The sequence below is a fragment of the Staphylococcus sp. NAM3COL9 genome, assembly GCF_001431205.1.
Taxonomy (GTDB): domain Bacteria; phylum Bacillota; class Bacilli; order Staphylococcales; family Staphylococcaceae; genus Staphylococcus.
The window spans coordinates 242360-357702 of sequence record NZ_LGPC01000014.1; the positions used below are offsets into that span (position 1 = coordinate 242360).

113 protein-coding genes and 1 pseudogene (2 of these 114 running past the window's edge) are annotated in these 115343 nt (G+C 32.5%); 34 read left to right on the plus strand and 80 right to left on the minus strand.

Features of this window, described 5'->3' with window-relative positions; all coding sequences use genetic code 11:
• Together nrdE and nrdI are read right to left on the minus strand one after the other, a co-directional pair.
• Positions 1-790 carry the 5' end (the start) of a class 1b ribonucleoside-diphosphate reductase subunit alpha gene (nrdE, locus tag ACA31_RS08285; RefSeq protein WP_057512857.1) on the minus strand. 1316 nt of this gene lie to the left of the window's left edge, so 790 of the gene's 2106 nt are visible here — the first part of the coding sequence; the start codon lies at positions 788-790; its stop codon lies beyond the left edge, outside the window.
• Positions 753-1151: a class Ib ribonucleoside-diphosphate reductase assembly flavoprotein NrdI gene (gene nrdI, locus ACA31_RS08290; protein WP_057512858.1), complete on the minus strand. Its 399-nt coding sequence runs from the start codon at positions 1149-1151 to the stop codon at positions 753-755. The genes nrdE and nrdI overlap by 38 nt, the downstream gene beginning before the upstream one ends.
• A 711-nt stretch (positions 1152-1862) precedes the next feature.
• Here nrdI and ACA31_RS08295 point away from each other — a divergent pair.
• The 5 genes from ACA31_RS08295 to ACA31_RS08315 all read left to right on the plus strand — a co-directional run bounded on the left by ACA31_RS08295 (position 1863) and on the right by ACA31_RS08315 (position 7965).
• On the plus strand, positions 1863-2750 hold the full coding sequence (locus tag ACA31_RS08295) for a DMT family transporter (protein WP_057512859.1): 888 nt from the start codon (positions 1863-1865) through the stop codon (positions 2748-2750).
• Between the two features lie 14 nt (positions 2751-2764).
• Positions 2765-3265, plus strand: coding sequence for a preQ(1) synthase (gene queF, locus ACA31_RS08300; RefSeq protein ID WP_057512860.1), 501 nt, complete (start codon positions 2765-2767; stop codon positions 3263-3265).
• A gap of 302 nt (positions 3266-3567) precedes the next feature.
• Positions 3568-5082 carry a peptide MFS transporter gene (locus ACA31_RS08305; RefSeq protein WP_057512861.1) on the plus strand — a complete coding sequence of 505 codons (1515 nt, stop codon included), beginning with the start codon at positions 3568-3570 and terminating at the stop codon, positions 5080-5082.
• A 255-nt stretch (positions 5083-5337) separates the two neighbouring features.
• The gene (locus ACA31_RS08310; protein WP_057512862.1) at positions 5338-6846 is read left to right on the plus strand and encodes a peptide MFS transporter; all 1509 of its coding nucleotides are present in this window, start codon (positions 5338-5340) and stop codon (positions 6844-6846) included.
• Positions 6847-7005: 159 nt separating this feature from the next.
• Entirely contained in the window at positions 7006-7965 is a 960-nt protein-coding gene (locus tag ACA31_RS08315) for a diacylglycerol/lipid kinase family protein (RefSeq protein ID WP_057512863.1), read from the plus strand.
• Between the two features lie 143 nt (positions 7966-8108).
• On the opposite strand, the gene ACA31_RS08320 is transcribed toward ACA31_RS08315, so the two are convergent.
• The 6 genes from ACA31_RS08320 to ACA31_RS08345 all read right to left on the minus strand — a co-directional run bounded on the left by ACA31_RS08320 (position 8109) and on the right by ACA31_RS08345 (position 16610).
• A complete protein-coding gene (locus ACA31_RS08320; protein WP_057512864.1) occupies positions 8109-8657 on the minus strand; it encodes a 5' nucleotidase, NT5C type in 549 nt (182 codons plus the stop codon).
• Positions 8658-8921: 264 nt separating this feature from the next.
• The gene (hisC, locus tag ACA31_RS08325; protein WP_057512865.1) at positions 8922-9977 is read right to left on the minus strand and encodes a histidinol-phosphate transaminase; all 1056 of its coding nucleotides are present in this window, start codon (positions 9975-9977) and stop codon (positions 8922-8924) included.
• Positions 9978-10170: 193 nt separating this feature from the next.
• On the minus strand, positions 10171-11685 hold the full coding sequence (locus ACA31_RS08330) for an ABC transporter permease/substrate-binding protein (protein ID WP_057512866.1): 1515 nt from the start codon (positions 11683-11685) through the stop codon (positions 10171-10173).
• On the minus strand, positions 11682-12647 hold the full coding sequence (locus ACA31_RS08335) for an ABC transporter ATP-binding protein (protein ID WP_057512867.1): 966 nt from the start codon (positions 12645-12647) through the stop codon (positions 11682-11684). The genes ACA31_RS08330 and ACA31_RS08335 overlap by 4 nt, the downstream gene beginning before the upstream one ends.
• A gap of 288 nt (positions 12648-12935) precedes the next feature.
• Positions 12936-14714, minus strand: a complete 1779-nt coding sequence (gene recQ, locus ACA31_RS08340) for a DNA helicase RecQ (RefSeq protein WP_057512868.1) — start codon at positions 14712-14714, stop codon at positions 12936-12938.
• Positions 14715-14732: 18 nt separating this feature from the next.
• Positions 14733-16610 carry an ABC-F family ATP-binding cassette domain-containing protein gene (locus tag ACA31_RS08345; RefSeq protein WP_057512869.1) on the minus strand — a complete coding sequence of 626 codons (1878 nt, stop codon included), beginning with the start codon at positions 16608-16610 and terminating at the stop codon, positions 14733-14735.
• A gap of 128 nt (positions 16611-16738) precedes the next feature.
• Between ACA31_RS08345 and ACA31_RS08350 the strand changes: the two genes are divergently transcribed.
• On the plus strand, positions 16739-17557 hold the full coding sequence (locus tag ACA31_RS08350; RefSeq protein WP_057512870.1) for a ZIP family metal transporter: 819 nt from the start codon (positions 16739-16741) through the stop codon (positions 17555-17557).
• A gap of 195 nt (positions 17558-17752) precedes the next feature.
• Here ACA31_RS08350 and ltaS read toward each other — a convergent pair whose 3' ends face one another.
• The 7 genes from ltaS to ACA31_RS08385 all read right to left on the minus strand — a co-directional run bounded on the left by ltaS (position 17753) and on the right by ACA31_RS08385 (position 24959).
• Entirely contained in the window at positions 17753-19693 is a 1941-nt protein-coding gene (gene ltaS / locus ACA31_RS08355; protein ID WP_057512871.1) for a polyglycerol-phosphate lipoteichoic acid synthase LtaS, read from the minus strand.
• 792 nt (positions 19694-20485) lie between these two features.
• The gene (locus ACA31_RS08360) at positions 20486-21490 is read right to left on the minus strand and encodes a biotin-dependent carboxyltransferase family protein (RefSeq protein WP_057512872.1); all 1005 of its coding nucleotides are present in this window, start codon (positions 21488-21490) and stop codon (positions 20486-20488) included.
• Positions 21478-22185: a 5-oxoprolinase subunit PxpB gene (gene pxpB, locus ACA31_RS08365; protein WP_057512873.1), complete on the minus strand. Its 708-nt coding sequence runs from the start codon at positions 22183-22185 to the stop codon at positions 21478-21480. Before pxpB ends, ACA31_RS08360 begins: the two co-directional genes overlap by 13 nt.
• Before the next feature lie 22 nt (positions 22186-22207).
• Positions 22208-22411: a hypothetical protein gene (locus tag ACA31_RS08370; protein WP_057512874.1), complete on the minus strand. Its 204-nt coding sequence runs from the start codon at positions 22409-22411 to the stop codon at positions 22208-22210.
• A 220-nt stretch (positions 22412-22631) separates the two neighbouring features.
• Positions 22632-23240, minus strand: coding sequence for an aminotransferase class IV (locus tag ACA31_RS08375; RefSeq protein WP_057512875.1), 609 nt, complete (start codon positions 23238-23240; stop codon positions 22632-22634).
• A complete protein-coding gene (locus ACA31_RS08380) occupies positions 23240-24382 on the minus strand; it encodes a chorismate-binding protein (RefSeq protein WP_057512876.1) in 1143 nt (380 codons plus the stop codon). Before ACA31_RS08380 ends, ACA31_RS08375 begins: the two co-directional genes overlap by 1 nt.
• Entirely contained in the window at positions 24366-24959 is a 594-nt protein-coding gene (locus tag ACA31_RS08385) for an anthranilate synthase component II (protein WP_057512877.1), read from the minus strand. The genes ACA31_RS08380 and ACA31_RS08385 overlap by 17 nt, the downstream gene beginning before the upstream one ends.
• A 253-nt stretch (positions 24960-25212) precedes the next feature.
• Here ACA31_RS08385 and queC point away from each other — a divergent pair, with 253 nt between their 5' ends.
• The 5 genes from queC to ACA31_RS08410 all read left to right on the plus strand — a co-directional run bounded on the left by queC (position 25213) and on the right by ACA31_RS08410 (position 28167).
• A complete protein-coding gene (gene queC, locus ACA31_RS08390; protein WP_057512878.1) occupies positions 25213-25884 on the plus strand; it encodes a 7-cyano-7-deazaguanine synthase QueC in 672 nt (223 codons plus the stop codon).
• A 1-nt stretch (position 25885) separates the two neighbouring features.
• Positions 25886-26311, plus strand: coding sequence for a 6-carboxytetrahydropterin synthase QueD (queD, locus tag ACA31_RS08395; protein WP_057512879.1), 426 nt, complete (start codon positions 25886-25888; stop codon positions 26309-26311).
• Complete coding sequence (gene queE, locus ACA31_RS08400) at positions 26304-27020, plus strand: 7-carboxy-7-deazaguanine synthase QueE (protein WP_057512880.1); 717 nt, start codon at positions 26304-26306, stop codon at positions 27018-27020. The genes queD and queE overlap by 8 nt, the downstream gene beginning before the upstream one ends.
• Before the next feature lie 237 nt (positions 27021-27257).
• The gene (locus ACA31_RS08405) at positions 27258-27851 is read left to right on the plus strand and encodes a hypothetical protein (RefSeq protein ID WP_057512881.1); all 594 of its coding nucleotides are present in this window, start codon (positions 27258-27260) and stop codon (positions 27849-27851) included.
• Between the two features lie 64 nt (positions 27852-27915).
• Positions 27916-28167: a GlsB/YeaQ/YmgE family stress response membrane protein gene (locus tag ACA31_RS08410; protein WP_057512882.1), complete on the plus strand. Its 252-nt coding sequence runs from the start codon at positions 27916-27918 to the stop codon at positions 28165-28167.
• A 263-nt stretch (positions 28168-28430) separates the two neighbouring features.
• Here ACA31_RS08410 and ACA31_RS08415 read toward each other — a convergent pair whose 3' ends face one another.
• The 11 genes and pseudogenes from ACA31_RS08415 to norA form a co-directional block, all read right to left on the minus strand.
• A complete protein-coding gene (locus ACA31_RS08415; protein WP_057512883.1) occupies positions 28431-29495 on the minus strand; it encodes a glycosyltransferase family 2 protein in 1065 nt (354 codons plus the stop codon).
• A gap of 590 nt (positions 29496-30085) precedes the next feature.
• Complete coding sequence (locus tag ACA31_RS08420; RefSeq protein WP_057512884.1) at positions 30086-30925, minus strand: aldo/keto reductase; 840 nt, start codon at positions 30923-30925, stop codon at positions 30086-30088.
• 230 nt (positions 30926-31155) lie between these two features.
• Positions 31156-32505 carry a hemolysin family protein gene (locus ACA31_RS08425; RefSeq protein WP_057512885.1) on the minus strand — a complete coding sequence of 450 codons (1350 nt, stop codon included), beginning with the start codon at positions 32503-32505 and terminating at the stop codon, positions 31156-31158.
• Positions 32506-32808: 303 nt separating this feature from the next.
• A complete protein-coding gene (nagA, locus tag ACA31_RS08430; protein ID WP_057512886.1) occupies positions 32809-33966 on the minus strand; it encodes an N-acetylglucosamine-6-phosphate deacetylase in 1158 nt (385 codons plus the stop codon).
• 219 nt (positions 33967-34185) lie between these two features.
• Positions 34186-36117 (minus strand): PTS fructose transporter subunit IIABC, encoded by a 1932-nt coding sequence (locus ACA31_RS08435; protein WP_057512887.1) that lies wholly within the window; start codon positions 36115-36117, stop codon positions 34186-34188.
• Between the two features lies 1 nt (position 36118).
• Positions 36119-37042 (minus strand): 1-phosphofructokinase, encoded by a 924-nt coding sequence (gene pfkB, locus ACA31_RS08440; protein ID WP_057512888.1) that lies wholly within the window; start codon positions 37040-37042, stop codon positions 36119-36121.
• Entirely contained in the window at positions 37039-37797 is a 759-nt protein-coding gene (locus ACA31_RS08445) for a DeoR/GlpR family DNA-binding transcription regulator (RefSeq protein ID WP_057512889.1), read from the minus strand. The genes pfkB and ACA31_RS08445 overlap by 4 nt, the downstream gene beginning before the upstream one ends.
• Positions 37798-38014: 217 nt before the next feature.
• A pseudogene (gene ybaK / locus ACA31_RS08450) lies at positions 38015-38509 on the minus strand (Cys-tRNA(Pro) deacylase).
• A gap of 81 nt (positions 38510-38590) precedes the next feature.
• On the minus strand, positions 38591-39463 hold the full coding sequence (galU, locus tag ACA31_RS08455) for a UTP--glucose-1-phosphate uridylyltransferase GalU (RefSeq protein WP_057512890.1): 873 nt from the start codon (positions 39461-39463) through the stop codon (positions 38591-38593).
• A gap of 173 nt (positions 39464-39636) precedes the next feature.
• The gene (locus tag ACA31_RS08460) at positions 39637-40377 is read right to left on the minus strand and encodes a hypothetical protein (protein WP_057512891.1); all 741 of its coding nucleotides are present in this window, start codon (positions 40375-40377) and stop codon (positions 39637-39639) included.
• Between the two features lie 246 nt (positions 40378-40623).
• The gene (norA, locus tag ACA31_RS08465; protein WP_057512892.1) at positions 40624-41784 is read right to left on the minus strand and encodes a multidrug efflux MFS transporter NorA; all 1161 of its coding nucleotides are present in this window, start codon (positions 41782-41784) and stop codon (positions 40624-40626) included.
• A 193-nt stretch (positions 41785-41977) separates the two neighbouring features.
• On the opposite strand from norA, the gene ACA31_RS08470 reads away from it, so the two are divergent.
• The 3 genes from ACA31_RS08470 (at position 41978) to ACA31_RS13495 (ending at position 43688) form a co-directional block, all read left to right on the plus strand.
• Positions 41978-42397, plus strand: coding sequence for a PPC domain-containing DNA-binding protein (locus tag ACA31_RS08470; protein WP_057512893.1), 420 nt, complete (start codon positions 41978-41980; stop codon positions 42395-42397).
• A gap of 401 nt (positions 42398-42798) precedes the next feature.
• Complete coding sequence (locus ACA31_RS08475; protein ID WP_057512894.1) at positions 42799-43416, plus strand: DUF1361 domain-containing protein; 618 nt, start codon at positions 42799-42801, stop codon at positions 43414-43416.
• Positions 43413-43688 carry a hypothetical protein gene (locus ACA31_RS13495; RefSeq protein ID WP_082587062.1) on the plus strand — a complete coding sequence of 92 codons (276 nt, stop codon included), beginning with the start codon at positions 43413-43415 and terminating at the stop codon, positions 43686-43688. The genes ACA31_RS08475 and ACA31_RS13495 overlap by 4 nt, the downstream gene beginning before the upstream one ends.
• 285 nt (positions 43689-43973) lie before the next feature.
• On the opposite strand, the gene mdh is transcribed toward ACA31_RS13495, so the two are convergent.
• From mdh to ACA31_RS08500, 5 genes are all read right to left on the minus strand, one after another.
• The gene (mdh, locus tag ACA31_RS08480; RefSeq protein ID WP_057512895.1) at positions 43974-44909 is read right to left on the minus strand and encodes a malate dehydrogenase; all 936 of its coding nucleotides are present in this window, start codon (positions 44907-44909) and stop codon (positions 43974-43976) included.
• A 121-nt stretch (positions 44910-45030) separates the two neighbouring features.
• Positions 45031-45636, minus strand: a complete 606-nt coding sequence (locus tag ACA31_RS08485; RefSeq protein WP_057512896.1) for a DedA family protein — start codon at positions 45634-45636, stop codon at positions 45031-45033.
• Positions 45637-45695: 59 nt separating this feature from the next.
• On the minus strand, positions 45696-45995 hold the full coding sequence (locus ACA31_RS08490; RefSeq protein WP_057512897.1) for a hypothetical protein: 300 nt from the start codon (positions 45993-45995) through the stop codon (positions 45696-45698).
• Between the two features lie 25 nt (positions 45996-46020).
• Complete coding sequence (locus ACA31_RS08495) at positions 46021-46929, minus strand: aldo/keto reductase (RefSeq protein ID WP_057512898.1); 909 nt, start codon at positions 46927-46929, stop codon at positions 46021-46023.
• A 31-nt stretch (positions 46930-46960) separates the two neighbouring features.
• On the minus strand, positions 46961-47887 hold the full coding sequence (locus ACA31_RS08500; RefSeq protein WP_057512899.1) for a CobW family GTP-binding protein: 927 nt from the start codon (positions 47885-47887) through the stop codon (positions 46961-46963).
• A gap of 221 nt (positions 47888-48108) precedes the next feature.
• Here ACA31_RS08500 and ACA31_RS08505 point away from each other — a divergent pair, with 221 nt between their 5' ends.
• Positions 48109-48552 (plus strand): MarR family winged helix-turn-helix transcriptional regulator, encoded by a 444-nt coding sequence (locus tag ACA31_RS08505; protein WP_057512900.1) that lies wholly within the window; start codon positions 48109-48111, stop codon positions 48550-48552.
• A gap of 143 nt (positions 48553-48695) precedes the next feature.
• Here the strand turns inward: ACA31_RS08505 and cydC are convergent, their stop codons facing one another.
• Both cydC and ACA31_RS08515 read right to left on the minus strand, forming a co-directional pair.
• Positions 48696-50372 (minus strand): thiol reductant ABC exporter subunit CydC, encoded by a 1677-nt coding sequence (gene cydC / locus ACA31_RS08510; protein ID WP_057512901.1) that lies wholly within the window; start codon positions 50370-50372, stop codon positions 48696-48698.
• Positions 50369-52000 carry an ABC transporter ATP-binding protein/permease gene (locus tag ACA31_RS08515; RefSeq protein WP_057512902.1) on the minus strand — a complete coding sequence of 544 codons (1632 nt, stop codon included), beginning with the start codon at positions 51998-52000 and terminating at the stop codon, positions 50369-50371. The genes cydC and ACA31_RS08515 overlap by 4 nt, the downstream gene beginning before the upstream one ends.
• Positions 52001-52264: 264 nt before the next feature.
• Here ACA31_RS08515 and ACA31_RS08520 point away from each other — a divergent pair, with 264 nt between their 5' ends.
• The 4 genes from ACA31_RS08520 to ACA31_RS08535 all read left to right on the plus strand — a co-directional run bounded on the left by ACA31_RS08520 (position 52265) and on the right by ACA31_RS08535 (position 55224).
• Positions 52265-53140 (plus strand): undecaprenyl-diphosphate phosphatase, encoded by an 876-nt coding sequence (locus ACA31_RS08520; protein WP_057512903.1) that lies wholly within the window; start codon positions 52265-52267, stop codon positions 53138-53140.
• Between the two features lie 343 nt (positions 53141-53483).
• On the plus strand, positions 53484-54185 hold the full coding sequence (locus tag ACA31_RS08525) for a hypothetical protein (protein ID WP_057512904.1): 702 nt from the start codon (positions 53484-53486) through the stop codon (positions 54183-54185).
• Between the two features lie 5 nt (positions 54186-54190).
• Positions 54191-54655 carry a YaiI/YqxD family protein gene (locus ACA31_RS08530; RefSeq protein ID WP_057512905.1) on the plus strand — a complete coding sequence of 155 codons (465 nt, stop codon included), beginning with the start codon at positions 54191-54193 and terminating at the stop codon, positions 54653-54655.
• A 2-nt stretch (positions 54656-54657) separates the two neighbouring features.
• Entirely contained in the window at positions 54658-55224 is a 567-nt protein-coding gene (locus ACA31_RS08535; protein ID WP_057512906.1) for a TIGR00730 family Rossman fold protein, read from the plus strand.
• A gap of 234 nt (positions 55225-55458) precedes the next feature.
• Here the strand turns inward: ACA31_RS08535 and ACA31_RS08540 are convergent, their stop codons facing one another.
• On the minus strand, positions 55459-56076 hold the full coding sequence (locus ACA31_RS08540) for a LysE/ArgO family amino acid transporter (RefSeq protein ID WP_057512907.1): 618 nt from the start codon (positions 56074-56076) through the stop codon (positions 55459-55461).
• Between the two features lie 181 nt (positions 56077-56257).
• On the opposite strand from ACA31_RS08540, the gene ACA31_RS08545 reads away from it, so the two are divergent.
• Positions 56258-57688: an aminotransferase-like domain-containing protein gene (locus ACA31_RS08545; protein WP_057512908.1), complete on the plus strand. Its 1431-nt coding sequence runs from the start codon at positions 56258-56260 to the stop codon at positions 57686-57688.
• 146 nt (positions 57689-57834) lie between these two features.
• On the opposite strand, the gene ACA31_RS08550 is transcribed toward ACA31_RS08545, so the two are convergent.
• The 4 genes from ACA31_RS08550 to ACA31_RS08565 all read right to left on the minus strand — a co-directional run bounded on the left by ACA31_RS08550 (position 57835) and on the right by ACA31_RS08565 (position 59909).
• On the minus strand, positions 57835-58410 hold the full coding sequence (locus ACA31_RS08550; protein ID WP_057512909.1) for a GNAT family N-acetyltransferase: 576 nt from the start codon (positions 58408-58410) through the stop codon (positions 57835-57837).
• Positions 58411-58508: 98 nt separating this feature from the next.
• Positions 58509-58805, minus strand: coding sequence for a hypothetical protein (locus ACA31_RS08555; RefSeq protein WP_002508354.1), 297 nt, complete (start codon positions 58803-58805; stop codon positions 58509-58511).
• A gap of 378 nt (positions 58806-59183) precedes the next feature.
• Positions 59184-59396 (minus strand): SA0632 family lipoprotein, encoded by a 213-nt coding sequence (locus ACA31_RS08560; protein ID WP_057512910.1) that lies wholly within the window; start codon positions 59394-59396, stop codon positions 59184-59186.
• A 42-nt stretch (positions 59397-59438) separates the two neighbouring features.
• Positions 59439-59909, minus strand: a complete 471-nt coding sequence (locus ACA31_RS08565) for a GNAT family N-acetyltransferase (protein ID WP_057512911.1) — start codon at positions 59907-59909, stop codon at positions 59439-59441.
• A gap of 95 nt (positions 59910-60004) precedes the next feature.
• On the opposite strand from ACA31_RS08565, the gene ACA31_RS08570 reads away from it, so the two are divergent.
• Positions 60005-60688 (plus strand): DUF1129 family protein, encoded by a 684-nt coding sequence (locus ACA31_RS08570; RefSeq protein WP_057512912.1) that lies wholly within the window; start codon positions 60005-60007, stop codon positions 60686-60688.
• A gap of 367 nt (positions 60689-61055) precedes the next feature.
• On the opposite strand, the gene ACA31_RS08575 is transcribed toward ACA31_RS08570, so the two are convergent.
• The 5 genes from ACA31_RS08575 to ACA31_RS08595 all read right to left on the minus strand — a co-directional run bounded on the left by ACA31_RS08575 (position 61056) and on the right by ACA31_RS08595 (position 66082).
• Positions 61056-62216, minus strand: a complete 1161-nt coding sequence (locus tag ACA31_RS08575; protein WP_057512913.1) for an MFS transporter — start codon at positions 62214-62216, stop codon at positions 61056-61058.
• 263 nt (positions 62217-62479) lie between these two features.
• Complete coding sequence (locus ACA31_RS08580; protein WP_057512914.1) at positions 62480-62968, minus strand: DUF456 domain-containing protein; 489 nt, start codon at positions 62966-62968, stop codon at positions 62480-62482.
• Between the two features lie 6 nt (positions 62969-62974).
• Positions 62975-64183, minus strand: coding sequence for a sugar efflux transporter (locus ACA31_RS08585; protein ID WP_057512915.1), 1209 nt, complete (start codon positions 64181-64183; stop codon positions 62975-62977).
• A 95-nt stretch (positions 64184-64278) separates the two neighbouring features.
• On the minus strand, positions 64279-65133 hold the full coding sequence (locus tag ACA31_RS08590; RefSeq protein WP_057512916.1) for a LysR family transcriptional regulator: 855 nt from the start codon (positions 65131-65133) through the stop codon (positions 64279-64281).
• A gap of 214 nt (positions 65134-65347) precedes the next feature.
• Positions 65348-66082 carry a DUF402 domain-containing protein gene (locus tag ACA31_RS08595; RefSeq protein ID WP_057512917.1) on the minus strand — a complete coding sequence of 245 codons (735 nt, stop codon included), beginning with the start codon at positions 66080-66082 and terminating at the stop codon, positions 65348-65350.
• 211 nt (positions 66083-66293) lie between these two features.
• Here ACA31_RS08595 and ACA31_RS08600 point away from each other — a divergent pair, with 211 nt between their 5' ends.
• Entirely contained in the window at positions 66294-67406 is a 1113-nt protein-coding gene (locus ACA31_RS08600; RefSeq protein WP_057512918.1) for a 5-methyltetrahydropteroyltriglutamate--homocysteine S-methyltransferase, read from the plus strand.
• Between the two features lie 99 nt (positions 67407-67505).
• Here the strand turns inward: ACA31_RS08600 and ACA31_RS08605 are convergent, their stop codons facing one another.
• The 4 genes from ACA31_RS08605 to ACA31_RS08620 form a co-directional block, all read right to left on the minus strand.
• A complete protein-coding gene (locus tag ACA31_RS08605) occupies positions 67506-68006 on the minus strand; it encodes a cupin domain-containing protein (protein WP_057512919.1) in 501 nt (166 codons plus the stop codon).
• 1 nt (position 68007) lies between these two features.
• Positions 68008-68724 (minus strand): YebC/PmpR family DNA-binding transcriptional regulator, encoded by a 717-nt coding sequence (locus ACA31_RS08610; protein WP_057512920.1) that lies wholly within the window; start codon positions 68722-68724, stop codon positions 68008-68010.
• 229 nt (positions 68725-68953) lie between these two features.
• A complete protein-coding gene (locus ACA31_RS08615; protein ID WP_057512921.1) occupies positions 68954-69310 on the minus strand; it encodes a transcriptional regulator, SarA/Rot family in 357 nt (118 codons plus the stop codon).
• A gap of 288 nt (positions 69311-69598) precedes the next feature.
• On the minus strand, positions 69599-70258 hold the full coding sequence (locus ACA31_RS08620; RefSeq protein WP_057512922.1) for a Bax inhibitor-1/YccA family protein: 660 nt from the start codon (positions 70256-70258) through the stop codon (positions 69599-69601).
• Positions 70259-70686: 428 nt separating this feature from the next.
• Here ACA31_RS08620 and ACA31_RS08625 point away from each other — a divergent pair, with 428 nt between their 5' ends.
• Positions 70687-71499 carry a LysM peptidoglycan-binding domain-containing protein gene (locus ACA31_RS08625; protein WP_057512923.1) on the plus strand — a complete coding sequence of 271 codons (813 nt, stop codon included), beginning with the start codon at positions 70687-70689 and terminating at the stop codon, positions 71497-71499.
• Between the two features lie 322 nt (positions 71500-71821).
• Here the strand turns inward: ACA31_RS08625 and ACA31_RS08630 are convergent, their stop codons facing one another.
• The 5 genes from ACA31_RS08630 to ACA31_RS08650 all read right to left on the minus strand — a co-directional run bounded on the left by ACA31_RS08630 (position 71822) and on the right by ACA31_RS08650 (position 76466).
• Positions 71822-72829, minus strand: a complete 1008-nt coding sequence (locus ACA31_RS08630; RefSeq protein WP_057512924.1) for an inorganic phosphate transporter — start codon at positions 72827-72829, stop codon at positions 71822-71824.
• 13 nt (positions 72830-72842) lie between these two features.
• Complete coding sequence (locus ACA31_RS08635; RefSeq protein WP_002508370.1) at positions 72843-73460, minus strand: DUF47 domain-containing protein; 618 nt, start codon at positions 73458-73460, stop codon at positions 72843-72845.
• 376 nt (positions 73461-73836) lie between these two features.
• The gene (locus ACA31_RS08640) at positions 73837-74865 is read right to left on the minus strand and encodes a sensor histidine kinase (protein ID WP_057512925.1); all 1029 of its coding nucleotides are present in this window, start codon (positions 74863-74865) and stop codon (positions 73837-73839) included.
• Positions 74858-75532, minus strand: a complete 675-nt coding sequence (locus tag ACA31_RS08645) for a response regulator transcription factor (RefSeq protein ID WP_057512926.1) — start codon at positions 75530-75532, stop codon at positions 74858-74860. The genes ACA31_RS08640 and ACA31_RS08645 overlap by 8 nt, the downstream gene beginning before the upstream one ends.
• A 16-nt stretch (positions 75533-75548) precedes the next feature.
• Positions 75549-76466 carry a hypothetical protein gene (locus ACA31_RS08650; RefSeq protein WP_057512927.1) on the minus strand — a complete coding sequence of 306 codons (918 nt, stop codon included), beginning with the start codon at positions 76464-76466 and terminating at the stop codon, positions 75549-75551.
• A gap of 121 nt (positions 76467-76587) precedes the next feature.
• Between ACA31_RS08650 and ACA31_RS08655 the strand changes: the two genes are divergently transcribed.
• Positions 76588-77094: a GNAT family N-acetyltransferase gene (locus tag ACA31_RS08655; RefSeq protein ID WP_057512928.1), complete on the plus strand. Its 507-nt coding sequence runs from the start codon at positions 76588-76590 to the stop codon at positions 77092-77094.
• A gap of 223 nt (positions 77095-77317) precedes the next feature.
• Here ACA31_RS08655 and ACA31_RS08660 read toward each other — a convergent pair whose 3' ends face one another.
• The 12 genes from ACA31_RS08660 to ACA31_RS08720 form a co-directional block, all read right to left on the minus strand.
• On the minus strand, positions 77318-78349 hold the full coding sequence (locus tag ACA31_RS08660) for an alpha/beta hydrolase (RefSeq protein WP_057512929.1): 1032 nt from the start codon (positions 78347-78349) through the stop codon (positions 77318-77320).
• A gap of 251 nt (positions 78350-78600) precedes the next feature.
• Complete coding sequence (locus ACA31_RS08665; RefSeq protein WP_057512930.1) at positions 78601-79668, minus strand: YkvI family membrane protein; 1068 nt, start codon at positions 79666-79668, stop codon at positions 78601-78603.
• 467 nt (positions 79669-80135) lie between these two features.
• Positions 80136-80636, minus strand: coding sequence for a hypothetical protein (locus tag ACA31_RS08670; protein WP_057512931.1), 501 nt, complete (start codon positions 80634-80636; stop codon positions 80136-80138).
• A 173-nt stretch (positions 80637-80809) separates the two neighbouring features.
• Complete coding sequence (dhaM, locus tag ACA31_RS08675) at positions 80810-81172, minus strand: dihydroxyacetone kinase phosphoryl donor subunit DhaM (RefSeq protein ID WP_057512932.1); 363 nt, start codon at positions 81170-81172, stop codon at positions 80810-80812.
• 2 nt (positions 81173-81174) lie between these two features.
• Positions 81175-81750, minus strand: coding sequence for a dihydroxyacetone kinase subunit DhaL (gene dhaL, locus ACA31_RS08680; protein ID WP_057512933.1), 576 nt, complete (start codon positions 81748-81750; stop codon positions 81175-81177).
• Positions 81751-81790: 40 nt separating this feature from the next.
• Entirely contained in the window at positions 81791-82756 is a 966-nt protein-coding gene (gene dhaK / locus ACA31_RS08685; protein WP_057512934.1) for a dihydroxyacetone kinase subunit DhaK, read from the minus strand.
• 162 nt (positions 82757-82918) lie between these two features.
• Entirely contained in the window at positions 82919-83935 is a 1017-nt protein-coding gene (locus tag ACA31_RS08690; RefSeq protein WP_057512935.1) for a FecCD family ABC transporter permease, read from the minus strand.
• Positions 83932-84933 carry a FecCD family ABC transporter permease gene (locus tag ACA31_RS08695; RefSeq protein ID WP_057512936.1) on the minus strand — a complete coding sequence of 334 codons (1002 nt, stop codon included), beginning with the start codon at positions 84931-84933 and terminating at the stop codon, positions 83932-83934. The genes ACA31_RS08690 and ACA31_RS08695 overlap by 4 nt, the downstream gene beginning before the upstream one ends.
• Positions 84934-84942: 9 nt before the next feature.
• The gene (locus ACA31_RS08700; RefSeq protein ID WP_057512937.1) at positions 84943-85746 is read right to left on the minus strand and encodes an ABC transporter ATP-binding protein; all 804 of its coding nucleotides are present in this window, start codon (positions 85744-85746) and stop codon (positions 84943-84945) included.
• A 333-nt stretch (positions 85747-86079) separates the two neighbouring features.
• Positions 86080-86916: a YitT family protein gene (locus ACA31_RS08705; protein WP_057512938.1), complete on the minus strand. Its 837-nt coding sequence runs from the start codon at positions 86914-86916 to the stop codon at positions 86080-86082.
• A 759-nt stretch (positions 86917-87675) separates the two neighbouring features.
• Positions 87676-88905 carry a NupC/NupG family nucleoside CNT transporter gene (locus ACA31_RS08715; RefSeq protein ID WP_057512940.1) on the minus strand — a complete coding sequence of 410 codons (1230 nt, stop codon included), beginning with the start codon at positions 88903-88905 and terminating at the stop codon, positions 87676-87678.
• Positions 88906-89292: 387 nt separating this feature from the next.
• Complete coding sequence (locus ACA31_RS08720) at positions 89293-91011, minus strand: ABC transporter ATP-binding protein (protein WP_057512941.1); 1719 nt, start codon at positions 91009-91011, stop codon at positions 89293-89295.
• A 240-nt stretch (positions 91012-91251) separates the two neighbouring features.
• On the opposite strand from ACA31_RS08720, the gene pbp4 reads away from it, so the two are divergent.
• Positions 91252-92544: a penicillin-binding protein PBP4 gene (pbp4, locus tag ACA31_RS08725; RefSeq protein WP_057512942.1), complete on the plus strand. Its 1293-nt coding sequence runs from the start codon at positions 91252-91254 to the stop codon at positions 92542-92544.
• Positions 92545-92774: 230 nt separating this feature from the next.
• On the opposite strand, the gene tagD is transcribed toward pbp4, so the two are convergent.
• The 4 genes from tagD to ACA31_RS08745 all read right to left on the minus strand — a co-directional run bounded on the left by tagD (position 92775) and on the right by ACA31_RS08745 (position 96367).
• Positions 92775-93173: a glycerol-3-phosphate cytidylyltransferase gene (tagD, locus tag ACA31_RS08730; protein WP_021339380.1), complete on the minus strand. Its 399-nt coding sequence runs from the start codon at positions 93171-93173 to the stop codon at positions 92775-92777.
• A 93-nt stretch (positions 93174-93266) separates the two neighbouring features.
• Positions 93267-94325 carry a glycosyltransferase family 2 protein gene (locus tag ACA31_RS08735; protein WP_057512943.1) on the minus strand — a complete coding sequence of 353 codons (1059 nt, stop codon included), beginning with the start codon at positions 94323-94325 and terminating at the stop codon, positions 93267-93269.
• Entirely contained in the window at positions 94322-95413 is a 1092-nt protein-coding gene (tarB, locus tag ACA31_RS08740; protein WP_057512944.1) for a teichoic acid glycerol-phosphate primase TarB, read from the minus strand. Before tarB ends, ACA31_RS08735 begins: the two co-directional genes overlap by 4 nt.
• Positions 95414-95566: 153 nt before the next feature.
• On the minus strand, positions 95567-96367 hold the full coding sequence (locus tag ACA31_RS08745) for an ABC transporter permease (RefSeq protein WP_057512945.1): 801 nt from the start codon (positions 96365-96367) through the stop codon (positions 95567-95569).
• A gap of 393 nt (positions 96368-96760) precedes the next feature.
• Between ACA31_RS08745 and tagH the strand changes: the two genes are divergently transcribed.
• Positions 96761-97555, plus strand: a complete 795-nt coding sequence (gene tagH / locus ACA31_RS08750) for a teichoic acids export ABC transporter ATP-binding subunit TagH (RefSeq protein WP_057512946.1) — start codon at positions 96761-96763, stop codon at positions 97553-97555.
• 74 nt (positions 97556-97629) lie between these two features.
• On the opposite strand, the gene tarA is transcribed toward tagH, so the two are convergent.
• Positions 97630-98376: an N-acetylglucosaminyldiphosphoundecaprenol N-acetyl-beta-D-mannosaminyltransferase TarA gene (gene tarA, locus ACA31_RS08755; RefSeq protein ID WP_057512947.1), complete on the minus strand. Its 747-nt coding sequence runs from the start codon at positions 98374-98376 to the stop codon at positions 97630-97632.
• A 242-nt stretch (positions 98377-98618) separates the two neighbouring features.
• On the opposite strand from tarA, the gene ACA31_RS08760 reads away from it, so the two are divergent.
• Positions 98619-99368, plus strand: coding sequence for a M50 family metallopeptidase (locus ACA31_RS08760; protein ID WP_057512948.1), 750 nt, complete (start codon positions 98619-98621; stop codon positions 99366-99368).
• A gap of 102 nt (positions 99369-99470) precedes the next feature.
• Here ACA31_RS08760 and ACA31_RS08765 read toward each other — a convergent pair whose 3' ends face one another.
• Complete coding sequence (locus tag ACA31_RS08765) at positions 99471-100115, minus strand: metal-dependent transcriptional regulator (RefSeq protein ID WP_057512949.1); 645 nt, start codon at positions 100113-100115, stop codon at positions 99471-99473.
• A gap of 120 nt (positions 100116-100235) precedes the next feature.
• Between ACA31_RS08765 and ACA31_RS08770 the strand changes: the two genes are divergently transcribed.
• From ACA31_RS08770 to mntC, 3 genes are read left to right on the plus strand one after another with little or no spacing between them, the layout of a single operon-like run.
• Positions 100236-100958, plus strand: a complete 723-nt coding sequence (locus ACA31_RS08770; protein WP_057512950.1) for a metal ABC transporter ATP-binding protein — start codon at positions 100236-100238, stop codon at positions 100956-100958.
• 25 nt (positions 100959-100983) lie between these two features.
• Positions 100984-101817, plus strand: coding sequence for a metal ABC transporter permease (locus ACA31_RS08775; RefSeq protein WP_057512951.1), 834 nt, complete (start codon positions 100984-100986; stop codon positions 101815-101817).
• Positions 101814-102746: a manganese ABC transporter substrate-binding lipoprotein MntC gene (gene mntC / locus ACA31_RS08780; protein ID WP_057512952.1), complete on the plus strand. Its 933-nt coding sequence runs from the start codon at positions 101814-101816 to the stop codon at positions 102744-102746. The genes ACA31_RS08775 and mntC overlap by 4 nt, the downstream gene beginning before the upstream one ends.
• A gap of 624 nt (positions 102747-103370) precedes the next feature.
• On the opposite strand, the gene ACA31_RS08785 is transcribed toward mntC, so the two are convergent.
• The 9 genes from ACA31_RS08785 to ACA31_RS08825 all read right to left on the minus strand — a co-directional run bounded on the left by ACA31_RS08785 (position 103371) and on the right by ACA31_RS08825 (position 112343).
• Positions 103371-105422, minus strand: coding sequence for a cation:proton antiporter (locus ACA31_RS08785; RefSeq protein ID WP_057512953.1), 2052 nt, complete (start codon positions 105420-105422; stop codon positions 103371-103373).
• A gap of 496 nt (positions 105423-105918) precedes the next feature.
• A complete protein-coding gene (locus ACA31_RS08790; RefSeq protein ID WP_057512954.1) occupies positions 105919-106365 on the minus strand; it encodes a Na+/H+ antiporter subunit G in 447 nt (148 codons plus the stop codon).
• Positions 106340-106642, minus strand: a complete 303-nt coding sequence (mnhF2, locus tag ACA31_RS08795; protein ID WP_021339612.1) for a Na+/H+ antiporter Mnh2 subunit F — start codon at positions 106640-106642, stop codon at positions 106340-106342. Before mnhF2 ends, ACA31_RS08790 begins: the two co-directional genes overlap by 26 nt.
• Positions 106639-107121 (minus strand): Na+/H+ antiporter Mnh2 subunit E, encoded by a 483-nt coding sequence (gene mnhE2, locus ACA31_RS08800; protein ID WP_057512955.1) that lies wholly within the window; start codon positions 107119-107121, stop codon positions 106639-106641. Before mnhE2 ends, mnhF2 begins: the two co-directional genes overlap by 4 nt.
• On the minus strand, positions 107121-108626 hold the full coding sequence (mnhD2, locus tag ACA31_RS08805; RefSeq protein ID WP_172793164.1) for a Na+/H+ antiporter Mnh2 subunit D: 1506 nt from the start codon (positions 108624-108626) through the stop codon (positions 107121-107123). Before mnhD2 ends, mnhE2 begins: the two co-directional genes overlap by 1 nt.
• Positions 108613-108963 (minus strand): Na+/H+ antiporter Mnh2 subunit C, encoded by a 351-nt coding sequence (gene mnhC2 / locus ACA31_RS08810; protein WP_002508404.1) that lies wholly within the window; start codon positions 108961-108963, stop codon positions 108613-108615. The genes mnhD2 and mnhC2 overlap by 14 nt, the downstream gene beginning before the upstream one ends.
• Positions 108960-109385, minus strand: coding sequence for a Na+/H+ antiporter Mnh2 subunit B (mnhB2, locus tag ACA31_RS08815; RefSeq protein WP_057512956.1), 426 nt, complete (start codon positions 109383-109385; stop codon positions 108960-108962). The genes mnhC2 and mnhB2 overlap by 4 nt, the downstream gene beginning before the upstream one ends.
• Complete coding sequence (locus ACA31_RS08820) at positions 109372-111768, minus strand: DUF4040 family protein (protein WP_057512957.1); 2397 nt, start codon at positions 111766-111768, stop codon at positions 109372-109374. Before ACA31_RS08820 ends, mnhB2 begins: the two co-directional genes overlap by 14 nt.
• A gap of 23 nt (positions 111769-111791) precedes the next feature.
• On the minus strand, positions 111792-112343 hold the full coding sequence (locus ACA31_RS08825) for a tyrosine-type recombinase/integrase (protein WP_057512958.1): 552 nt from the start codon (positions 112341-112343) through the stop codon (positions 111792-111794).
• 148 nt (positions 112344-112491) lie between these two features.
• Here ACA31_RS08825 and sroA point away from each other — a divergent pair, with 148 nt between their 5' ends.
• On the plus strand, positions 112492-112698 hold the full coding sequence (sroA, locus tag ACA31_RS08830) for a sigS mRNA-stabilizing protein SroA (protein WP_057512959.1): 207 nt from the start codon (positions 112492-112494) through the stop codon (positions 112696-112698).
• Positions 112699-112714: 16 nt separating this feature from the next.
• Positions 112715-112933, plus strand: coding sequence for a DUF2922 domain-containing protein (locus tag ACA31_RS08835; protein ID WP_057513014.1), 219 nt, complete (start codon positions 112715-112717; stop codon positions 112931-112933).
• 140 nt (positions 112934-113073) lie between these two features.
• Here ACA31_RS08835 and ACA31_RS08840 read toward each other — a convergent pair whose 3' ends face one another.
• The gene (locus tag ACA31_RS08840) at positions 113074-113307 is read right to left on the minus strand and encodes a hypothetical protein (RefSeq protein WP_002508410.1); all 234 of its coding nucleotides are present in this window, start codon (positions 113305-113307) and stop codon (positions 113074-113076) included.
• 231 nt (positions 113308-113538) lie between these two features.
• Between ACA31_RS08840 and ACA31_RS08845 the strand changes: the two genes are divergently transcribed.
• Together ACA31_RS08845 and ACA31_RS08850 are read left to right on the plus strand one after the other, a co-directional pair.
• The gene (locus tag ACA31_RS08845; RefSeq protein WP_057512960.1) at positions 113539-114468 is read left to right on the plus strand and encodes a DMT family transporter; all 930 of its coding nucleotides are present in this window, start codon (positions 113539-113541) and stop codon (positions 114466-114468) included.
• Positions 114469-114575: 107 nt separating this feature from the next.
• Positions 114576-115343: the 5' portion of an efflux RND transporter periplasmic adaptor subunit gene (locus ACA31_RS08850; RefSeq protein ID WP_253721381.1), read on the plus strand. Its footprint extends 180 nt past the window's final position; the window shows 768 of its 948 coding nt (coding positions 1-768); it begins with the start codon at positions 114576-114578; its stop codon lies off the right edge, out of view.

Genomic DNA, 115343 nt, shown 5'->3' on the forward strand with positions numbered 1-115343 from the left:
CTAAAAACTCTTCAACGTCATGGTGGAAGATATTTAAATATACTGCTCCAGCGCCTGGGCGTTGTCCTAATTGATCTGCGTAACTAAAACCACCTTCAAGTGATTTCGCAACAGGTAATACACCTTTGGCTACACCTTTAATACCTTTAATTGCTTCACCACGCGCACGTAATTTAGACAAGTTAATTGCAACACCGCCACCAATTTTACTTAATTGTTTGGCTGTAGAATCTATAAAGTTGATAGAGTTTAAACTATCGTCTGCCTCAAGTAAGAAACAAGATACAAGTTCTCCACGACGTGCACGTCCAGCGTTTAAGAATGTTGGTGTTGCAGGTTGATAACGTTGTTCAACCATTGCAGAAATAAACTGTTTAGCTGTGGCTTTGTGTCCATTTGCTAAATATAATGCAACGATTGCTACGTGTTGCTTGTAGTCTTCTAAATATTGGGTTTTGTCATTCGTTTTCAATGCATAATCTTTGTAAAATTTACTTGCGGACATATAACTCGCAAAAGTAAATGGAATGCTTTTAGCATATTTAGTAATTTCTTCTAGGTCTTCTACTGAATATTTTGCAAATACATCAAAATAGAAATCATTATCAACGAGATAATGAAGACGTTCAAGTTCAGAATCAAAATAAATCGTCGTATCCTGTACCTCTTCTAGATAGACTGTTAATGCTTCTTGGTCTTTTTCCAAATCAAAAAAGCCATTCTCTTTACGCTTGGTAACTTCGTTATTTAATTCAATATGATTGTATTTCTTCTCGTCCATAATCTTCATTGAAATGCCCCACCTTGTCTTTAAATTCGCTTATATCGTTCGTTGTGCCATGTAATTCAAACTTCATTAATAATGGAACATGATATCGTTCCGAAATAGATCGTCCAGCTTTTGCAAAATTTTGACCCCAGTTTCGGTTTCCGCTAGCTGCAACAGCTTGTAATAAGTCGTGATTAATATCTAAAAATGACTGAACAGGTGGCGGTACTTCACCAAACCCTATTGTTCCAGTGACCAATATGAAAGGCTCATCCATCCTATCAGAACAATTATTTTGTGTGATTTCCATTACGTTGGTAAGTTCAGTTCGCTTTATGAATCTACGCACATTGCCAGAAAATGAAAAATATACAACCTTCATCGGATCACCTACTTTCTAAAATATATTTATCTTATTATGATAAAATCATGTATCATATTTAAATGCTTAAAGGCACTTTGAAAAATCAAAATAACTTAGCTTATAGAAGTAACCACAATATATAGTGATTTTTATATCTATATGTAGTTATGTAAAAACTCAATAATTAAGTATTAATGCTTGATTTGTCATATTTAGAAGCCTAAAACAGTGTGATTTTACATAAATTTTGATTTATTATAAATTAATTGACTACGTACTAAAACACTATATATTGTGTTTCGTCCTGGTCATCAATACTATATTATGTGTTTCATTATACATAACTCAGAAGATTATTAAAAGGCTTTTATTTATGACAAAATATTGAATTATCAATAGAAATGGCACCAATTCAACCTTAACGTGATGTTCACGTCACGAAAAATATTTTTTTGTGTTTTTAAGGTTTGATTATTTGCTTTTCATAAAAATCTTGCAATGCTTGGTGTGTCGTCTTTTAAACAAAATCACTTTATAAATTGTGCGAAATACAATGTACAACTACCATATATTACATTCTTATAAGTAAATGATTTGGCTTTATAAAACAGAACGTTTGTTCGTATTTATATCTTAATATATTTCCCTTCAACTTTCAACCATATATACATCTTCAAAGTATATATGCTAATATGAATACGTTAAAAATTAAAAATTGAGGCGATACATGTGAATCCTAAAGTTAAAGGTATCATTGCTATCTTAGTTTCAGCAGTTGGCTTTAGTTTTATGACTGTCTTCTTCCGATTAGCCGGTGACTTGCCTGTATTTCAAAAGTCTCTCGCTCGAAATTTAGTAGCAATGTTTATACCGCTATATTTTATTTTAAAATATAAACAACCCTTATTTGGTAAATTAAGTAGTCAACCCTTATTAATTTCTCGTTCTACATTAGGTTTGATTGGTGTGTTACTTAATATCTACGCTATCGATCATATGCTTTTAAGTGACGCAGATACATTAATGAAGCTCAATCCATTTTGGACGATACTACTAAGTATTATCTTCTTAAATGAAAAAGTGAGAAATTATCAATTTGTAGCTATGATTGTGGCTATTTTTGGTATGTTGTTTGTTGTTAAACCAGAATTCTCCTCCACTATGATTCCTGCTTTAGGCGGATTATTCTCCGGTATTTTTGCAGCAAGTGCTTATACATGTGTCAGAGCATTGAGTACACGTGAAGCACCTTATACTATTGTTTTTTATTTTTCATTCTTTTCCATTATAGTATTAATACCTTTTACGATATTTACATTTGAACCAATGTCTATGATGCAAGTTGTTTATTTAATCGGTGCAGGATTAGCTGCTGCAGCAGGGCAAATCGGTATAACATTGGCCTATAGTTACGCGCCAGCTAAAGATATTTCAATATTTACGTATGCATCTATTATATTTACCGCAGCATTTGGATTTATCTTATTCGGTGAAACACCTGATTCACTTGCTATCTTAGGCTATATTATTATTATAGGTTCCAGTTACTATATGTTTGAAAAAGCACGTCGGCAACCCGTTACAATTCAAAAGGAAGAACAAAAACCTAAACGCTAAAGGAGCGATATGCAATGACTGAAGGACGCAATAAAGAAGAGTTAGAAGATATTACGTTATTAGGTAATCAAAACAATAAATATGATTTTGATTACCGACCTGATGTTTTAGAATCATTTGATAACAAACACCCAGGACGCGATTATTTTGTGAAATTCAATTGTCCAGAATTCACATCATTATGCCCTATTACGGGGCAACCTGATTTTGCAACAATTTATATTTCTTATATTCCTAATATTAAAATGGTAGAATCTAAATCTTTAAAGCTTTATTTATTTAGTTTTAGAAACCATGGTGATTTCCATGAAGATTGTATGAACATTATAATGAACGATCTAATTGATTTAATGGATCCACATTATATTGAGGTTTGGGGCAAATTCACGCCACGTGGTGGTATTTCAATAGATCCTTATACAAACTATGGTCGTGCTGATTCTAAATATGAAAGAATGGCAGAACATCGTTTAATGAATCACGACCTTTATCCAGAGAAAATAGATAATAGATAATAGATTACGATTTTTTAAATCTACGCATCACTTACAATCATTGAAATTTTAGGGCATCAATACATGTCTGTCATCATTAAACCATCGACTAAGTCTTATGATTTAGTCGATGGTTTTTTGTATCCTTTTTGTGGTCATAAATCACTAAATCACTAAAATTTAACATGATATTTTCACCCTATTTCCATACTTTTTAAATGTATAGTGTAAAATTTACTTTGATTTGAATAATTCAGGGACACACTTGTTTTTTTTATGAAAACAGTATAGAATAAATCCAACCATTTAAGGGGAGGGAAATTATGAAAAAAGATAATCATAGTCACGAAGAAATCATGAAAAGCATTCCAAACAAAGGTTTCTTCGGACATCCAAAAGGACTAAGCACACTATTCTTGACTGAGTTTTGGGAGAGATTCAGTTATTATGGTATGAAAGCCATTTTGATTTACTATCTATATTATAGTGTTGCTGATGGTGGTTTCGGCCTTAGTCAGGCTGTTGCTATGCAAATTGTTGCTATATACGGAACTTTAATTTATATGTCTGGGCTTATCGGAGGATGGATTGCAGACCGGATTACTGGAACGCAAGATGCTATCTTTTATGGTGGGATCCTTATCATGTTTGGACATATCCTATTATCAATTCCGGGTAATTTAATAGCCGCAATGATAGCTTTAGCTCTAATTATCGCAGGTACTGGGTTATTAAAACCAAATATCTCTACTACTGTTGGTGAATTATATGAACGCAATGATCCAAGACGCGATGCAGCATTTACATTGTTTTACATGGGGATTAATTTAGGTGCTTTACTTTCACCTTTAATTACTGGAGGATTACAAACTAGAATTGGCTTCCACGCTGGCTTTTTAGCAGCAGCAATTGGAATGTTTATTGGTCTAGTTGTTTATGCAATCAAACGTAAAAAGAATTTGGGGTTAGCTGGGCGTAACGTGCCAATCCCGTTAACAAGACCAGAAATCAAAAACTTCGTATTTATTACTGCTGGTGTTATCGTTTTATTCTTAATATATTTATGGATCTTACATTTAAACAATGCCCTAACGTTAGGTAACTTTAGTTTCTTAATTACATTGTTAGGTATTGTATTACCGGTATACATATTCCTTAATATGATATTAAGTAAAAATATAACAAAAGATGAACGTTCACGTGTTTATAGTTATGTGCCTTTATATATCACTTCCGTTGCTTTCTGGATGATTCAAGAACAAGGTTCAACGATACTTGCAACATTTGCTGATAAAAAAACGCAATTAGAAATGTCTAAATTAACAAATGGTTTAATTGATTTTTCAATACCTGCAGCATGGGCGCAGTCATTAAATCCAATTTTCATTGTGCTCTTAGCTCCAATTTTCGCAACACTTTGGATGAAATTAGGGAAATATAACCCGCCTACTGTACATAAATTTGCTATCGGTACGATTATCGCGGGCATCTCCTATTTAATTATGATTATTCCATTAGCTACAGGTAACGCGTTAATTAACCCATTATGGCTTGTACTTAGTTTCTTACTAATTACGATTGGTGAACTTTGTGTCTCACCAGTAGGTTTATCTACTACTACTAAACTAGCACCATTAACGTTCACCGCACGTATGATGAGCCTATGGATGCTAAGTAATGCAACTGCGCAAGGGCTTAACGCTCAACTTGTTGTTGTCTATACAAAGATAAATCAAAGTGATTACTTTATGTACTCAGGCTTTATTGCTGTATTAATTGGTATTCTATTACTGATTATTTCGCCAAAAGTAAGACGCGCTATGAAAGGCGTTTACTAAAAAATTAAAACTAAATACGATCTAAAAAGTAGTGGCACTTCATTGTGCCACTACTTTTTTGCGTACATCGCCAGCATAAATAACTTTAACTCAATTTTAATATTCAAAATTAAAATTAAACAAAATAACTCGTAAAAAATAACTGAATTTTCCAAATATTGTTATTGTGAGAATATTATTGAAATTTAGTTTTATTAAGCGTAAAATCTATTTTATACATTTTTTATTGGGAGCAAGAAAGGATGGGAATTTTTTATGCAAAATCAGGACAAAACCCATGACCAAGCCGTTCAATCCGTTCCACAAAAAGGATTCTTTGGCCATCCGAAAGGTCTAGGGGTTTTATTTTTCGTTGAATTTTGGGAGAGATTTAGTTATTACGGGATGCGCGCGTTACTTATCTTTTATATGTATTTCGCAATCAAAGACGGCGGACTCGATATGGACAAGGGTACTGCACAGTCAGTCATGGCCGTTTATGGTTCTTTAATCTATATGACTTCAGTACTTGGCGGTTGGATATCTGATAGAATCACTGGTACACGTTCAGCCACATTTTACGGTGGCGTATTAATCATCATTGGTCATATATTTTTAAGTTTACCGTTAGATATCGTTGGTTTATTTATATCTATGTTCTTTATTATTGTGGGTTCAGGATTAATGAAACCAAGTATTTCTAATATTGTAGGTAGACTATATCCTGAAAATGATACACGTATGGATGCTGGATTCGTTATTTTCTATATGTCTGTAAACTTAGGTGGACTACTTTCACCATTAATATTAGATCAATTCGTTAAATCAGGCGATTTCCATGCTGGTTTCTTAATTGCTGCAGTAGGTATGGCATTAGGTTTAATTTGGTATATGATCTTCAATAAGAAAAATATTGGCAATGTAGGAACGAAACCTACGAACCCTTTAAATCAAAGTGAGAAAAAGAAATACGGTCTAATATTCGCAGCTGCAACCGTAGTTATTGCAGCCGTATTAATCATCACTGGATTAACTGGAACACTTTCATTTAACATTGTAAGTATAACTGTATTGATACTTGGGGTCGCATTACCTATCATTTACTTTACAATTATGATTCGTAGTAAAGAAGTTACATCTGATGAGCGTTCACGTGTAATTGCCTTCATACCGTTATTTATTTTAGGTGTGGTTTTTTGGTCAATTCAAGAACAAGGTGCTAATGTGCTTAACATTTTCGCTCTTGAGAGTAGTGATATGTCATTAAATATATTTGGATGGACAACAGATTTTGGACCAACCTGGTTCCAATCTATTAACCCTCTATTCATCGTATTACTCGCTCCAGTACTTTCAATTATTTGGGCTAAAATGGCAAGACGTCAGCCAAGTTTAGCTACAAAATTTGTCTTAGGTGCGTTTTTAGCAGGTGCTTCTTACATAATGATTGGCTTAATTGGCATTTCATCCGGTGGTGCAATGATAAGTGTAAACTGGATTATCTTGTCATATGTTATTTGTGTTATTGGTGAATTATGTTTATCACCTACTGGTAATAGTGCAGCAGTAAAACTTGCACCTAAAGCCTTCAACACGCAAATGATGAGCTTATGGTTACTCACAAACGCCTGTGCTCAAGCCATTAATGGTACTTTAGTAAAACTTATCGAACCACTTGGCTACAAAAATTATTTCCTATTCCTAGGAATAATTGCGATTATAGTCAGTCTAATCATCCTTGCCTTTGTACCAAAAATCATCAAAGGTATGCGCGGTGTTAAATAATAGTTTAATGATTTGAGTTGTCACAGTAGCTGTCTGATATCTAGTCAGTCCTATGAAAGCGGAAGAGAAATCAAATTTGATTTCTCTTCCGCTTTCTTTTTTATTTATTTTTGTTGAAAATCGGGTAAACTTAATAGGTAAATCAAAATTCTAAGAAATATGGTGAATAAATTGACTCAATCAAAATTTAAACACGGCGTATTATTTTACCATGAACACTCAGGTATAAAAGATATTTATAGAGGTCTCGGTGATGTTACCTCATCACTTACAACATTTTGTAAACATCTATCTATCCAATTAAGTGAAAATGAAGGAGACATTATTACTTATTGTAAAAAAATAAAAGAACAAAGTTACAGTGATGATGTAGATATTATCTTTATTTTAGGCGGTGATGGCACGGTAAATGAACTCATTAATGGAATGATGCAAAGTCAGCTGGATATCCCAATCGGTATTATACCCGGAGGGACTTTTAATGATTTCGTGAAAACATTAAATTTACATCCACGTCATAAAGTTGCAAGTGAACAACTCCAAGAAGCAGAACTAAAATCTTATGATGTTATGAAAATTAATGGTGAATATGCTTTAAACTTTGTAGGCATGGGGCTTATTGTACAAAATGCCGAAAACGTACAAAACGGAAACAAAGATGTCTTTGGTAAACTAAGTTACGTTGGTTCTACAATGAAAACATTACTTAACCCAGAACACTTTGAGTATAGAATAACTGTCGATGAGAAAGAAATCGAAGGTAATACCACAATGCTTGTAGTAGCGAATGGCCCCTTCATAGGTGGCAGTCGTATACCTTTAACCGATTTATCCCCTAGTGATGGTTACTTAAATACGTTTATATTCACAGAAGAAAGAACAAGTGTATTAAACGATGTGTTTAAGCAACGTGACAGCATGAATTGGAATAATATGACCGATGGTATTAAACATGTATTAGCGAAGAAAATCACCATCGCTACGGACCCACAGATGAAAGTTGATATTGATGGTGAAGTTGACTTAAAAACGCCACTTCAAATCGAAGTTGTGCCAAACGCAATTCAAATACTGACACTTCCAGAAGATAAACAAGTCGACAATACTGAATCAAAATAATTAAACTTTTACATTATGATTTAAATTACAAGCAATCACATATTTTAAATAACAAAACACCAATCCATCAAAAAATGAATGGATTGGTGTTTTGTTATATCTTATATTTAAAACTCATATTTCAAACACAAACACTTGAAAGATTAAATGTTGTACTCACTATCTCCTAGGAAATAACGCTCAACATCTTTCCAATTATTCACACGATCAAATCTGTCATCGTTAATATTGTGCGTTGCAGTATATATAATCGGTGTGCCTGTAAAGATGCTTAGCTGTCTAGGATTATCATCAATTAAATAATCCGCTTTAACAATGTCTTTTCGCCCACAAAATACAAAATGCTGAGGGTCTAAAAATGGAAAGAAGTGTCTTAACCAATCATATTTATCATGGAATGAAGTCGGTACATCCATTGCTGCAGTTGCGATATATACATCATAATGTTCTGTTAGTTTTTTAACGACATCTTGTGCATCATCCATAACTTGTAATCTTCTGAAAAAGCCAGGTTCTCTTAAAATTTCTGTTAGTAGTCCATCATGCTCTGGCATTGCATGTCTCAACTTTATACCATCTAACATTTCATATGTAATTCCTAAATCCGTACGTTTATTCACGTCTTCAAGTAATGCACCTACTGTATCAGCAAGTACCTCATCCATATCAATAGCAATCGATTTTCTCGTCATTTACTACACTACTCCCTTTTCAATAGCTTCAATCTTATATATAGCCAACATTCTATGTGAAAAGTGACTGTATATAGCTCCTATCTTCACTTCTAAGTATAGCAAATAACATTCAACTAAACCAAAATTGTACTTATAAATATAATTCAAACCATGTTAAATACTATCTATATAATACCTCATAGCATCTTAATGAATCGCGTTATTATATTTAAAATTTCATACATATTTTAGTATTGTTGAACGTATCCTCATGCATTATGATTAAAAGTCAAAACTTTTAAGTACTTCAATCATTTTATCATTTTGTTCTGGAAAACCAATTGTCACTCGAATCCCTTTAGGAAATTCTCTCGTAATACAGCCAACATTTAAAAATGCTTCATATAAATCATGTGGTTTATCTGTATTGATATAGACAAAGTTTGTTTGGCTTGGATAAAATCTATCACTAACAGCTAATTCAAAGAATTTTGATCTCTCTTGCGCGTTCTGTTCGCGAATAGATGCTAAGTATGCTTGATCTTCTAATGCTGCCAACGCTGCATATTCAGATAAACGTCCTACATTAAATGGCGGACGTATAATATTCCATTTTTCAATCGCTTCTTTAGCTGCAACTACATAACCAATACGCATGCCTGCTAAGCCATACGCTTTAGAGAATGTACGTAATAAAAACGCATTGGTAAATTGTTCTTGTAAGGTTAATGTATCAGGGAAATCCTCAGCAGTTACAAATTCTACATAGGCTTCGTCTATAATTACTGGAACATGACTTGGTACACGTGTTAAGAAATGTTGTAATTCCTCATGCGTAAAATAAGTGCCTGTTGGATTATTTGGATTACATAACCATACGAGTTTCGTATCATCATCAATCTCTGCTAAAATACCTTCCAAGTCAAAACATCCATCTTGCATAGGTACTTGTGCTACATTTGCAGCTTCTACGGTTGCATTATGATAATACTGTCCAAATGTCATTTCGCTTGTTACTATTTTATCTCCAGGAGTAAGTACCGCACGTGAAATCATTAAAATGACTTCGTCTAGGCCTGCCCCGAATAAAATGCGTGATGCATCAACATTTAAGTAGTTACTGATTGCTTCTTTGATTAATGGAGAACCGGTTTCAGGATAAAATTGCAATTCATCTAAATGTGCTTGAATCGCTTCGTTAACTTTTGGTGACGGACCATATAAGTTTTCATTTGAAGCTAATTTATATAGTTCACCTTCAATCCCGTAACTTTCTTTCAATGCTCTAGGCGATAAACCTGGTTCATATGCTGATAATTGTTCAATTTGCTTTTTCATTGTTGCTTCGGGCCTCCTTAAATTTACAGAAATTTCAAAACTTAATAACTATTATAAACCCAATAATAGTTTAAAATCAATCTGTCCTCATCAAACCGTTTCGTTTGTAAACAATAAAACACGAGTTCAGATTAATTAAGCGCGCATTATTCCTATCGCTCATCATCCGAACCCGTAAAAAAATGGTTAATGTTTAATCTATTAAATTATGCTTTTCTAGATATGCTTTTGCAACTTCATACGGGTCTTCTTTTTTCACAGTTACATCGTAGTTCATTTGTTGCATTTCTTCATCTGAAATTTTGCCTGCTAATTTATTTAGCGGTGCTTTAATTTCGGGATTTTCTTCTAAATAAGATTCTTTAAACATAGGCGCACCTTGATATGGTGGAAAGACATATTTATCATCCTCTAGAACAACCATATCATATTGTTTTAATTCTGCATCTGTTGAATATGCATCTATTAAATTGATATCGCCACTTTCAATCGCTTGATAACGTAATTTAGGTTCCATCGTTTTGACGTCTCCCAAATTAAGGTCATATGCTTTTTTAACAGATGGATATCCATCTTCACGATCATTAAATTCTAATGTAAAGCCAGGCTTAATTTTGCCACTGACTTTATTTAAATCACCAATCGTTTTAATATTATGCTCTTTAGCAAAGTCTCTTTTCACTGCTAATGCATACGTATTATTGTATTTCATTGGTTTTAACATCGTCATATCAAATTTATTTTCTAAACTAGATTTAGCTTGTTCGTATACTTTGTCTTCTTGCTTAGACTTTAGATTTTCTTTCGTTAATTCACCGAGCACTGTTCCTGTAAACTCAAGATAACCATCTATATCATCTGATTTTAGGGCGTTAAATAAGAATGCTGTTTTACCCAATCCGTCTTCAACTTCAACAGTATCATCAGTTTCTTCTTCAATTAAAATCTTATACATATTGGTAATAACTGAAGGCTCGGAACCAAGCTTGCCTGCTAAAGTCACTTTATCTCCTTTTTGAGCTAACATCGGACCAACTATAAACAATAATAAGATCAGTACGATGGCACCTAATGCAATCAGTAATTTTTTATATGACATTTTTTGCATAAAACGTAAGGCTAAATCAAATAAGATTGCGAGCAAGGCTGCTGGAATAGCACCAATAAGTATTAACGATGTATCATTTCTATCGATACCTAATAATATAATGTCACCCAAGCCACCTGCACCAATTAAAGCTGCTAATGTTGCAGTACCAATGATTAATACCATAGCTGTGCGAATACCCGCCATAATTACAGGCATCGCAATTGGCAATTCTACTTTACTCAAACGGCGTCCTGGTTTCATACCTATACCTTTTGCTGCTTCTATTAATGAAGCATCAACTTCGTTAATACCTGTGTATGTGTTTCTCAAAATAGGTAGTAGTGCATAGACCACTAAAGCAATCACCGCAGGTACTTTACCTATACCAAATAGTGGTATCATCAAACCGAGTAAAGCAAGTGATGGTATCGTTTGTAATATAGCTGCAATATTCATCACTACTTCAGAAAGTTTACGTGTTTTTGTAAGCAGAATGCCTAAGGGAACACCAATCAGTGTCGCTATTAATAAAGCAATAAAAGATATTTGCATATGTTCGAAAATCGTAGTTAATAGTTGACCTTTACGCTCTACAAGAGTATTAATGAATTCATTCATCCATTATGACCTCCTTTGCCTTCTGACAAAACTTTAAATATATCTTCTCGTTTTAACACATGTTGTGTGGAAGCTGCTTCGTCATCGACAATAATTGCTTCATGGTCAATTAAATACTCATAAATATCACGTACAAAATAATTACTTTGAACGACAGGATAACTTTCATGAGAGATATCTGATTTCTCGTTCGGTAAATTGCTAACCAGTTCAGATAATTTCATATCATTAATCGTGCGTTTTACTTTATCTCCCATAAACTGTTTCACAAAGGCATTTTTAGGATTTTTAATAAAACCTTCTGGCGTATCAATTTGTTCAACTCGTCCCTCATTTAATAAACATATACGGTCGCCCAGTTTCATTGCTTCTTGAATGTCATGCGTTACGAAAATAATCGTTTTTTTAATTTTTCGTTGTAATTCAATTAAATCATCTTGTAACTTTTCACGACTAATCGGATCTAGCGCACTGTATGGCTCATCCATTAATATCACTGGTGGATCGGCGGCCAAAGCACGTACCACACCTACACGTTGCTGTTGCCCCCCCGATAACTCATCTGGTTTACGATTTTTATATAATTCAGGTTCTAAACCGACCATATCTAATAATTCATCCACTCGTTGATTAATATCTTTTTCTTTCCACTTTTTCATTTGAGGCACTTGTGCGATATTCTCTTTGATTGTCATGTGTGGAAAGAGTGCGATTTGTTGCAGTACGTAACCAATATCCCAACGCATTTCATAAACAGAATAATCACTAACTGGTTTATCATTAAAATAAATATATCCTTCAGATAAAGATATTAAGCGATTGACCATTTTTAAGGTTGTTGTTTTTCCACAACCTGAAGGACCAATTAACACAAAAAATTCGCCTTTTTTTATATTGAAACTGATGTCATCGACTGCAATTTTATCACCATATTTTTTTACTACATTTTTAAATTCTATCACTTTGTCACCTTCACTTTACTACCCTCTATTTTTAAAAATTTGATTATATTCACATTTACCACAACTGTTCCCTATTTTCATATAATTCATGTATTTACCAAGCAATTTTCAAAAATTTTATTTTACTTCATTAAAACTTGTTTTTACAAAAAAAAGCGAAGTTAACTCAAATCAGAAATATACCTATGATTTTTTTACATAGTATATAAACTTTGAAATTAAACTTCGCAGTTATCGTTATATTTATTAAAAGTAGAAAGCGATGTGGAGATACAATAACTAAGTTGATTAAATCTTTGCTTTATATGATTGAATGGTTTCCAAAAACATTGGACAGTAATGTTTTAATTTGTAACTACCTACACCATCAATTAAAATCATATCTTGTTTTGATTCTGGCTTTCTTTTAGCAAATTCTTCTAGTGTAAAATCAGAGAATATACTTACTGGTGGAATGCTTAAGTCCTCACTCAGCTGTTTACGCACAGCTATAAGTTCATCAAATAATGCACGATCCACACCTTCAACAGTATTGATATTAACTTTTTCTGTAGTTTTGCGTTTAAATGGTGTCGTAAATATAGCCACTTGATCACTCAATAAACTTTTCACAGAGTTATCACAAGTTAATATCTCATCATACTCGTTTAAAAAGCCTTTAAATCTCAATTCATCAATAAGATGACTTAAATCTGATGTAGTATAGTTTTTCATAATACCATGTGTCGACAATTCTTTATAATCACAATAACGAATATAATCAGATTCTTCGCCTCTTAATACTTGTATAATAACGCTATAGCTTTCTTTCTGTTTCATACGTGCGATACAACTCACAATCATTTTTGCTTCGTTCGTCATATCGTACGTTTTATTTTCTCTTACACAATTACTACACTGTTCACATTCTTCAAGTTTTTCATTCGGCTCAAAATAATGTACGAGCGTTGCTTCTAAACACTTTTTAGTTTTTGTATAAAGTATCATTTTATTTAATTTTTCGCCCATCTTATCTTTATAATCATCATCTGCTTTCGAAGAAGATATGAAATACTGATGTAAGCCGATGTCACGTTCACTAAATAATAAAATACAATCACTATTTAACCCATCACGACCTGCACGACCTGCTTCTTGGTAGTATGATTCTAAATCGCCAGGCATATTATAATGAATAACGAACCTCACATTGGATTTATCGATACCCATACCAAAAGCATTCGTAGCTACAACTACGCGTACACGATCATAAACAAAGTCATTTTGTGCAGCTTCACGCTCTTTGTTCGATAGTCCACCATGATAAGTTGTACTCTTAATATCATTAATCGCTAACGCTTCTTGTAATTCTTCAACTTGTTTTCGTGTTGAACAATAAATAATGCCGGATTCTTTTTGATATTTTTTAACATATTCCAACACAAACTTTTGTCGTTGATATGTAGGATTGACCTGAAAGACTAAATTTCGACGTTTTGTACTTGTTTTAATCTCATCATTTTTATTAATATTCAAGCGATCCATAATGTCTTTTTGAACTTCAATTGTCGCAGTTGCGGTAAGAGCTACAATTGTAAAATCTTGTGGCAATGCAAATACCTTATGAATTACATCTCGATAACTCGGTCTAAAATCGTGGCCCCATTTAGAAATACAGTGCGCTTCATCAAAAGCAACTAACGGTATATTTAATTGTTGTACCATTTGAACAAAATAAGCATTATCGAAACGTTCAGGCGCCACATATAGAAATTGAAGTTCACCTTTTCTAAGTTGTGCCTCTATTTCTTTTTGTTGTTTCTGAGTTAAACTACTGTTTAAGTACGCCGCGCGTATACCCATGGCCTTTAATTGATCAACTTGGTCTTTCATTAGCGAAATTAACGGACTGATAACGATTGTCGTACCGCCCAACATTAATCCCGGCACTTGGTAACAAATTGATTTTCCCCCGCCAGTAGGTAATACACCTAGCGCATTTTGATGATTCATTACTTTTGTTATAATTTCTTTTTGACCTGGACGAAATGTATCGTAGCCAAAATAATGCGATAATGTTGATTCCATGTTAACAATCCCTCATTGTTATTTTAGTTCTTCTAGTTCACTCCATCTTGCCATATCATCTTCGTACGTCTGATTAAGACGTCGTTGTTCTTCATTTAATTCTTTGATTTTAGCATAATCTGAACTTGCTGCAACCATTTCTTCATCGATGGCTTCTAATCTTTGCTCAGTAGTTTCAATACGTTCAATAATCGTTTCATATTCTTGCTTTTCTTTAAATGAGAGCCCTTTTTTCTTATTCGTATTTTGTTTTACGTTTGTTTGCTGTTTCTGTTGCTTTTGTTGTGCTTGGGCTTTATCTTGTTCTTTTTTATATGCTTCATAATCTTCAAAAGTCCCTATGATACGTTCCATTTTTCCATCGTGAATATACCAATATTCTTGGGCTACTTTATTTAAAAAGTATCTATCATGACTTACTGTAATTACTGCACCACCAAATGTTTCAATATAATCTTCAAGTATTGTGAGCGTTTCAGTATCTAAGTCATTTGTTGGCTCATCTAATAACAAGACATTCGGCTGATGGACCAATAATCTCAACAGATATAGTCTTTTTTGTTCGCCACCTGATAATTTATATATTTTTTTACCGTGTGTGGAACTTGGAAATAAGAAGCGTTCAAGTAGTTGTGTAATTGAAACTGAAGTACCATCTTTTTCTTTAGCTACTTCACTTTCTTCTCTTAAATAATCAATCATCCTTATATCACGATCTAATCGCTCTTCACTTTGTTTAAAGTAAGCAACTTTTACAGTCTGCCCAATTTTCAAATTACCTTCGAAAGCTTGATCTTCTCCACTCAATATATTTAACAATGTTGTTTTACCAGCACCATTAGGACCAACAATACCAATTTGCTGACCACTTTGAATAATTTGAGTGATATCTTCGAATAGTGTCTTATCATCTATACGTTTCGTCAAAGCATCGAATTCGAAAACTTGTTTACCTAATCTTGAATAAGCAAGATTTAAAGATGCTTTACCTTGTTGATGTTGATTTTTGACATCTTGTTCTAAATCGCTAAATCTATTTTTACGCGCTTGTTGTTTTGTAGTTCGTGCTTTTACACCCGCACGCATCCAAGCAAGTTCTTTTTTATATAATGACTGTTGCTTCGATTGTTGCTTTTGTTCTATGATTTCATTTTCCGCACGTTGTGCAATATAAGCTTCATAATTTCCAGAATAAGTACGTAATTTTCCATGGTCTAATTCGATAATTCGTGAGGATACTTCATTTAAGAAATAGCGATCATGCGTCACAAATAACACCGTGTGAGGATATTGTTTCACATAATTGATTAACCAATTGATAGATTCAAAATCTAAGTGGTTGGTAGGCTCATCTAGAAGTAATAAATCAGGTTGTTCAATAAGTGTCTTCGCAAGACCCACTCTTTTTTGTTGACCACCTGAAAGCTCACTTATTTCTTTTGTCGTATCATGAATACCTAATTTAGAAAGTATCGTCTTGATTTCTGCACTATAATCCCATGCTTGATTCGCATCCATAGCATCTTGTGCTTGCATCATTTTTTGTAAATCTGACTCACTCTGGGTCGTACTATATTGATTCAGTGCAAACTCATATGCACGTATTACTTGAAGTGTTTCAGTTTCTGAGGTCAATACTGCTTCAAAAACAGACATATTTCGATCAAAATCTTGTTTTTGAGAAGAATAACGGATGCGATATGCATTGGGATGCGATATTTTTGCATCGTAATCTTCGTCTAGGCCTGCCATTACTTTTAACAAAGTACTCTTGCCAGTCCCATTTATACCAACGAGTCCTATTTTTTCTCCTTCAGAAATAGAGAGATGTAAATCATCGAAAATAGTCTTATCGGCATATGACTTATATAAATGTTCAATTTTGTATGCTTCCATCATTCTACATCCTTTTTAATATCGAATTTTTTAAATATCGAAAATAGTAATTATATCTGTTAAACTTAATTTCAGTTCTATATATTATACACCTTTTTGAACTCAAATGATACAAAGGAGAGAAGCTTATGTCGGAATTTTTCCAAAACTTACCTCCTTACATCCAAGCATTAATAGCTGGCCTCATCACATGGCTACTTACTGCATTAGGAGCAGCATCAGTATTTATTTTCAAAAGAGTTAACGATAAGTTACTGAACTCAATGCAAGGTTTCGCTGCAGGCATTATGATTGCTGCAAGTTTTTGGTCATTATTACAGCCAGCCATTGCTTATGGTGAAGGCACAGCATTCCCATGGTTGCCAGCTGCTATTGGTTTTTTATTGGGTGGATTATTTATTCGTGGATTAGATTTAGTTATTCCTCATATACATCCAAATACCAAAGACACCAAACAATTTCATGAAGGTGTAGGTACTAAAAAACTCAACAAAAACACATTACTTGTATTGGCAATTACGTTACACAATATTCCCGAAGGCCTTTCTATAGGTGTAGCCTTTGGTGGTATTATTTCTGGTAATGGCCAAGCAACATTTTTAGGCGCTATTGGACTAGCCATCGGGATTGGAATACAGAACATTCCCGAAGGTGCAGCCTTATCAATGCCAATACGCGCTGCAGGTGCATCAAGATGGAAAGCTTTTAACTATGGACAAGCCTCAGCCATCGTCGAGCCTATATTTGCTGTAGTCGGCGCTGCTGCGGTGATAATGATTACGCCTATGTTACCATATGCTTTAGCATTTGCTGCAGGTGCAATGATATTCGTTGTGGTTGAAGAACTTATACCAGATTCTCAGGCAAGTAATAATACAGACCTTGCAACGTTAAGCCTGATGTTAGGATTCACAATCATGATGATACTTGATGTCGCACTTGGATAAGGACGTAAATTTCATATTAAAAATGGTTTAAACATAAACCTAATAAGTAAATAAATAGCTATGGACACTCTAAAAAGTCCCATAGCTATTTTTGTGTCTCTTTTTTATATACATATGTACGCGAATTAATCTAACGTTAATGTTTAAAAGAGCCAACACACCGAGATTAGGTATATTGGCTCTTATATTTAACTATTATTTTTTCTCATTACCTTTTGGACCAGCCTTATATTCGTACTCAGAAGGTTTCACTTTATCGAAATCTGGATTGTCATAGAATCTCAATAAGTCACCGTTAATCAGATCATCACTCATTTGTAGATCTTTTTCAGCCTGTTGTTTACGATTTTCGAAATCTTTAGGTTTTTCTGTTACTGGTTCATTGTTTTTATTATCATAAATTCTACCATTAACATATTTATAATCTTTCGTTATAAAGTCACCATTTCTGAACGGCACCGTATTGTTATGTTCTTTCGATAACAAGTCTGTACCCATCATTAGGTAATTCTTAGTATCAATACCCATTAAATGAAGCAGTGTAGGCATAACGTCTGCTTGACCAGCATATGTTTTATCTATTGTGCCTTCCTTACCTGGTATTTTCAACCAGAAGCCTGTACGGTTTAAGTCAGTAAATTTAGCTGGTGTAATTTCTTCACCTAATAATTTTTCCATAGCTTTATTATGGTTTTCAGAAATACCATAGTGGTCACCGTAAATCATTATAACAGAATCATCATAAAGACCTTTTTTCTTCAATTCGTTAACAAATTCTTCTAATGATTCATCTAGATATCTAGCTGTTTGAACATAGCCATCTACAGTTGAATCTCCAGTATTTGGGGATTCTATTGTTGCATCCTCTGGAGATACAGTAAATGGATAATGATTCGTTAATGTTATTAAATGACTGTAGAATGGTTCTTTTTCTTTATCTAAGTAATTTGCTGATTCTTTAAAGAACTCTTTATCTTTAAGACCTAAGTTTTCAAGATTTTCTTCAGACATATCATAGTAGGTCGCATCATAGAATTTATCTACACCAAAGTGTCTATATACTTGATCACGGTTCCAGAATGTTTTGTAATCACCATGCATTACACTAGATGTATAACCTTGTTTTTGATCAAGAATTGCTGGTAGTGATTGGTAAGTGTTATCACCTTTCAATGAAAAGGCTGAACCTTGTGGTAAACCAAATAAACTATTATCCATTGTAAACTCTGAGTCTGATGTTTTACCCTGACCCGTTTGATGGAAGAAGTTTGGATAATATCTATAACCTGCATTACCTGATGACAATTTGTTTAAGAATGGTGTTACTTCTTCGCCATTCACTTTTTTATTAATTAAGAAAGTTTGGAAACTTTCTAAATGTATTTTTATAACATTTTTCTTTTTAGCTGCGCCGAAGTACTCTTGGTTCGGTTCAACTCGTTTTTGTTTCGAATAATTTAACACTTTAGTTAAATCATCTTCATTTGCTAAAGCTTTTTGCTGATTGTTTTGAATTGTTTTCACACCATCATAGACAGTGAAATTATATGGCCCTAAATATTTAACTAAATATTTGTGATCGAATGTACGTGTTAACAGTTCAGGACGGTCTGATTCAGCAAAGGCTAGATTTAGGAAGAATAAAGCAATTGCAGCTGCCATAACTACTGGTACAAACTTTTTACTGAATACACGTTTATCTATCCATTTTTGTTTAAATATCAAGATAAAAAGGTAAATGATTGTATCAATAAAATATACAAAGTCATACCATTTAAATGAAGCTGTGACTGCACCGCCCATTGAGTCAACATTTCCAACTTGATTCAATGTACTAAACGTTAGGAAATCAGAGAAGAATCTGAAATAAACAACGTTCGCGTATAATAGGAAAGTTAAAATAAAACCACCAATAAAGATGAACCAGAATGCTTTCTTCCCTTTAAAGAATAAGAAAATACTTAATAATAAAGCGATTAAACTGTATGGATTCATTAATAGGATTAGGTTCTGTACTAACCCTTTAACACCTAAAGAAAAATCAACATAATATGAAAAATACGTTTTAAATGCGACAGTAATCACGGTCAGAATAAAAAACGCAAAAAGAGTTAATTTCTTTTTGTGTAGACTCATGTTTGTTCCCCCGATATAGATTAATATAGGTTGGAAAATAATCCATACCTAATAAAAATTGGCAAAGTTACTGTGTTCAATATGTCGTTAGCGATGTTATTATCCCTAACTAAACAAAGGTCGTTATTGGCAAAAGTTATCTTCTTTAGGTTAAGTTCTTTAAAATCTTAAACAGTGGTGTATGTAATTTAAATTTCTATACACTAGAATTTTACTAGCTTATTCAATTACGAACTAAGGCTATAGTTTTTAAAATTTAAAGTTTTATTTATTCTAATTAGAAACTTTTTATTTGTCTAAATAGCGTAAATTACGTTAACTTTTTCGTTTATCGATTAACGTTATCTTCACAATTTTTATCGTTTTGTAACGTTTCCGTAACAAAACATATATAGTTCAATGTATAAATATAAAGCAATTTCGGTCAAATTTCAAGTAAAAACACACTTTCAAACGTAAATTCACGTTCTGCTCTCGTTTTGTTAAAGGCATGTTAATGCGCTGTGAATATATCATTAAGAAATAATATGCTTTTTAATTATACTCTGTTTGTTTTTTATATTAATCAGACTAGAGTCGTATATGAAATAAATTTTTATTTTAATATTTCTCAAAATAATAAAGCAATTCTATAAAACTTTCTGCAAAAATCTTAAAAGTTATACCTCTATACGCGCGCTATGTAAAAAAAGCTGTAACCCTCACATAGTTAACTTGAGGCGTTACAGCTTATCAGTAACCATTATATTATCCTTTAATTAGTTAATGTACATAGCATAGACCTTCTATTTTTTATTTTAACATCTCTAACTGCATTCTATATTCAATACCATGAAACAATTGGTTTAACCAATTCGTATATTTAATTAAATTCTTTTCTGCAGTTTCAATATCTATAAATTGGAATTTTAATTTTGTACCTTGATGCTTTTGGCCCAACTTAGTTAAATGATAACTCGCGATTGTCCCAATTTGTGGGTAACTGCCTATAGTGTAATGATCATTGAGTAAAATAATTGGCGTGCCATCTCTTTTAACTTGTATCGTTCCTATTTGTACAGATTGATGTGCTGGCATATCTTCATAAAAAGCCTTCACGGGTTGTCCTTCTACAAACATCCCGACTCTATTCGATTTACTCGTGACTTTATATTCTCCAAGCGTAAAATGACTTAGCGCTTCTTGTTCAAAGTCTTCTGTCCCTTTGTTTTTAATGACATGAAAAACATCTGACATATAATTAAAGGAAAGTGCGTAACCATCAATGCCCCAGTCTGTTTGATGTTTTTCTTCTAGGTTTTCAAACAATTTAAGATGGCGTTCAGTATAATTACGTTTCATATTAATTTCGTCGCCTTTTTGCAATTTACGCCCATGAAAACCACCAATTTTCACTTTGAAGTCAGTTGAGGTTGAATCTAACCACTCATCTAATTCCAAACCACCACCGATTGCTAAATATACTCTAGAAGTGCGATTTGTCTCTGTAAATACAAGCACGTCACCTTTTTCCATTAAGTATAATTTGTTTGGTAATACTTTCATATGCTCTGTTTTAGCTTTAAAACTACCACCACTTAATGCAATCAATGTAGATTCAGTAAAACGAATACTTGCCATTCTATTTGTCATCTCTATCGTAGCTTCACGTTTATCATTTGCCACGAGTCTGTTCGCTATTTCATGAGATAACGGATCTAGTGCACCACCAGGAATAACACCATTGTGCTCGTAGCCTTTACGACCAAAATCTTGGAAACTTGAGAATAATCCTTCACCTTCTATTATGATTGACATGGTTCAAAGCCTCCTAAATCCAGCGTTTCTTCTGTTATTGCATTAAATTTGACATTATCGCCTAATTTTAGCTTAGTAAAATCAGTGCGTTCTGGGTCAAATAAGCGAATGGGTGTGTAGCCAATGACTAACCAATCGCCATAAGTATCTATTGTAGTAATACCTGTCTTTTTCCCTTCTATAATGACAGAACCAGCTGGAATAAACGTTTTATTGCCACCTGTGTGATTAACAAATAAGCGCTTATCCATCCCAGTAAGATAAGGAAATCCAGGTGTAAAACCCATCATTGAGACAAAATACGTGTGTTTAGTATGTAACTTCACAAATTTATCAAAATCTAATTTGTAATGCGCCAATAAAGCCGCTAAATCAGGACCAAATTCACCACCATAAACAACTGGAATTTCCATTGGTTCAATCGCTTGCTCTTCATGATTAATCTTTAATTGTACGGTTTGCATTAATGCATTCATATATAGAAATGGTGATTTAATATTGTAGTGTTTGATCATATCTCGTGCATCATAACAAATCATCATATCTGATTCAGTAGGTACAATCCCGGTTATAAAAGGATAGTCTTTTTCTAATAAGTACGTTTTTAATGCTAATAAATCTTCTGTTAAATCCTTAGAGACTTCTTTTTCAATAGAAACTACAATTGCTTGGTCTCCCTGACTATAAATTTTCATAGGCTCACCTCTTATATTCTTACTAACGATAAAACACATTTAATCCTTGTACCAAATAACCCACAAGTGCTTCCACTAGAAAATAGACTACTACAAATTGAATCATGCAAGAGATTGTAATTACGAATCTTGCAATATAAATCTGTTGTTTTTTCAGCAAATGGTTTACATACCATTTTGAAAGCAAGGTTATTAAAATCATTGTCAGTATCCAAACCAATATCATCGTTATTCCTCACTCACTGTTTATAATCTATTGCATAATTACTTAAGTGCACCCTTTATATAGTCTATTGGAATACTTGTGTATCACTGATACGCCTTAACATGCGTATTCAAACTAAAGGCTAATTTATCACAAATCACATATTTTCACGTTGCCAGTTTTCTATAATGGTTACCATCTCTGAATTCATGGTAAACTCAATGTTTATACTTTCTATATTCTATAGATAAATTTCAACCTCGGCAACCTCTCGTAAACTATTTATAAGAAAAACTTGTATCTGTTTTTTTAATATTTTATCTTTAAAATCGTTTATATTGTAATTTTTTTGAGACAATTTCTCTTCATCTATAAATGATTGTCTCATACAACCACGCAAGAAATCTTCATTATATATAGGCGTATAATAGTATCCGTCTTCTTTTATCATGATATTTCCAATATCGAATTCTAATAATTTCCCATTTGAATCATATAACAAAACAAGATCTGTATGATGATTATGTGATAAATGTTTTCTAATGGTTGTTTTATTTATTAATTCAAGTTTATTTACATTATCAGATAATTGTACTAATTTTCCCGTGAATTTATTTTTATCAGATAATGCTGCAACGACATAATCTAGTGATCCATCTTGATCTAATAATATTTTTATACGATATACACCTGTTGGATAGTCATTCATTAACATTTCAATTAATTGATTCCAATTCGCTTCATCCAAGTTAAATTCAAGTTGCTCAGCAGACCGTTTTATTCTTTTTTTGTGATAAGGTAAGCGCGGAAACCTGCCTTCTTCCAAACGCATCGTTTCAAATAACTGCATTATAATCTCTCCAATATTTTTGTTTTATCATTAAATTCTTGTACTTCATCTTCAGGATTAGAGTCTATGGTAATACCTGCACCCACACCGTATATAGCTTGGTTATCCATGTATTGAATCGTTCGGATAGGCACATTGAAAATGGACTTTCCATCTGGTAACAGCAAGGCAACTGTACCACAATAACCATTTCTCGGGGTTTGCTCCAACATTTTAATATATTTCATAGTATTGATTTTTGGTGCTCCAGTGATAGAACCGCACGGAAATAATGCCTTTAATATATGCATGAGTTTAGTCTCTTGATGTAAAGTCCCTGTGACCATAGACGTCATTTGAAATACAGTGCTGTAGCGTTCTATATGAAATGGTTTATAGACTTTTACAGTTCCAGTCTGTGCAATACGGCTAATATCATTTCGTAACAAGTCAACAATCATGACATTTTCTGCTTTATCTTTAACTGAATTCATTAACGTATGCAAATTTTGCTGATCTTGTGTTTTAGAATGTCCTCTAGCTATAGTGCCTTTCATGGGTTTACTTAATAACACATCGTTCCGATTTTCAAACGGCCCACGTTGGAAAAATAATTCTGGTGAAAGTGAGGCTAACTGTACTTCATCTGTATCTATTAAAGCAGAATAAAAGCCATGATTTTGACGCTGTAACACTTCATATAATGTAGCAATCGGATAATGAATGTCATCAGTCAATCGTGTCGTATAATTCACTTGATATGTATTACCTTCAATAATTGCAGATTGAACTGCTTTAATATGGGTGATTAATTGAGATTTATTTAATTGAAATTTAAAATCACATTTTGGTATGTATTGTTCTTTTTTTTCAGTTAATGTCATATCTTCCTTTTTGTCGAAAACATAAGCAGCTGCAAAAACATATTCCTTCTTAGTTTGCACTGTAGCCATTTGTTCATTAAAAAAAGATGCCGCTTCATAGGGTAAATACAATGCTACATAACCGCCTTGGTGTTGATGCATTTCTGCAAATTGTATAACGCTGCCTACTTCATCTAAATGATATGCGATTAATTTATCTTTACACTGCGTAAATTGGTATTGGTGGGTTTCATATTCTGATTCGTCTAATAAATAGCGATAGTTAAATTGTATTTGCATGAGAACCCTCCACGATTTCTATAAATAATTTTATTTGTTCAATACCATATTCACTTAGTATAGATTCAGGATGATACTGTACACCATAAATAGGTAACGTTTTGTGTGCACATGCCATAATGATATCTTCTTGATTCGTTGCTGTAATTTTCAATGTTTTTGGAAATGTCTTAGTATCAGCAATCAAAGAATGATATCGCATAACATAAAATGTATCGGCTAAACCTTTAAAAATACCACTGTCATCATGTTGAATTTGAGTTGTGTGACCATGAATCGGTTTATAACCTTTAATAATGTCTCCACCAAAATAAGTCACTATTTGTTGAAATCCTAGACATACACCTAGAATTGGAATTTGTTCTAAAAAAACTTTTATAACCTCATTTAATATAGGATAATCATCAGGTGATCCTGGTCCCGGAGAAATAACTATAGCATCAGGAGAAATTTGCTTAATCTTATCAGTGGAAATCTCTTCAACATCTACCACATTAACTGCTCCACTAAAACTTTGCTTAATATAATCTACAATATTGTATGTAAATGAATCTTTATTATCAATGATTAGTATCATTTCATCACCTCTTTATGTATCTTTCACTATCTATTATACTCATTATCCCAAATCTCAACTTGATTTTACAGTTTAAATGTATTATTCTTATCACCGTATAAATGAATATAAAGAGGTTCCTAGCTGACACCCTCTATAAAAAACTAGACACGTAAACAACGTCTATCTTTTTTATAAGGATAGGCGTTGTTTTATGGTGTCATAGCGAAAATGAGTAAAAGCTAGTATGACATTATTAAGGAGTGCAAGATATATGACGCAACAATCTTTAAACAACAATAAAGCCATCGTCGTTTTCAGTGGTGGACAAGATAGCACAACTTGCCTATTTTGGGCAAAGCAACATTACGACGATGTCGAATTAGTAACATTTGAATATGGACAAAGACACGATACAGAAATTAAAGTAGCTAAGCAAATTGCCGAAACACAAAATGTTAAACATCACATATTAGATATGTCTTTACTTTCTCAACTTACGCCCAACGCATTAACACAGCATGATATGAATATTGAAGTTGGCGAAGACGGTGTACCAAATACGTTTGTACCGGCCAGAAATCTTTTGTTCTTATCATTTGCAGGTGCGCTCGCATATCAAACAAATGCGAAACATATTATTACTGGCGTTTGTGAAACTGATTTTTCTGGATACCCTGACTGTAGAGATAGTTTTATTAAATCAATGAATGTTACTTTATCGCTATCTATGGATAAAGATTTTGTTATACACACACCATTAATGTGGTTAGATAAAAAAGAAACTTGGGCACTAAGTGATGAACTTGGCGTACTAGACTATATTAGATACAATACGCTCACTTGTTACAATGGCATTATCGGTGAAGGTTGTGGAGAATGTCCTGCTTGTGAATTAAGAGCACGAGGTTTAGACGCTTATCTAAAAGAAAAAGGAGCTGAGTAACATGTTCCAACAAAATTATCCTAGCGTTCAACATCCTTACAGTTTTGAACTTAATAAAGACTTCAACTTTTCTGCAGCCCATTATATTCCTAGTGAAGATGCTGGAAAATGTATGCGTACACATGGTCACACCTACTTTGTAAATTTAACAATTGGTGGCGATACATTAGATCATAATGGTTTTTTAGTGAATTTTAGCGACTTAAAAAAATTAGTTCATGATCAATTCGATCACCATTTACTCAATGATCTACCTCAATTCAAAGGCAAAAGTCCATCAACAGAAATCGTTGCACAGACAGTTTATGAAATGGTGCAATCTTCATTAAATGATCAAGACAACCAACCTAAATGTCTACAAGTCTATGTTAGGGAAACACCAACAAGTTATGTTGTCTATAGACCAAAGGAGTCCAAATATGAGTAAAATTCCTGTTTTAGAAATTTTCGGTCCAACAATTCAAGGTGAAGGCCGTGTGATTGGACGAAAAACGATGTTTGTTCGCACAGCTGGTTGCGATTATCGTTGTAGTTGGTGTGATTCAAGCTTCACTTGGGACGGTAGTGCTAAAGAAGATATACGTATGATGACCGCTGAAGAAATATACGACTCACTATATGAAATTGCTGGTGAATCATTTAATCACGTAACAATTTCTGGAGGTAACCCTGCTCTGATTAAAGGCGTTCAGGATTTAGTCGATCTTTTTGAAACTAAAAATATTTATAGCGCATTAGAAACACAGGGGAGTAAATTCCAACCCTGGATGACACAAATCGATGACTTAACTATTAGTCCGAAACCTCCAAGTTCAAAAATGAAACCTAATCTACCAATTTTAGATGAAGTTATTGAAAATTGTATAACTACTTCTTTAAATTTAAAAGTTGTAGTATTTGATGACCAAGATTACGAATTTGCTAAAATGATACACCACAGATACCCTACCATTCCTTTTTATTTACAAGTAGGTAATCCTTACCTAGATGGCGATCACGTCGAATCACATACTGAAAAGTTGTTATCATTATATGAAACACTCGTCGATCGTGTTATGACAAGCAGTGATATGAATAATGTTTATGTCTTACCACAGTTACACACATTACTATGGAGTAATAAAAAAGGTGTTTAAATTGAGTATTTCTTGCGATACGTTGTATAATGCTTCTTATCCATATAACGTGTCACTATTTTTAGTGACTTTAATGCGTTAGGATAATTATCACTGCTAATAGATAAAAGGGAAAATATTTATTTCTATTTGACCTAATATTCTTATGTAAATTCAAATAATTAATTGTTATTAAATGATTAACGTAATATTAATTGGTATAATGTTGCAGTGAAGTATCTAGGTTAGGAGAGCAACATGCTAATAAATATAATTATAAATATAGCTGCGGTATTAATTATTCTTGGAATTGATCTATATCGTCAGAATTTCAAACAACTTAAGTTTAGCTCTATACTCATTGCTTTATCTATAAATGGTCTCATCAATTTATTTCTCGTCGGTGAATACGACTACATCTCATTTTATACAAGTGCACAACTTATCATTTGGACCATATTGCAATTGTATATAAATAGAAAAGTAACTGTATACATGATAGCAGACCAAAAATTCATTGCGGTTGTTCTTACTATTATAATGAGCACATCATTAATCCTTACTTATAGTACAAGTCACGATTCATTTTATATGTCTATTCCTTATTTAGCCCCAGCTATTTTTATCATAGGCGCTATCATGCTTTTTTATAGCACATTTCAACCAAAGGAAAAAGAACAACTTAAATTTATGAATCGTATTCGACGCCCTATCTTTGTGGGTCAAATATTAATTATTACATCGTCGCTAGTGATGACGCTTTTAACACCTTATTGGTATGCTTTTGTAATTATTCATTTATTATTTATATCATTCTTATTATGGCAGAATATATTTTCTTCACATAAATGATTAACCTTTTATATTTCGTGGTATAGAATAGAAGTCGCATGAATAATAAAGGAGGCAAATCAATATGGGCTTTATACTTATGTTAATAGTCGGTGGTTTAATCGGTTGGATAGCTGGTGCTATCGTAGGTAAAGATATACCAGGTGGTATTTTAGGTAATATTATCGCTGGTATTATAGGTTCAGCGCTAGGCTCTTGGTTACTGGGTGATTGGGGTTGGCACTTGGGTGGCATCGCGATATTCCCAGCACTTATCGGGACAATTATTCTAGTAGCAATTGTTTCATTTATTTTCGGTAAATTACGTAAAAAATAAATGCAAAAAGTAAAATTACTAATCTAAAAAATTAAGAAATAAACCAAATGCCTTTATAGCATTTGGTTTATTTTTTATAGATATTAATGCCCTTGAGTCAATCTTTGTTCATTAATTTCATTAATTAGTGGCATTGATTTGGATTGACTCCTGACAGGTGAATAAAGTACTAGCCGAAGACTAAAGGCTGAGGTAGTAGTCGCAAAACATGCCAACAAAGTCTCTGACTTTGTTGGCATGTTTTGTGTCATTTTTTATAATTATCATCTACTTTTAACAAGTTTTTTCTCTTCTTCGTTTTCTTTTTTCTTACTTTCATCATTTTGATTATCTTGTTTGAAACGCTCATTCATATCTTCTTCAAAGCTACGTTCTACTCTTTGACTCGAGCAATTTAAGTTTGATGCCTGCACGATATATTTTGGGCGTTGTTTGACCTCATAATAAATGCGTCCAACATATTCTCCAACAATTCCAATTGAAATCATTTGTATACCACCTAGTAGTAATATCGCAGCAATAGTTGAGAAATAACCTGGTGTTTCAATGCCATTAAACATAATCCCTGCAAGGCTATAACCGATATACAACAGACTGACAAAGAACACAATAAAACCAAGGTAAATCATTGCACGTAAAGGTTTGTTATTAAAGGATATCAACCCATCAATTCCATAATTTAATAATTTACCGAATGACCATTTAGATTCTCCATCTTCTCTTTCTACGTTTTCATAAGTAAACACTTTGGTGTTATATCCAATCCATTCATATAGTCCTTTTGAAAATCGATTATATTCATCTAGTTCAGTCAATGAATGCACTGCACGTTGACTCAACAATCTGAAATCGCCGACACCATCTTGTAATTTAATATCTTCTACAAAATGATTAATCATTTTGTAATACAATTTCGTCATATATTTTCTAGTTGGTTTTTCGTTCTTTCTATCACGCTGCGCAACAACTTGATCATAGCCGTCCATATAACCTGCAATCATTTGGGGTATTAATTCTGGAGGGTGTTGCAGATCAGCATCTATCATAATTGCTGCGTCACAATCTTTACTATTTTGGAAACCTGCAATCATCGCAGACTCTTTTCCAAAATTACGACTAAACGAAATAAATTTCACATGATCGTCCTTAGTCGCCACATCTTGAATAAATTTTATTGTTTGATCTTTACTACCATCATCTACAAATAGTAAATCGTAGTCATATTGATGATATTGACTATCTTTTGATAATATTTCAGTCAAACGTTGATAAGTCTTTAATACTACTTCACCTTCATTATAACAGGGTACTATAACTCTTATTTGCATATTAAACACCTTCATTTCAATTACTTCAATTTCACTTTATCAATTTTTATCACTATAATGCTATACTAACCAATTAGATTTACACAATCTTTATATAGCCTTAATATTCATTGCTCAAACTTAACTCAGGCAATTTATTTTTTTAAAATATATAATTATTTAAGTTAGGTACACCTAGAAAAAGAGCAAAATGATTTAAGCGTTACAAAATAAGAAAACACTTTGAAATTTAAATGTGGTTACTAATGTTGTTTAACATTAAAATTATTAAAAGTTATAATTTGTAATTTGTAATTTTAGTCTATCAACTATTTGATGAATTTGGAAACAAAACCCTTTATTATCGCTACTATAACGATTTAAAATCCTTTTATCTGTTACATATATAAATGCATCGTTTTTTTAAAGTATTAACACCTAGGGAATTAGTATGAGCGAAGACTATAAGCTCAAGCCATGTTATAAAAAATCAGATAAGCATGCACTTTTAAAAAACTTAAATTAAAAGCATCAAGCCACTAGAAAAAACTAATAACATTGATGCTTTCTTTTGAGTTTGAAATATTTTTTCTGGGTTATTTTATCAATTCTTATTTCAAAGTACCTACACGTACTTTATCTGGATCATTTCCTTGACGGTCATCACAATTCAAACGATCTATCTCAGCAATATCTGTCAATTCTAAATTAAAATCGAAAATATCATAATTTTCTTTAATGCGTTCTGGTGTTCTTGATTTTGGAATAATCAAGCGATCATGTGACAAATGCCAACGTAATACAATTTGGGCTGGTGTTTTACCATAACGATTTGCCATATTTGTAATCAATTCATGTTCTAATAACCCTTTATTTCTCATCAATGGCATCCATGCTGTCACAGCGATATCATGCTTATCACAAAAAGTTTGTAGTTCATGTTGATTGAAGTATGGATGCACTTCTATTTGATTCACAGCAGGTACGATGTCAGTTTGCGACATTAATGTTTCTAAATGGTGTGCATTAAAGTTACAAACACCTATTGCTCGAACTTTGCCTTCTTCATATAATTTTTCCATCGCTTTATAAGTTTCAACAAATAAACCATCGGCTTCACATGGCCAATGTATTAAAAATAAATCTAAATAACTTGTTCCTATGTTTTCTATCGATTTTGTGAAAAATTCGATTGTATTGTCATAACCTTGGTAATCATTCCAAATTTTTGATGTAAGAAATAAATCTTCGCGTGGTATTTCAGATTGTTTTAATGCATTACCTAATGCTATTTCATTTTTATAAAAATAAGCAGTATCAAATGCACGGTAACCCGCTTCTAAAGCAGCTGTTACTGCAAGTTCCATTTCTTCATCTGTAATTTTATATACGCCAAGACCCACTCTCGGCATTGGATAACCATTATTTAAATAATACATGTCTTCTAACATGATTTAATCCCCCTTCAACTAAGTTGAAATTATTTTAAAACTATATCGTTATACTTTGATCATTATAGCAATATGTAATACATGTATCACGCATATTTATTTCAATATTAACACCACCACTATTATGTTCGTATAATGACAGTGATGTTAGATGATTCATGTAAAGAAACACAAAAAAGCTATCGACAAAATCAGAGACTTTATCGATAGCTTTATATATATAACAATGCTTAATCATTATCTTCATCGTCTTCATTATTATCAGGTGTTGGACGTGTTGCATTGTATTCAACTTCTAATAAAACAGTAATGATTTGATGGTTATCAACTTCTGATATAATCCAACGATCATATTCAGTATCAACATAATCGTTTTGTTGTAAGTTTGTATTATGTGCTTGCAACCAACCACCGATTGTATCAATGTCTTCAGAATCAGCAAATTCAATGCCAAGCTCATCATTTAAATCGTCTATTAATACACGACCACTGATTTGATATCTGCTGTCGGTAACTTTTACAACATCGTTTACTTCATCGTCATCAAATTCATCACGAATTTCACCAACGATTTCTTCTAAGATATCTTCCATCGTCAAGATACCTGCTGTACCACCATATTCATCAATAATCAAACTGATATGAACATGTTCACGTTGCATACGCACTAACGCATCGCTTATACGTGTCGTTTCAGAAATCATTGGTAAATCATGAACATAATTACCTACTTTAATAGGTTTGCCTGAAGCATATTCTGTTAAAAACTCTTTTACATTAAGAAACCCTTTCACATGGTCTTTGTCCCCATCTTCTGTAATCGGGTAACGTGTGAATTGATGTTCTTTAATTGTGTCTAACAGTTCGTTAACATTAAACGGTTCGTTCAATGTAGCCATTTGTGTACGTGGCACCATGATATCTTTTGCTTGTCTCTCATCAAATGAAAAGATATTTTGCATATAAGCTAATTCCGTTTGGTTTATTTCTCCACCGTTATAGCTATTGTTTATTATAATTTTTATTTCTTCTTCTGACATTGCATCGTTATTCGCATCTGGATCTACACCGAACATACGTATAATCATTCTTGCAGAACCATTCATCAACCATATCAACGGTTTCATAATAGCTCCGAAATAATACAATGGTCTAGAGTATATTAATGCCATTTTCTCTGTATGTTGAATAGCCAAAGTTTTTGGAGCCAATTCGCCAAGTACTACATGTAAATATGTCACAATAATAAATGCAACAATAAATGAAACTGTCGTCGTTAACGCTTCAGGTAAATTAATTGCTTCAAATAGTGGATGCAGTAATTTACTAAATGTCGGTTCACCTAACCAACCTAATCCTAAAGATGTCACCGTAATACCTAGTTGACATGCTGATAAATAGTAGTCCAAGTTTTTAATCATTTTTTTTACTATACGTGCACTACTATTACCTTCTGCAACAAGTTGTTCAATTCTTGTCGCTCGGACTTTCACTAATGCAAATTCCGATCCTACGAATACCGTTGTTAATGCTATTAAAAAAGCAAATATTACTAAATTTATTATGGTCACAGTTTCCAATTAGTTCCCTATTTCTAGGGATTCACCTCCAAATATCGTGTCACATTAGATGACCGTACATAAGATTTATTGCTATGTTGCATTTTCATGTTATATACTAAATCCTTCCCATTTGTGACACCTCCCGAAAAATACGCATTTCTTCTATTTTATCACAATGTTAAGTCATCATGTAATTTGTACGAATGAAATTTCATTTCTCTAACTTAACATTTAAACGCAAATTTTAAGTCTCGTCAACTTTTTGATTCAATTTACACTTTACATAACACGTTTTAAAATGAATTGAAGTCAAGTTTGTTATTACGAAAATTTGTGTATTTCGCCTGCTTTTACAGTAGTTTGCACTGTAATTTCATTATCTACAATAACGATATCTGCGTCTTTTCCGACCTTCAAACTTCCTTTTTTTTCGTCGATATTTAATGCAATTGCTTGATTTAAACTTGTTACACGCCATAAATTATCTAGTGAATCACCCGTGTATTGTATTAGATTTTTCAGTCCTTCATTCATTTTCAGTATACTACCTGCCAGTGCACCAGATGCTAATCGAGCTTCAGAACCTTTTACTATAACGTTTTGGCCACCTAAATCATATTCACCATCTGGCATACCCTTCGCTCTCATTGCATCAGTAATTAAGAAAAAGCGTGTGTTTCCCTTTTGTTTATAAGCAATTTGAATCGCTGTAGGATGTGAATGAATACCATCCACGATAAGTTCAGTACTTAAGCTATCATTTGTCCATGCTGCACCAAAAACACCCGGTTCTCTATGCTCGAATGGTGTTCCAGCATTATATAAATGCGTCACATGTTTAGCGCCATGTGCTACCGCTTCATTTGTCTCATCAAAAGTTGCAACCGTATGACCAATAGAGAAACGTATTTGCTCATGTAACGCTTCTAATGTTTCGTGAGCACCTTCAACCTCAGGTGCAAATGTAATTACTTTAATTTGGTTGTCCGCTATTTTTTGAAATTGTTGTACTTTCTCTATAGATGGTCTTTGCACATAAGCTGGGTTTTGCGCTCCTACTTTATGTTCAGAAATAAATGGTCCTTCCAAATGTATGCCTACGATGTCAGCTGCTTTTAGAACGTCTTGTTGTTTCTGATATTCAATGATGTTTTCTAATGCTTTTGTAATATTCTCATCAGACTGTGTCATTGTTGTAGCTAAGAAACTTGTCGTTCCTTCAGATAATAGTGATTCTGCTAAATGTTTCAATCCATCATATGATGCATCCATTGCATCCTCTCCATAGCCACCATGCATATGAATATCTATAAACCCTGGCAAAACATGCTGACCTTGAACATCATAAGTTACTAACGCACCTTCATAATCCCCATTGCCTATGTCAGTAATTTTATCATCCTTAACAATAATATATCCTCGTTCTATGATTTCTTCTTCAGTATAAATTCTCCCATTTTCAATCACATATTGAGCCATTTTCTCTACCTTCTTTTCTTTGTTTTACGCTATGTGTCTATTTCAGCACTTCGTTTTTATTTTACCAAACTTAAGAACTTTATTATATTCAAAAGTTTTTGAATTTCACTATCACATATAAATAAAAAACCAGCAGAAATACTCATTAACTTGTGAGCTTCTACTGGTTTTTATAAGTTCATTCATTTTATAAAGCTTTATGTTTTAGTTAGCCATAACTTAAGAACTTTGTATTTCTTCTTCTGTCATTTTTGGTTTTAACAAACCATAAATGATTGCACCTATGATTGATCCTATAACAATCGCAATGAGTGATTGTATCACGTGACTGAAATCAGTACCTAGTATAACAAAGATACCACCATGTGGCGCTTGAATTGAAGAACCTAGTCCTAATGCGATTGCACCTGCAACCCCTGAACCTACCATCATTGATGGAATGACTCTTAGTGGATCAGCTGCTGCGAATGGAATTGCACCTTCTGTAATGAAAGATAAGCCCATTACATAGTTTGGTGCGATAGAACCTTTTTGTTCTTTAGTGAATTTCTTGCGGAAAATCAACATCGCTGTTGCAATTGCGATTGGAGGTACCATACCACCAATCATTGCTGCTGTAATTGGTGCAGCATTGCCTTCTGTTAACGCTGCTGTCGCAAATACATATGCTGCTTTATTAAATGGTCCCCCCATATCGATAGCCATCATTGCACCAATGACTAATCCTAAGAGCATAATATTCGTTCCTGACAAACCTTCTAAACCATTAAGTAATAAATTATTCAACCACGATGCTGGAGGGTTTAATACATAAATCATTACTAAACCTGTAATTGTTACCGATAATACTGGGAAAATTAATGTAGGTTTCAAACCTTCTAATGCTTGAGGTAAACCACTGACAAGTTTTTTAATACCTTGTGTTAAATAACCTGCTAAGAAACCTGCAAGAATACCTCCGATAAAACCTGCGTCTCCTGAAACTGCTAACATACCACCAACTAAACCAGCTGCAAAACCTGGTTTATCTGCAATACTACGCGCGATATAACCAGCGAGAATTGGGATAATTAACGCAAAGGCACTCTTATTACCAATATTCCATAATTGTTCAGCAAACGCATTATGCTCAGAACTATTTGGATCAAACGAATTTGGTCCAAATAAGAATGCGATTGCCATTAAAATACCACCGGCAATAACAAGTGGTAACATATTAGAAACACCATTCATTAAGTGTTTATAAATTGTTTTACCAAAACCTTGTTTTTCATTACTCTCAGACTGTTTCGCACCTTTATGACTACCTTTGGCTACAAATGATTTACGAGAAGTATCTTGTACTATATTGATAAGTTCTTCAGGTCGTTTAATACCATCTGCAACTGGCACTTCCACAACGTTTTTACCATCAAAACGGTCTGTTTCCACATTTACATCTGCTGCAACAATGACACCAGTTGCGCGACGAATATCTTCATCCGTAATGTGATTTTTAATGCCACCTGAACCATTTGTTTCAACTTTTATTTTTACATTCATTTTTTCAGCTTGTTTTTTCAAAGCATCACGAGCCATGTAAGTATGTGCGATGCCTGTCGGACATGCTGTAACAGCTAAGATATATGGTTCATCTGAATCTGTTGCTGATGTTGGCGCAGCTGCTTGTGCTTCTGCTTCCTCTTCTTCAGTTGCTTCATCGTCTGCTGTATCTATAATTTGAAGCACTTCTTGTGGAGAATTTGCATGAAGTAAATCTTCGCGCACTTTTTCGTCCATTAAAATACCTGATAGCTTAGCTAATGCATCTAAATGAGTTTGTGCCCCACCTTCTGGCGCTGCAATCATAAAGAATAAATGTGCAGGTTGCATATCCAAACTTTGATAATCAACACCTGCTTTTGATTTACCAAATGCAATCGCCGGTGTGTCTACTGCCGCTACTTTTGCATGAGGTATCGCGATGCCTTCACCAATACCTGTAGTACTTTGAGATTCACGATTATGAATTGCTTCTTTAAAAGTTGTTACATTATTGAGTTTGTCCGCTTTATCGAGTTGATTCACTAACTCATCAATAACACCGCTTTTCTCTGTTGAAGAAAGGTCCATTGCTATTGTATCCTTTGTTAATAACTCAGTTATTCTCATCTTATTCACTCCCACCTAATGTTGTAATCATTACTTGTGATTTAATATTGTCAATAGACTCTCTCGTTGCTAAGTCATCGTTAAATGCTGTTGCCGTCCCAGCCGATACAGCCTGTTTAAATGCTTCTTTAATAGATAAATCAGAATTTAATCCTGCAACCATCCCCGCTACAGTACTATCACCTGATCCCACTGTATTTACTACTTGTCCATTTGGTACAAGTGCTTTATAACTATGTTGCTCATCTACATATACAGCTCCGTCTCCACCGAGAGAAATAATGACTGAAGTTGCACCCATTTTCAAAATTTCACGCCCGAAACGTATTACCTCTTTATCTGAAGTAATCGTCGTATCGAACATCACTTCTAATTCATCTTTATTTGGCTTGATAAATAAAGGTTCATATTTTAAAACTGATTCAACGAGTTCTTTTTCAGCATCAACGACAAGTTTCGCGCCTGTATCTTGTGTGATTGCAGCAATTTGTTCGTATGCGTTAGCAGGTACACTCTTGGGAATGCTACCAGCAACAATAACTGTATCTTGTTCTGAAGTATCTCTGATTTGCGTTAATAAAGTTTCAAATTGCACTTTAGTTATATGAGGCCCTGGTGCATTAATTTCTGTTTCATTACCTGTTTTCAATTTGACATTAATACGTGTATCTTCATCAACATGTACAAAATCTGTATCAATTCCTGCTTGTTTTAATGTTTCTTCTATAAATCGACCTGGAAATCCACCATTAAAACCTAACGCTGTAGATTGGACACCTAATGTTTTCAAGACTCTTGAGACGTTTATGCCCTTACCACCTGCAAATTTATTTGTTTCAGTTGCTCTGTTTAACCCATTAAGTTCGAATTCATTTGAAAACATAATGTAATCAATAGAAGGATTAAAAGTTACTGTATAAATCATAATGTTCCTCCAATAAAATTATATTTTTCAGCATAATATTGAAAATTCACGCATTGCATCGCTTTTTTAGAAGTGACTAATGCCACATTCTCTAGTAAAGGCACATGTGCGAAATATACTTTTTCATATTTAGCATGGTCTACTAATACATAAACTTGAGTACCTAATTCCATAGCATGGTGCTTTATGATTGCTTCTTGTTCATCTGGCGTAGTCAGTCCATATTTTATGTCAATACCATTCATACCAAGAAACACTTTATCAAAACGATAACGATTTAGCGTTTTCAATGCACTCGCACCTACTGTCGCAAGTGTCGTTGCTTTAACTTCTCCACCGAGAATTAGTGTTCTAACACCTCGTTTTAATAATTCTTCTACATGCGTTAAACCATTTGTTACTACAATAATGTCATTTGCATTAATATACGGAATCATTTCTAAAGTTGTTGAACCCGCATCTAAAAACACACAATCATCATCATCTATTGTGCTCGCTGCCAATCTCCCAATTTCTTGTTTTTCTCTTAGATTGGTACTTCTTTTATCAGCTAAGTTAGGTTCTAATAAAGATGATTGATTAAGCGTTGCGCCACCATGTATTCTTTTTAGTTTTCCCATTTGTTGCAATTTCGATAAATCGCGACGAATTGTTGAGGCACTACTACCTGTTCGATCAATCAGTTCTTGTAGTGTTAAAAAGTCTTTTTGTGACAATTCAGCCAATATTAACTCGTGGCGTTTTTCCGTAATCATCGCTTCACCTCATCTCAATACCATTATAATGTTCCCGCTTTCATTTTTCAATCATTATTTGTCGAAAACAGTCAAAAACAATCAAATAGTGACTCATTCTCTTCTAAACCCCGTTATCTTGCTATCTGCTTAAAAATAAAATTATCTTTATTTTTTAAAACAAAAACCATAAAGCAGGAAACTATCCGTTACTTTATGGTCATTAGCTTAATGATATTCAATTGTGTTTATGTCCATCGTGCGTCACTTTTTTAACTTTTGCTCGCGTTATTTTAATTAAATGTGCTGCATTTACTTTAATTTGTGTCCCACGTTCTCCACCACTGACATAGATCGCATCTATCTTTTCAACTTGCTGATCTATAATTGTTGGAAATTGCCGTTTCATACCAAACGGTGAACAACCACCACGGACATAGCCCGTCACTTTGTTTAAATCATCAAGTGGCATTAAATGTAATTGCTTTTCATTAACTGCTTGCGCTGCTGACTTCATATCAAGAGTGGCATTTACAGGAATAATAAATACAAAGTGCACATGTTCAGCATTTTCTAACACGAGTGTTTTATACACTTGTGCTACATCTACACCGATTTTTTCAGCTACAGTCTTTCCATCCATATGACTTTTTGATACCTCGTAAGTATTGACTCAACACTCAATTTTCAAGCGATGGAGCATACGCATTGCATTCGTTTTAACTTCCTTCATTACAACACCTCATATCATATGTTGGTGATAGTTCATTATGTTATTCTGATTTCAATCATACTTTTATTTAAACTCTAATATTTATTTATCTAAATCTAAGTTTTTTATAAAATGTGTTAATTCTTCGTGCATAGCTTCATCTTTTAAAGCAAATTCAATTGTAGTTTTAACAAAGCCTAATTTTTCACCTACATCATATCGATCACCTTCAAAATCATAAGCGTATACTTGATCGTGTTTATTTAATCTTTCAATTGCATCTGTAAGTTGAATTTCTCCACCTGCACCTTTGCTTTGAGTTTTTAAATAATCGAAAATATCAGCTGTAAGAACATAGCGACCCATAATAGCCAAATTAGACGGTGCTGTGCCTTGTTTTGGCTTTTCAACGAATTGATTCACTTCATATTTTCTACCTGATTTTTCTAATGGATCGATGATACCATAGCGATGCGTTTGGTCTTCTTCTACTTCTTGTACGCCGATGACAGACTTTCCAGTTTCTTCATAAGCTTCTATCAACTGCTTAATCGCTGGATTATCAGATTCAACAATATCATCACCTAAAAGCACAGCAAATGGTTCATCACCTATAAATTGACGTGCAGAATAAATAGCATGACCTAAGCCTTTTTGCTCTTTTTGTCTCACATAAAATATATTGGCAAGTTCTGTAGAATATTTAACTTTTTCTAGTAAGTCCGTTTTTCCTTTTTCTTGTAAAATCATTTCTAATTCTTTTTGATTATCAAAATGATCTTCAATTGCACGTTTATGTTTACCAGTAACTATAATGATATCTTCAATACCTGCACGCGCTGCTTCTTCGACTATGTATTGGATTGTAGGTTTATCTAATATAGGTAACATTTCTTTTGGCATAGCCTTCGTAGCTGGTAAAAATCTTGTTCCTAAGCCAGCTGCAGGTATGATTGCTTTTTTTATCTTTTTCAAAAATGCTCATCCTTTTCATTAAAATATTTTAACTCTGATTTATATAGAACTCACTCATTTCAATTGACAATATTATCATAACATTGATACTTATTGCTTTATATTAATTTCATAGCATAAAAAAGCCGCGCAACTTCATTTTATCATCAGTTTACGCGACTTTTATTTTACTTTTAATTTAACGATGGTTGACAAATTACGTCACCCGTTTTATTTACTACAACCTTATACTCTTTTTCTAACTTAGACTCATAAAAAGTATAAAACATACCTTCTTTAGACGTTTTAACTTTTTTGAGAACTGCATTCTCACCGAGTTCATCTTTAGCATACTTTTCAGCAATTACTTTGGATTCTTGAGGTGAAATACTAGGTGCATTAGAAGTTTGTTGATCTTTCACGCGATACGACTCATCAAAAATGTGTGCTTTATTATTTTTATCTACCGTAACTCTATAAAAAGTGTTGGGTTGTTCTTTGTTTTCAAAAGTAAAAACATAATAATAAGCCCCTTGGCATGTACGATCAATGCCATAATCATTATATGCATTAGCAGTATTATTATCTTTATTCACAAGTGTTTGTGCTTTTTTTTGTGCATCGGAAAACTTTGATAAATTAGAATCTCCGATTTCATTATTATTTAAATTGTGTGTCGTTTTTTTAGCTATTGGTACATATGCTTCGGCATTATAAGGTTCTTCTTGTTCAACATCTTTCACTGCTGCACTAATAGTATTATCACTGTTGTGATTGTCATCAACTTTAGTTTCAGTTCGTTTATCATTGTCTGAACAACTAGAAATTGTTTCGTGAACTTTTGCTAGTGCTTGCTGATTTGTAGCTATAAATAAAAGAAAACATAAACAACAAGCAAGAAGGAATGCCGTGATTGATAAAATTAAATTTTTCAAGTTTATCCCCTTACTTACATTACTTTTTAATATTTCCTACATACTAGCATATTTTATTAACTTAAAACTTATATAGACCACAATTTAAAGCAATCGTAATCTCTGTAACATTTATATTACGCAATATGACTTTATTTAATCTTAATGTCATATTGCAAGTCATATATCGCATAAATTTTATACATATTAAAAAGAACGCACGTGAATGACCCTACGTACGTTCTACTTTATTTATCGTTTTTTAAGTTATGATTTTCTAAGGTTCGTTCTTATCATTTTTTCAACTAGAATAACAAACATACCAAGTATCATTACTACAACTGACATATATAAAGGATATTCAAAGTTAACATCATATAACGTCCCGGCCACTAAAGGACCTATGAAATTCCCCATACTCGTAAAGGTAGAATTTAAGCCGCCTGCAAAACCTTGTCGATCCCCTGCAATATTAGAAAAATAATTCGTGATGGCAGGTCTAATCATATCAAAACCAATAAACACAATAAAACTGATTAACATGATAGACCAATAACTATCCACAAATGTCAAAGCGAGTAACACAATTGCTGAATATATCAACGAATAATTGATAAATGTGAGTTCTTTAAAATGTTTCATAAATTTATCAAAAAAGAAGACTTGGAATACAGCCCCTAATATACCTCCACCTGTAATTGCAAATGAAATATCTAAAGGTGAATAATGTGCTTTATCTGCTGTATATAATGGGAATAATGTTTCAAATGCTGATAAGCCAAAAGCGAGCACAAGTGTTAAGGTGATTGGTGTAAGAAAGACTTTCCAATCAATTTTAGTAAGTAATTCAGGTTGATACACTGTAAATCCATCTTGTGTTTCATTTTTAGGATTTTTAATCAAGATAATAGAAAGCACCAATGCTAAACAGCCACTGAAGCCTGCTACATAAAATGGTAGCCTATGAGAAAATTCTGCAAGAAATCCACCCATACCTGGCCCTAAAATAAAGCCCGAATTAATAATTGCTGACATATAACCAAAATTCTTAGCTTTATCTTTACCTATTGAAATATCTGCAATCATCCCAGTAACACCAGGCATAACCATACCAGCACTAAACCCGCCAAGAATTCTGGACACAATTAAGAGTGAGAAAGTATGACTAGCAGCAAACAAGAATTCTGATATAGCAAAGAGTCCTAACCCAATACAAATAATTAATTTTTTACCTAATTTATCTGCTAACGTCCCACCAAATGGCGAGATAACCATTTGGGCTAATGCAAAGACGGCAACTAGAACCCCTAAATCGCTACCTTTTAATCCTAAATCTTTCAAATAAACAGGAAGAACTGGAACAACTAAACCAATACCTAAAAAGACCAAGAAAATATTAAAATATAAAATTACAAATTGCTTGTTCACCTTTCTCACTCCATTCGTTCATACCATTAATATCATGATATATTTTTAATATATATATAATATTAGAGTATTTTATAACATTAATACATCAAAAGACAATAGAAAAATACGTTCTTCTAAACACTTTTATACAAACTATAAAAAAGAACTTGTATACTATAGTTGTAATTCATTTTAAGAATGGAGGTTTCACATGGTATATCAAGTTGACGGAAAGACAATTGTTCTTGTTTTAGAACGAGGCGAAGACATTGTAGAAGCAGTGACAGATATAGCTAAAGAGCAAGGCGGTAAATTTGGTACAGTAAGTGGCATCGGTGCTTGTGATAATGTAGATCTTAATTTTTATAACATCGACACGAAAACTTATGAGAAAAAATCCTTTGAAGAACCGTTAGAATTAATTAGTCTTTTAGGTAATATCTCTCGCATCGATGACAAACCATTTGCGCATTTACATGCATCCTTTGGAACTAATACTTACACAACACTTAGTGGTCATTTAACGAAAGCGGTTGTTTCGGCTACAGCCGAAATCGTAATCAACATGACTGACTTAGATATTAACCGTAAACATGATGAAACAATTGGTCTTAATTTATTAAATTTATAATTGTATACTGATCAGTGGATAGTACGCAGATTGGCTCCACTATCTACTCATTAAAGACTGATGAAAAGTTTTACATTTACGTGATTCATCAGTCTTTACTTCTTGTCTAGCTTAAATCATTTAATCATTCTATTAAAATATGTTAACGATTATAATCATTCTCTTTTTATTCAACTGTAAATCATTTAATTAATAACAATTAATCATTATCATTGATATTAACATTCAAAAAATGTATTATATAATCTCATATTCAAAAATACGAGTTAATTTTCCTTTAGCTTTTTAATATTAAGAAAGGGAATTTTATCGGCAGTTTTTATTTTTCAATAAATTTACTATTACTAGCAATTTTCACAATATATTTAAATGCTTTATTCAGAAAGGAAGTAGGTGTATGTATGAAGGCTCGTTATATCGCTAGAACGGTATTTCTAATATTAATGATTATTTCTATTTTCTTTAATGATTATTATCAATTTATGACTTTAAATTTATTTCTAGCATATGTGCCATTTGAACTATGCTTACTCTTAAATCTATTTAAACCTGTACATAAATATGAATGGCCGCTATTTATTATTTTTGCTCTTATTTTCTTATTTATGGTACCTAACACACTCTATATGGTTACAGATTTAATTCACTTAAATCAATTTACATTCAATTTCTATCAAGGTTTATTATTAGTAGAATGGGCATATTTCACTTTTCTAGTATCGGCGGTGTTACTTGCATTATATTTATTAATTTTAATGTTTTTAGAAATGGAAAAATTCACACCTTACCTTTGGTTAAACAGAACAATCATCATTGCAATGATGTTTTTAAACGGTTTAGGCATTTATATTGGACGTTTCTTGCGTTTACATTCAGTCTATCTTATTAATGAACCGCTTCGCATTATCAATGAAGTATGGTCAAATTTAAATCTTGAAGCAATATGCTTTGTACTATTACTTGTAGTATTACAAGGCGTATTAATTTTATTTGCGAAAGGAGTACGAAGTGCAAGATGACATTTAATATTATAATTTTGCTTATTGTGCTTATCGTATTTCAATTAATTATTGGGCATCTATTGCATGATATAGGATTTTCATATACACGTAGTATCACACTCATGTGTCTCCCGTTAGGTATTGGATTATTTTATCTACAATTATTTTATTACGAACGCCATTTTCCTAATTGGAACGTACCTAAAAAAATAAGATTAAGACTAAAATACATGTATATATTAACATTCTTTGAATATGTTGCTTTATACATCTGTATTTTTAGATTGTAATTAATTTGAATTTTGATTATAAATATAAGTAAACATAGAATCTAGTTTTAAGTTGATTAAAGGGCTGTTAAGTTTCCATAATAGAAACTTAACAGCCCTCTTTTTATATTGAAATAAAACGGGAAGGTGATACAACATTAAAAATTGTAATTTGACCTAATATACCCACCCACAAGTTTGACTAGAAAAAGGAATACAAGAGCTGAATCGCTTGCATAAGAACTACTCATTTTCATTAATGAAGAAATAATTCTAATAATCTTTCCTAGTGTATTTTAATATTAATTATTGTTTGAGTGATTGTTTTACTTCTGTAACTGCGTTTGCAGAAACTTGTAATTGTGCTTGTTCATCTTCAGATAATTGTAATTCTACGATACGCTCTATACCTTTAGACCCTAAAATTGTTGGTACACCTAAACATATATCAGAGAAACTGTATTCTCCCTCTAATAGTGCAATACTTGGTAATAAACGTTTCTGATCTTTTAAAATTGCTTCAACCATACTATAGACCGCTGATGCAGGCGCATAATACGCTGAACCATTCCCCAGTAATTCTACGATTTCTGCGCCACCTTTTCGCGTACGTTCTACAATTTGTGTAACTTGCGCATCGTTCAGAAGTTTATTTAGAGGCACGCCGTTTACATTTGTTGATGTTATTAAAGGTAACATCGTATCACCATGGCCACCTAATACCAATCCTCTGATATCTTTAACCGATACATTGAGTGCTTCTGCAATAAATGTTTGGTATCTAGCTGTATCTAAGACACCCGACTGTCCGATTACACGTTCTTTTGGAAATCCAGAGGCTTGTAATACAGAATAAGTCATGGCATCTACAGGATTTGTAAGTACAATTATTTTACATTCCGGTGAGTGTTTTACAATTGCTTTCGTTACATCATGCATCACAGCTTCGTTGACTTGAACTAAATCGTCACGACTCATACCAGGTTTGCGTGCCACACCAGCAGTGATGACAACTACATCAGAGTTCGCTGAATCAGCATAATCAATAGAACCTGTTACATTAACATCAAAACCATATATTGGACTACTTTCCAATATATCTAGTGCTTTTCCTTTCACAAGACCTTCACTCTCCGGACGGTCAATGAGTACGACATCTGCGAGTTCTCGTTGGGCCACAATAAAAGCTAGTGTTGCGCCAGTATTTCCAGCACCAATAATCGAAACTTTTTGCTTTGTCATAATGCAATCCCCCTATATCGTCAATACATATTGTACGTTTATTATAACATTTAAAATATGTATTACACTATTTAAAACACATAAATTTTAAATTTAATCTAGGGGGATATATATCTTATTTTTAATTTCTTTGTCGTTTGAACCATTTCCAAATGACAAAAATAATTAAAATAGCTAAAATAATATAAATAATACGAGAATATATATCCATATAATAAACAATCGCGTGCCAATTACCACCTACGGCTTGACCTAAATAAATTAACACTGCGTTCCAAATAATAGTACCTACCGTAGTAAATAGTATGAATAAAGGAATATTCATACGCGTTAAGCCAGCTGGTATTGAAATTAAACTTCTCAATAAAGGAACAAAGCGACAGAAAAAGACTGTCCAATAACCATATTTTTCAAACCATTGAATTGTCTTATTTAAATCTTTCCTCTTTAAACGTAAAATTTTCCCATATTTATCTACAATACGGTACAAATTACGTTCACCGATCCAAGCGCCTATACCATATAACACAATCGCTCCGACTACAGAACCAATTGTCGAGGTGACTAAAACGCCAGTAAATCCTAATCCAGATTGGGTAGTCATAAAACCACCGAACGTTAAAATAATTTCAGATGGAATTGGTGGAAATATATTTTCTAAAAAGATAAGTAGGCCTATGCCCCAATACCCATAGTGCTCCATAAATTGTGTAATCCACTGTTCCATTTATTTCCTCCTAGTTTGTTCGATAATACATTATATTTATTACTCTGGACGTTCGTAAATTAAAACAAATTATTTGTTGTAGCATATAAATAAACTGTTGCAGCGAATAATGCCATAGATAAAATCGTTAATATTAACGATAATATTGCAGTACGTTTGTAATGTTTTATAAATGCTACAAATAGTATACCCGCGTTATAAAAGAAAAAAATTCCAAATAGCGTCATCATTAAAGTTATATCAGGGAATGCTAAATTTAAAATTGCGATGACAAGTGCAAATCCTAAAAACGGGAAATTAATAAAATTACGTTGAAATTTAAGTTGGTTTCTTTGATGTTGTTCATTCTGTGTATTCATTAGTTACGCTCCTTCAACATGTACTTTATGGAATATCGTGGCCTAGAGAAGCTGTATAAATATCAAACCATTCTTGATCTGTAATTGTTACTTCTAAACCTTCGATTGCTTCGTCAATACGTTCTATTTTATGAGTGCCTAATACAGGCATGATTGTTGCTGGGTGTTTATTTAACCATGCCATGACAATGCCATTCACACTAGCATGATATTTTTGTGCTAAGGGTGAAATTATGCCCATAATTCGAACAGATTTTTCATCTTCTAAATCGAATAATTTACCGCCTGCCATAGGGCTCCATGACATCATTTTAACATTATCTTTATACATATGATTCATCATACCATTTTCAAGTACGTCTATAGTATATGGCGAAATTTCTAGTTGATTTAATGTAATATGCAACTTATCAGAAACAAGATGTCTGCTCAACAAATCATATTCTGATTTATTAAAATTAGAAACACCAAAGGATTTCACTTTTCCCTCATTAACTAAAGCAGTGATTGCTTCAGTCACTTCTTGAGGATCCATTAATGGTGACGGTCTATGAATAAGTAGTGAATCCAGATGGTCTACTTGCAACTCTTGCAGAGAACGATCTACAGACGTTCGAATATGATGCTTACTATGATCATAACGGTGACCGTCTGCTTCATGTATACGTTCTGATGGCAACACAATACCACATTTAGTAACAATCTCCATTTGTTCACGTAATTGTGGAGATAATTTCAATGCCTCTCCAAATATGCCTTCACATGAGTACCCACCATATATATCAGCATGATCCATGGTAGTAATACCACGTTCTACTAACTCATTGAGATAACGATTTAATTGTTGTGGTGTCCACTGCCAATCTTTTGCTCTCCAGAACCCTTGTATTACTTTTGAAAATGAAACATGTTGATTAATCTTTACTTTATCCATATTACCAACACCCCTTTAAGTATTTAAAAAATTAAGTGAATTGTAGCATGTCTAATTGATTGCGTATGCGATTAACATCTATTTGTTCACCAATAAGCACAATGATTAAAGGCATGGATGCATCGATAACTTGATAGTCTGGCAAATCAAATGCATATTGAAATTCATATGTATCATTTGGCAAATCACGAAACTTTACGTATCCCTTTAATCTTAAAACATTATCTGGCAACCGTAAAATAAATTGATAGAATAGTTGCCTATCTATTGGACCAGTAAACTGATATTGCATACTATTAATCCCATGATGATGTGAATGTTGTTTCATATTTCTTCCTTCATTTTGTGTAACTGAAATTAATTGCTCCATATCTAAATTTGCATAACTCGTATAGAATATCGGTGCATATGGATTAATTTCAAAAGTTTCATTCATTCGTTCTCGCTCTACTTCATCAATCAAATCTATTTTATTGACTACAATTGTATGGCTCGCAGATAATTGTTCTTCCATCAATTGTGTTGTACTATGAGTATATTGAGCTCTGGCCAAAAATCTTGGAGCGTCGACTAAGCCAATAACTACTGGTGCATTAACGCTTGCGACGATTTCAGGATCTTGACATGCTGCAATAATTTCGATTGGGTGTGCTATACCTGTCGCTTCAATAATAATATGGTGCATTGCACTTTTGTTTAGAAAATGTTTTAATTGTTTTATTAAATCTTGTTGCAAGTCACAACATACGCAACCATTTAATATTGTCGCAACCTCAATATCATCGCCGATTGCACGGCTATCTACATCTAAATTGCCGTATTCATTTACGATGATACTCGGGTTTTCACCATTACTTAGTAAATATTTTACATAATTACTGAGTAAAGTAGTTTTTCCACTACCTAAAAAACCTGTTATGATTGTAATTGATGTTTTTGGATCTTTAATTTTTTTCATATAATCACTCATTTCTTAATACAAATGTCTGCATAAAAGTACAATTATTCGTATAATTAAACTTTCACTTGATAAAACATTAGATTTCTTCTAAACTTTATACGTACACTACATTTTAGCATGGCACAGTGCAAAAGTGTTTTGAGGAAGTGTCACACATCATAAGACGGATTCAGGTCCGATACAGAAGAAAACGGATAGAATGTCTGGAGGAGAACTTTATGTCTGAACCACTTAATTTAAAAGAACAACTTTGTTTCAGTTTGTATAATGCTCAAAGACAAGTAAATCGCTATTACTCAAATAATGTCTTTAAGAAATACAAATTGACTTATCCACAGTTTTTAGTTTTAACAATCTTATGGGCTGATTCACCTGTCAATGTAAAAAAAGTCGTTACTGAATTGGCACTTGATACAGGTACTGTATCTCCATTACTTAAAAGAATGGAACAAGTTGACCTAATCAAACGCGAGCGTTCTGAAATTGATCAACGTGAAGTATTCATTCATTTAACTGATAAGAGCGAAGCAATCCGCCCTGAATTAGATACAGCTTGTCAAGATGTTGCAGTAGCATCTTCATTGACCCCAGATGAATCTAAAGAATTAAACCGATTACTTTCAAAAGTAATCACTGCCTTCACAGAAGAAAAAGCAAAATAATTTTTCAATGGCAATGGTAAATATTAGATAGTCCTTCTATCAAATTTATTCATTAAATATACTTGATTTATAATGAGAGCTCAAACACATTTGTGTTTGAGCTCCATTTTTTAACTTATAAGCAAAATAATGTAACTTTTCGTTTATGAAACATTCATTTCAACCATTTCATATAAATAGCCTCTTTTTGTAATTAGAGATTGATAACTTCCAGTTTCTACAATTTCCCCTTCACTCATAACTACAATTTTATCAAAATACGGCAGCAACCTTAAATCATGTGTTGCAACAACTAAGGTTTGAGCTTTGGCATGAATAATATCCATTACGCTATCTGTATGATATATATCAAGCGCTGTGGTAGGTTCATCCATTATCCAAATCGGTACATCTCTTAATATTAATCTTGCAATACCAAGTCTTTGTATTTCGCCACCTGATAATGTATTACCAGATAAAGTAATATATCTATCTAAATCGATATGGTCTAAACCTAAATTAGCTAAAACACTGTGAAGCTCAGTATCCTCTTTTTTAGTGAACAAGTTCTCTCTCACTGTACCGTCAAATAACTGTTGCGTTTGTAATAGGGCATTGATTTGACTATATTTTTCTTCATCTACAATATTTGTAATATCTTGATGATTTAATAATATATCCCCTTTGTCACTTTGATACAAACCTAACATGAGTTGTAATAACGAACTTTTACCGGACCCTGAAGGTCCAATAATAGCAACATGCTCGCCTTTATTAATTGATAATTGGATATCTTGTAATACATAACTTGCTTGGTTCCAATACTTGAAGTTGAGGTCTCTAATCTCGTACAACGGCTCGGTTGGTAAGACTTCTAAATGCATTGCTTCTTCGCCTTGTTTCATAGGATGCGCAATCACTTTATTAATATCATGGAAAGCTTCATCAGTATCCGCTTTAAAGTAAGCTACATTGCTCATAGGTATCGCCTGTTCGAAAAGTGTCAACATCATTAATACAATACTTGTTAAATAAACAACGTCTAATTCTTGATTTTGTACTTGAACGACACCCAAATACAGTGTGAAAAATAATGCAATCATCGAAACAATATTCAGACTATATTCGTATAGTGATAAAAATCGTTGCTCTTTTGCTTGAACTGCTTCATAGTCATCCAATTGATTAAGCACTTGTTTTTTATAAAATTCTGTTCGGCCAAAACGATCCAACTCTTCATACCCTTCTTTATAATCATAAAATTGGTTTAAAAAATCGCCTTGAACGTCGTTAACTTGTCTTTTGAGTATACGTGTACGTCTAGCACTTAACCATGGTATAACTACTAAAGTAGCAATCATGCTAATACAAATGATAATTGCATGTACATATGAAAAGTAGATCATTACTATTGTAGAAATGATTGCTGTAACACCAATTACTACAGGTGGATAATAAACACGCAAGTATATATTTTGCAAAGCTTCAACTCTGCCAATCATTCGTGCGATTAAATCACTAGAATTAAATTTTCGATATACGTCGGGAACGACTGGGATTAAATGCTTGAAAAATTGAACTCTAACATTTCTAAGCATTGTAAAAGTAGCTCTATGTGATAATAACCTTTCAATATATCTGGCAATTGCTCTTACAAATCCAAATAGTTTTACTGAAGCTATCAGAACCATTAACGCAAATAACGGGGCGCCCAGTGCACTTTGCGTTACCATATAACCACTTAAAAAGAACATGCTAAGTGCTACTAAACTTCCTATAACACCCACAATAATCGAAAGTATCAAATCTCTATCTATTTTAAATTGAATATGTGGCTTCATGTTACATCACCACCTTTATTATTGTTTCTTCTCTCTTGTGTATCTATTGACGTCAAATAACCATTTTCAATATATATACGTCTATCGGCATTTTTAATAGTATTTTCTCTATGTGCAATCGTGATTACAGTTGTACCCACAAATTGTTGCGCAATTATATCTTGTATAATATTTTCTGTTTTCACATCTAAGCCAGTAGCAGGCTCATCAAAGATAAGTACGTCTGGTTGAGTCATTAGTACTCGAGACAGTTCTACGCGTCTCATTTGACCGCCTGAGAGCATCTCTCCACCCTCTCCTATCCAAGTATCTAATCCATCTTTTAAAGATAGTACCTTTTCTTTTAACTCAACATCTTCTAATACTTTCAATATTTTGTTTTCATTCATCGATTGAAACATAGTAATATTATCGCGTATAGAAGCATTAAAGATATAAGGCATTTGACTTAAAAAACCTAATTTCAAATTAGAATGTTGATAAGTCACTTTACCTGACTGAGCATCAAAATGTTGTACAATAAGCTGCGCTAGTGTAGATTTACCAGCACCACTTTTCCCGATGAGCGCAATTTGCTCCCCTCTAAAAATATTTAGGTTAATATCATTTAAAGCATTTTGTTGTGCATCATCATATTTAAAACTTACATTTGCCAATTTAATTAATGCGGATTGTTGTGTATTAGTACGTATCTCAGGTTTCAGCGATTTTTCTTGTTTATCTAATAATTCGAAAACAACATCGCTCGATCCTTCACTTTGCTTTCCAGTGTGGAATGATTGCCCTAAATCTTTAATAGCATTATAAAATTCAGGCGCTAATATGATTGCAATCGCAGCTGTTTTAAAATCAATACTATTGAATAAAATCAAGCCTAATCCAGCTTCTAAAGCTACAAGACCAATCCCTAGCATACTGATAAATTCAAGCATGAGTCCAGATAGAAAAGCACTTTTTAAAATACGCATAGTTAAATCTCTGAATGTCGTACTTTCTTCATATAATTCTTGTTCTGTCTGCGCTGTTCTATTAAAAAGTTTTAAAGTGATAAGCCCTTTAACTTTATTTAAAAATTGCTGACTGAATTGATTTAAATAGGTCATTTTATCTTTAGATTCATCACGTGTTTTTAATCCGAAAATAATATAAAAAAGAGGAATAAATGGTGCAGTGACCATCATAATCAAAGCCGTATTTAAATGAATAAAACACATAGAAACAATGATAAATAATGGAATCATCATTGATTTAAATAATTGTGGGAAATAACTATTAAAAAACGGAACAATACCATCAATACTTTCAGTCAAGGTATTTATTTGAACCCCAATTGGCTCTTTTGACTGTTTTAATATAAGTTGGCGTCGCAAATCATATTTCACTTTTGTAGACATGCGATTACCTATCATTTGATTTATTGTATTAAATGTTGCGCGTGCGATTAAAATAAATAATGTAAACAGCAATAATATTAACAAATTTTGGTTCGTTTCCAATAACATTGCATTTAAAATTTCTGCAATAGAAATATTCTGAACGACCACGGTAATAGCTAATAATGTACTGATTACAAACATGAACATTGGGTATATTTTGTATTTAAATGCTAAATTTGTTAATCTTTTCACAATTATCACCTGCCACATATTATAAACTGATTCGGTGAAAATTAAATGAATTCGCTCATTATTATTAGTACTTTTTTATGTTAATTTCATATTTCAGACATAATTAGAAATTCCTCTTTTTCAATGCTTGAATTCTTTTTATTATATTAATCTCAGTCTTTAGTCTAAAATTACATTTATATGTGGCACATTACATTTTTATTGTGCTATCATTATAAAATAAAATGTATGAAATTTAATTAGTAATATGAAAGTAGGTAAATTATGTTAATACTAGAATTGATTAAAGGCCTTATTCTAGGTATTGTTGAGGGGTTAACAGAGTTTGCACCTGTTTCTTCGACAGGTCACATGATCCTTATCGATGATATGTGGTTAAAATCAAGTGAATTTTTAGGATCAGAATCAGCTTTTACCTTTAAAATTGTAATACAACTTGGTTCTGTTTTTGCGGGGGCATGGGTATTCCGCGAACGTTATTTCGAAATGCTACATATTGGTAAGTATAGAGCATCTTCTGTCGACGGCGTTGGCCAAAAACCGAATCGTTTAAACTTACTACATATTATTGTCGGTATGATTCCTGCAGGTATTCTCGGGTTATTATTTGATGACGTTATTCAAAAATACTTGTTCAGTGTACCAACTGTAATGATTGGACTATTTATTGGCGCTATTTATATGATAATAGCCGATATTTATAGTAAAAAAGTTACAAACCCACAATCAGTTGACCAAATCAATTATGTCCAAGCATTTGTAATTGGACTATCACAAGCAATCGCAATGTGGCCTGGTTTCAGTAGATCTGGTTCTACAATATCTACGGGTGTATTAATGAAGATGGATCACAAATCAGCATCAGACTTCACTTTCATTATGGCTGTACCAGTTATGCTAGCAGCTAGTGGCTTATCACTCGTTAAAAACTTTGAATATATTCATTTAGACCACATTGGTTTTTATGCATTAGGCTTTATTGCAGCGTTTGTTGTTGGTTTAATTGCAATCAAGACATTCTTATACTTAATTAGTAAAGTTAAATTAATTCCTTTTGCTATATATAGAATTGTTCTAGTTATTATTATCGCTATCCTTTATTTCGGTTTCGGTATAGGACAAGGTATTACAGGCGAATAATATTTTAATTAACCGTATGTGCTTAAGAATCAATATAACTTAATGTTTTAAAAGAATGAGACAGAAGTCTAATGTTCCTAATAAGATTTCGTTGTATGAACCCAGATTGGCAAAGTTGACTAGAAAGAGAAATACAAGCGCATAGTAAACGCGCATTTTTAGTTCAGTCAGTTACTACCAATTTAATAATCGAGGCTAAGACATGTATTTGTCTTAGCCTCTTCTTTTTATTATCGCTATCATAAATCGCTTTTATCTTTCTGTACAGACTGTTTTTATCGTTTATTTTCGTGTATTATAGGGTAATATGTAGATAGTATAAAATTAAATGGAGGCAACGAGTATGGACAAAAAGCAATTAATCAAAACAATCATCACAATAGCACCTGTGTTTTTAGTACCGCTAATCGTTGAACGCAAACGTATTAAGGATCACCCTGATGTGAAAAAAGTAAGTGACGCAACAGTTAGTGCTTCTAAAACAGTTGCAGATAAATCTGTACGCGTTAAAGATAATGTTGTAGAAAAATCTTCTCACGCAAAAGACTATGTTGCAGATAAAAAACATGACATGGATCAAAAACGTGAACTTAAACGTATTGCGAAAGAACATGACCCAGCCTATATTGAGAAAAAAGGCGAAAAATTAGAAAAAGAAAATCGCAAAGAAGCAGACAAAATGAATAAAGTTCTGCAAAAAAATATAGACAAACGTCATAAAGAAGAAGAAAAAGCACGTCAAGATAATATGAAACAACGTATCAAAGACATGAAAAAATCAAATAAGCACATGGAAAAAGTTGGATTAACTCCAGGTAAACTTGATGATGAAACAGAGAAAAAAGGCGAAAAACTAGAAAAAGAAAATCGCAAAGAAGTAAGCAAGCTTGATAAATTACTGCAAAAAAATATAGACAAACGTCATAAAGAAGAAGAAAAAGCGCAAGAGAAAAACAAAAAAGCGCGCTTATCTGAATTCAAAAAATATAAAGACTACGTGGCCAAAAGTGTTGTTAAACAAAACAAAGAAGAAAATGGTAAATAACCCTAATGACACAAGTCATTATTGATGGAGATGCTTGTCCTGTAACCAATTCAGTAATTGAATTGACTGAAGGGACAGGCATTTTTGTTACCGTTGTTCGCAGCTTCAGTCACTTTTCTACTGTAGTACAACCAGACCACGTGAATATTATCTATGTAGACGACGGACCAGACGCTGTTGATTTTAGAATTGTAAAACTAGTACGCCCTAGTGATATTGTGATCACACAAGACTACGGCTTAGCTAGCTTACTTTTAAACAAGACGAAAATTGTTATGCATCATAAAGGTTACATTTACACGCACCAAAACATAGACACATTATTAGAGCAACGTCATGCGAGTGCTCAATTTAGAAGGAGTGGCGGACGCACAAAAGGTCCCTCAGCTTTTACTGAACAAGATGTAGCTGAGTTTGAATCCATCTTTTCATCTATAATTTCAAATCAAATGTCGAACAAGGAGGAATAAATATGAAAAGCATTGCGGTTTATTGTGGTGCCAGTAAAGGAAACGATGATACCTATATTACTGAAGCTTACCAGTTGGGTAAGTATATGGCCGAACAAGGTTATGAATTAATATTTGGTGCTGGTTCTGTAGGTATCATGGGTGCTATTCAAGACGGTGTATTAGACCATGGTGGTCGTGCTGTAGGCATCATGCCAAATATGTTAAATGAAAAAGAAATCACAAGTGGAAAATTAAGCGAACTGATATTAGTAGATTCTATGCACGAAAGGAAAAATAAAATGGCTGAATTAGCTGATGCATTTGTAATGGCTCCGGGTGGTGCAGGTTCATTAGAAGAATTCTTTGAAATGTATAGTTGGTCTCAAATCGGTATTCACGAGAAACCTATTGCCGTATTTAATATCAATGGTTTTTTCAATCCCTTACAAACACTTCTAAATCACATGATTCAAGAAGGTTTTATAGATTCTAAATACAAAAACCTTGCCCCTTTGTGCAATACGAAAGAATCACTATTCGAAACGATAAACCATTATAAACCACTCGGCATTAGAACTTATGATTAAATATACCTTATTTAAAAAATAACGTTAGGCTATCAATCCTAAACTTCAATAAAGGTAGCTGTCTCATATCTAAATGCACTTGTTTAAAAGCGCTTTAATCCTTATATTCTTTTTTCTAGTCACCCTTGTGGGAGCGGGACAGAAATCTATTTTTTATTTCTGTCCCGCTCCCACTTTTATTTTATTAAGTATTTTCTAATAATAAAGTTCGAACACTCATTACACATCATCATCCTATAGTAAAAGCGTTATTAATTGCTTTAGAATCATAACCGCAACAATTAAAATTATAATAGCAGATACTTTATTTAGTATCATAATGTATTTACCTGTTTTATCAATATGACCTATCATTTTTCCAGAAATTGCTAAAAAGAAAAACCAAACCCATGATATAACTACAGTTGAAATAGTAAACAAGACTTTATCCATACCATCATAAACGGCCCCACTTGTTCCAATGACACCAATTGTGTCCATAATTGCATGTGGATTCAGTAGCGATACAGAAATCGCAAAACCAACTTGCTTATTCGCTGTCATTGGTCTATAGCGCTTCAATTCATCTCGCCTTGCTTTCCATAACGACCATGCCATATATATTAAAAAAACTAAACCTATACAATATATTGATATCTGCAGCATAGGAAATGTGAGTAAAATAACCGACACACCCAACACTGCTAACACAATAAGTAACGTATCACACAAACCTGCTGTAATAATTACGGGTAACGCTTTATATATACTTTTATGGTTGGCACCTTGATTAAATACAAACACATTTTGCGCACCCAATGGTAAAATCAATCCCAATGCTAGTAAAAATCCATGAGCTAATGGTTGAAACATGTTTATTCCTCGTTTCTCAATTTTAAATTTTCAAAATTAAACCAGACCAGTATTAAAATGTTTTCCGTTGATAATATACGATTATAAGGTCTATAAGTACTATACTATAATAAATTCAAGAAAATCGGACCAACCAGAAATCAATTAAAATACCAACCAGAGTTTAAATAGGAGCGTATATATGTTCAAACCCAAATACAAAAAAATTATCGATGATATCATTTCAAAAATAAATGATAAGACATTTGAGCATGGTATGAAATTGCCATCTCAACGGGAAATGGCTAACTACTACGATGTAAATCGTTCAACTATTATACAAGCGTTAGATATTCTTCAAAGTTACGGTGTTATAGAAGGAAAAGAAAGAAGTGGGCTTTATCTTTCAGACAACAAGTGGAACACTTATATAAATAACAATATAAATTGGCAAAAGTATATCAGTAATAGTAGATCAAAAAACAACCAATACTTTATACAAAAGATTAATAAATTAGAGTTTGAAGATGATTTAATTCGCTTAAGTACTGGAGAACTTAGCCCAGACTTAATTCCAAATGAAAAATTCAAAGAAATTATTTCTACAGGTGAAAAAGACTTACTTAATTCAAACTATGAGCATCCACAAGGTAGTTTAAAATTAAGACAAGCTATATCAAATCATGTAAAAGAATTAGGCATAATATGTAATGAGGATAATATTTGCATCACTTCCGGTGCTTTGCAAGGCCTAAAGTTAATTGCTGATGGCTTGCTCGTCCCGCAATCCAAAATCATTATAGAAACGCCATCATACATTAATTCTATACGTACTTGGCATAATATTAGAGCGAATATTAAATATATGCCTATTTTTGAAATAAAAAGAAATATTAATAATGTTTTTAATGCAACATCAGAATACAATAATAGTATTTTTTATTGTATTCCTACGTTACATAATCCAACCACGCATTCATATACAATAGATGAAAAACAAAAATTGATCACTCAATGCAAAAAAGCTGGAATACCAATTGTAGAAGATGATGTATATGGCGATTTATGTTTTGATGAAGAACGTCCACTTCCTTTAAAATCTTTTGAAGATAACGATAATATATTATATCTCAATAGCTTGTCTAAAACTGTGAGTCCTGGCTTGAGAATTGGTTGGATTATAGGAAAACCTTCTGTAGTTCAACATTTAGCTGACTTAAAAATGCAAAATGATTATGGAGCAAGTTCACTTTCACAATTCGTAGCTACTGAATGGCTAAATACGCCTTCCTACCATGAAGGACATTTAATAAAATTGAAACAAGAACTTTTAAATAAAAGAGATGTATTTTTACATTCATTGGACAATCATTTAAGTTCTCTAGGCACTTGGAAAACACCAAAAGGATCCTTTTATATATGGTTTAAATTAAATGTACCTATTGATATGAAAAAATTGTTTAATGAAGCCATAAAACACAAAATTTTAATAAATCCCGGAGAAATATATGATTCAAAATCCGAAAATTATATACGCTTTTCTTATTCATATATAGATATCAATGATATAGACAAGGCATTAAAAATATTAAGTGAATTGATTCAATTTCAAACACCCACTGCTTTAAATTAAGTAATATTAAAAAAAGAAAATCTCATCACTAGGTTCATTACTAATGATGAGATCTATTATTTTTACACTAAATTCATGTATATTCACAAATTCTCGCATTTATATCCGCTAACATATTCAGATAAACTGCTTACTTCACATCACATTTAACTACTTGACTTTAGGCCTTCATCACCTGACATAGCTAAATTTTTATAATATCTTACATGTCTATTAAGCGGATGATGTTTGCTTAACTCTGGATGTTCAAAATAATCATAAATTTCCATACCTATTTTTTCCATGACTTTGAGTGAAGGTTCATTTCTTTCCGCAGTAAAAGCATATACCTCATTTAAACCTTGTTCTTTCGCATACTTCAATACCGCTTCTGCGCCTTCAGTAGCTAAACCATTACCCCAAACTTCTGGAATGAGTCGCCAACCAATTTCATAAAATGGCAACTCTTCAAATGGGAACTTGCACGCTTTTGTTACATAATTCAATCCTATAAAACCTAACCACCCATTAGTTTCTTTAAGTTCTACAGCAAATAAACCAATGCCATCATCTAATATCATTTCATTCATTTTATTCATATCGTGTTCTGAACGTTGATAACTTAATAAGCTCGGAAAATATCTACGAACTTGTTGATTCGCATTCATTTGTTGTAATGATAATAAGTCTTCTTCTTGCCAGTCTCGTAACCTTAAACGTTCAGTTTCAATATAAACTGTCATATGTTACACCTCTATACTGGAAAAATAATTTTCTATACAAAAGTAACGCGTTATGAATCTTTTCATATCGCGCTACCACATCGTTTTTTAAAATTTGATTATGCTCTTGTAATATAGCTAATTAATTCAAGATTAACAGCTACTTCTTTTAATCGATTACGTTCACTTTTTGGTGCAGTAAATGTTGCATCGATAAAATCATTTTTATGGTTTAATTTATAAGTGGCAACAAACGTATCTGTATCAGATTCAAAGTTAGGCAAATGCGCAATCACGCGTTTGATCTCACCTGTTGAATCTTTTATTTCTCTACCTGTAATATTTTCTAATTCTCTACCTAGTTCTGGTAAAGTAATTGAACGACCTTCTAATAAATTAAAATCTTGTTCATGCATAATGCTTACCTCTCTTTCTATATAGACGACTTATTAATCTACTTCATTCTTACATTTGTCCTATGTAGTGAATATTACTGAATAATAATCGACCATATTCCAAAATTCATATTTTAAAAATTTATTTTGTATGTTTTATATTAATCTGTATTATGTTTAATGATACCCATTATAGCAATTACTAAAACCATAATACAATGATTTCCTAGGAAATAAAGAAATATCATCTAAAATATCATTAAATGTGATTTCTATATGTTATACAACTAATATTTCATTTTTCAGGAAATTTGTTCGCCAATTTGTATCAAATTCGTTATTTATTACTCTAGGTTAAGCATGAAAAAAATAATAAATAATGCCTTAATATCCTATATTTTATGTTTCAGCATTGATTTCTTTCTCTAAATTTTTCGACTGATCTTGTAGTTTATCTTGTTCTTTTTCCAGTTTTTCTTTTTCTTTTTTCAAATCTTTATTCTTCTTCTCTAATTTATCAATATCTTTTTCTAAAGAAGCTTTTTCATCATCTTTACCACAAGCGGTTAATGCAATCGTCGATGCTAATAAGAGTGCTAAACACTTTTTCATATAAATACTCCTTTTTCATACCATTATAATAAACTAATTTTATCATTTTTCTCTATTATCTTCATTATTTACCCTTAAATTTTTAGTCATTATGACTTTACTTACATGATAATCCATATTTAGATTTAATTGTTGCATCCCAACGTTGTGATTGGCCACTGTACTTTCAATTTTTTGAGCGCCTTGTGCTTGTGCCCATGCTTCGACTTCATTTTTAAAACGCGTAGCAATTCCCTGCTTACGAAATGCTTCATTAATATATAGCATTTCTATGGTCACTTTATTATAATCTTTCAAATAGCGCGCCCAAATAAAACCTATAAGTTGTTCCTTCTGTGTTTCAAGCCATATTAAATCTGTATTATATTTAAGCCCATAATTTATCATTTCTTCACGTAGTCCAACAGATAAACGAGTTTTACTATAATCTATATTTTGATTTGCAAGCTCACTTTCATGTATGTCTGCGATTTCAGTAATATATTGCTTTTGTTTAAGTAAAAGTTTCTCCATATTTTCTCCTTTAAAAAGTACTGTTGATTTATAATGTTATATTCGTCATAATAAGCCTTATCATTACATTCTATAAAAAGGACTGCGAAATTCAAATGAAATCTACTGACAAATTAATGCGAGAAAATAATGTGAAAGCTTTGCGATTAAATAATACAGATAGAGATGCTTTCGAAAATTACATGACATACGTCCGATCAGATTTAAGTGTTAACCCTCACGATTCTGAAAAAATGTTGAATCGTATTTTAAATCAATTATTGGAAGCTGAAAAAGAAGGTATACTCGCTATGGATTTCTTCGAACATGATCCTAAGTCACACGCCAAAAATGAGCTCAAAAAATTACCGAATGAAACAATTTTAAATATTTTCAAATACATTATTCAGCATATCTTCTTATTATTTGGTATATTTTGTTTTCTCAAAGGATTTATTGGCTTTTTCATTGGGGCGAAGCGATTATATTTATATTCATTTCCTTTTGTCATACTTATTGGTATTGGTATCATTTTTCTATTTATATGGATGATATTCCGAACTGTTCAAATGCAATGTTTTACAAAATCACATTGGACATGGATATTAACGTATGTCGTCATTTTATTACTATTATACGCAATATTTTATGTATTTTTCATTCCCCAATCATTTTTAGCATTTGGCCCTTATATATTAATAAGTAATTGGTCCTTTATTATAATCTCATTTTTCATTATACCCATCGCTTTATTTATTGATCATCATTATACAAATAAAGATACAAACACATCTTTATAATCTTGGTGTTTGAATAACGATGGCTATTTGATACAACTCCCAGCCTATTAATAAAGTCTGCACCTATTAATGATTATTACTGACTGAGTTTATACGTGCAACTCGCATCCAGTTTCAAAAGTGAAATATTTTAAAATAAAAAGATCTCATCACTATTTCGAATACTAATGATGAGGTCTTAGTGTGCCCATAAAGCCTCAGACTTTGTTAAGTAATAATAAAAGCTTACCTTAAGGAAAAACACATAAAAAAACAAACCAAATGCCTTTATAGCATTTGGTTTGTCTACGTCTGAGACTTTTTATTCTGAGCACAGATAATTCTATCCTATGCGCTTATACCTCTTGTTACTTGATATACATTGTTATTATGGTGCCATGCCTTCTTTTCTTTCCACAGCGATACTGATAAACAAGAATACCAGACCGATTGCAGTCAATATTGGGGCAATTAAGCTTAATGATGCTATCGGTAAGTTCGTCACGACGACACCACCAATAAAGGCGCCTAGTGCATTACCTAAATTAAATGCAGATTGGTTTAATGTACTTGCAAGCGTAGGTGCATCTTTAGAAATAATCGTACTTTTAAATTGTAATGATGGACTCATACTAAAGCCGATTAAACCAAAGAAGAATATACCTGCTACCATAAAGAAACCATTCATTTGTATAAAGTATAATAGTAAGAAGTAAATGATAAAGATAGAAAAAATAATTTGTAATGCTTTATTTAAATTCCAATCCGCAAGTTTACCACCTACGACGTTACCTAATGTAACACCTACACCAAAAATAATTAATAAATATGAAATTAGATTTTCTTGAACATTTGATACATCAGTCAATACTGTAGAAATATAAGTGAAGTATGCAAACACACTACTGAAACCAAATAATGTCACAGCTAAAGTTAACCACAAACGTTTTTCTTTTAAAATTTGTAATTCTTTTTTCATTGATGATTTTATCGTTTCACGTTGCATAGGCACAAAAATAATAATACCTATAAGTGCTAATGTTCCTATAATAGAAATAATGATAAACGTCATCGGCCATCCAAAGTTTTGACCTATTAATGTCCCAAATGGTACACCTAAAATATTACTTAAACTTAATCCCATAAACATTAGCGCCATTGCACTTGCACGTTTCTCTGGCCGCACCATATTCGCAGCTAAAATAGAGCCTATACCAAAGAATGAACCATGAGCTAACGATGTAATAATACGACTCGTCATCATAAATCCATAACTCGTACTAAATGAAGCAGCAAAATTCCCTAATATAAAAATACCCATTAGTGCGAGTAGTAAATATTTTCTATTCCATTTAATTGTCAACATAACTATGATAGGTCCGCCGATTGCAACACCTAATGCATAGCCAGTTATAAGTTGTCCTGCCTGACTTACAGTTACGTCAAAATCCCGTGCAATATTAGGTAATAACCCCATAATTACAAATTCTGTCATACCTATTGCAAACGCACCGATTGCAAGCATCCATATAGCAATTGGATATTTCATTTTGACTCCCTTCCAAATTCTTATTTTTTCACACATTTTGTGATTATACTAAAATTCAGTTACCAAAAACAAGGGTATTGCTTGATTTTCTTCTGTTTTTTAAATTAATTCGCTTACATTCAATTTAAGTGTATTCATTTAATGGATCGCTTTACATCATAATACGACTAAAAAAATAAAAAAGTTAGCAATCGTCAAACGAAAGTTAAAAGTGCTTAGAACACTTAATCACCCTTCTTATGACAATAGCTAACTCGCTAATTTTAATTAATTAGTAATGCATCAATAAAAAACCACACTACCATGATAAACATGATAATTCCTTGCGCAACAGCACTCGCTAAAAACGCTACGATGGACCCAAAACTTGCTTTTAAAGCCTTTGGAAAGTTAGGTTCTTGTATCATTTCAACGATTAGTACCGCAATAAATGGAATAATAATGATTCCAAATGGTGGAAATACAAAGCAACCTACGATTACGCCAATGAGTGCCGCATATTCGCTGAGCTTAGAACCACCAAATTTATTCACAAAATATTTGTTCATGATGAAATCGGCTACTAGAATAAACACGGTGAATAAAATCATTGATATATAGAATATCCATGATAAATTACCATTATGAAATGCGAATTGATAAATTAAAAATCCTATCCATAATACAAGCACTGATGGAATAATAGGTTTAATTAAACCTACAAATGCTAAGATGAATGATGCGATAATTAATATCCATAAAATTATTGTCATTTTTATCTACTCCATACTTTCTTCTGTGAATTTTTGATCTTTCGTAAAGTATATTAATATCATACCTAAAAATATAGCTGTCGCTGATACGAAGAATACATTACCCAAACCTACCCAGTGACTCATAATTCCACCTAATAAATTCCCGCATAACTGACCTATCACCATCGCGTTAGCAAAAAGTGTAGAAGCGTATCCTGGAAAATCTGGTAAAATATCTTGGAAATAACTAATGCCTAAACCAAGTAATATTGCTAAGAAAATAGCTAAAAATACTTGGCCCACAAACATCATCACCAGACTTTCGAATATGCCGATACTAAAGTAAAACAGTCCACCAAACAGTCCGCCTAACATCAGTAAAAAACGCGTCGTTAGTTTCGCTGATAAAACACCTAACACAACCATAAATGGAACTTCTAAACCTGCACATAGACTGGCTAAACCGCCTACATATCCTTCAGATTCATTCAAATATTTAGTCACGAACAATGGCATATTCAATGTATACATCCATTGTCCGATATGTAATAAAATAAAGGCTAAAAATGGAACTAATAATACCTTATCCTGTAACATGTTAGGGGCTTTCACCTCAACGTGAGTCACTTCAGTTGTGGTTTGTTTTGTTTTAATATCTTTAAAAAAGAATACCTGTAACATCAGTGTAAATAAAATAATGGTAACAGTTCCAATAAATAACCCTGCGTAACCATTTACATTTAATAATAAAGCGCCGATTAACGGACCAAATAAAAATCCAAATGAGAACATGGAACGCAATATGGCATTAGCAAACTTCGCTCTATCTCTTGAAGCTGAAGCATTGATAGACTCTCTAGCTGAAGCATACATTTGAGGCATTGCAGGCGCGAAAAACCCTTGAAAAACGGCATACATAACAATAAATATCCATATTTGATGAATATAGAAATAAATAGAAAAACTGACAGCACCCATTAACAGTGCTGTAATAATTATGACTTTCCTATTTATATTGTGTGTATCAGAAAAGCGTGCAACAATCGTATTCATTATAAATTGACTGATTGCTGCTAATGCTAATAACAGACCATATTGTGTAGAAGTCATACCCAAATCATTGGTCGCAAATAAAATGAGATAAGGTACAGTGATTGAAATTCCCATACCTAAAAGCATCATATTAACTACAAATAGTTTGTAGTTCTTAATATGTAATAAAGCACTAAACATATAACAAACCTCTATTCTAATAAATTAGGTATTAATTCTTGTATATCACTTAAATAAGCAATGTATAATTGTTTATGTATTAGCTCTCATTGATGTTATTCAACATATTCCATCATTAAATTAACAAATGATTCTACTTGAGGCAATTGTAGCATGCTAGCATCGTAACTTAAAAATGTAGAGCGAATTAATGGTTTTTCATCTATATTTACACGTCTAAATTCAAACTGATCACGGTCTAGATGCTTCATCATGATTTCAGGTAAAATTGTTACACCGACGCCATTTAACAACACTTCTTTACATGTAGCCACTTGATCAACAGTAATCATAGCATGATAATCTTGACCTATTTGACTCCCATACCACTCTTTAATTTGATTAATATAAATTGGATCTGCTTGAAATTCAATAAAGGGCATTTTATCAACATCATCATAACGGTTCTTAGGATTAATAAAATAGTGTTCATCATTAAATAAATGGGTGTTACTTAAGTTCATCATTTTATTACCACGTATAATCATCACATGATAATCTCTATGGTTTGCTTTAATTTGTTCACTCGAACCTACTTGAACTTGAATTTCTACATTAGGAAATTGGCGTGTAAATAAGTTTAATACTTGCGGTAATAAAGTTTGTCCGATTAATGAAGAACAGCCGATTGAAATCGTACCATTGACTTCGCCAATATGCGCTTGCATTTTATCTAAAAATAAGCGCTCTTTGTTCAGCATATCTCTTGCATGCTCTATAATCATAGAACCTTCTGTTGTGGTAATCAATTGTTTCTTAGTACGTATAAAAACATTTACACCAAAAGCATTTTCAATTGATTTTAAACGTTGTGTTACTGCAGGTTGTGAAATATATAATATTTCTGCTGCTTTCCTTAGTGTTCTTGTTTCATCTAAAGTGGTTAACAAGCGATAATCGTCAATCTTCATATTATCCCCCTATATTTTAAAAGCACTTTTAATCACTTCATTTATTGATTATTATTCATTTTTACAAAACATTTCATATTATAATTTCAATTTTAAAATGATATACCTTCTTTAACATTTATCATCTAGCAGTGTCACTATAACATGATTCACATAATACTCATACACCGATTCACAATCCCTGTATCATTCAATTATATAGGTACATATTAGTTTAATGTTCTGGCTCTGAGTCGCGCTGCGTTGAATGATTTTGGTTTTGATTGTCACTTTGTTGATTGTGGTTTTCACTTTTAATATGCTTACTTGGATGTTTATGGACTTGTGGATTGTACGGTTTATGTTTGTTCTGTTTATGTTTATGCTTTTGCTCATTATGCTTGGTTTTACCATGTAATGGTAGGTTTTGATTTTTTGATTTTTGTTTAATCTTGTAATAACAATACATAATTTTATCTTTCATAGTTGAAAAATCATCTTCAATTTTTATCATTAATTGATGTGCAATAATATATGCTTCATGATATTGCTTTTTAGTAATTTGTCCTTGATCTAAGGCACGCTGTAAATCGTCTTCATCTACAAGTTCATATTCTCCATTTGGCAATACAAGTACGTCTAAACATAAATCTATTGTACGTGCGTTTCCTTTTTGTGTAACATTCTTAATATTTATATCAAAGTAATATTCTAATGGGTTGCCCTTGTCATCTAGCATCACTGTAATGCTATATCGTTTTTTTTCGGGCAAGATTTGTAGCCATTGATAGTTATCATCCGCAACAACAATATCTTGGCCCACCACTGTCACCTCTAATGGTTCGCGTACTTTTTTCATCGTCACTAAACCAATAATACCCTTGAACTTGTTGTTGTTTACTTTGACTTCTGTATACTCTTTGTCAATGATACGACGCCAGTGACGCTTATCAATATATTTTACTTTCACTGTCACCAACTCCTTGTCATTATTATATAAAACTGTTTACTTTATGTCATCTTATGGATTATACTGAACGTCTTCCATTTTGTATCACGAATTTAATTATTATTATTGTACTATATTTCATAGTGTAAAAGCGAAATTGACAATTATAATAAAGTTTGATAGATTTTATCTATATTTTTCTGAAAATTCTATAAATAAAGGAGATAGTAACATGGCAGTCATCCAAAGACCTTTTAGAGCGGATCATGTCGGCAGTTTATTAAGACCACAGCGCCTAAAAGATGCACGTAAAGATTATCAAAACGAAGTCATCGATGCACAAGCATTACGAGACATCGAGGACGAAGAAATTGAGCACATCATAGAGAAACAACTGGAAGTAGGTTTACATAGTATCACTGATGGTGAATTTCGCAGAAGCTGGTGGCATTTTGATTTCTTAGAAAATTTAGATGGCGTCAAAGGCTATACTTCTGATCGTGGTTTAGTATTTGAAGGCGTTGAGACAAGAAATCATAATGTTAAAGTTGAAAGTAAAGTCGCTTTCAACCCAAACCATCCACATTTTGAACACTTCAAATTTTTGTATGACAAAGTTAACGGACGTGCAACAGCAAAAGTATCTATCCCAAGTCCAAATCAACTGTTCCATCCAAATATCTTAAATAAAGACATCTATCCAGATATCGAAGCTTATGCACACGATGTGGCCCAGGCCTATCGTGAAAGTTTACTCGAATTTTATGAATTAGGCGCTCGTTACATTCAATTAGATGATGTTTATTGGGCTAACCTAACTTCTGGTTCTCAAAAAACACGTGGACGTGATCGTACTGAAGCAGACAAAGAAGCAGCCCGTCAACTTGCATATCGCGTTGTAAATGAAGCAGTCCAAGATTTACCAGAAGACCTACTAATCACTACACATATTTGTCGTGGTAATTATCAATCTACTTGGGCAATTTCAGGTGGCTATGAGCCAGTCGCACCTTATTTATTCAAAGAAAATTTAGGTGGTTTTTTCTTAGAATATGATGATAATCGTTCTGGTGATTTTGAGCCATTACGCTTCTTCCCTAAAGAAAATTCAGCAGCTGTATTAGGTCTTTTCACTTCAAAAACAGGAGACTTAGAAGATAAATCTGCTATCCTTGCACGTATTAAAGAAGCTCAACAATATGTTGATTTAGATCAAATTTGTTTAAGTCCACAATGTGGCTTTGCTTCAACAGAAGAAGGCAATAAATTGACCGAAGATGAGCAATGGAAAAAACTAGCTTACGTTGTAGAAATTGCAAACGAAGTCTTTGGAACAGCAAAATAAACATACTTCACTGTATTAATATTAAAATTGAGAGGCCTATCAGATTTTTAAATCTGACAGGCCTTTATTGATATCCGAATTTTTTAAATTAAAAAGCAATTAATTTCTAGCTATATCATTTTCGGATAAAGCATAACACCCATGAATATCTTTTAAACTTGGAAATTGATTATTTAACCATTCTTTACTAAGTAGTTCAAAATGTTCAAATTCAAATGCAGGTTGGCACATACAACCAACAAGTGCGTAACCATTTTCACCTTCAATTGAAGAAGCGAAAATGGTTCCTTTTGGAACCACATATTGTAAAACATCACCTGCTACAAGGTCTTTGCCTATTGTCACACTTTGATAATGTCCATCTGGATGGATCATATGCACTGTTAGAGAATCTCCAGCGTGATAATACCATATTTCATCAGCATCAATCCGATGAAAATGAGATATATTGTCATGTGTCAACAAGAAATAAATACTTGAATATGCTGCTCTTTCATTTAGATAATTTGAATTCGCTTTGATAACCTCTTTATAATAGCCACCTTCTGGATGGGGCTGTAAATCTAATTGGTTAAGCCAATACTGAATATTTTTGTCCATATTACTTTAAATCCACATTATGGAAAACGTTTTGAACATCTTCTAAATCTTCTAAAGCATCAACTAATGTTTCAAAAACATCTTGATCTTCTTCAGATAATTCGATATCAGATTGTGGCAACATCTCAAATTCAGCGACCTTAAATTCTTCAACACCTGTTTCACGTAAAGCATCTTGAACTTGAGCAAATTGAGCTGGCTCAGCGTAAATAATAGTTAACCCATTTTCTTCGATGACGTCTCTCACATCGATATCTTTTTCCATCAACGCCTCTAACGTATCATCTGCTGATTTACCTTCAATACCAAACACAGCCGTATGATCAAACATATACGCAACTGAGCCAGAAACACCCATATTACCACCATTTTTACCAAAAGCTGCACGTACATCAGAAGCAGTTCTATTCACATTTTCTGTTAATGCGTCTACGATAATCATTGAACCATTTGGTCCAAAACCTTCATATCTTAATTCAACGTAGTTTTCTTCACTTGCTCCCTTAGCCTTTTCTATCGCTCGATCAATAATATGATTCGGTACAGAATAAGTCTTAGCTCTTTCTAAGGTTAATCTTAGCGCCTGATTTGATTCCGGGTCTGGTTCCCCTGATTTAGCGGCTACATAAATTTCTTTACCGAATTTAGCATAAATCCGACTTGTATTTTTGTCCTTTTGAGCTTTTTTCTCTTTAATATTATTCCATTTACGTCCCATACGTTCATCACACTTTCTCGAAAAATATTTTTATTAACATGATATATTATACAATAATTTCGCTCTATTACATAGAACCACGTATATAAACAACAAATAACTGTACCTTATATTTTATATAATAAATAAGACTAGTCATACACAATAGAATTTTATGTGTGCCACTAGTCTTTTAAATCAACTTAAAATATGAATCAATAAGGGACATTTCTTTACTTGATTCATAAATTTATTCAGTATATGCTTCAATTTCATCTAATAATGCTTTGTAATGTGCTGCGTTTTTTTCGTTCATTAATAAATATACTTTACGTTCATCTTCTGTTGAACGTATCTTGCCCACTCTATCTTGATCAATCAAACGACGAATTGAAGCAAGCACTTTGGTTCTACTCAACTCCAATTCCACAGTAGCCATTTTTAAAAATGGCTGCATCAACATATGTTCTTCACTACAATTTTGCTGTATCAGTTCTAAAACTGCTACATCATTTATTGTCAGTTTATATTTTTGTTCTATGTAATGCGTTAAACTTTTATATTTTTTATAAACATTTAAAAATTGAGCCTTTTTCTCTTCATTCATTGCTATCACACCTCCAAATGAAATTATGATGAATGTTTCTAATACCTACTAAAGTAACACTGTTTTATTTTTGTACTTTTCATTTCAATCAATACACTTTTTATTAACTTAACTAAATTATAATAAACACTAATTAGATTACTCTTTTTAAATAGTGCCATCACTAAATATTCGCTGTATATAAAAGTACACCCTTAAAGTTTAATACCAAAATCTACTTTAAGGGTGTTAACATGTTAAATAATTAACTATCAAAAACAAGTACTTTATTGATAGTATTTTCACACTTTATTTTCTAAATTTATTCGCTAGTCTTAAAACGTATTTTATAATGTGTAATAAGTTGATGAATAAATTAAAACCCATTTCTCTTGGTGAGTATTGTCCCCGTTTCATACGGTTAAAGTCATATAATGTGTAAAGAAGGAACAATAATAGACCTACCACAGTAATAATCGTGTGGAACAATGAATTTTGAATAAACATACCAATCAAGCTTGCAACAATTAGCGCTACTAATGTTACAAATAAATATTTACCCATACTTGCGGCATTACCAATTACAAAAAAGCCTATAATACCGAACACCATAAACCCTGCAATGGCAAGAATCACATTTTTATAGAATACTTCAGGTCCTAAATTTTGCATATATGTCGTAAATGTTGCGAATGATAGCAATCCTATTACAATTGCATATATGTGAGAAATTACTAAACCATATTTACGAGCTCTGTTAAAAATAACAGTGATAAGAACTAAACCAAGTAATACGAATGATAAAGGTCTTCTCCATTCCAATGGCAAGTATTGTCCAAAGTAACAACCAATGCCAAAAATAATCCAGTAATAGACAAAAAAGAGCCATACTTTTCCATAGGCATGAGACTTAGACTTATCTTTAGACTGTTGTTTATGCTTATTTATATGTTGCGCTGTTTCAGCCAATTGATTCACTCCTTAACTATAAAAATAATATTTAAATACTTAAATATTATACTAACATTAATAACCTTTCAATCAACGTAATACTTTAACTTTCACTATTTCAAACAATACCAAACATAATTCTTATAATTTTCCAAAATATCTTTAGCTGAGTCTATTTATTTATAATTATAATCAACTCAATTGTTACAAATACGAAAAAATTAAATACTTTTTTATCTCGTTAACGTCTTACAAACCGCATAATAGACGCTTTGAGGGACTTAGTCCTTTCTGCCCTCAAATGTTAATAATATTACATCTTTATAACAATACCCACAAAACAGCTGATTTTTGATAGTATGGAACGTGAATTTAGATTAAATAAACTATCGTATATATTTAAATATCTGTTTTTGGGATATATAAGAATTGAAGGAGGAGTTCTTTTGAAAAAGTTAGCATTTGCAGTAACAGCTGTTTCAGGGGCTGCAGCGGTTATTTCTAATCATGAAGCCGATGCATCAACACAACACACAGTGAAATCTGGTGAGTCACTTTGGACAATTTCACAACAATACGGTGTATCAGTAGATGAAATCAAACAAAGTAATGATATCAATAATAATATTGTATTTCCGGGACAAGTTATTGAAATTGGTGGAAGTGGTTCACAAGAGCAAGGCGCAAGTTCAAATTCTTCTTCACAATCATCTGGCGGCTCAACGCATACTGTAGAATCTGGTGAGTCACTAAACACAATTGCCAACAATTATGGTGTTTCAGTAGATGAACTTATATCAGCAAACAATTTGAGCGGATATATAATCTATCCAAATCAAACATTAACAATTCCAGGGGCAACAGGTGGTTCTGGCGGTTCTGGTGGTACAACAACAACAGACCCAAATACAGGTAGTTCATCAGCAAGTGATGCTAATCTATACGATTGGGGTCAATGTACATGGCACGTATTCAATCGTAGAGCTGAGACTGGTAAACCAATTAGCACATATTGGTGGAACGCTGATCATTGGGCAAACAATGCAGCAACAGATGGTTATACTGTAAATAATACACCAAGCGTTGGTTCAATTATGCAAAATTACGAAGGACCTATCGGTCACGTAGCCTATGTAGAACAAGTTAATCCAGATGGTAGTATTTTAATTTCAGAAATGAATTATAATACAGCACCAGGGACAGTGGATTATCGTACAATCCCAGCTTCACAAGCTTCAAGCTATAATTATATTCACTAATTCATGAATTTCATATTGAATAAAAAGCAGTTAGACTTCTCTTTAGAAATCTAACTGCTTTTATTTTGAATTCTTTTAAACAAGATTTCATATAATATCATTCATAAGCGCACTCAGTCGTCTTATGGACGTATAAATACCTTTACTGCCTAATTATCTAACATTTCTTATTAAATGCTCATGACAAAGCCACTCATGTCTATAAATAAAAGAACACCAAATTATAAGAAAAAATAATAATTTGGTGTTCTTATTTTTAAGAATAGACAATCACGTCAAACACTTTATATATCAAACGCTAATTACGCTATAACATAACTACTTATAGGAAGATATTCATAACGAAATAAACAAGGGCCGCAACAATTGCAGAAATCGGCATTGTGATAACCCATGTAACAATCATACGTTGAGCAGTATTCCATTTCACGCCTTTAATACGATTAGATGAACCTACACCTAGAATAGATGAAGAAACAACATGCGTCGTCGATAACGGAAAATGTAATGAAGATGCTACAAAGATTGTTAAAGCTGATGATAAATCTGCCGCAGCACCATTAGCCGGACGAATTTTCATTATATTGCCACCAACTGTTTTAATGATTTTCCAACCACCTACAGCTGTCCCTATGCCCATAGCAGTGGCACAGGCAATTTTTACCCACAATTGTGGTTCAACAGTACCACTTGGTTGTAAGTTTGCTACGATTAAAGCTAATGTAATAATCCCCATTGATTTTTGAGCATCGTTGGTACCATGTGAGAACGATTGTAACGACGCTGTGAAAATTTGGAAGAATCTAAAGTTTCTATTTGATTTTGTTAAGTTTGCATTTTTAAATACAACTTTAACAATTGAATACATAATGAAACCTACACAAAAAGCAATTACTGGTGATATAAGTAATACAGCAATAATTTTTGTGAAACCTTCATAGTGTAATACTGCAAATGACCCCTGAGATGCGATAGCTGCACCTGCAATGGAACCAATTAAAGCATGAGAAGATGAACTCGGTATACCATAGAACCAAGTAAGCAAGTTCCAAAAAATGGCTGCAATGATCGCTGATAGCACAACAACAAGCCCATTTTCTAATTTAAATGGGTCTACAATATCTTTAGTTATTGTACCTGCAACTCCTGTAAAAGCTAATGCGCCAATAAAGTTCATAACTGATGCTAATATAATAGCAGTTCTAGGCGTTAATGCACGGGTTGAAACAGCAGTAGCGACAGCATTGGCTGTATCATGAAAACCATTGATAAAGTCAAAGATAAGTGAAAAAATAATAATAGCTACTGTGATGATTAAAATATATTCCATTAGTTAGGACTCCTTAGCTATTTTTCATAATTATAGTTTCAAAGTTATTCGCTACAGCTTGACATTTATCTGCAATTTCTTCCATGCTTTCATAAATTTCTTTTATTTTAATAAGCGTTATTGGATCTGTTTCACTGTTAAAAATATGTTTGATTGATTGACGTAAAATACCATCACAATTTGTTTCAAATTCTTTAATATTAATAGAATGAATACGCATATGAGACAATTTTTTATCAACAAGTAAACCAACAGCTAATTTCATTTCTGCAATAGCTTTTTGGATATTATCAACAAATTCAGCCATATATTCATCTGTATACTCAATTGAATACATTTCAAACATCGCTGACGTTTCTTCTATTGCATCTAAAACATCATCAATTGCATTACATAATGAAAGGATATCCTCACGTTCAATTGGTGTGATGAAGGTTTGGTTTAAATCTGAAATCACTTGATGCATTAATTCGTCACCGTGTGATTCATATTTTTTAATATTGTCTGAATAAGCTTTCAGATCTAAGTGCGTATTAAAATCCATTTTCCCAAACTCAATTGCCGCTCGATCTAAATTAAAGACCATTTCTTCAAGTTGCACCATGAACTTATCTTTTTTCTTGTTAAACATCCAAAAAATCCTCCATTTACAGCGACTGTTTCCAATCAACTTCAATAAATTTAAAAAATCAAAACTCTTTTAAGACAAATTAAAATTGGCAAGATTTACAATTCACTCATCTTTTCATTACTTAATGTGTCCTTAACTTCAAGGAAATGAGTCTTTGCTTCTATACCGGTTAAAAAATCTCACAAATGTTGATTTGTCCTTATATGAAAATAGCACAAAATTTACAATTACACAATTAAATTTACAATATCTTAACATTACAAATTTGTTGAATCAACAGCTTTATCCAATTTATATTTTCATAAAAAAATAATATAGCTCAAATTTCAAATTAATAAACTTCATAATTAAAAATGCTTTGAAATCACAGCAGATTTCAAAGCTTTTCAGATAATCTTGCAACAAATTCATTTTGATTAGGAAACATAAATGTAGCCTTTGTTCCAATTTGTTCTTCTGAAGTGATATCCACTTGGATTCCTAATTTGTCTTTTACGTTACCTACTAAGTATAAACCAATGCCCGATGAAGTGGTCTCATTACGATAAGCAGTGGAAGTAAATCCTTTATCGTAAATTCTTGGCAAATCTTTTTTACTAATACCTCTACCTTCATCTATAATTTCAAGTGTTACATGATTATTAATTATATGGGCTTTAATATGAATCGTACTATCTTCACTATATTTGATGGCATTAGATAAAATTTGCCTTATCATCATCCGGCACCATTTTGTATCTGTATAGATATCATAGTCTACTTCAAAGACAAGATCATAATCAATACCTTTAGATTGACTAATATACCTTGTGATTTGTATTTCTTCTATAATAAGACGTTTTAATGCTACATGCTCAAAGTATAAATCATTATTTTGAAACTCTAATCTCGTCAAAAATAATTGTCTATCTAACATTCCATTGATTCTCGACCACTCATAAAACAAAGCATACTTTCGATCTATGTCTTGCTCTTTTTCGATAAGTAGCTTCATCGCTGTTACTGGTGTCTTAATATCATGCACAAAATCAGTTAATGACGCTTCAGTTGTTTGAATTTGTTTTTTCTGACTGGTAACTAACATTTTCTGACTGGTAATTTGATTATATAAATAATTTACCATCTCTTGTTGGAACGGTGTATCAGCAAGTGATTTATGCTTTAGTTCTTCAGGCTCGATATTATTGTACAAGTGTTTGAAAAACTTTACTTCCTTTATATACGTATATAACAAAAAAATAACTGAGATTCCTAAATTCAAAATAATAATATAAAAAATACTACTTACACTGATATTATAATCTAAATACGCAATAAATAGAAAAATAAAATGTAATAATATTAGCCAAAGTATCCAATTTAAACGAGAACGAAGAAAGATAAGTAACCATCTAATGTTAGCCATGCGCCATATACCCTTTGCCTATTTTAGTTTCAATCGCATCATTCATATCAATATCAGCTAATTTTTTCCTTAAACGATTCACATTAACAGTTAACGTATTATCGCTTACAAATGCTTCATCATCCCACAATGCTGTAATTAAAGTATCTCTAGTAACAATTTGATTTTGCTTTTTCACTAGCATTTCTAAAATAATCATTTCAGTCTTAGATAAATAAATTTGGGCATCACCTTTACTAATGCTATCTTTAGACAAATCTAAAGTTGTTTTCCGCCAAGACAATACACGCTTCTCCTCAATACTGAATTGATAGACGCGCCTATATATAGCTTGTAGTTTTGCAATAAGTACATTCGTATTAAATGGTTTTTGGACATAGTCATCTGCGCCCAATTCCATACTCATAACTTGATCCATCGGATTATCCCGTGAAGACAAAAATAGAATAGGTATATTGGAGACCTCTCTAATTTTTCGAGTCCAATAAAAACCATCATACTTAGGCAATTTAACATCCATAATTACAATTGCAGCATTCACTTCTTCAAACTTTGACATAACATCATTAAAATCACTGATGCCATACACTTGAAAGTCCCATTGTTCTAATTCTTCACTCAGTTCTTTAAATAATGTCATATCATCTTCTACTAATAAAATGTCCACATAATCACCTTTTCACTTATTTAGTATATTTTATTTCTTCACCTGACTGTATACGACCATTGAAATGTTTAATACGACAATCTATTTCGAATCCTCTCATCATCAAATTTTGAAATGGCGATTGGAACAAGTAATACGCTGGCCAGATAATTTTAGGAATATAATCATATAAATGAACGATTACAGTTTGTGTTCCTTCTAATTTTCGAAATTCTAACTTTCCTTGTTTCCTTAGATTAGGTTTCACTATAGATCCACCTACTAAATTTAATGTAATCATATCGCTTTCTGTTATCGTTTTATGAAGCACAAGTATGGGGTTGCGTTTATCTTTTATATAAATAACAAAATTATCGCCTTCATTATAAGTATGTAACAGCGTTCCTTTAGTTTTATTTAACCAATCAAAATAATATTCCACCATCTGATTTAAGGTCCAGTTCATTGGCAGTTGTACGTTAAGTGCACTGCGCACATCATCATACTTCGAAACTTGTAATTCGACTGCAACATGAGGTCGTGAAACTTTTACTTCTGTTTTTTCAATAGGTGTTCCGTACGCCGACAATCGCTCTATTGACTCATTATCAAAACGACTACCACTAATATAAATGATTTTTTTAATTCCTTTTTTAGCCGTCGCACGCCCAAAATTATCAGCAGCAATTAAATTCATATCTCTAGCTGTTGCTTTTGTCAGCTTTGCTGAATGTTTGGTTGGATCTAAATAATAGATAGCCATATCCATACCTTCCATTGACTCAAGCACATCATTATAATTATAAATATCTTTTTTTAACCATGTTACTTCTTGAAACTCATCTTCTTTAGGATATTTCGACATCGTAAAAAGCGTCGCGTCATCTTTAATAGATTGTATTAAGTTTTTCCCTATATAGCCTGTCACACCTGCTAATAAAATATTAGGTTTCATAGTTATACTTCCTTTATATTAATTTGGCTCAATTTAAATATCTCCTAGTAAAATCATGCTAATGATGTTAAGTTATACTATAACTGAGTATTAGCAAAATAGAAATGAGGAGTGGACACATATGGTTCATCAAATTCGTGAAATCGGTATCAATGATATAGATCCGTTTGTAAAATTATTAACTACTATCTATGATGAATCTGAATATTTAATATATAATCCTGGTGAATATGCTCCATCTAATAGTGATGCCGTTTCAAACTTGGAACATTATATAACGTCACCATCCAATGCGATATATGTTGCCGAAAATAACGGAGAACTTGTTGGTTTTTCAATCGTAACAACTGAAAAATTGGAACGTGCACGTCATGAAGCACATTTTTCTATGGGTGTTATTAGACACTATCGCGAAAAAGGGCTTGGTCAGTCACTTATTAATTCTATTGAAGCATGGTGTTTAAACCATAACATTCGCCGTATCGAAGTTTCTGTAGTCCCTGAAAACGAAACAGCAGTCGCATTATTTAAAGCTGCTGGATATCAAATTGACGGCGAACTTCGAGATAAACTTTATATCGATGGGCGTTATTTCAATAAATATATAATGTCTAAGTTATTACTTTAGTCTACCTCAATGTTTATGTATTAAACGTTTCACTATGATAGTTTAATTATAAATTAGTAAATAGAAATACAACGGAAATCTAATTTTCCTAATAAAATTTCCGTTGTTTGGATCCGTCCGACAAAGAAGATAGAACTAAAAACAGCTTATAGAATCCGTTACAGGAAATCTATAAGCTGTTTTTTTGAATTTTTTTATAACTTTATTACTTCTAGTCATTTTATTAGTAAGGATTCAATTGAACACCGTCAGGATTTTTTGATTCGGGTTTCAATTCTCTTTCTACACCAGAAGCACTTGTATTTCTACTTAAGAAACTCAATGTGTCTTTCATATTTTGCTGTGACTCTGGTAATTGCATATGAAATTGGTATTGGTGTTTCAAATTATGTGATCCATCATAAAACAGTTTATCCACTGGGACATCTTTTTCTTTTAGTTTTTTATAAAAACCAATGTTCTGACTATAAAATGGATCTGCATCCCCTACTGATAAAAATGTTGGTGGATAATCTTTTGTAACTTGGTTTATCGTAGACATTTCACTGATATATTTAAATTGTTGTTCCCAATATCTCTTGCCTGTATAACTTTCCATAAAGAGTTGAATTCTAGGAAATTCTGTTTCTTTCACTGTTTTCATATCATAAAAGCCACCAAAAAAGATTGCTGCTTTTATTTGCTCTGGTTCAAATTGTTGATTAAACTCCATATCTTTTCGCAATGATTTATTTGTTTGGATAGCTGTAAATTGACTGGATAGTTGGGCACCTGCTGAATCACCACCGAAAACAACTTGATCAAAATCTATAGGTAACTCATGTTTGTTCTGTTTGATAAACTGAACCGCGCGATCAATTTGTTTTAACTGTGTCGGGTATTTATAGTCAGGTGCAAGTGCATAATTAATATTTACTACAATATAACCCTGTTCAGCAAATTTTGATAATAACGGGTTTTTATATTGTTTATCTCCTGCGATAAATCCTCCACCATGTAACCAAAAAATGACAGGCAATTTATTATCTTTATCTAATTCAGTAGGTGTTAAAATATCTAAGCGACTATTGGGTATGCCACTACTATAAGTTATATTAGTAAATGCATTTACATTTTCATTATTAATCTGTACTTTTTCTTTAAATTCTTGCGCATTTTGTCGATCATATTGTTGCTTAAGTAATATTGCAATCACAATTGCAACGACAACAAAAACAACAATAGCGATAATTGTCCATCTATGTTTTTTCTTCATGCTCGATCTTCCCTTTCGCATGCATTGTATCATAATTAATAATTACGTAGTAGTATTTATTTGAACGATTATAATAGAGAAAACTGCTATCTTCTTTACTTTAAAATCAAATTGAGCAACTATCATCTATAATCATAAACTTGTCTCTATATAGGTTAATACCTTATTTTAAAACAATAAATGGCTGCTAGATATCCAATAGGATTCTAACAGCCATTTATTAAATCTATTTATACTTTATTTCATCACAATTAAGCGATGTGATCTTTATTTTGATTTTTTCTAGAGTAGTATTTAATAACAACTGCAATAACTACAACTAAGCCAATTACACCCATGATTGGATATAAGAAGTTAATTAAGTCTGCGAAACCTACGAAACTTAATGCAAAAGCTACAAGCACCATTGCAATAATGAATACATGATATTTTTTACTATACGGCTCTGTAAATCTTGCAGCAAACGAATACATTAAACCAAGAATTGTATTATACATAACTGCTAACATAATAATCGATAATACTAAACCAATCCAAGGGTGAATTTCATTTGCTAACGTTAATGTTGGAATAGAAGCATCTTTAATTGTCGTATACTCTGATTGCAACGCAAAGTTGATAAGCGCTAGTAATATTGTATATACAACACCACCAAATAATGCACCTGCACCAGATATTTTTCGTTTAGAAGCATCGCCACCAATAGCAACAATTGTACTAAAACCAACTGCGAATGCTAATCCACCATAAATAATACCGTAAAGAATACCTTTCCAAATACTCGCCTCTGGAACTGTTTGGTTCACTTCTGCGAAAGAAATATGTCCATTAAATAAGTAAAATACTGCAATGATAACAACTAAAATAATTAAGAATGGCGTTACTATACCTAACGCACGTACTATTTTGTTAAAATCCATTAGTAATGTAATATAGATGGCAATAACCATAATCAATGCGCCTAACCATGTTGGTATGCCAAAACTTTCTTCAAACGTTGATCCTGAACCTGCAATCATTGTGACTGAGATACCAAATAAGAAGAAGATAAGTAAATAATCAATTATCTTACTAAATACACCACCGAATAAATAATCTAAAGTGGATTCATGATTTTGCGCATCGAATGCAGTACCAATCTTAGCAACTTGTCGACCTGCAAATCCTAATATCAACCCTGATATAATAACTCCTAAATACGACCAAAGTCCATAAGGAGTAAAGAATTGCATTACTTCTTGTCCCGTTGAAAAGCCAGCACCTACTACGATACCAACATAAGCGAAACCAATTTTTATAGCTTCTTTATTCAAGCCCATGTGATTTATAACCTCCTCTTAAGTTAACACATTGAATTATTATAACGCACTGTCATTATTTTGCAACACGACAAATTTTAAATCGACACCATTAATTACTTTTTACACTAAATGTCCAGTGGATTTACATACAGTTAAAAATTCATTTATACTTCTAAATATAAATATAAACTCTGTATTATCAAGCTTATCCCATATTAAAACTTTTATTTTTTGTAATTTCATACATTTAATATGCACTCATTATCACTATTTTAAAACTCTAAATTTTTTAAATTTTTTATCGCTTTCAAGTTAACCATATATTACATAATTTAAATCGTCACGGTATTTTTATAATTTTAATGAAATTTTATTATGTGTATTATACCTAACAATACTTTATAGAAAAATAAAATTAAAAACCGAAAACCACAATTAAAAACTGAGGTTTTCGGTTAAATATGTTTTATTGCTAAGCATGTTAATTAATGTGCATTTTTATAGCGATTGAGTTCATTGAAGTCTACAACGACATTATCTATACGTTTAGCCGTTTCTTTAAGCACATTACGCGCAACACTATTAGACGGATCTAATTTAAGTATTTGTCGAGACACATCAAATGCTTTTTTATCAGAAATGACTGGTTCGGGGACTGCATGTAACAATAACATTTGTAACAGACTTTTCACTTCTTTATTGTCCGTAAGTTTTATGGATGATTCTGCATGATAATAAGCTGACTCCAATGCACCTTGTAATTCACTTAATGGATAAACTAATAATAGAAAAGCCAAATCATGCATTTCTGCAGTTTCTTCTACTTTCATCATATCTAAAATACATGTATAAAACATGACACTTTCTACTTCATGTGCACTTGAAATGTAAGCCTCTTCGAATTCCATAAAATCTGTCTGGGACATTAAACGTTTTACTGACTCGAATTCGCCGTTTAAGACATGCTTTTGTATTAAATCTTTCATGGCAATGTCCTCCTAGGTATCCAGATTTCTATAACAGTTAGGTTCTATTCTACCACAGACCGTTTATATATTCATATAAAAATGAATCTGTTTGCCATATTAATTGAAGACCTTATAATATATTAATTACTTAACCTTTATCAATAGACTATTGACATAAATAAGTAAATGATTTATCCGAAATTGCGTTTCAAATCTTCAACAATTTCTTCGATAGAACCGCCTACTGATAATTTGACAGCAGCTGTAAAACTACCTTCAACAATCGGTGCATCGACTTTTTCTACTTGATATTTACCTTCATACATTTCAATAGCTAAATCTAAGTTCATTTCTGCGGAACCAATATCATAGAAACAAAGTGCATCATCGTCTAAATCATTAATCATTTCTTGAATATGATCGTAAGATGTTCCAATCTTACCTTCAACCCCACCCTGTATTAATATTGGAACATCTCCTGCCATTTGTTCCAATAATGTTTTTGTACCGTTTGCAATATCTTCACTATGACTCACAATTACAATTTTCGTCATAATTATTCATCTCCAATCAATGCATTTAATATATAAACACTGCTCTGTGCACCTGGGTCAATGTGCCCTTTTGATTCTTCTTTAAAATACGATGCTCTTCCTTTTGTAGCAACGATATCTTTTGTTTCGTCTGCGTACGTTTGTAGCACATCTGCATTTAATTTTTCGCCTTGCTGTACCGCTTCATTTGCACGTTCTATAACGTCATACATTGTTTTTTCATTTAATTCAACTTTACCTCTTTGCTTAATTGCTTCAGAAAATGAATTCAACACTTCTTTTAAGTTTGTAGCATCTAACTCATCACCAACAACTTGAGACATTTTCACAAAACTAAAACCATACAGTGGGCCTGAAGCACCACCGATATTAGACATCAATGTCATACCTGTAGACTTCAATAAATTTTGCATGGAACTATCATCTATTTTCTCTGGCAATGCTTTAAATCCTCTAACCATGTTCACGCCATGGTCGCCATCGCCTATAGCTCGATCTAATTCTGTTAATAATACTTCTTTTTCTTCAAATACTTCTACTAAATTAAGTAATCTTTCCTTTAATTCACTTACATTCATTTGCGTTCCACTCCTTATCGTATCAATGACTTATTAACTATTAATTAAAGTAAGAACTTGCTGTAGGCTCAGTTAATGCTGTTAACACTTCTTCTGTATATGGAACTAATGTTAAAGATAACCCCTGCATATCTAATGCAGTCATATAATCTCCCACAAACCAATGTACAACATCAATATGCTTCTCTCGGAAATTTTCTGCTACATATTTTGCTGCTATATTAAGTTCAGATAATGGTGTAGCACCCATACCATTGACCATAACTATAAGTTTTTCTGAACTTACTTCTTCCATCAAAGCTTTAATTAATCGCTCGACAATTTGATCTACAGTTTCCACTTTTTCTCTGGATAGGCCTTTTTCTCCATGGATACCTATACCGATTTCCATTTCATCACTTTCAATATCAAATCCATATTGGCCAGTTGTCGGTACCATTGGCGCAGTTAAAGCCATTCCTAATGTTTTAACACTTTGTAAAAATTGGTCTACTTTTTCTTTAATGTTTGTTAACGTCTCACCTTGGTCTGCTAAATATCCAGCATATTTATGTGCTAATACTGTACCAGCAACACCTCTTCTTTTATCATCATCGCTTACTGCAATATCATCCTTAACAATAATTGTTGCCACTTGTATGTCTTCCATCTCTGCCATTTCTTGTGCCATTTCAAAATTCATAACATCACCAGCATAGTTCTTGACTACAAGTAATACACCATCTCCATTATTAACTGCTTTAATTGCACTTAGAATTTTATCAGGTGTTGGTGATGTGAATACTTCACCACAGACAGCGGCGTCGAGCATACCTTCTGCTACATAGCCAGCATGTGAAGGTTCGTGACCACTTCCACCACCAGAAACTAGAGCAACACCTTGCTTTTTCTTATTTTTTCTCACAACAACAGTATCTGCAATGACTTCAATTTCATTATTCGTTATCGAAAGTCCGTCCAACATATCTGTTAAAAATTGCGTTTTATCTTTAATTAGTTTTTTCATAGAGATGACCTCCTAATTTGAATGTTCATTTATAGTATACCCTACACACGAATGCAAACGCTAACATATAAAAATTGATAATGCTTTCTTTTGAAATTATTAAAATATATAAATAAAAAGGAGCTTGGGACATATGTCCAAGCTCCTTTTTATTTATATATTTTATACTGATTTTGTTTTATACATTAAATATAAGAAATAAGGTGCACCAACTATTGCGACCACGATACCTGCTGGGATACCTGAAGGTTGTAATATCACTTGTCCTAACGTATCTGCTAACACGAGTAAAAATGCACCTATTAATATCGAAATAGGTAGAAAGAGTTGGTGTCTTGGACCAACAATCGATTTAGCGATATGTGGTCCTAATAAGCCAATAAAGCCAATTGACCCCGCTACTGAAACAGCAGTAGAGGATAATATAACTGCAACGAGTAATAATACGATACGTTCTCTTCCAATTTTTACACCTACACCTTGAGCTATGTGTTGATGTGTATTTAATAAATTTAAAACATTAGACTTAAATAATAAAAACGGAATCAATACGAGAACCCATGGTAAAAATGCAATTACAAATGCCCATTCATCACCCCAAATGTTACCGGCGAGCCAAGATGCAATAAACTCTGATTGAGCTTCATCAAATGTGGACATCAAAGTAAGTGAACCACCACTTAATGCAGTAGCCATACCTACCCCAACAAGCACCATACTTGCAGGTGTAATGCCTTCGCCTTTATTATAACTAAATGAGAAGATGATAAATGCTGTTAAGATACCGCCTATCATACTTACGATTGGTAATACATAGACAAAGTTTCCAGCATCTACATCCCCTATAACAATAAATAGCGCTATTGCGAAACCACTACCTGCGTTAATGCCTAATATACCTGGCTCAGCTAATGGATTCTTGGTAACACTTTGGATAATGGCACCACTCACAGCTAATGCTGCACCAGCTAAAATCGTAATAAGCATTCGTGGCATTCTAAATTCCATTAATATTAAAGTATCGGTATATGCTCCTTGACCAAATAAAGTCTTAAAGAACGTGCCAATCGACATTTTATACTCACCTGATGTCATACTCCACGCACAAGAAAGAAGTACAAGTATAATCAGAATCACCATTGTTAACCATTGTTTATATCTCAGTTTTGGATCTATCATGAGAAGCGACCTCCTCTTTTAACTAAATACAAGAAGTAAGGTACACCTATAAACGAAATAATGGCTCCAACTGGTGCTTCCCCTAACATACGTGCAACCGTATCAGCCACAAGCATCAACAAGCCACCAACCAATGCTGTGAGTGGAATAACACGGGCGTAGTCTGTACCGACTATATATCTCACAATATGTGGCACCATCAAGCCAACAAATGCAATTTGTCCTACCATAGCTACAGCTACACCAGCCATTACCATAGATAAAATTAAAGTGATTGCACGTGTAAATGCCACATTTTGCCCTAACCCTTTAGCCAATGTTTCACCTAAATTTAAAATCGTTAATTGCTTACTCATACTAACCATAATGATAAGCGCCACCAAAATAAAAGGTGCTGACCACATCAACTGATTCCAAGTTGTTCCAGATACGCCACCAGCACTCCAAAAGGTTAAACTTTGGTTCAATCTAAATAATAGCGCTACGCCTTGACTTAAGGCTGTTAGTAACGCACTAACTGCTGCGCCGGCTAATATAATTCTCATCGGGTTAAAGCCATCGCTTCTTGATCTTCCTATCATTAAGACGAAAAAACCACCTATAAGTGCACCAATAAAACCTGCTAACATCAATATGATGAACGGTGCTGATGGATAAAATGCAAAGGTAAGCGCCAACATAAATGAAGCGCCAGCATTTAGACCAATTAAACTTGGATCCGCTAGACCATTTTTAGTAACACCTTGAATTACAGCGCCTGAAGTTGCTAAGGCAACCCCTACTAAGATTGCTCCGAGGTCTCTTGGAATACGTATTTCACTTATAATATTATGTTGTTGGTTTTTAGGATTATAATTGAATACTGCCTCGAATATAGTAGATATATGGATTTTTGCATCCCCATATAGAATCGACACAATTAAAGCAACTACTAATAATATAAACACTATTATAAATGTAGTTGTAAAATTCAATTTGCCCTTTTTCTTTGTAGTCATAATTAGCCTCTAAACTTCCGAATAACTTTTTCTACATAAATCGTACGTCACTAGCATAGGTTTCCCTGTTCTTGGGTCTGTGCTAATTTCAACATCGATATTGAATACTTTTTCTAAAATTTCTTTAGTTAATACGTCTTCAGTCTCACCTTTAGCAATAATTTCTCCATTTTTCATAGTGATTAAATGATCTGAAAATCGTACTGCTTGGTTAATATCATGTAAAACCATAACAATAGTACAACCTTGTTCTCTATTTAATTGCGTGATCAACTCTAAAATTTCTAATTGATGTGAAATATCTAAAAACGTCGTTGGTTCGTCTAAAAAGATTATATCTGTACGTTGTGCCAATGCCATAGCTATCCATACTCTTTGACGTTGACCTCCACTTAAATCATTAATTGGACGTAGTCTAAATTCATACGTGCCTGTAACTGATAACGCCCAATCGATTTCTTTTTTATCTTCTGCCGAAAGACGTCCAAATCCTTTTTGGTGAGGAAAACGTCCATAGGACACTAATTCTCCAACTGTAAGACCATCCGCAACTTCAGGAGATTGTGGTAAAATCGCAATTTTTTTGGCAATATCTTTGGTTGCTTGTGCGTGTAAGTTCTCACCATCTAACTTAATTTCGCCATTTTTAATAGGTAATAATCTCGATAACGCTTTCAATAATGTGGATTTCCCACAACCATTTGGCCCTATAATTGATGTGATTTTACCATCAGGTATGTGGACATCTAAGTTTTCAACAATTACATTCTCCCCATAACCAATAGTAACTTGTTCTCCTTCTAAGCGACTCATAATTTCCCTTCTTCCTATATAAATAAGCATAATGCACTATATATGTTTTTACATTTAATTTGTCTCAATACATCGTATATATCATAAGTTCTATTTAATAAATGATAATCATTATCACAGGTGATATTATATCATTTTTTATATATTATGACTATTAAATCTCATCCTTTCTAACACCGTTTTCGACGAATTTAACATACATAAAAAGAGACAACACCCTATTTGTAATACTATATAGTGTTATATATAAAATAAATGAAGCTTCCAAAAATGGAAGCTTCATTTATTAATTGGACTTGCTTTATATTTCAAAAATGTATGTTTTAAAATAAGTTAATGTTCATCAATCAAGAAACCATTACCATAAACATCACGCACATCATGAATAACTAAAAATGCTTCATCATCTATATTTCTTATCAAACGTTTTGCTTTGGTAACCTGCGTTTTCGTAATTACAACATAAAGTATATCTTTATCTTGTTTAGTGAAATAACCTCTACCATTTAAAATAGTCAGTCCACGTCCAACTTGTTCATCAATAACTTTTGCTATTTCATCAGGATTGCTTGAAATGATAGTCATTGCTTTCTTCGTATTTAAACCTTCTATTACATATTCCATTACTTTAGTACCAATATATAATGAAATAACTGTTACAAGCGCGCTAGAAATTGGAATGACTGTTAGTGAAATTGCTACTACAATTAAATCAAAGAATAGCAATGCATATGGTGTACTTATATCCAAATATTTATTAGCAATTCTTGCTAAAATAGTTGTTCCAGCTGTTGTACCACCAGCAAGCACAATAACGCCGATACCCAAACCAACACATAGTCCGCCAAATACAGCATTAACTAGTATATTTCCAGTTTCAATTTGCCAACTTGCTGTTAATTCTAAAAATATTGATATTAATATTGTAGCTACAATCGTTAAATACATACTTCTTTTACTTAAAAATTTATAACCAATTGCAATAAGCACAGCATTAAGTACAAAGTTAGTAATACTAGGAGAGATATGAAAGGCATAGTATAGTACGATTGCTAAACCGGTCACTCCTCCTTCACCTAAATCAGCAGATATAATAAATGTATTTACCCCCGCCGAGAATACAAATGATCCAAATAGGACTAATATTAAATCACGTACTGTTTTATTCACCTAAACGACCCCCTTTTATTTGCTTCAATCAATTGAATGTTAGCAAAAAATGGGCAATACCACAACATCCACCAGCATAAAAATCTATAAAAATTATATTCAAAACGTAATCATAAAGAGAATTATAAAATGAAGTTTTTAATTCTTTAAAAATTCTGAATTTTCGGTTTACTTTAGCACTTTCCTTTGCTATAATAAAATTTATCTTCTTATTGATAACCAATAAGAAGCCATCTCCTTTGTGTTGTTTATAGTAACAAACAAAACAATTTTTGCTCGAGTATATTAATGGTACCTAGTCCTTACTATTAGTATATAATTAATTCATTTCCCGTAAAAGCCAAGTAATGATGAATGTGTCTCCTCACTTCATTTACTTGGCTTTATTTTTTATGTAAAGTATCAAGGCACGAAGTAATTTCTAAAAAAATGAAAAAACTACTCATAAAATTATGTTGTATATAGTTGTTTTTCCTTGAGAGAATCTTTATCCATTAATTTTATTATTTAATACTCACTTTTTTACATTTTCTTCTATATAAGTTCAGCAAATGAATGACAAATTATAATATATTATTTAAAAACCGCAGTAATTCAAGCCGTCTCCTGCGAGAATAGTATTAGCTAAAAACTACAGGATGAGGCTGTGCCCGAAAAAGCCCTTCACAAAAAAATGCCAACAAAGTTGGAGACTTTGTCGACACTTTATTGGTAGTTTTTGATAATTTCCATATTGAATACTTTTTTAACTACAACTTCTTACCAAGCAAATAATCCTACAAATCCTGCAGTCATTAATGACACTAGAACACCTGCAAGTAATAACATTGGCACGTATTGTGATACGAAGTCTGATGTTTTTTTATCAACAATACCTTTTAAAGTACCTATAATCATACCAATTGTTGAGAAGTTCGCGAATGATATCAAGAATGTCGTAATGACAGCACGTCTATGAGGAGAATAAGAATCTATTACATCTTTAATTTGACCCATTACCACAAACTCATTGGTTACAATTTTTTTCGCCATTTGTTGAGCTACGATCCATGCTTCATCCCACGGTAAACCAAGCAGTAATGCGAATGGATACATGAATGTACCTAATATTTGATCTAAGCCAAAGCTTCCTTTAAGACCTGCCCAACCACCTATAAGACCTGTAAGCAAGTTGATAAAGCGATCGATTAAATCAGAAAGTGCTACAAAACTGATGACGAATGCAACGATAATTAAAATTAATTTACCTGCATTTAATACTGAATCTCCCAAGAATGAGAAGAATGGTTGACGCTCTATTTCATCATTTCGAATACTGTAAATAATATCTTCTTTTTCCTCTACAGATACAGGATTTAAAATTGAGGACACAATAATCGCATTGATAATATTTAATGGTATTGCTGTCAATACTAAATCACCCGGCACCATCGACACATATGCGCCCACAATCGCACCTGATATCGAACTCATCGACATCATTGCAATCGTTAGGACACGAGTTTCTTTCATTCGTTTCAATTGTTCATTTGATACTGCAAGTGCCTCAGTATTACCTAAAAACATCATTTCAATCCCAAAGAATGATTCGAATTTAGGTTGGCGCGTAATTTTAGCTAATACCCAGCCAATTGCACCAATCACTTTTGGTAATATATTGAAATACATCAAAATATCAAATAAAGGAACAACTAATAATATAGGAAATAACGCACTTACTGCCATATCCATTGCGCCAGGTTCTACCCAACTCGCAAAAGCGAAGCCAGTCCCTGCATGGGCAGAATCAATCACCCAAGAAATCCCATTTGCTAAGCCTTGTACAGCCGTTTTTCCCCAAGTAAATGACATAAAGAACCAAGCTAAGAATAAGTTTAAAACGACTAATATCCCAATCGACTTCCATTGGATATTTTTTTTGTTTCTAGAAAATAGTACAGCAAGTCCTAAGAAAACAAATAATCCAATTATGTTGATCACTAAAAACATAATACACCCACCATTCCTTTTTAAATCAATGATAACAATGAACTTCTAAAGTAACTTGTTGCTATGTATTGGAATAATTAAAGCAAACACATTACGCGGTTGCTAAACTAAATAATTGCACATTTATAACAATCCTTAATGTGTTTACTTTTATATTACTTATCCCTTTTTAGTTAATTCACTTATTTATAAATTTAAAGATATACTTCTCAAGTCATTGTTTCTTAATAATGCACAATAATTATAGCATGTATGGACTTTATATAAAATAACAATTTTATAGTTCGATTATGGCAGTGAAAAATATAAATCCAAAAGATAAATGTCCGTGTTTTTTGTGAAAGCGAATACATAAGCGTTGTTTTCAAACGCGATTTTCACTTTTTACTATTTTGATAAATTTTGTGTGCGTACAAATTGTTGATATTTTTCGTGATTCTCTATTAATTCTTGATGAGTTCCTCTACCTGTAACTTCGCCACCATCAATAAAGATAATTTGTTCTGCTTTTTTAATAGTAGAAAGTCTATGTGCAATAACAACTGTCGTACGATTTTCCATCAGTTCTTCTAAGGCATCCTGAATTTTACGTTCACTTTCACTATCTAAATTGGCAGTAGCTTCATCCAGTAATAAAATATCTGGATTTTTAACAAAGCTTCGTGCAATATCTATACGTTGACGCTGCCCACCAGATAATTTCAAGCCACGTTCTCCCACTATCGTATCGTAGCCATCATCAAATTGTTCGATAAACTCATGGCAATTGGCTAAGTGTGCATAATGGATTAACTCATCCTCTGTTACTTCACGGTTGATACCATACAAAATATTATCTTTAATCGTACCATTCATTAACGCGTTAGATTGCATAACGTAACCTATTTTCTCACGCCAATCTCCTAGCGAGATATCGTAAATAGATTTACCACCATATGTAATGTGACCACCTTCAATTTCATACATACGCTCTATAATATTAAAGATTGTACTTTTACCTGACCCTGATGGCCCAACGAACGCCGTTACTTTGTTTGGTGGTATATCGAAAGAGATATTTGAAAGTATCGGTTTAACCCCATATTTAAAATCAACATTCGTAAATGTTAGGCTACCATCAATGATTTTACTTCCTTGATTTGACTCCAATGGTTCAGTAGGTTCTTCCATAATTTCATATATACGACTACTAGCACCTACAGCTCTCTTATAATCTGTTACTAAAGTAGATAAATTAATGAGTGGCGCAGAAAGTTGAATAACATAGAAGATCATTGCAATTAATGTTCCGGCTGTAATCGCACCAGTAGAAATTCTAATCGCACCAAAACCTAAAATAATGGCTACTGTAAGTAACATGATTACACCAGATATAGGCTGGATGATAGCTGTAATTTTCGCTTGTTTTAAACCTAAAAAATAAATTTCTTTTAAATTTTTATGCGCATTATCTAATTCAAGTTTTTCAGTGCTGGATATTTTAACTAAACGCATTTCTGTTAATACACGACCAAGTAAGCCACTGAAGTTAGCAATTTCTGATTGAGTCTTTTTAGATATATTTTGCATCACCTTACCTAAAGGTATCATGATAAGAATGAATATTGGAATTGTGATAAAAGTTAATAATGTCATTTGCCAATCCATTATAAAAAGCATAATTAACGAGCCTATAATCGTTAATACAGAAGGTAATAGATTAGGTAATTTACGTGATATAAATTCATTTATTACTTTAGTGTCATCTGTTAAACGACTCATTAATTGACCACTTTCGTTTTGATCAAAAAATGGCATTTTCAAATGAATAATGTGTCGCCATAGAACTGAGCGAATGGCATAAATGGTTTTTTCACCAATCTTACTTAATAAATATAAACCTAAACCACTTAATAACGCATTTATGATAAATATAGCTATAAATGCGGCAATGAACATCCAGTTAATATCTTCAAAAGAAAATTCATCAACAAGTTTACCAGTGAAAAAAGGAACAAGTAGGCCTGTGATACTACCTAATGAAGAAATTGTTACAGCAATTACAATCAGCCCCACTGGCCAAGATAATTTTTTAAATAAGTAAAACAATGGATTCTCTTGCTTCATGTTAATTACCTCTTCTAAAATTATTTTGAAATTCAGTTACTATTTGATGAAAGTGAGCAATTCAACATCATAGTAATACAGATATCACGCATACAAATCCACACAACTATATTTCATACAATCATTTTTCTATAGCACAACAAGGCTAAACAGCATTGTCTTAACATTTTATTATTGCCTTAAATGTGCTAAGATATTTCTATTGCACTAAAACTGAATATATTAAGAGGGAATGTAATTATGAGAAAGTTAATTCTAACAATCATAACTGTACTTTTCGTTGGTACAATTATAACACCTTTTGCCGATGCAGAAACAATAACACCTACGCAAGCGACAAACCAATACGGTCAAAGTATTTCCGACGACTACCAGCCAGAAGGTGCAGTTAATGTTGCTCAAACAGGTCAAATTCTTTATCAGTATCAGATGAATAAAAATTGGTATCCTGCTTCAATGACCAAACTGATGACGATGTACCTCACACTTGATGCAGTCAAAAAGGGAAAGTTATCTTTAGATGATACTGTAAAAATTACAGAAGATCATTATCGAATGTCCACTTTACCAAAAATCAGCAACACGAAACTATACCCAGGTGAGACATACACAATCAAGGAATTGCTTCAAATAACAGTCTCAAACTCTAGTAATGCTGCGGCACTCATTTTAGCAAAAAAAGTTTCTGGTAATACTTCAGATTTTACAAAAACAATGAATGAAAAAGCAAAATCTCTAGGTATGAAAAACACTCATTTCGTTAACCCAACAGGTGCAGAAAATAATCTGTTAAAAGATTTTGCACCAGAGAAATATAAAAACGAAGTGAGTTCTACATCAACAGCGAAAGATTTTGCTATTTTATCACAACGTGTAGTTCAAGATACACCAAAAATCTTACACTTTACAAAACAACTTGCACCTACACAACACAGCGTTACCTATTACACTTTCAATCATTCTCTTGAAGGTGCTGATATGAGTTTAGAAGGTACTGACGGTTTGAAAACCGGTTCAAGTGATATCGCAGACTACAACCACACAATTACAACCGAACGTGATGGTTTTAGAATTAATCAGGCTATCATGGGTGCTGGTAATTATAAGTCCCTCGGCGGGGAGAAAGAACGTAATAAGATTGGGAACGCCTTGATGAATATGTCCTTTGATCAATATAAACGTGAAAAAATATTATCTAAAGGAGAACAAGAAATTAATGGCGATACGTATTATGTAGAAAAAGATCTTTATGATGTGTTACCAAAAGAGTTTGATAAAAATGATTACAAACTCGTGGTGGACAATGGCAAAATACACGTTGATTACGATCGAGGATTTATTTCTGATAAATATGGTCCACCTACAGTAAGTGTGAAAAAACCACTCGTTCATAAAACAACTACAGTTGTAAAATCATCATGGGATGAACATCCCATACTCACATTATTAGGTACGGTCTTAATCATCACTGCACTAGCAATTATTTTTTATCTAATTATAGATAAATTTAGAAAAAAATCAAAACGTAAATAATTAAGTTTTGATCGTTGAATAGCACTGCTCCTATTCAATACATTCTACTTAAAACCACTTCCATTAATTCGATTCAAAATGAATTGATATGAAAGTGGTTTTTTTATTATAAAAACCCAAGTCATCTCAGTTTTGTGTAAACACAAAAACGAGATGACTTGGGTTTGTGAACTTTAATATTCAGTTTAAAAAAGTGATGACTTCGATATAAAATCAACATCAAACTCACTTTATTTTTCTGCATCACCATAAAGTTCTTTTTTAATTTTAGTTGTTGAGATACCTTCTGTACGATTTAAGTAAATGACTTCACATTTCTCTTTCAAGAAATCAAATTCACCTTCCCAATCGTGACCCATAACGAATGTATCTATTTCATAACGGTCAACATCTATTTCTTTTTGACCCCAACCGCCTTCTGGAATGACTAAGTCAACGTAACGAATTGATTCTAACATCATCTTACGTTGTTCGTAATTGTAATATGATTTTTTATTTTTCACACGATTGAACTCATCTGTTGATAATGCTACAACTAAGTAATCGCCCATTTCTCTGGCTCTTCTCAATAATTCTATATGTCCATAATGTAATAAATCATACGTACCATAAGTAATAACACGTTTCATAAGTATATGCTCCCTTTACAGAATATTAATTTAAAATTTACATTTTTAAAAATTATAGCATATTGCTCAAAAGTTTACGAATTCTATCATTTTTTAGCGTTTTAAATAATATTTTAATTTCATCTTTCCTCTTAACTTTGCACGCTTTGGAAGTACTTCTACTTTAAAACGATAATAATTAGGTCTGCCAATTCCAACGCTTAAAAGTGTTTCTCTCCATTGTTGATAGAGTACTTTATTCCATTTTTTACTTCCTTGCTCAACCACTTTAATAATTCTAAACATAGCTTTACCAGAGTAATCTGTTTTTTGCATCGTTTTGATATATGTTGTTACAATATCTAATAAGTTTTTAGTGATTACATTATTTTTTTCGATATATGCTTGTAGTAAATAACTTACTATTAATTCGTCCATACGATAACTATAATATGTTCTTTCATCTTTGGATGACAACATATCCATTACACGTGTTCTCACTTTTAAGGCATCTAACATGTAAGATTCAAACTGCTCTGCACGTTGATTTGTAACAGATCCTTCTACTTCATTATATCCATATACAATGTTGGGCAATAATTGAATTTTTCTTGCCTTTTTATACGCTGTTATAATAAAACAATGTTCTTCGCAAAAAACAACATCTTCATCAAATTTTAAATCAGCAAATTGTGCACTAAACATCTTCCCACCTGGACCAATTGACTGCATGATATCAGGGCATTGTGCTAATTCTACCTTTTCTAGCTTTTGAATCTCTTGATGCGTATATATTGGTTGCCACTCACCATATTTCCCTTTCGCTATTTGACCTAAAACGATATCCACATCTTCCATTTTTTGGTAAAAATCTGCCATAAAGTCAATTCTACTCGTTAAAAATTCATCATCAGCATCTAAAAACATAAATACGTCACCAGTCACATGCGCAAGCCCTTTATTTCTACTTGCAGCTGCACCTTTGTTCTCCTGGTTAATTAGCGTAATATTTTTGTACTCTTTTTGTAGTTGCTCTAGAACTGTTTTACTCTCATCGATAGAGCCATCATTGATACAGATAATTTCATAATTTTGTTTCGTATCTACCGATGCAATCGCTCTACGAATTGTGTTTGCTGCGTTATATACAGGAATAATTATTGATATTTTCATAGTTTCACCATTTTCTCTATATAGTGAATGACTTGCGTTAAACTATCTTTCGTATTGTATTCATGCCACGCTTCAAATAATGGCGACGATACGATACTATTTTCTTGTAGTTTACGCACTAACTCATCCTCACTATAAGCTTTATGTTGAGCGGGTATGTCATAGTAAAATGAATTCAAACCGCGTTCCTTTTCATATTCTTTCTCATCGTATACATAAAATAATGTAGGTTTATCCATAATACTTGCCTCAATTGCCAACGAACTATAATCACTTATAATCACATCTGCCATAATCATAAGAGAATGCAAGTTTATCTTTGTTTGATTATCGCTTGCTATAGAAGGATGTAATTTACTCAATAAAGTATAGTTTGGTAAAGTAGTTTCAAAATTTACTTTATCAATATTACGGTTAGATTGCTTATATTCTCTATATGTCGGCACATATATTGCTACTTTTCCTTCTATACCATATTGTTGCTTAAGCTCTTGCTGTCTTTTTTCAACGTTTAATAATGTATAAGGTACCAATCTTGGCAAACCTGTTTTTAAAAACTGTTCATCTTCAGCTTCAAATGCATCTTTAAAACAAGTGACCATAGGTTCTCCACCCACTAAATATTTATCTGTAGCTTGATAAACCTTTTTATACTGATTGACCATTGATTTATTCGATAAATCTACTTGATGGTCTTGGAGTCCAAAATTTTTCAGTGCACCAGCAGCGTGCCACGTTTGAATTATAGTCTGCTGCTTTTTCTTCTTGAAACCACCAAACATTAAATAATACGTATCTATTATAACCACCTTGGCTGTACTTAAAGCTTTAATATGATGAAATACTTGTTTATTACCTGCAGGTAGAAATGTCACATTTTCAAACTGTTGTATATATTTTCTATTTTCTTCTTTACCTATTACTGTAATTTTATATAATTTTCTATTTAGTGCTTCTACAATGGGCAATACATCTTCTGCAAATGTCATCATAAACACGATATGATTATTCTTTAACTTTTTTTTACTATAAATCAAATTTAACAAGCTAATAATAAACATATAAAGCTTTTTGATTATCTGTCTCACAAATTCCACCGCCAATTTAAATTTCTAATCCTATTGTTAACATTATATCTGTCTTACACTAAAAATTATAGAAAAATCCTTTAACAACTATTTAAGTCATTAAAGGATTTATATCAGTTCAAATAATATGAATTAGTATTTTAAAATTTCAAACTACATAAAGTCTGCGAAATGATCTCTATAACGCATATGCATAATAGCACCTATTACAAATAAGAAGATAATAATAAACATGTTGTAAAGCGTTAGTTCCCAATGTGTAATAAAGTACCATTCTTTATGTAATACTGCAGAACGATATGCTTCTGCAAGATAATATATAGGATTTAATTTCATTACATCTTTTACAATGCCTTCTGGTGGCACAATCAAAATAGAAGATGCAAAGAATACCATTCTCATCAATGCTTGAATCGCTTGTTGTGTATCTTTAACAAGTACACCAAGCGTTGAAGTAAATAGTGCAATTGCTGTTGTAAGAATTAGTGCAAATGGCACGTATAAAAACAGCTGCAACGTATAAATCGTAGGATAGTAACCTGCTAACATACACAATAAAATCACTACAACAAGTAACGCAAGATGTCCATAGAATCTACTCATTACAATATACGATGGGATAATCGACAGTGGAAAATTCATTTTTGCCACTTGATTATATTTAGTCGCTATTGATTTTGTACCTTCTAATATACCTTGGTTAACAAAGAACCACATGCTAATACCTACAAGTAACCAATAAATAAATGGTACACCATCCACCGGGCCATTATTTCTAATTCCCAAACCAAACACGAACCAATAAACCATAATCTGCATTGCTGGATTAATCAGTTCCCAGGCCGTGCCTAAATAGTTATTTGTATTAGTGATTTTCATTTGGAACTGAGCCAATCTTTGAATAAGATAGAAATTTTTAAAATGCTCTCTAAAAACTACCCATACTGCATTCATTTTAATAAACCACACTTTCAATCGATTTACCTTATCACACTTCATTTGCGATATTACACTTAAATTTAATATACGCTTTATTATCTATCTTAACAACTTTCATTTACTATCGTAAATCAGAATAGCTAAAAAGTGCTATAAATGATATATTTTTGTATACTAAGTGATGTAACAACGTTAATGCAAATGAGATATAAGCTATCGTAACTTTATATTTTTCATTAATTTATCTTTATAGTTGATTTTATAACGTAAGTTCAGTAAAATTTAACAACTGTATAAAACTTCACTTCGTTAAATTGTACTCACTTACTTTACAATAGGTTTATAAATTTAACAACTAATATAATATATAATATACTAATAGTAACTGTAAATAAGGAAGGTAAAATTATGAATGTATCGGTTGACATTAAAAATGTAACTAAAGAATATCGTATTTATCGTAATAACAAAGAACGCTTAAAGGATGTCCTTCTTCCTTTTCATGAGAATAAAACTTTTTACGCCCTAAATGACTTGTCTATAACAGCTCACGAAGGTGATGTCATTGGCCTTGTTGGTATCAACGGTTCTGGAAAATCTACACTAAGTAATATGATTGGTGGATCATTATCTCCTACAAGTGGCGGTATCAAACGTGAAGGTGATGTAAGTGTGATTGCTATTAACGCAGGGTTAAACGGCCAATTAACAGGTGTTGAAAACATCGAATTCAAAATGTTATGCATGGGCTTTACTAGAAAAGAAATCAAAGAATTAACACCTGAAATCATTGAATTCAGTGAACTTGGAGAATTTATTTATCAACCCGTCAAAAAATATTCTAGTGGTATGCGTGCAAAATTAGGCTTTTCTATCAATATCACTACTAATCCAGATATTCTAGTAATTGATGAAGCTTTATCGGTTGGTGATCAAACGTTCGCTCAAAAATGTTTAGATAAAATATTCGAATACAAAAAGCAAGGTAAAACTATTTTCTTTGTAAGTCATAATATGAAACAAGTTCGTGATTTTTGCACTAAGATTGCTTGGATTGAAGCAGGTAAACTTAAAGAATTTGGTGAATTAGACGACGTATTACCTGAATATGAAAAATTCTTGAATGATTTTAAGAAACGTTCTAAAGCAGATCAAAAGAAATTCAGAAGCGATTTAGATAATTCTAGGTTTGTAGTTAAATAACACTAAAATTACTACTGATGTCATGTAAAAAAAGCGTAAATTGCAGTGAATTTAAACTGCAGTTTACGCTCTTTTTACTTCTTGCGCGTTTCTTTAATTACTTTAAATACAAATCGAGGTATTGATTTCATTCTTCCTAAGCGTTTCCAATCTATAATCAGACGATAAACCCACTCTAAATTCAAGCGTCTAAATAATTCAGGCGCTCTTTTTTTCGTGCCACTAAACACTTCTATTGAGCCACCTACGCCCATCAATACTGTTTGAGTAAAAGCATTCATGTGCCGTTCAATCCAGTGTTCTTGTCTAGGATATCCCATCCCTACAAAAACATAATCAGGATTAAATGAGGTTACTTGTCTTAATACCATTTCATCTGTTAAATCGAAAAAACCATGATGAAAGTCAAAGTTAATGTTTGGATACTTTTGTACTAAATTTTGTTGTGCTTTGGTAACAATTTCCTTCTTAGCACCTAGTAAAAACACCTTCTGATAATTTGCATTAGCAATTTTCAAGCATTCTTCCATCAGTTCAATGCCAGGTACACGTTCTTTCAAGGGAGTTCTAAGTAACTTAGAAGCTTTTACAACGCCAGTACCGTCCGGGATAACATAATTCGCACTATTAATTAAATTACGATATGTAATATCGTCCGTAGCATAATCTACTATTTCTGGGTTTGCAGTAACAATAAATAAATTTTCTGGACTATTGGATAAGAAAAATTGTTTAACATTCTCTCGCATGTCCTCTAAAGTAACATTATCAAAATATACTGATAAGACGTTTACTTTATTTAATTTGTTGCTCTCCGTCATTGTTGGTAATCTCCTAACTCAAAATACATCAAATGTAATTTAACGTTTAATTATTATTGTAATATTAACACATTACGCGTTTTACAGATATTTTAAAACTGTTCTTACTTTTATTCTTGTAATATACATCAAAAGTCTAAATGCTTTCTTGTCTAAATTACTTTATACTATAGATTATGCTATGACAACCTTACTTCTTTGATGAATATAAGATTGTTGAAATATTAAATCGAGGTAATCATATGACAAAAATACATGCATTTTTCAGTTCAGCTATTCAGCTCAATTTATACTGGGTTATGATTATAGCTCTACTGTATATAATTATTCATAATTATCGTAATAAACCGATAAACCGAATTTTAGATATTTATTTAAATTACATTCCTGTATTAACACATGAATTTGGACACATTTTATTCAATAAATTAAGTGGTGGGAAAGCCAAAGATTTAGTTATCGTTGCATCACCTACTGAACGTATTGCTACATCGCAACAAGGATTTGCTGTGACACAATCAAAAAGTCGCTTCGGTCAATCTATCACTACATTTGGTGGTTATATCATGCCACCACTCATGTTATTTTTAGGTTTCTTAGCTATTGAGTTTCAATACCCTAGTTTATTTATAAGTGCGTACTTAATTATATTTATTTATTTTTTAATACTGACCTCAAGAAAGATACTGCCAATCTTCATGGTTATTTTACTTATTGCATTGCTCTATTTTTTATTCCGAAGTGATAATCAATTGATGATATTTTACATTGTAAGCCTTACAGCTCACTTTATATTGGGTGTCTTATTAGGTGAAGTCTTGCAATCTTCAGTCACTATTTTCAAACTGAACTTTTCACAACAATCTGTATCTTGGGATGGCAGTACTTTAAAAGAGTTAACACATGTCCCCACCTTTATTTACAGCTTTATATGGATAGCGATTAATGTCTTCACAATTTATCAATTATTTCATGGATACTTATTTACTTAATCACTTAGCTTGAGAAGATGTTTCTAACGTCTACTTCAAGCTTTTTTATTTTTCTCAAACAAAAAAGTGGATGCTAAAAGCTATCCACTCCAGAAATACCATTTATTTTTCAGCGTAAATATGTGCTGCATTATCATAGCTTAAAATTGTCACATTTTCGTCTTTTTGGACAATAATCACTTTGTTTGTATCATCTTTATTAATGATTTTAATTTCTTCGTCAATTAATATATCTTTACTTGATAAATATATTAGTAATTCAGTCCGATCACGGACACGTTTAATCGTTACCTTATCATTAGCCTCGAATGAAAGCAAATTCGTGGTATAAAGTTCCTTGTACTTACTATCACGTGGTATCACACCACCGTGAGGACAAGTGATTGGATAATTCAATAATTTATCCAACCGTTCTACAAACAAATTGGATACTTTATGCTCTAAAACTTCTGCTTCTTGATGTACTTCTTCCCAATTATATTTCAATATTTTTATTAAAAACAATTCAATTAAACGATGACGCTTAATAATGTCCAGCGTGTACGTCAAACCTTTATCTGAAAGTTGCACACCTTTGTATGGTTTTGTTTCAACATACCCAGTTTTTTCTAAACGGTGAACCATTTCACTGACTGAAGGTGGTTTGATGTTTAAATATTGGGATAGTGTCTTATTTGAAACAAAAAAATGATCGCCATTGTGCGTTAAAATCGCCTTTAAATAGTCTTCTTTTTCTTCAGTTAGCATTATCTCACCTCTCAACTCATTCGCTTCATTGTATCACGAATCGACTTGACACGCTAAATCTTCATGGTATATTATAAAAATAATTAGGTTAACCTAAAAATATTATTAAGGAGGTCTAATATGTTAAAAGTTAAAAATCTAAATCTAACTTTAGGGAATAAACATGTCTTAAAAGATATTAATCTAAGCATCCCTATAAAAGGCGAGATTATCGGCATAATGGGACCAAATGGTGCTGGAAAATCATCTTTACTCAAATCTTTTATTGGGGAGTTTAAATCTACTGGTACCGCGCACTTAAACGATGATTACATACATAATTCATTAAAATCTATCACCTATATTCCACAAAAAGCACATATTGACTTAGATTTTCCAATTGATGTCGAACATGTTGTTATATCGGGCGCATACAAAGATATTGGTTGGATTAAATGGGTAACGTCAGAAACTAAAAAACGATTAAATCAATTGATGAAAACCTTGGAATTAGAAAGTTTACGTCATCGTCAAATTTCACAATTAAGTGGTGGCCAATTACAACGTGTACTTGTCGCACGTGCACTAATGACGGAAAGTACGCTTTATTTGTTAGATGAGCCCTTTGTTGGTATTGACTTCCATAGTGAACAAATCATTATGGCACAACTACAAAAATTGAAAAATGAAGGTAAATTACTTTTAATTGTTCATCATGATTTATCAAAAACTGAAGAGTATTTTGATCGTGTCATACTTCTAAACAAAACAATTCGTTATTTTGGTGATAGTAGTACTGCAATGCTGCCCGAGAATTTGAATAATACATTTTTAAATTCAACCACAAAAATTGAAGCGACTTAACACAACAGAAGGGAGAAAATTTATTATGGATTTTATTCAACATTTACTCGATTATAAATTCTTAAGCAATGCCTTAATTATTTCAATCGTAGTTGGAATTGTATGTGGTACAGTTGGCTGTCTCATCGTCCTTAGAGGGCTCTCGCTAATGGGTGATGCCATGAGTCATGCTGTGTTACCTGGTGTAGCCCTATCTTTCTTATTCGGTATACCTATGTTTATCGGGGCACTCATTACAGGTATGATTGCCAGCATATTCATTGGCTTTATTACGAAAAACAGTAAAACCAAACCAGACGCTGCTATCGGTATCAGTTTCACAGCATTTTTAGCGATGGGTATTATTTTAATCAGTTTGATTAACAGCACCACTGACTTATACCATATATTATTTGGTAACTTGCTCGCTGTAACTCAATCAACATTTTGGTCAACAATTATTGTTGGTTTGCTTGTTATGATATTAATTATAATATTTTACAGACCGCTAATGGTCTCAACATTTGATCCAGTATTTAGCCGAATGAGTGGTCTAAACACTACAATCACTCATTATTTTGTAATGCTTTTACTATCGCTTGTAACTGTAGCAAGTATTCAAACTGTTGGCATTATTTTAGTTGTCGCATTATTAATTACACCAGCCTCAGCAGCATTCTTAATTGCCAAGAAATTACATACAATGATGATTATATCGAGTCTTTTTAGTACGATCAGCGCGATTGTTGGTCTCTATTTTAGCTATCTTTATAATTTACCAAGTGGCGCAACAATTGTATTATGCGCATTCTTGATTTACATCGTTACTTTTATATTAAGTAAATTTCAAATTTTTAATAAGAGAGGACAAATTATATGAAAAAAATAATAGCAATTGCACTCGTTTCCATCCTTTTATTAAGTGCATGTAGCAATGGGAGCAATGAAAAAAAGGATACCACTTCAAATGATAAATTAAAAATCGTTACAACAAATTCAATATTATACGATATGGTCAAAAATACTGCCGGTGATAATGTTGAAATACATAGTATTGTGCCAATTGGCCAAGATCCTCATGAATATGAAGTTAAGCCAAAAGATATCAAAGCATTAACTGATGCAGATATAATTTTTTATAACGGTTTGAACTTAGAAACAGGAAATGGATGGTTTGAAAAAGCATTAAGTCAAGCCAATAAAGCAACTAAAGATGATTCAGTAGTAAAGCCTTCTGAAAATGTAAAACCTCTGTATTTAGAAGGTGGCGAAGGTGACAAATCAAAACAAGATCCACATGCTTGGTTAAGTTTAGATAATGGTATTAAATATGTTGAAACAATCCAAAATACAATATTAAAACACGATAAAAAACATAATGACGAAATCAAAGCTCAAAGTGAAAAGTATATTGGAGAATTAGAACAACTTAATAAAGAAAGTCATGATAAATTCAATGATATTCCTAAAAAGCAACGCGCAATGATCACAAGTGAAGGTGCCTTCAAGTATTTCTCTAAACAATATGACATTAAACCTGGTTATATTTGGGAAATTAACACTGAAAAGCAAGGTACACCTGAGCAAATGAAACAAGCTGTTCAATTCGTAAAAGATAATAATTTGAAACATTTACTTATTGAAACGAGCGTTGATAAGAAGAGTATGCAAAGTTTAAGTGAAGAAACAAAAAAAGACATCTTTGGCGAAGTTTTTACTGATTCAATTGGTAAAAAAGGATCTAAAGGTGATTCTTATTACAATATGATGAAAGAAAATATCGAAACAGTACATGGCAGCATGGAATAAGTCGATAGGCTATTTAACCTTTTTATAGGTGAATAGCCCCATGTCGTACGTTACCCTCCTTATAAACGTACGGCATGGTGGTATTCAAGCCTTAAATCATCTCCTTAACTCCATCAATGGTTGATTCCTCCCCCATTGATGGAGCTTTTTTTAGCGAACCATAGCTTTACTTTCGAAGTTAAGATCGTGGTTCTTATGCATGCGCCTTGGCGTATGCGTGCCTTTGCTCCCCTGAAAGGAAGATAGTTCCGCTTATGCTCATATATTCCTTTTATACTTCTTATAACAAATCATATTTAATAAAGCATCCATGTACACAATAAATCACATAAAAAAGTACCAACTAGGTCATAAGACTTTGTTGGTAAGCGGAAAGGAGTGGGACAAAAATCCTATTTTACTAACAAAATTTCGTCTTGCGACTCCTATAAAGCTGACTATACAATGGAATATAGGAGCTGAAGCTCTTGCATAAGAACTACTTGTCTTCATAAATGACGCAGTAGTTCTTTAATAACTTAATATAAGCGCATTTTCAATTCATTTAACAACTGCCAATATAATAAAAGAGGCTGAGACATAAATACATGTCTCAGCCTCTTTTATTATATTTAAAATCATTCCTTAATCCGTTAAACTATCTACAATAATCATTTCATCATAATTGATTGCTTCACGTATTTTCAAAGCAGTAACTTCACTTACCTCTTCATCATCTACCAGTTGATTCAATACACGGCGTTGCTCTTTAAGTGCCGTTAATTTAATTTTTGTTATCGAATTCTCGGTTTTTGCATTAAAGAAATTAGATGGTGTCAAGTTATCTATACGTATAAGATAACTATCACAAATCATACCTACTTCTAACTTATTATCTTCAGTTGTTTCTTTACCTAAACGACTTACAACACGGTAATGTACTGTACGCACAACATTAGAGATTTCTCGCAAGTTGTCGATGATTGATAATGAAGTAGCTGCATTGGTTTTAACTTTATGTTTAATTCTTTGTTTTAAAATCAAAGCTCTAGCTTCAACTTTTATACGTTGAAGTAAAGAAGCTTGCTTATAGACTTGTGTACGTTCGGAATAACGCATATAGTTATCTAGAACGTTAGAAGTAATATCCCCATTTTCTACTAAACTATTTAGCGTACTATTTTCAACAGCAAATGCAATATTTTGTAATCTTTGAAGTTCCTTCGTATTTTCATCTTCATTTTCCACAGTTTTTAAAAATGCTAATTTTTCATGATAATCTTTGATTACATTACCATATTGAAAACTAGATTCTACAGAAGACATTTGATTTAAATTATCAATGACTTTTTCCAAAATTAACACACGTGCCTGCTTGAAACTCATTCCTTTTTGTTTCGGTTTTTTAGCACTTGGTGTAACTAATGGTAAGATAAATTGCGCAACAACCAAACTAATAATCACCATTCCAGATGCTATAAAAAGCAAATCATCCCTAAAAACAAAAGAATGATGATCCGCTAACACATACGGTAAAGTTAAAGCGATTGCTAAGGAAATTGTGCCGTGTACTCCGCAAACCGTCATGATAAATGCATACATGCCACGTTTTGGAGGTGCTTCTGTCGGTTTTTGATTATCTTCATTATAAGAAATTATCTTTTGGAATGGGCTAACCGGTAAGTAAAAGTAAGGATATAATATGAACACCCATAAAAATCTAAATAAATATATCGCAAGTGCAATTAAACAAGTAACAACAATTAAAAAAATCAAATTATGTGGTTCATTTTCTATAATTCTTCCTACTACTTCAGGTATTAAATATCCTAAAATACAAAATACAAAACCATTTAATGCATAGCCTAATATATTCCAGGTATGGTTATAACTCATTTGCAATCTCGTACGTGCTTGCGCAATACGATCACGTTCAAAACCATGTACTAAACCTGCAACTACAGCAGCAATGATACCTGATGCATGAAACATTTCTGCCACTATATATGTCACAAATGGTGTAACAAGCTGTATAAATGTGAACATATTAATATTTTCAATACCACGTCTAGATAACGTCACTCTGAATCTTACTAAAGCTACCCCAATAAGAAGCCCAACAATAAAACCACCTATTGATGAAACAAGAAATTCTTCAACAGCATGTGTCAGTGAAAATGCACCTGTAACAAGTGCTGCTACAGCAATTTTAAAAGATATGATACCCGCAGCATCATTTAAAAGTGATTCACCCTCTAAAATTGTCATAGACCCTTTCGGTAGCACTTTTCCATTTGTAATAGCTTGAACTGCTACAGCATCTGTAGGACATAATATAGCAGCAAGCGCAAAAGCTGCAGCCATTGGTAATTCAGGCCAAATCCAATGAACAAAAAGCCCTACTACAATCACAGTAGTAATAACTAAACCTAATGCCATCATTAGCACCGGTTTAATATAACGCCTTAAGTGGACACGCGAAACCTTAACCCCTTCTACAAAAAGTAATGGTGCAATTAATGCAACCATAAACAATTCTGAATCGAAATGAAGTTCAACGGGCACAGGTATCACATACACCAACATACCGAGTATAATTTGAATGAAAGCTAAAGGCACTTTCGGTATAAAAATATGCACAAGTGAACTAACGATAACCAGTGCTAAAAAAATTAGTATCGTCTCAAATATTTGCAAAGTTTCACCTCTTTTCAGTTTAATTATTTCTTCATAATTGTTGAGGTTGAAACAATAAATAATATCGTTTTTTAAATAAATATACTGTGTCTCAAACTCTTACACCCTAATAGCAAATAGTATGATCTCTATCACCTATTTGATTAATATTTTTAAAATTAACACAATTACAAATATATATTATTTTATCATTTTTTTACCCTTTGCTTAAACGTATTACACTTGGAAAATTAAATTTTCTTTTTTATCTTCTAATATATAGTCTAATACGCGATTAAATAGTGTTGCATAATTTAATATTAAAATCACAATAACATGCATCTATAAAATAAATATGATACATAAGTACTCTAAACAACTAAAAAATGATGGGGCTGCGACATATACTTATGGCCCAACCTCATCATTTTCAAGAATTAATATTTCAGTTTTTATTAGTAGTGTTAATTAAGTCATGAATGTTTCGACTTCAATAAAATCAATATTTGAATATATATTAGTAATCTTGTTCTTTTTCATAAGTTTTACGTCTACGTTCTTCACGATCTTCTGCACGTTTTTTTAACATATCAAATGTATTATTTTCTTTAGAACTCAACAATATATTTGTTTGTCTTGGCGCATCACTTTTACGATACATGTAAGCCCCCGTACGATAAGCGGCACGTGATATTAAATGGCCTCCGACAGGTGACGTTAAATTAATAAACACCAATGCCAAAATAAGTCGCACGCTTAAATAACCTTGTGAAGAAATAAAATAGATAATAACGCCTACAAGCGTCAGTAATACTGAAAGTGTAGAACTTTTAGTCGATGCATGACTTCGTAAAAATACATCTTGAAATTTAATTAAACCTATTGCACTTATTAATGCAATAATACTACCTAAAAACATCATAAATGCTGCTATTAAATTAACGATTTCGCTTGTTATTTGCATTGAAGACGTGCCCCCCCTCTATAAATCTAGAAATGGAAACGGTACTTACAAATGAAATGATAGCGATTAGTAGAATTGAATCAAGGAATGAGAATGTACCAAAGACGATACTGAGCATACCTACCATAGACATAAGTATCGCACTTGCGGTATCAAAAGCAACTACCCTATCAGCAGTCGTTGGTCCTTTAATCAATCTAAATAAAGTTAATAATAATGCAATTCCAAACAAAATTAGTGCACTTGTAATAAAAAAATCAATAAGGGATTCAATCATTCTGCCACCTCCAATATGAGTCCTTCATATTGTCTAATACTTTTCAGCAATTTTTGTTTCTCTTTATCTGAGACATCAATTGCGTGTATAAAGAACTTTTGTTTCTCTTTTGAAATTCTTATTACAGTTGAACCAGGCGTTATAATTATTAAAATTGTTAAAAAGGTAACTTCCCAATCACTACTTAACGTTGTTTCATAAGTTACTAAGCCCGGATTTAAATCTTTAGTTTTAAATAAAATATAATTAATTGTAGTCATACTGGATGTGACTAACTGGTATAGATAAACAGCTAAAAATTTAATCGTTACCCAAACTTTTTTTAGATAAAATTGCTGTCCGAAAAAGCGATGTAAAATATAGATAACTAATAAACCAATAAGGTAACCTGCGGAGAATGTTGATGCTTTAAAAGATTCTTCATCTTGAAAAAGCACCCATAAAAAAGCAATGACAATGTTAAGCAAGACTTGTTGCATTATTTATCCTCCTTCACTAAATGAGGGTTAACTATTTTTTCATATAATCCATCATCCATGTTTAAATGTGTCGCATTATCCGTCACTTTGAAAATCAATGGTGCTGCAAGTCCCATAGCTAGTATCACTACTGTTAATATTCCAATGAGACCTTTACGATACGTAGGTATTTTTTTAAATGCTGTTTCTTCAGCTTTCTCCTCATTACCCAGATACATCGTGAAGAAGATTCTGAACAAACTAAACATTGCAATTAAACTTGTAATTATCATTAACGCTAAGCCAATATAATTACCGTTTTCTATAGCACCTTTAAAAATGAATACTTTACCAGGGAAACCACTAAATGGCGGTACGCCTCCGATAGCTAAGATCATAACTACAAAAGCCACACCAAAGAATGGTTCTTGTTTGGCTAGACCATTTAAATTTCGATATTGTCTGAATCCAGTAATATACACTAAACTACCAATAATAAAGAATAGCAGTGTTTTAACGACAATGTCATTAGCTAAATAGAAAATAGCACCATTGACACCAGCATAAGTATTTGATCCTAATCCCAATATGATAAACCCAATAGAAAGTATAACTTGATATGCTGCAATTTTTTTAATATCACGATAAGCAAGTACACCAAATGCTCCAATCAGCATTGTAATACAAGCTAAAAATACCAGTAGTGGATGCGTAATGCCTTCATGACCATCAAAAATTAATGTAAAGAAACGGATAAGTGCATAAGCCCCTACTTTAGTCATTAATGCTGCAAACAGTGCTGCAAGTTCTGTATTCAAAACTGCATATGCTTTAGGTAGCCACATAAAGAGCACTAATGCAGCCTTAGCACCAAACGCAATTAAAAAGACCATAGACACAATCGTTATAGCGCTTTTGTCATTCATCTCATTTAAACGTTGTGCTACAAGGGCAAAGTTTAAAGTACCTGTGAGTTTATAAAGCAGCCCAATACCTAGAAGTAATAACCACGAACCAAGTATATTAAGCACCACATAAATAATTGCTGCACGTAATTGTTCGATTGATTGTCCTAATGTGATTAGTACGAAAGATGCCAATAACATAACTTCAAACATGACATATATATTAAATAAGTCGGCCGTTAAGAATGAACCTATGACACCTACAGTTAAGAATAAGATGAAACTTGGTAGATAATAACGTATTGCTCTTTTCTCTGTTCTACCAAAGCCATAAGCCATAATTAAGGTAACAACGAAACTGGATGTAGTAACCATCAATAAGCTTAATGAATCACCAACAAATTGAATACCAAAAGGTGCTTCCCATCCTCCAAAATCTAAGGCAATGGGTTTGTTATACATTACGTGAATTAATAAGAACAATGAAATAACTGTTGTAACAGCCATCGTTCCAATTGAAAACATTCGAGACAACCTACTTTGTGTACGGATGAAGACAAGGGCTAATGCACAAACTGCTGGGAGTAGTAATGGTAGTATTAATAAATTACTCATTAGCATCGTCGTCATCACCTCTCAATACATCGATTTCATCTTCTTTTGTTACACGATACGTTCTATATACAAGTACTAATAGAAACGCTGTCATTGCAAAGCCGATTACAATCGCCGTTAAAACAATTGCCTGTAATAAAGGATCTACAAAGTTTTTACTACCTTCTCCGATCAAAGGTTCAACCATATTCTTTCCATATTGACCCATGCTCATAATAATTAAATTGCCTGCATGTGTGTAAATAGAAATACCTATAACGATTCTTATTAAATTGACTGATAATATCATATACGTTCCGATAAATATTAAGAAGCCAATAACCATTAATAATATAAGATTCATGAACGACCACCACTTATAGATAACATAACCGTTACGACGACACCCACAACAGATAATACAATACCTGCTTCAAATAACGTTACGGTTGTTAAATGTACTTCACCTAACAAAGGTAATTCCATATATGCATCAGTTTGGTAAAGGAACGGTTTACCAAAAAACATAGGTACAACTGCAGTAGCAAATGAAACTAATGAACCTGTAATCATTAATATTCTAAAATCTAAAGGCAAAGCGACTAACACTTGTTTAACATCGAAGGCCAAGAACATTAAAATAAATGCTGAGCTAAATACAAGACCACCAATAAAGCCGCCACCTGGATTATTATGACCTGCCAAAAACAGATAAAATCCAAAAGTTAACAATATAAAAACGACAATTTTGGTTACCGTTCGTAATACAACATCATTCTCTTTCATCTTGACCCCTCCGTTCTTTAAAGTTAAGTAATGTATAAATTCCTAAACCAGCAATGATGAGTACCATACCTTCAAACAAAGTATCTAGTGCACGGAAGTCACCAAGAATGGAATTTACAATATTTTTTCCGCCTGCTAATTTGTATGCATCATGGTAAAACGTCGAAATTGTAGGCATCGAGTCACTTTGTTGTGCAATAAATACGAGCATGACTACAATCACTGCCATCAAGAGCGATACAATAATTTTGACCACTTCGCGTTTTTTGTGAACTTTTGTACGCGGTACGTTGGGTAGTCTTGAAAAACTAACAATAAATAATATTGTTGTAATCGTTTCTACAACTAATTGTGTTAATGCTAAATCTGGTGCTTTCATTAATATAAAGAATATCGTTACACAATAACCGATAATTCCGTTTAAAATAACCATTGTTAAACGTTGACGTATAAATGTTAAAGCAATACCTAGTACAAATACGACAATTAATGTAATTACTTCTAACGGACCAAATTCACTCACATGAATTTGGTGCACTTTTGGAAATCCTGCTTGAATAACTCCATATACCACAACCATTATAAAAATAAGTAAAGTTAATGTGATGTAATGATTTAAACGGTTATTCATTAAAGTACGAATTCCGTGTCCTGAATATAGTTCAAATTGTTTATATGTCCCTAAATATAAATCTGTAATTGATTTCACTTTAATCTTATCAGCATATTTTTTCCAATCGATTTTAAATGCTGCTGTAAAACCAACAACCATTACAATCAAACTTAAAATCAACGGTAAATTAAATCCATGCCACTGGGAAACATGTGGCGCTATTTTATCTACATTTTCTCCAATTGTGATACTTCGTAACGCCGGTAAAATAATATGATGTCCAAATATATTTGGAACAAAGAATATTATCGGTAACAAAATCATCATAATTGCAGAAGGTAGTGTGAACATGAACGGTTCGTGAGGGTTTTTTAGTGGTAAATCTGCTTTCTGGTAATCCCCCCAGAAAACTTCCTTAATCATGTAAACTGCATAAATCAAAGTAAATATACTTGCTACAACGCCTATTACCGCAATAATTACGGTAAGGAACATGTTAAATTGGGGTAATTGGTGTGCACTCACAAGCCCATCAAAGAACATTTCCTTACTCAAGAAACCATTTAAAAATGGAATACCCGCCATCGATAAGGCAGATAGTAACATTATTATATGTGTAATGGGAAATACTTTTCTTAAACCTGATAAGCGACGAATGTCTCTTGTGCCTGTTTCATGGTCAATAATACCTACACCCATAAACAGCGCACCTTTAAATAATGCATGATTCATTAAATGGAATAAAGCTGCGAACAGTATTAAACCATAAACTTTAGAAAGTTCACCTGTTGGATGCTGCGCAAATCCTCCACCAAGTCCTACCATTGATACAATCATACCTAATTGACTAATTGTAGAATAAGCTAATATTGCTTTCACATCAACTTGGCGTATTGCATTGACCGCACCAAAAATCATTGTGATTAAGCCAACGAATGTTACACAATAAATATAGAAATCACTTAAACCTAATACAGGTGTGAATCTAAATAGCAAGAATATACCTGCTTTAACCATTGTTGCTGAATGTAGATATGCACTTACTGGTGTTGGGGCAGCCATCGCTTTCGGCAACCAGATGTGAAATGGAAATTGAGCTGACTTTGTAAATGCCCCTATTAAGACGAGAATAATAATAGGTATAAACAAGTCACTTTGGGCAATTTTATCACTCTGTTCAATAATTGAAGTTATTGAATTTGTTCCTGTTACAGTGTAAATCATAATGAAGCCCGCTAGTAATGCCAAACCACCAAAGACTGTAATCATAAATGATTGTATAGCTCCAAATTGACTATCACCTTTATTGTACCAATATGCGATAAGCAAGAATGAGGACACACTTGTTAACTCCCAAAACACATACATCAGAATAGTATTGTTAGCAGTAACGATACCTAGCATACTGAGCATAAACAGTAATAAATATACATAAAAACGTGGTAAATTATCATGCTCTTTAGACAAATATTGAGTTGCATAGTAAAACACGGCTAATCCAATGAGTGAAATTAATAAACTGAAGAATAAACTCAATCCATCTAATCTAAAATCAATATTGATATCTAAGAGTGTTAGCCATGGGATCTTAATCGTTATAAAATGCCCTGCCATCACTCGAGGTATTTGCCATAAGAAGTAAATCGAAGAAATAATTGGTGCAATTAAAGCAATTTGACCTGCAAATCGCTGAGATTTAGGATTTATTAGTGTGAACAATACCGCTACCATGATTATAATCAAGGCACCTAGCAAATATATTAAACTCATCATATCCCTCCTTTAATTATATTTTATAAATTTAAAGCTATTGTTGTTTTAGTTGTCTTCGCTGAAATACCTATGAATTTCATAGTTTCAAAAGTTGTTTGATGACCTAAATATTTTTGAATAATAGAAATAGAAATACCAGATTGATAAGCATGATAAGCAAATGTCTTTCTTAACGTCGTCAAACCAATATGTAACATGCCTAGCTCTTCAGCTGCAGCATGGATAATACGATATGCTTGTTGTCTTGATAAACCTTTGAAAGTTCTATTTGATCGAAATAATAACTCATCATTTTTAAGATCTTCTTCGGTAATAAAGATCATTAATTCATTCCTCAATGTATCGGGTAATCTAATATGAATATTGGGAGCATGATTCTCTAGCCAATACTGTTTAATATCGTCGTCTTCGTCTTTTACGTCTGACACACAAAGATTTAGTAGTTCGGAAAGTTTAACACCAGTATGTATTGCAAATTTGAATAATAAATAATCTCGTTTCGACTTATTACTTAAGACTTCATACATAGACTTTATCTCTTTTATATCCCTTATAGGGTCCACTTGATTCATATATTCACCTCTTAACAAATTGAATGTTTCTTATTTAATGATATATGATATTTATGTCACATGGAAGTGTTTAAACCGAATTTCTCAAAAAAAATTTGACCATTTTAGGATGTTTATTCGATATATATAGTGAAAGGAGGTTAAGCAAATGAACCAAATCAAACAGCTTGCAGTCACATTATCCCGCGTTTTGTACGATCAAGATGGAAAAGCTTCAAAGTTCAAGCGTCATTTCGCAAATTTAAATACAGCATCAACACCTGAACAAATAAAAAGCTTCAAGTCTATTATTGAACAAATTACTGGAGAGCACTTTGACACAATCGAAGTTATTAAAACAGAAACAATTAATTAAGGAGGAAAATCAAATGATGTCCCAAACATTAGAACTTATTTTCAATGATGCTGTGAATAAAACAATCAAATTACAACTACCTAAGATCGAACATTCAGTAAACGAAAGTACAGTTAAAGAAGGAATGAATAAATTAATCACGCTTGATATTTTGAGACCGCAAACAGGGATCCCCACAAAAGTTCATTCTGCACAGGTAATAGATAAGACAACAAATGTTCTATTTGAAAATTAGTTAATTCTACTATAAATCTATTAACTTAGATGATTAACTAAAGAAGGCTTGAAACAATTGTTTCAGGCCTTCTTTTTACGTAGAATAATTGACGCTTTATACAGTCCATCAATTAACTACAATATTATTGAAATATACCCTTAATCTCTATAGGGTCTTAATCTAACCGTATCACCAAAAAATATCTTTTTCTTACCTAACTTCTTGCATATTGCATATTTATCATATACTTCAACAATTTGAGCTAAATTTTTATAAGATCTTCTTGGATTTAACACTTCTATAAATTGATTTTTCTTAATGCCATCATTACTTCCTGCTCCAACAAAAAAAGTTTCTTCATCTGTTAGTCGAATTATGGAAAGCTGTTTCAATATAATTAGTCACTCACTTCTTCAAAAGCTTTTATTATTATAAAGTTATTACTACTTCATAGTTGTTAATCTTATTTCCCAAAAACCATTAACATACGTATTCTATTATATTTTGTGTGTTGTGTACATTATAATAAACTAAAAAGCTAATTTTCTTTTAAATAATTTAAACATAGGAAAAACATAACCTTTCCTATATAATGTAATTATCCTAATAGAAAGCGTGATTTAATGTTTCTTTTATATATTATTGGGATTATCGCAGGTATGGTTGTACCATTTCAGACTTCAATCAATTCTAGACTAAGTCTTTATACAAAGTCTTCATTCTATGCGTCAACAATCTCATTTGCAACAGGTACAATCTTTTTAATTTTAATGAATCTTATAACTAACCCTCATGCCTTTACTGCACAATTTTACAGTAATCAATCTTTTAGTTACATATGGTTTGTCGGCGGTATCTTAGGTGTCATTTTCCTAACTGGAAACTTACTTCTTTTACCCCGTTTGGGTGCATCTCTTACTGTAGTGCTCACTGTAGCTGGTCAAATCATTATGGGTGTGACAATTGATACATTTGGTTGGTTTGGAGCCGATAAAGAAACCTTTACAGCATTTAAAGTACTAGGTATTATCTTTTTGATTTTCGGTATCATTCTGATGAACTATGTTCGTAGAAACCCTAAAGACAAAAATAAAAATAATTCAATTTATATTTGGTTAATCATTGGCTTTATATTTGGTTTCTGTCCACCTATTCAAACTGCTATTAATAGCGCATTGGGTCAACAAATAAATTCCTCTGTAATGGCTTCTCTAATTTCATTTACAGTAGGTACAATCGTATTATTTATTTTGACTTTAATTTTCAATAGAAGTCTTAAACTTACTACTTTCACACCTAAAGAAGGACGTCTTAAGCCCATTTACTTTATCGGTGGTATCTTAGGTGTGATTTTTGTGACTACGAATATTATTTTAATGCCTCACCTTGGTGCTGCATTAACTACAATTATAGTTATGCTAGGTCAAATGTTAATGGGTATTATTATAGATCATTTTGGCTTGCTTGGTACATACAAAAATAAAATTACTAAGAGAAAAGTTTTTGGTATTATTGCCATAATGATTGGTATTGTTTTATTGAGATTATTTTAAAAATTGTTCCCTTGAGTCATTTACTTTTAACATTTAGTAAATGACTCCTTTTTTTATAACAAAACCCCTGCTTTTCGCTGTATAATCTAATCATCAAACATCAAGAGGTGACATCATTGAAGAAAATCATTATTTTATTTACTGTATTGATAATACTTTGTAGTATCGGCGCCCTAAGTTTTTACTTTTTCAAAATTAAAATAGCCACGAGTAAACCAGAGCACCATATTGACACTTTGAAAATAACCTATAATAAACCCTATACCTTTATAGGAAGTCAAGAACCTGCTCAACGATTTCCAATTTATTATGAACCCCATAAAGGTTATATTAACGATTGGTTCGTTAAGTCACACGACAAAATAGAAAAAAACCAGCCTCTATTCGAATATTACAATCCACGTATTGAACATCAAATCAGTAGTAAGCAAAAATACCTTGCACAATTAAAGGCAAACAGTAAATCTTCCACTTCACCCATACATTCAGAAATATTACGTCTACAAAATCAAATCGCACAACTCCAAGAACAACTTCGTATCACAGTTTATGCTCCAACGTCTGGCATCGTCCATATTAATAAATCATGGTCTAATCAAACTAAATCTCCTGTTATGCAAATTTATGATTCTACTACAATAATCAAAGCTGAAATTGATGAAGCGATGATTGACAAGCTTCATTTAAAAGACAAAGTTTCTATTAAAGATAATAACCAGAAAACATTTGACGGTGAAGTGAATTATATTTCTAATTTCCCAATAGATATAGACACATCAACTAAAAATTCCAAATATTTAGTTGAGATAAATTCAAAATTTCCCGCTGTATTTGGTAAGCATTTCAAAGTAGAAATACCTAACCACATCATTGAA

Bases quoted from the DNA above. Each gene is read 5' to 3' on its own strand.
- nrdI (WP_057512858.1), bottom strand. From the start codon at position 1,151: ATGAAGGTTGTATATTTTTCATTTTCTGGCAATGTGCGTAGATTCATA.
- queF (WP_057512860.1), top strand. From the start codon at position 2,765: ATGACTGAAGGACGCAATAAAGAAGAGTTAGAAGATATTACGTTATTA.
- ACA31_RS08305 (WP_057512861.1), top strand. From the start codon at position 3,568: ATGAAAAAAGATAATCATAGTCACGAAGAAATCATGAAAAGCATTCCA.
- ACA31_RS08310 (WP_057512862.1), top strand. From the start codon at position 5,338: ATGCAAAATCAGGACAAAACCCATGACCAAGCCGTTCAATCCGTTCCA.
- ACA31_RS08315 (WP_057512863.1), top strand. From the start codon at position 7,006: ATGGTGAATAAATTGACTCAATCAAAATTTAAACACGGCGTATTATTT.
- ACA31_RS08320 (WP_057512864.1), bottom strand. From the start codon at position 8,657: ATGACGAGAAAATCGATTGCTATTGATATGGATGAGGTACTTGCTGAT.
- hisC (WP_057512865.1), bottom strand. From the start codon at position 9,977: ATGAAAAAGCAAATTGAACAATTATCAGCATATGAACCAGGTTTATCG.
- ACA31_RS08330 (WP_057512866.1), bottom strand. From the start codon at position 11,685: ATGAATGAATTCATTAATACTCTTGTAGAGCGTAAAGGTCAACTATTA.
- recQ (WP_057512868.1), bottom strand. From the start codon at position 14,714: ATGGAATCAACATTATCGCATTATTTTGGCTACGATACATTTCGTCCA.
- ACA31_RS08345 (WP_057512869.1), bottom strand. From the start codon at position 16,610: ATGGAAGCATACAAAATTGAACATTTATATAAGTCATATGCCGATAAG.
- ACA31_RS08350 (WP_057512870.1), top strand. From the start codon at position 16,739: ATGTCGGAATTTTTCCAAAACTTACCTCCTTACATCCAAGCATTAATA.
- ltaS (WP_057512871.1), bottom strand. From the start codon at position 19,693: ATGAGTCTACACAAAAAGAAATTAACTCTTTTTGCGTTTTTTATTCTG.
- ACA31_RS08360 (WP_057512872.1), bottom strand. From the start codon at position 21,490: ATGTCAATCATAATAGAAGGTGAAGGATTATTCTCAAGTTTCCAAGAT.
- pxpB (WP_057512873.1), bottom strand. From the start codon at position 22,185: ATGAAAATTTATAGTCAGGGAGACCAAGCAATTGTAGTTTCTATTGAA.
- ACA31_RS08370 (WP_057512874.1), bottom strand. From the start codon at position 22,411: ATGATATTGGTTTGGATACTGACAATGATTTTAATAACCTTGCTTTCA.
- ACA31_RS08375 (WP_057512875.1), bottom strand. From the start codon at position 23,240: ATGCAGTTATTTGAAACGATGCGTTTGGAAGAAGGCAGGTTTCCGCGC.
- ACA31_RS08380 (WP_057512876.1), bottom strand. From the start codon at position 24,382: ATGCAAATACAATTTAACTATCGCTATTTATTAGACGAATCAGAATAT.
- ACA31_RS08385 (WP_057512877.1), bottom strand. From the start codon at position 24,959: ATGATACTAATCATTGATAATAAAGATTCATTTACATACAATATTGTA.
- queC (WP_057512878.1), top strand. From the start codon at position 25,213: ATGACGCAACAATCTTTAAACAACAATAAAGCCATCGTCGTTTTCAGT.
- queD (WP_057512879.1), top strand. From the start codon at position 25,886: ATGTTCCAACAAAATTATCCTAGCGTTCAACATCCTTACAGTTTTGAA.
- queE (WP_057512880.1), top strand. From the start codon at position 26,304: ATGAGTAAAATTCCTGTTTTAGAAATTTTCGGTCCAACAATTCAAGGT.
- ACA31_RS08405 (WP_057512881.1), top strand. From the start codon at position 27,258: ATGCTAATAAATATAATTATAAATATAGCTGCGGTATTAATTATTCTT.
- ACA31_RS08410 (WP_057512882.1), top strand. From the start codon at position 27,916: ATGGGCTTTATACTTATGTTAATAGTCGGTGGTTTAATCGGTTGGATA.
- ACA31_RS08415 (WP_057512883.1), bottom strand. From the start codon at position 29,495: ATGCAAATAAGAGTTATAGTACCCTGTTATAATGAAGGTGAAGTAGTA.
- ACA31_RS08420 (WP_057512884.1), bottom strand. From the start codon at position 30,925: ATGTTAGAAGACATGTATTATTTAAATAATGGTTATCCAATGCCGAGA.
- nagA (WP_057512886.1), bottom strand. From the start codon at position 33,966: ATGGCTCAATATGTGATTGAAAATGGGAGAATTTATACTGAAGAAGAA.
- ACA31_RS08435 (WP_057512887.1), bottom strand. From the start codon at position 36,117: ATGAGAATAACTGAGTTATTAACAAAGGATACAATAGCAATGGACCTT.
- pfkB (WP_057512888.1), bottom strand. From the start codon at position 37,042: ATGATTTATACAGTAACTTTTAATCCTTCTATTGATTACATTATGTTT.
- ACA31_RS08445 (WP_057512889.1), bottom strand. From the start codon at position 37,797: ATGATTACGGAAAAACGCCACGAGTTAATATTGGCTGAATTGTCACAA.
- ACA31_RS08470 (WP_057512893.1), top strand. From the start codon at position 41,978: ATGGTATATCAAGTTGACGGAAAGACAATTGTTCTTGTTTTAGAACGA.
- ACA31_RS08475 (WP_057512894.1), top strand. From the start codon at position 42,799: ATGAAGGCTCGTTATATCGCTAGAACGGTATTTCTAATATTAATGATT.
- ACA31_RS13495 (WP_082587062.1), top strand. From the start codon at position 43,413: ATGACATTTAATATTATAATTTTGCTTATTGTGCTTATCGTATTTCAA.
- mdh (WP_057512895.1), bottom strand. From the start codon at position 44,909: ATGACAAAGCAAAAAGTTTCGATTATTGGTGCTGGAAATACTGGCGCA.
- ACA31_RS08485 (WP_057512896.1), bottom strand. From the start codon at position 45,636: ATGGAACAGTGGATTACACAATTTATGGAGCACTATGGGTATTGGGGC.
- ACA31_RS08490 (WP_057512897.1), bottom strand. From the start codon at position 45,995: ATGAATACACAGAATGAACAACATCAAAGAAACCAACTTAAATTTCAA.
- ACA31_RS08495 (WP_057512898.1), bottom strand. From the start codon at position 46,929: ATGGATAAAGTAAAGATTAATCAACATGTTTCATTTTCAAAAGTAATA.
- ACA31_RS08500 (WP_057512899.1), bottom strand. From the start codon at position 47,887: ATGAAAAAAATTAAAGATCCAAAAACATCAATTACAATCATAACAGGT.
- ACA31_RS08505 (WP_057512900.1), top strand. From the start codon at position 48,109: ATGTCTGAACCACTTAATTTAAAAGAACAACTTTGTTTCAGTTTGTAT.
- cydC (WP_057512901.1), bottom strand. From the start codon at position 50,372: ATGAAGCCACATATTCAATTTAAAATAGATAGAGATTTGATACTTTCG.
- ACA31_RS08520 (WP_057512903.1), top strand. From the start codon at position 52,265: ATGTTAATACTAGAATTGATTAAAGGCCTTATTCTAGGTATTGTTGAG.
- ACA31_RS08525 (WP_057512904.1), top strand. From the start codon at position 53,484: ATGGACAAAAAGCAATTAATCAAAACAATCATCACAATAGCACCTGTG.
- ACA31_RS08530 (WP_057512905.1), top strand. From the start codon at position 54,191: ATGACACAAGTCATTATTGATGGAGATGCTTGTCCTGTAACCAATTCA.
- ACA31_RS08535 (WP_057512906.1), top strand. From the start codon at position 54,658: ATGAAAAGCATTGCGGTTTATTGTGGTGCCAGTAAAGGAAACGATGAT.
- ACA31_RS08540 (WP_057512907.1), bottom strand. From the start codon at position 56,076: ATGTTTCAACCATTAGCTCATGGATTTTTACTAGCATTGGGATTGATT.
- ACA31_RS08545 (WP_057512908.1), top strand. From the start codon at position 56,258: ATGTTCAAACCCAAATACAAAAAAATTATCGATGATATCATTTCAAAA.
- ACA31_RS08550 (WP_057512909.1), bottom strand. From the start codon at position 58,410: ATGACAGTTTATATTGAAACTGAACGTTTAAGGTTACGAGACTGGCAA.
- ACA31_RS08555 (WP_002508354.1), bottom strand. From the start codon at position 58,805: ATGCATGAACAAGATTTTAATTTATTAGAAGGTCGTTCAATTACTTTA.
- ACA31_RS08560 (WP_057512910.1), bottom strand. From the start codon at position 59,396: ATGAAAAAGTGTTTAGCACTCTTATTAGCATCGACGATTGCATTAACC.
- ACA31_RS08565 (WP_057512911.1), bottom strand. From the start codon at position 59,909: ATGGAGAAACTTTTACTTAAACAAAAGCAATATATTACTGAAATCGCA.
- ACA31_RS08570 (WP_057512912.1), top strand. From the start codon at position 60,005: ATGAAATCTACTGACAAATTAATGCGAGAAAATAATGTGAAAGCTTTG.
- ACA31_RS08575 (WP_057512913.1), bottom strand. From the start codon at position 62,216: ATGAAATATCCAATTGCTATATGGATGCTTGCAATCGGTGCGTTTGCA.
- ACA31_RS08580 (WP_057512914.1), bottom strand. From the start codon at position 62,968: ATGACAATAATTTTATGGATATTAATTATCGCATCATTCATCTTAGCA.
- ACA31_RS08585 (WP_057512915.1), bottom strand. From the start codon at position 64,183: ATGTTTAGTGCTTTATTACATATTAAGAACTACAAACTATTTGTAGTT.
- ACA31_RS08590 (WP_057512916.1), bottom strand. From the start codon at position 65,133: ATGAAGATTGACGATTATCGCTTGTTAACCACTTTAGATGAAACAAGA.
- ACA31_RS08600 (WP_057512918.1), top strand. From the start codon at position 66,294: ATGGCAGTCATCCAAAGACCTTTTAGAGCGGATCATGTCGGCAGTTTA.
- ACA31_RS08605 (WP_057512919.1), bottom strand. From the start codon at position 68,006: ATGGACAAAAATATTCAGTATTGGCTTAACCAATTAGATTTACAGCCC.
- ACA31_RS08610 (WP_057512920.1), bottom strand. From the start codon at position 68,724: ATGGGACGTAAATGGAATAATATTAAAGAGAAAAAAGCTCAAAAGGAC.
- ACA31_RS08615 (WP_057512921.1), bottom strand. From the start codon at position 69,310: ATGAATGAAGAGAAAAAGGCTCAATTTTTAAATGTTTATAAAAAATAT.
- ACA31_RS08630 (WP_057512924.1), bottom strand. From the start codon at position 72,829: ATGGAATATATTTTAATCATCACAGTAGCTATTATTATTTTTTCACTT.
- ACA31_RS08635 (WP_002508370.1), bottom strand. From the start codon at position 73,460: ATGTTTAACAAGAAAAAAGATAAGTTCATGGTGCAACTTGAAGAAATG.
- ACA31_RS08640 (WP_057512925.1), bottom strand. From the start codon at position 74,865: ATGGCTAACATTAGATGGTTACTTATCTTTCTTCGTTCTCGTTTAAAT.
- ACA31_RS08650 (WP_057512927.1), bottom strand. From the start codon at position 76,466: ATGAAACCTAATATTTTATTAGCAGGTGTGACAGGCTATATAGGGAAA.
- ACA31_RS08655 (WP_057512928.1), top strand. From the start codon at position 76,588: ATGGTTCATCAAATTCGTGAAATCGGTATCAATGATATAGATCCGTTT.
- ACA31_RS08660 (WP_057512929.1), bottom strand. From the start codon at position 78,349: ATGAAGAAAAAACATAGATGGACAATTATCGCTATTGTTGTTTTTGTT.
- ACA31_RS08665 (WP_057512930.1), bottom strand. From the start codon at position 79,668: ATGGGCTTGAATAAAGAAGCTATAAAAATTGGTTTCGCTTATGTTGGT.
- ACA31_RS08670 (WP_057512931.1), bottom strand. From the start codon at position 80,636: ATGAAAGATTTAATACAAAAGCATGTCTTAAACGGCGAATTCGAGTCA.
- dhaM (WP_057512932.1), bottom strand. From the start codon at position 81,172: ATGACGAAAATTGTAATTGTGAGTCATAGTGAAGATATTGCAAACGGT.
- dhaL (WP_057512933.1), bottom strand. From the start codon at position 81,750: ATGAATGTAAGTGAATTAAAGGAAAGATTACTTAATTTAGTAGAAGTA.
- dhaK (WP_057512934.1), bottom strand. From the start codon at position 82,756: ATGAAAAAACTAATTAAAGATAAAACGCAATTTTTAACAGATATGTTG.
- ACA31_RS08690 (WP_057512935.1), bottom strand. From the start codon at position 83,935: ATGATAGATCCAAAACTGAGATATAAACAATGGTTAACAATGGTGATT.
- ACA31_RS08695 (WP_057512936.1), bottom strand. From the start codon at position 84,933: ATGACTACAAAGAAAAAGGGCAAATTGAATTTTACAACTACATTTATA.
- ACA31_RS08700 (WP_057512937.1), bottom strand. From the start codon at position 85,746: ATGAGTCGCTTAGAAGGAGAACAAGTTACTATTGGTTATGGGGAGAAT.
- ACA31_RS08715 (WP_057512940.1), bottom strand. From the start codon at position 88,905: ATGTTTTTAGTGATCAACATAATTGGATTATTTGTTTTCTTAGGACTT.
- ACA31_RS08720 (WP_057512941.1), bottom strand. From the start codon at position 91,011: ATGAAGCAAGAGAATCCATTGTTTTACTTATTTAAAAAATTATCTTGG.
- pbp4 (WP_057512942.1), top strand. From the start codon at position 91,252: ATGAGAAAGTTAATTCTAACAATCATAACTGTACTTTTCGTTGGTACA.
- tagD (WP_021339380.1), bottom strand. From the start codon at position 93,173: ATGAAACGTGTTATTACTTATGGTACGTATGATTTATTACATTATGGA.
- ACA31_RS08735 (WP_057512943.1), bottom strand. From the start codon at position 94,325: ATGAAAATATCAATAATTATTCCTGTATATAACGCAGCAAACACAATT.
- ACA31_RS08745 (WP_057512945.1), bottom strand. From the start codon at position 96,367: ATGAATGCAGTATGGGTAGTTTTTAGAGAGCATTTTAAAAATTTCTAT.
- tagH (WP_057512946.1), top strand. From the start codon at position 96,761: ATGAATGTATCGGTTGACATTAAAAATGTAACTAAAGAATATCGTATT.
- tarA (WP_057512947.1), bottom strand. From the start codon at position 98,376: ATGACGGAGAGCAACAAATTAAATAAAGTAAACGTCTTATCAGTATAT.
- ACA31_RS08760 (WP_057512948.1), top strand. From the start codon at position 98,619: ATGACAAAAATACATGCATTTTTCAGTTCAGCTATTCAGCTCAATTTA.
- ACA31_RS08765 (WP_057512949.1), bottom strand. From the start codon at position 100,115: ATGCTAACTGAAGAAAAAGAAGACTATTTAAAGGCGATTTTAACGCAC.
- ACA31_RS08770 (WP_057512950.1), top strand. From the start codon at position 100,236: ATGTTAAAAGTTAAAAATCTAAATCTAACTTTAGGGAATAAACATGTC.
- ACA31_RS08775 (WP_057512951.1), top strand. From the start codon at position 100,984: ATGGATTTTATTCAACATTTACTCGATTATAAATTCTTAAGCAATGCC.
- mntC (WP_057512952.1), top strand. From the start codon at position 101,814: ATGAAAAAAATAATAGCAATTGCACTCGTTTCCATCCTTTTATTAAGT.
- ACA31_RS08790 (WP_057512954.1), bottom strand. From the start codon at position 106,365: ATGCAAATAACAAGCGAAATCGTTAATTTAATAGCAGCATTTATGATG.
- mnhF2 (WP_021339612.1), bottom strand. From the start codon at position 106,642: ATGATTGAATCCCTTATTGATTTTTTTATTACAAGTGCACTAATTTTG.
- mnhE2 (WP_057512955.1), bottom strand. From the start codon at position 107,121: ATGCAACAAGTCTTGCTTAACATTGTCATTGCTTTTTTATGGGTGCTT.
- mnhD2 (WP_172793164.1), bottom strand. From the start codon at position 108,626: ATGCTAATGAGTAATTTATTAATACTACCATTACTACTCCCAGCAGTT.
- mnhC2 (WP_002508404.1), bottom strand. From the start codon at position 108,963: ATGAATCTTATATTATTAATGGTTATTGGCTTCTTAATATTTATCGGA.
- mnhB2 (WP_057512956.1), bottom strand. From the start codon at position 109,385: ATGAAAGAGAATGATGTTGTATTACGAACGGTAACCAAAATTGTCGTT.
- ACA31_RS08820 (WP_057512957.1), bottom strand. From the start codon at position 111,768: ATGAGTTTAATATATTTGCTAGGTGCCTTGATTATAATCATGGTAGCG.
- ACA31_RS08825 (WP_057512958.1), bottom strand. From the start codon at position 112,343: ATGAATCAAGTGGACCCTATAAGGGATATAAAAGAGATAAAGTCTATG.
- sroA (WP_057512959.1), top strand. From the start codon at position 112,492: ATGAACCAAATCAAACAGCTTGCAGTCACATTATCCCGCGTTTTGTAC.
- ACA31_RS08835 (WP_057513014.1), top strand. From the start codon at position 112,715: ATGTCCCAAACATTAGAACTTATTTTCAATGATGCTGTGAATAAAACA.
- ACA31_RS08845 (WP_057512960.1), top strand. From the start codon at position 113,539: ATGTTTCTTTTATATATTATTGGGATTATCGCAGGTATGGTTGTACCA.